This is a genomic window from Streptomyces sp. NRRL F-525, from assembly GCF_000716605.1.
In the GTDB taxonomy this organism is placed as follows: domain Bacteria; phylum Actinomycetota; class Actinomycetes; order Streptomycetales; family Streptomycetaceae; genus Streptomyces.
Genome location: NZ_JNXE01000027.1, coordinates 57,672 through 149,352, shown reverse-complemented (window position 1 = coordinate 149,352; position 91,681 = coordinate 57,672). Strand labels below are relative to the sequence as shown.

The window sequence follows — 91,681 nt, the reverse complement described above, 5'->3', positions numbered from 1 at the left end:
GGGCTGGAAAGTGTGACACTTCCGCTTCGACTGTCACACTTCCCAGCCCCACCCACCCCACACCCCCCACTCACCGTTGGCCGCTGAGCCGAGGCGGCGTGCAAGGGTGGCCCGCAGGGCCATCGCCGCAGGCGACGCGACCGCAGGGAGCGCCCTTTACTCGGCTCCCGCAATCCCGACACTGACAAGAAGCGGGCGGCCAACCCGCACTTGTCAGCGCAGTCGCCTCCGCCCCGGCATGAACGTAAACACCGCCACTCCAAGCAGAATCGCCGTACCGGAGACAAGGCCGAGCGCCTTCAGGCCGCCGTGGCTGTCCGAGCCGGTTTCCGCCAGGCCTCCCGAGGTGGATGTCGACGTTGACGTACCGCCCGATGTCGACGAGCCGCCGGACGCTCCGCTTGCCTGTTCCGTCGTGTCCAGAGTCAGTGAGACCTCTGACTTCGTGGGGGTGCAAGTCGTCGTCGTGCCGAGGGCGTTGACCGTCAGGACGCCGGGGGACAGTGTCGACGTACCGCTCGCGCCCGGTTTGTATGTGCCAGTCAGGTCCGGGATCTCGATCGGGTCGCCGGACTTGATGGCGGCGGAGTTGGTCGGGCCCTCTACGTGGACCGTTCCCTTGTCGGCGCCGCCCAGGACCACCTCCATCGACGGTTTCACGGAGTCCGCGGGGATGTCCGCCGGGCTGTCCATCACCGACCCGTTGAACTTCACGGTGAGGTCGTAACTCCCGCCGCCCTTCGTGGCGTTGATCTGCACGGGCGAGGTCGCGTTCTTGTCACCGATCGGCGTCTTGCACGCGTACGGGACGGAGACCTCCTTGCCGGTGAAGTCCGTCTGGCCGGTCCCGGTGCCGTCGCTGGCACTCGCCGATGCCGATGTCGAAGCCGAGGTCGAAGCCGAGGTCGAAGCCGAGGTCGAATCACTGGGTGACGCGGACTCCGAGGCTGATTCCGATGCCGATGCCGACGTCGAGTCCGATGGACTGGGGGACGGGCTGGACGAACTGCCGTCTCCCGCCGTCACATTGATCGTCGCCGACGGCGAGACCGTAGCCGTCGGTGTGCACTTCGTGTCCGTCGAGAACGCGTTGACCGTGTACGCGTCCGGAGTCAGCGTCACCGACCCCGCCGTCGTCAGCTTCAACGAGCCCTTCATGTCGGACAGGGTCATCACCGCGCCCTTGGGGATCGCCGGGTTCGTGCGCGGGCCCTGCATCGCGATGTCGGCGGTCTGCGCGCCGGCCGCCTTCAGGATCCCGGACGGCTGGACCGAGTTGGCGGGGAGGTCGATGATGTCGGGGTTCTTGGACGCGGCCTGGGTGAACTTCCAGACGACGTCGACCGTGTCGCCCACCTTCGCTGTGGCGGGCGCGGTGATCTCGACCTTGGTGGTGCCGTCGACCGGGTCGATGCCGGCGGGCGGCACGCAGTGGGTGGCGTAGGACACCTCGGCGGCCTGCGCGGTCCCTGCGGTCAGGCCGAGCGCGAGGCCCGCACCGCCGAGGACCAGCGCGAACGTGGCCGCGCCCGCTCTCCGTACACCGCCTCCGCCGGCCGGTATGACTCTCCTTCGCTTGCTCACGTAAGTCCCTTCCTGGTGGGAGTCGTCGGACTCGTCGGGCTGTCGTCGTGCGGTGCGGAGAGTCGACCGGCCGCCGTGCCCGGATCGGAGTCCGGGGTGAACCACGGCAGGGTCGAGGTCGTAGGGGCGGCCGCGGCTGCTTCCCGGGAGGCGGCCGTCCTGCCCAACTTCGGCATGCGTACGGTGAGTTGAGTGGGCATGTGCAGGGCCCTGTGCCGGGGCGGGCCCATGCTGCGGGCCGCCTTGCGTGGCCGTAGGCGGTCCACCACGGCCATTCCGATGCGGAACACCGCCGCCGGTACGACCACGCAGACCAGGACCCAGAACAGGGTCACGCCCCAGGGGCGGCCGACTCCCCATGGCTGTTCGGCGAGTACCCGGCCGCCGTACTTCATGGAGACGGTGTAGTCGCCGTGCGCTCCGGCCGAGAGTTCGACGGGGAGTTTGATCTCCGCCTTTCCTCCGGGCGTGATCGTGCCGCTGTACTGCTGGTCGTCCCACTGCGGTGCGAACACCCCGTGGGAGGTGCCGACTTGGAACACGGGGTTCTTGACCGGGGACGAGCCCGCGTTGCCCACCGTGAAGACCAGCGTGCGGGACGGTGGTGCCCCGAACCAGGTCAGCAGGCCGCTCGAACCGTCCAGGCGGGTGTCGGAGAGGACCGACAGGCGGCCGGTCGACGGCTCCGCGGGCAGTGGTTCGATCGCGTGGCCCGCCACCTGGAAGACCGTGTCCGCCGATGCGCTCGCCCCCGTCACCGTCGCCACATGCACCACGCACGGGCACGGCACCGGCGGTTCGGACACCGGCAGCTTCTTGCTGAAGACGCCCTTGGCGTCCGTCGTGACGGCTCTGCCGTCCGCGTTCGCACAGGAGTTGGTGCCGCCGAGCACCCCGCGCGCGGGTGTCGCCTGTCCGCAGACCAGCATCATCAGCAGGGCGTGCGGCCGCCAGCCGCTGCCGGAGACGGTGATCGAACCACCCGTCCCCGCCTGCGACTTGGAGAGCTTCACGCTCGGCCCGCCCGCCGCCGCGGCGGACGTCGTCCCCGCCAACGGCAGCAGGAGCAGCGCGAGTACCGCCACCAGCGCCGGAATCCGCACCTTGCCGCTCACATCACCGCTCCCGTCAACTCGGTCCGACGTCGTAGGCGTAGGCGTAGGCGAACGAGGAGCAGCGTGGTTCCTGCCGTGGCCACGACCCCGATGCCCGTCACCGCTCCCCACGGCACGAACCTCGTCGGCGCGTCCGCCGTGTCGTGGGCGCCGCCCGTCGCCGTGACCGTGAGGCGTACGTCGACCGCGTCCAGGGTGGGGTGGTCGGGCCAGGGTTCGGTGAGCTTCAGGCGTTCGCCGGGTGGGAGTTGGACCGGGAGGGTGCGGGGGGCGCGGTCCAGGAGGGTGCCGAAGAGGCCGGTGGCGTGGACGGCCAGTCTCGGGGTGAGGAGGGTGGTGCCTCGGTTGACCAGGTCGTAGGTGATGCCGTTGTCGTGGACCGCCACGTGTTCGACGGTCAGGGCCGACAACGCCGGGCCGCGTACGTGGAGTTGGAGTCGTGCCGTCGCCTCTCGGCCCTTCGTGTCGCGCGCGGTGATCGTGGCGGTGCGGTCGCCGGGGAGCGCGGTCGCCGGGACGTTCACCGTGAAGGGGATGTCGGCGCGGGTGCGGGGCGGGATCGCGACTCCCCTGTCGGCGAAGGTGATCGGGGCGCCTGTGGCCTGTAGTCGTACCGTGATCGGGCGGCCGGTCGGGTTGGTCACGGACACCGTGTCCTGGAGGGTCGTGCCGGGCTCGCCCTCCGCGTAGAACGTCGGGCGTCCGCCACCCGCGGGCGCAACGGTCCATCCCCCGGCGGCCGTTGCGGTCGGCGTGGCCGCCAGGAGGGTCAGGAGGGACAGACACAGGACGCGGGCGGTCGACAGCATGGGCGGCTCCAGCGGGCTTGCGGGGGGCTGTCAGCGGCGGGCGCGGGCCGTCTGGTTGCGCCGGGTCAGCCACAGGGTGCCCGCCGCGCCCGCGAGCAGGACCGTGCCGCCGAGCGTGCCGAGCGCGACGACCGAGTCGTCGGGGCCGGTCTTCGGGAGTGTGCCACTGGAGTCCGTACCGGTGCCGGAGCTTGTGGAACCCGTGGTACCGGTCGAGCCGCTGGATCCCGATGATCCGCCCGCCGCTGTCACGTCCAGCGTGAGGGACGGGCCGGGGCTGTTGGTGGGGGTGCACGTCGTCGTCGTACCGAGGGCCTTGATGGTGAGGACGGCCGCCGTGAACGTGACCTTGCCGGACGCCTTCGGGGTGTACGTGCCCGTCAAGTCGTTGATTTTGATGGGGGTGTTGGCGGGGATCGCGGCCTGGTTGGCCGGGCCCGACACCGCGACCGTGCCGCTGTCCGCGCCGCCCACCTTGATGGTGGCGCTCGGGCTCATCGCGCCCTTGCCGAGTTCGACGGGGCTGGAGGAGACGCCCTTCTGCCAGGACATGGTGAGTTTGTAGGCGCTGCCGCTCTTGACGCCCTTGATGTCGATCGGCGAGACGGCGGTCTTGACGCCGATGGGCGTCTGGCACTTGTAGTTGACGTCGACCACGTCGGCCCGGGCTGCGGGGGCGGCCATGAATACCGCCGAGCCGGCCAGGGCCGCGACGGACGCGAGCGCTGCGGTTCGTTTCTGGTACGACACGGTCCCCTCATTCCTGACGGCACATCAGATCGGCCGTCAAGGTACGCCCGGGGTCGTGAGGAGGGAAGACAAGGCGCACGCCGGAGTTGTGACGATCCGGCGTGCGCAAGGAGGTCGACAAGTGGACGGGGTGACCGGAGGTAACCCGAGGTGGGCGTCAGCCGAGCAGGTCGGGCAGGCCCCAGCGGTGCAGCACCTCGGGCACCACGACCGTACCGTCGGGCCGTTGGTGCTGTTCGAGGATCGCGGGGAGGAGACGGCTGGTCGCCAGCCCCGAGGCGTTGAGCGTGTGCACGTACGCCGCCTTGCCGCCGCCCGCCGGGCGGTACCGGATGCCGCCGCGCCGGGCCTGGTACTCACGGGCGTTCGACACCGAACTGACCTCCGTGTACGCGCCGAGGCTGGGCAGCCAGACCTCCACGTCGTACGTCTTCGCCTGGGCGGGGCTGGTGTCCCCGGCGGCGAGTTTGGTGACCCGGTAGTGCAGTCCGAGGCCGGCCACCAACTCCTCGGCGCGGGCCAGGAGTTCGAGCTGGGCCGCGTCCGAGTCCGCGGGGCGCGCGAACTGGAACAGCTCGACCTTGTTGAACTGGTGGCCGCGCAGGGTGCCCCGGTCGGCGGTGCGGTGGCTGCCGCTCTCCTTGCGGTAACAGGGCGTGTACGCCACGTACTTGCGCGGCAGTTCGGCCTCGTCGAGGGTCTCCCCGCGGTGCAGGTTGACCAGCGCGGTCTCGGCGGTGGGCAGCAGGAAGCGCTCCGGGCGGCCGCCCTCGCCCTCCTCCACCACGAACACCTCGTCGGCGAACTTCGGGAACTGGCCCGCCGTATAACCCGCTTCGTAGGTCAGCACATGCGGCGGCAGCACGAACTCGTAGCCCGCCCGGCGGTGGCTGTCGAGGAAGTGGTTGAGCAGGGCCCATTCCAGTGCGGCGCCGTCGCCCCGGTAGATCCAGTGGCCGTTGCCGGCGAGGGCGGTGCCGCGCCGGTAGTCCACCAGGCCGAGATCCTGGGCGAGTTGGACATGGTCGCGGGGAGGAGGGGCGGGGGTCGGGGTGCCTACGGTCCGTACGACCTCGTTGTTCTCCTTGCCGCCCGCGATCACGTCCTCGTCGGGGAGGTTGGGCAGGGCGTCGAGGAACTGCTGGTGTTCGCGGGTGAGTCGGGCGAGTTCGCCCTCGGCCTTCGTGACCTGGTCGGCCAGGGTCGAGGCGGTCGCCTGGAGGCCATCGGCCGCGGTGCCCGTCCTGCGGCGGGCCGCGATCTCCGCCGAGATCCGCTTCCGTTCGCCGCGCAGCCGCTCCACGGCCGTACGGGTGTCCCGGAACCGGGTGTCCAGGGCGAGGAACGCCGGAAGGTCGGCGTCCACCGCGCGCTTGCGCAGAGCCTCGCGGACCCGCTCGGGCTGCTGTCGAATGAGGGTGACGTCGAGCATCGTGCGTGCTCCGTTCGCTACATCGGCGCGGCTCACCTCCGGGGCGCCCAAGTCGGTGTCGAGAGCCCGACCGTGCTCAGCCCTTCGGGCCTCCGCGCGCTCGACCTCTCGACGCCGACGCGCCCCTTCGGCTCGCCTCGCGTCGGCCGGGGCACAAGAACCGCCCCGGGGGTGATCCCTCGGGGCGTGGGCGAGAGGGTGCTCGCGGTGCCACCACGCCTTCACCGGTCGCGGGCCGCACGGCCGTGGAAACGGTCGCGTGCCGCCGTAGAACGGTCTCGTTCTGGCCCGGTGACGGGGGCCGGCCGGCGGGGCATGGGGTCCGCCGGGGTGGCGGGCCGTTCCTCCCCGCGCTCGGGAGGGGATTCGCCCGGGGTGCGAGGCCGCCTTCACAGCGCCGGCGGCTCTCTCGGCTCGCGGGACCCGGGGTACTCGTCTCCGTCAGCGCGTTGGGGACGAGCGTAGGGCCGGGTCCGGGGGCGGGGAAATGAATTTCCCGGCCGGGTCCGGCCGGGAAACGGGGCGGGCTAGGCGGGGGCGCCCAGCTCCGCCCAGACCGTCTTGCCGGTGACTCCCGGGGCGCGGACGACGCCCCAGTCCAGGCAGAGCCGCTGCACGATGAACATGCCGTGGCCGCCGGGGCGGCCCGCGCGGTGCGGGGTTCTGGGGGCGGGCTGGCCCGTGCCGCGGTCGGAGACCTCGACCCGGATCACCTTGTTCTCGCAGGTGATCCACATCTCGTCCGGGCCTTCGGCGTGCAGACAGGCGTTGGTGACCAGCTCGGAGACGACGAGGAGCACGTCCTCGGCGGCCGCGCGCCGGTCGGCGCCCTCGGCGGGCAGCCAGCCCCAGGCGTACAGGGCCTGGCGGGCGAAGTCGCGGGCCAGCGGTACGACCCCGCTCTCGCCCGCGAAACTGAGCCTGCGGGTGTCCCGGCCCGCGGCCGGTTCGGCGTCGTCCCCGACGGACGGCACGGAAGCGCCTCCGGCGGGCGCCTCCGCAGCGCCACCGGACTCCGGGCGGTCGCCCGGCGGGTAGGGCCGGGTGGTGCTCATCAGCGCTTCACCTCACCGATTCACCGGTTCACGATTCAAGAGTCGGTACGTGTTCAAGAGTCAGTACGTGGATCAGGAGCGAATTGGTCGCTCGGGGTCTCGACAGGTTCAGATGTTCTCCTGCCCGAGCGAACCGGCAAAACACCCCTTACTCGGCACGGAAGACGAGGCACGGGGAATCCGCCGGTCGCGCGGGGGAGAACGGGGCTCAGCCGGACTCGTCGGCGAGGGCGGCCCCGAGGGTGTCGTGGACGGTGAAGACCGCTTCCGCCCCGGTGATCTCGAACACGCGCGCCACCGCGGGCTTCATCCCCGCGAGGTGCACTCCGCCCCCTGCGGCTTCCGCCTTCAGGCGCGCGCCGAGCAGTACGTTCAGGCCCGTGGAGTCGCAGAACTCCAGCCGTGAGCAGTCCACGACGAGCCGTGCGTACCCATGGGCGAGCAGGTCCTCCAGCGGTTCCCGCAACAGATCGGCGGTGTGGTGGTCCAACTCACCCGCCGGTGTCACGACTGCGCTGAGGCCCTGTTTCCGCACCTCGACCAGAAGCCGGCCAGACTGTGCGCTGCCGACCGTCCCGCGGTCCATGCCGTCTCTCTCTCCCGAGGTCGTGGCTGTTGACGTTCGCCCTGGAACACTACGCCTTCCTCACACTCTCTGACACCCGAACAACCGCCCGTAAAGGGACATATGGGTACACAGCGCACTTGCGGCGGGCTCCGGAAAACGGGTAGGGCTAGTAGAGACAAGTATTTGGACATTCGATACGACGGACAAGTCCGGCAACCGACCGGATCCCGCCCCGACTGTCGAAACGACCGCCCGACCGACACGACCGGCTTTGGAGGCGCCGCACTCCGCAGTGCACGCACCGGCTTCGGCAGCCATATGCCGAGAACGATGGAGGACGCCATGTCACCCCGGCTCGACGCATCGCCTACCCCGACAGCGACGTCGACACCCCCACCGGCACAACTGGATCCCAATGCCATCGAGGGGCTCCCCGAGATCCCCCCGTACGACGAGATCGGCGCCGTAGACGCGCGGGCGCTCTCCAAGACCCTCTTCGAGCGGCTGGAATCGCTCGAGGAAGGCACGCACGAGTACTCGTACGTCCGCAACACCCTCGTCGAACTCAACCTCGCGCTGGTCAAGTTCGCCGCCTCCCGGTTCCGCTCGCGCAGCGAACCCATGGAGGACATCATCCAGGTCGGCACCATCGGCCTGATCAAGGCGATCGACCGCTTCGAACTCAGTCGCGGCGTCGAGTTCCCCACCTTCGCGATGCCAACCATCGTCGGTGAGATCAAGCGCTTCTTCCGCGACACCTCGTGGTCCGTGCGCGTCCCGCGCCGACTGCAGGAACTCCGGCTCGACCTGGCCAAGGCCGGCGACGAACTGGCCCAGCAACTCGACCGCGCCCCCACCGTGGCCGAGTTGGCCGAGCGCCTGAAGATCTCCAAGGAGGAGGTCGTCGAGGGCATGGCGGCGTCGAACGCCTACACCGCCAGCTCACTTGACGCGCAGCCCGAGGAGGACGACTCCGAGGGCGCCCTCGCGGACCGCATCGGCTACGAGGACCACGGACTCGAAGGCATCGAGTACGTCGAGTCGTTGAAGCCGCTGATCGCCGAACTCCCGTCCCGGGACCGGCAGATCCTCTCCCTGCGCTTCGTCGCCAACATGACGCAGTCGGAGATCGGCGACGAGCTGGGCATCTCGCAGATGCATGTGTCGCGACTGTTGTCGCGGACGCTGGTGCGGCTGCGGAAGGGACTGACGGTCGAGGAGTAGGAACTCCCCTGGCTGTACGCAGGTATCGCCTGCATCTCCCTCTGGCGGTGTCTCCGGTATCGCCTGTACTGAGCGCGGCGCGCGTGTGTGCGCCGCGCTCAGGCGTTCCCGGACGCTCCCGTACCACCCCCGGGGTTACCCACAGAAACCTCTTTCCCCACCGGTCTCCTTCCACCACTATGGTCACCCGGCAAACTGGCTGGTCCGTCAGGACGGGCGCGAGGAGGCGGGTGAATGGTTCGCTCCGAGAAGGACGACGGCATACCCGGAGCGTCCGACGCCCGGCTCACCGAGTCACTGCGCGCCGACACGGCCACGGTCTACGCGGCCCTGCAGGAACTCCGCACCCGGCACCAGCCGTCCGTGCTCTCCTACGCCCGCCTGTGCGCGACGAGCGAGTCGGCGGCACGGCAGCTGGCGGCACAGGCGTTCACGCTCGCGGCCCGCGAGACGGCACGCGGCGTGGACCCGTCCGTCCCCTGGCGGCACCAACTCCTGCTGCTGACCGGGCGGGTGGCCGCGTCCTGGTCCCGGGACGACCGCTCGACCGGCCTCGACGCCGGCCTCCTCCTGCTCCTGAACACGACGGACCCGGCACCCGCCATGCTCCCGGCGTTCCTGTCGCTCCCCTCCCGGACACAGGGCCTGGTCTGGTACGGCGTCGTCGACCGCGAACCGGAGACCGTGACCGCCTCCCTCCTCGGCCTCACCCGCGAGGACGTCGTCCACGGCACCGGACCGGCCCTCCAGTCCATGGCCCAGGCCTGCCTGAAGTCCCGCCTGGCCGCCTCCGACGACCCGCGCTGCGGTGACTTCCGGCGGCTGATCGAGGAGTCGGTACGCCCCGACAACCCCCGCGACAGCGCCGACCTGCACGCGCACATGGCGCAGTGCGTCCACTGCACGGGCGCGTACGAGGAACTGACGGCGCTGCGGGACGCGCCGCGGGTGACGCTGGCGGAGGGGCTGCTGGCGTGGGCGGGGGCGTCGTACGCGATACGGGATCGCGAGGAGGCTCGGAGCAACGCCCTCGGGACTCCGGCGAGTTGGACACCTTCGCGGCGGCGGCTGGTGCTGGCGTCGGCGGCGCTGGGGGTGGCGTTGGTGCCGCTGCTGTTCTTTCTGCTGCGGCCGGGCGGGGGGACGTCGCGGCCGGGTGGGGCGGCGGGCGCGGTGGCGATCCCGTCGGGTCCGTCCGAGGTGACGGTGACGGCGACGGTCCCGGTGACGCCATCGGTGTCCACCGCCAAGTCGCCGTCCCCGACGAGGAGTTCGCATTCGAAGCCGAGCCGCTCCGCGAGCGCGACGCCCTCCCCCTCCCCGTCCGCGACCACGCACGCGCCCGACGGCACCTCCGCGCAGATCGTGAACGTCTCCACGGGCCGCTGCCTGGACATCCGCGACGGCGACCTGACGAAGGGCACGGATGTGATCACGGCGCCCTGTACCTCGTCCGACACTCAGCTGTGGCGCGTCGACTCCGGGCGCGGGGTGGTGCAGTCGTCCGCCGACTCCGACCTGTGCCTGGACAGCCGGGGGTCCGTGGAGAAGGGCGTCGGCATCTGGGAGTGCGATTCGGTGGACGGGAGCCATGGCGAGAACCTGCGGTTCACGGTGGACGCGGACGGGGTGATCCGCCCGGAGATCGCGATCCTGACGGGGATGGCGCCGGACGGGGAGGAGGGGGTGTCGCTGGTGCCGCTGAGTGGGGGTGCGGGGCAGCGGTGGCGGGCGGGGTGAGGCGGGGTCCCGTCGGCCGGGTGTGGGTGTGAGCCGTACCGGAGCTGTCATTTTCGGTGAGACTGAGCAGTCCGAACTGTGGCTCCGACAAAGGGGAGTTGGGCATGGCTGCACAGGAACAGGCACCGGCACAGGCGCAGAACATCGACGAGGTCGTGGACGGGCTTGCGGGGATCGTGCGGGAGGCGACGGATGCCGGTGACCGGGTCGGGTACTTCGCGGCGCTATACCGGCAAGTGACTGTCGAGATCCGCAAGGCCATCCACGCCGGGCAGTTCGAGGACGGCCCCCGGATGGACCGTTTCGACACGCTCTTCGGCAACCGCTACTTCGAAGCGCACGACGCCTGGCAACGCGACCGGAGCGGGCCGCGCTGCTGGCGCGAGACGTTCGGGCTGCTCTCCGATGCCGACACGGTGATCGTCCAGCACCTCATCCTCGGCGTGAACGCGCACATCAACCTCGACCTGGCCGTCGCCGCCGCACGGACCAGCCCCGGCGAGGACATCCACGCGCTCCAGCACGACTTCCTGCTGATCAACGACATCCTCGCGGGGGTGGTGCTGGTGCTGGAGGACTCGGTGGGCGCCGTATCGCCTCTCCTGTCCCTGCTGGACAAGGTCGGGGGCCGCACGGACGAGGAGATCCTGGACTTCAGCGTCGTCCAGTCCCGGCAGGAGGCCTGGTACAACGCGGTGCTGCTGGCGGGCCAGACGGAGGCGGAACGCGAGGCCACGATCGACCGGCTGGACGTCCGGGCGGCGGTACTGGCCCGGTTGATCGCCCGGCCTGGCCTTCTCGTTCGACCGGCGCTGGAGTTGATCCGGGGGACGGAGAGCGGGGACGTACCGGCGGTCATCGCGCATCTGGACGGGGCGATGGAGCGGGCGTCCGCCGGGCGGGCGACGGGGTGAGGCCCGGCGGATCGGCACTCCGCTTCAAGACCCCTCGGTGAACAACTCCCGTGCGTCGGCGACCTCGTGGGAGCGGTCGAACCAGGTGCCGAGTTCGTCGAGGTCGGTGGAGGCGAGGATGCGGTCGCGGACGTCGGCGGGGACGTCGATCTGACGCCGCTGGAAGGTACGCAGAATGGCCGCGGCCCACCCCTCGGCGCGCCCTTCTTCCCTCCGGTCACTACGCCACCCCCAGTTCGCACCACACGTACTTGCCGCGCTGCCCGTTCCTCGACAGCGGCTGCCACCCCCAGCAGTCGGCGCATGCCCGCACCAACGCGAGCCCTCTCCCTGCCTCGGCGTCCAGGAGGTTCTCCAACTGGCCGGGCGGTTCAGGGGGTTCGGGGTCCGCGTCCCACGCGCCGACCCGCAACACCCCCGCCGACCAACGCACTCGGAGCATCACGGGCCCCTTGGTGTGGAGTACGGCGTTGGCGACCAGCTCCGTCGCGAGGAGTTCGGCGGTGTCGACGACCCCGATGAGGCCGTGCGCGGTGAGCACGAGGCGCAGGGTGCGGCGGCAGACGGTGACGGCACGGCGATCGTGCGGCACGGAGAGGGAGTACTCCCAGGGTTCGGGCTCGGTTTCGGGCATGGGTCAACTCCGGGGGGCGAGGGGGTTGTTGGGCGCGGGCGGTGGCATTGCCGCGGCCGTCATGGCAGGACGAAGCGGTGCGCTTCCGCAGCGTGTGCGTCGCATCACCGACAGTAGGGTGTAAATTCGTACCCTCGCAACCGCCTCGCGTAATCTGGCCCCGAACGAGGAGTCCCAGAGAGGCAGTTACTCGGATGACCATGCGGAGCCAGCCCACCGCCCGACATGTGCGTCTGGGTTCCGAGTTGCGCAAACTGCGGGAGGCCGCGGGCAAGCCGGCCAAAGAGATCGCCGGGCTCCTCGGGGCGAGCTCGGCGCACATGAGCCAGATCGAAGCCGGTAGTTCGGCGATCAGCGAGGAGCGCCTACGCAGGCTGGCGGCCCACTGTGCCTGCACGAACGAGGAGTTGATCGAGGCGCTCGTGGCGATGGCGACCGAGCGCACCCGCGGGTGGTGGGACGAGTACAAGGGAGTCCTGCCCCAGGTGAACCTGGACGTGGCCGAGGCGGAGCACCACGCGAAGTTTCTGCGGGAGGTCGTGATCACGCACGTCCCCGGGTTGCTCCAGACACCGGACTACGCGCGGGCGGTCTTCGGGTACATGCGCCCTGAACTGCCGGAGAGCGAGCTGGCCCCCCGGGTGGACCACCGGATGAAACGGCGGGCTGTCATCGAGGGCGACAACCCGACCCCGTACGAGACGATCATCCACGAGTTCGCCCTGCGCATCCGCGTGGCCGACCGCCAGGCATCCACCGCTCAACTCCGCCGCATCCTGGCGGAGATCGAGCAGGGACACGCCACCGTGCGCGTCATCCCGACCGACCAGGACGGCTTCGCCGGTGCCGGCGCCTCGATGATGTACATGGGCGGTCCGCTGGCCCAACTGGACACCGGGCTCAGGGACACCCCAGGTGGGACCATGTTCATCGACGCCGAAGCACAGCTGAAACGGCTCCGAACACTCTTCCGTAAGGTGGAGAAGGCGTCGCTGGACCCCACGGCGTCACGGGACTTCATCCACCACCTGACGAAGGAACTGTGAGACGCACCATGAGCCACGCCCTGCACTGGCAGAAGTCCACGTTCTCGGACGGCGGCGAAGGCAACACCTGCGTCGAACTCGCCGCCACCCCCATGACCCTCCACCTCCGCGAGAGCGACACCCCCGACACCGAACTCACCATCAGCACCGCCCCGTTGGCCCATCTCCTACACGGCGTGAAGTCGGGTCTGTTCCTCAACCCAGAATGATCGGGTTGCTCAGGGCCGCCATATCGCCGTCGGGATGCCGCACCTCGACCCGGACGAACGTCGGGTCCGCCGTGTCGACACGCCACTTCACCTCGCCCGCTCCCGTACCCGGCAGCGAAGCAACGTGTGCCTTTCCCCGCCCGGTGTGAAAACTGACCGTCCCTGAAGGCACGCCGCTCACGCGCGCCCGGGCCACCGCCGGTTCATCGTGGTGTTCCAACTGCCCGCCGATCTGGACCCGTTGAGCACCCGCGGAGACCTCGAAGGACAACTCCACGGCGGCAGACCCGGCGATCCAACTCCGCCCGGCACGGATCCCGGCGAGCACCGCGCCCGTACTCAGCTCCTCGGCCTGTACGACGGTGTGTGGAATGCCGATCTGGCCGGACAGGTGAGCGTCGCTGTTGCCCATCGCCGGGCGCCAACCGCCCCGCCGCCGGATGTCCGTGCCGAGACTCCGTCCCCATTCCGCCAACGCCGCCTCGTTGTCCGCCTGCCAGGGCAGGTCCGAACTCCACGGGCCGTTCCAGACCTCGACCGCGTCGAACCCCTGGTACGGGTACAGGAACGTGCCTGAGTCGTACGGCGCGTGCGGGTGCGCCGCCACGCACAACCCGCCGCCGTGATGGACTTCGTCGAGATGTCGGCCGACCGCCTTGTCCGCCGCGCCGTACCGCCAGTCGACCACCTGCCCCGGTCGTACCCCCAGCGCGAGCCAGTGGCCGGTTCTGGTGGTGACCTCCTGGCCCAGGATCACCAGGAAGTCGTCGCTGGCGTACCGGCCCCAAGTGGCGTGCGTGTCCGCGTTGTTGTGCTCGGTCGCCGCCAGGAAATCCAGACCCGCCGCGCGGGCCTCGGCAGCGAGGCGTTCCGGTGTCAGCTCGCCTCCGTGCGAGCACGTCGAGTGCACGTGACAGTCGCCGCGGTACCAACCGTTTTCGCTATCGGCCACTCGCTCCCGGCCCCTCACCCTCTGAACGCCGGGGTATTTTCTAACCAGTCACCGCGCACGGCAGTGGTTAGATGTAGCCCCGGCTTCCAGCGACCGCCCGCGTTCCCCGCCGCCACACCTCAGTCACCAGCGGCACCCCCGGCCGATACGCCAGATGCACGTGGCTGGGCGCGTCCAGCAGGATCAGGTCGGCCCTCGCCCCCGCCGTGATGCGGCCCACGTCGTCCCGGCGCAGTGCCGCCGCACCGCCCGCCGTGGCCGCCCACACCGCCTCGTCCGGGGTCATTCCCATGTCCCGTACCGCCAGCGCGATGCAGAAGGGGACGGAGGACGTGAAGGACGAACCCGGGTTGCAGTCCGTCGAGAGGGCGACCGTGACGCCCGCGTCCAACAGGCGGCGCGCGTTCGGCCATTCCGCTCGTGTCGAGAACTCCGCGCCGGGGAGAAGCGTCGCGACCGTCGCGCCGCTCGCCAGGGCGTCCACGTCCGCGTCCGTGAGGTGCGTGCAGTGGTCCGCGCTCGCCGCGTCCAGTTCTACGGCGAGTTGGACCCCCGGGCCGAACGACAACTGATTGGCGTGGATGCGTGGGAGCAACCCCCTCGCCTTGCCCGCCGTCAGGATCGCTCGCGCCTGGTCGCCGTCGAACGCGCCCTTCTCGCAGAACACGTCGATCCAACGGGCGTGCGGGGCGCAGGCGTCGAGCATCTCGCCGGTGACCAGGGACACGTAGGCGGCGGGGTCGTCGGCGTAGTCCGGGGAGACGATGTGTGCGCCTAGGTACGTCACCTCGTCCGTGTGCGCGGCGGCGATCCGGAGGGCGCGGGACTCGTCGGCGACCGTCAGGCCGTAGCCCGACTTCGTCTCGAAGGTGGTGGTGCCCTGGCGGAGGGCCTCGGTCAGGTAGCGGGTGAGGTTCGCCTCCAGTTCCGCGTCGCTCGCCGCGCGCGTCGCCGCGACCGTCGTACGGATGCCGCCCGCGCTGTACGCCCGCCCGGACATGCGGGCGTTGAACTCCTGGGTGCGGTCGCCGGCGAAGACGAGGTGCGAGTGGGAGTCCACGAAGCCGGGCAGGACCGCCCGTCCACCGGCGTCGACCCGGTTGTCAGTGGCGGGTGCTTTGCTTGATTCACCGGTCCACGCGATGCGGTCGCCGTCGATGACGACGGCCGCGTCCTGGATCAGACCGAGGGGAGATCTGTCACCTAGGGAGGGGTCGTTGGTGACCAGCGTGGCGATGTTGGTGATGACGGTGGTGCTGGTGCTGGTGCTGGTCATGGTGTCCTCGTGGGTGCGGGGTGCGGCGATCGGCTCTACGCGCGCAGGGCTTCTACAGCTGCGGCTAGCGCCTGTGGTGCGTCCGGTACCAGCGTGTGCGCCCCGTCTCGTACGACGTGCCGGCCGCCCACGACCGTGTGCCGTACGTCCGCTGCCGTCGCCGCGAATACGGCCGTCTCGGCGCCGAGCCTGGGCACCGGCCCCGCCGTTCTGACCGAGTCGAGCGCGATGGTCGTGAAGTCGGCGAGGGCGCCCGGTTCGAGGGTGCCCGCCTCGGTCCAGCCCAGGGCCGCGTGGCCGTCTGCCGACGCTGCTCGGAGCAAGGCCGCCGCCGTCCAGTGACCTCTTGTGCGGGTGCGCAGGCGCTCGTTCAGCTCCATCGCCCGCGCCTCTTCGAGGAGGTCGATCACCGCGTGGCTGTCGGAGCCGAGGGAGAGGGGGGAGCCGGCTCGTTGGAGGGCGACCGCGGGGCCGATGCCGTCGGCCAGGTCGCGTTCCGTCGTCGGGCACATGCAGGTACCGGTGCCCGAGCGACCCAGCAGCGCGATGTCCTCGTCCGTGAGGTGGGTGTTGTGGACGCCGGTGGTGCGGGGGCCCAACACCCCGTGCTCGGCGAGGAGTTGGGTCGGGGTGCAGTCGTGGGCCGTGCGGCAGGCGTCGTTCTCCGCCGTCTGCTCGGACAGGTGGACGTGGAGCGGGGCCCGGCGCTCCTCGGCCCAGCGGGCCACCGTCGCCAACTCCCTTGCGGGGACCGCCCGCACGGAGTGGATCGCGGCACCGATCCTCGCGTGATCCCGTTCCTTGAGAAGTGAAGAGCGTTCCGCCCAGGCGTCCGCGCTTCCGTCGGAGAAGCGGAGCTGGTGGCGGTTGGGGGGCTGTCCGAAGCCGGAGGAGAGGTAGGCGGTGTCGAGGAGGGTGATGCGGATACCGGCTTCGGAGGCGGCGGCGATGAGGGCCTCGCCCATGGCGTTGGGGTCGGCGTACGGGGTGCCGCCGTGGGCGTGGTGCACGTAGTGGAACTCGCCGACCGCCGTGATCCCGGCCAGCGCCATCTCGGCGTACACCGCGCGGGCGAGGGCGTGGTAGGTGTCCGGGGTCAGCTGGTCGGCGAAGGAGTACATGAGCTCCCGCCAGGTCCAGAAGGTGCCGGAGCCCACCTGGACGGTGCCGCGCAGGGCGCGGTGGAAGGCGTGGCTGTGCGCGTTGGCGAGGCCGGGGAGGGTGAGGCCTCTGAGGATCTCGGCGCCGGGGGGTGGAGTGTCAACTCCGGTGCGGACGGCGGTGATTCGGCCGTCCGTCACCTCCAGGGCGACGCCCGGCTCGACGTTGGTGTCGAGCCAGGCGTGTTCCAGCCAGTACGTCCGCGTGGTGGGGTGCGTCACCTGCAGGCCAGCCCTTCCAGTACGTCGGCGAGTGCGGTCACCCCGGCCACGCAGTCGTCCTCGGCCGCGAACTCGGCCGGGGAGTGCGAGACGCCCGTGGGGTTGCGCACGAACAGCATGGCGGTCGGGATGCTCCCGGAGAGGATTCCGGCGTCGTGTCCGGCACCGGTACCGAGGACGGGGACGGTGAGCGCCGTCTCCTTCCCCAGGACCCGGGCGAGTTCGTCGCGCAGGGCGTGGTCGAACTCGACGACCGGGGTGAAGGACTCCCGGACGATGTCGAGGTCGATGCCGTGCGCCTCGGCGTACTCGCGGGCCGCCTTCTCGACTCCGGTGACCACCGTGTCCAGGGTGTCCTGGTCGGCGGCGCGGGAGTCCAGCCAGCCGCGCACCAGGGAGGGGATCGCGTTGACGCCGTTCGGTTCCACGGCGATCTTCCCGAACGTGGCGACGGCGCCCGCTAGTTGGGCCTCGCGGCGGGCGGCGAGCACGGTCTCGGCGTACGACAGCATCGGGTCGCGGCGGTCCACCAGCCTCGTCGTACCGGCGTGGTTGGCCTCGCCCCGGAAGTCGAACCGCCACCGCCCGTGCGGCCAGATCGCGCTGGCGATGCCGACCCGGTCGCCGGAGAGGTCCAGCGCGCGGCCCTGTTCGACGTGGAGTTCGACGAACGCGCCGATACGGGCGAGCCGTTCGGGGTCGGGGCCGATGGCGTCGGCGTCGTAACCGGCCGCCGCCATGGCCTGCGGCAGCGTGACCCCGTCACCGTCGGTCAGGCGGTGCGCCTGCTCGACCGTGAGCTGCCCGGCGGTCAGCCGCGACCCGACACAGGCCAGCCCGAAGCGGGCGCCTTCCTCGTCCCCGAAGTTCACGATGGCGAGCGGCCTGGTGAACTCCGCTCCCCTGCCCCGGAGTTCGTCGAGCGCGGCGAAGGACGACACGACGCCGAGGGGGCCGTCGAAGGCCCCGCCGTCCGGCACCGAGTCGAGATGCGAGCCGGTGACGACAGCGTCCCCGGCGGCGGGGTCACCGAGCCAGGCCCACTGGTTGCCGTTGCGGTCCAGCTCGTAGGCCAGCCCGCGCGACTTGGCCTGTGCCTCGAACCAGGCCCGGCACTCGGTGTCGGCGCCGGTCCAGGCGTAGCGGCGGTAGCCGCCGGAGGCGGAGTCGCGGCCGATCGGCAGCAACTCCGCCCACATGCTGTGGAAGGTCACGCGTCTCCACCCTCGCGCATCGGCACCCGCACGCCCCGCTCGTCCGCGACCCGCTCCGCGATGTCGTAGCCCGCGTCCACGTGCCGGATGACGCCCATGCCGGGGTCGTTGGTCAGGACGCGGCGGATCTTCTCGCCGGCGAGGGCCGTGCCGTCGGCCACCGTGACCTGGCCCGCGTGGATGGAGCGGCCCATGCCGACGCCGCCGCCGTGGTGGATCGAGACCCAGGACGCGCCCGACGCCACGTTGACCATCGCGTTCAGCAGCGGCCAGTCGGCGATCGCGTCGGAGCCGTCGAGCATGGCCTCGGTCTCGCGGTACGGGGAGGCGACGGAGCCGCAGTCGAGGTGGTCGCGGCCGATGGCCAGCGGGGCCGCCAGCTCACCGGAGGCCACCATGTCGTTGAAGCGCTCGCCGGCCTTGTCGCGCTCGCCGTAGCCGAGCCAGCAGATGCGGGCCGGGAGGCCCTGGAAGTGGACGCGCTCGCCGGCCAGCTTGATCCAGCGGTGGAGGGACTCGTTCTCCGGGAAGAGGTCGAGGATCGCCTTGTCCGTCTTGTGGATGTCGGACGCCTCGCCGGACAGGGCGGCCCAGCGGAAGGGGCCCTTGCCCTCGGAGAAGAGGGGGCGGATGTAGGCGGGGACGAAGCCGGGGAAGGCGAACGCCCGCTCGTACCCGGCGAGTTGGGCCTCGCCGCGGATCGAGTTGCCGTAGTCGAAGACCTCGGCACCGGCGTCCATGAAGCCGACCATCGCCTCGACGTGCGTGGCCATGGACTCACGGGCGCGGGTGGTGAAGCCCGCCGGGTCCTTCGCGGCCTCGTCGGCCATGTCCTCGAAGGCCATGCCCACCGGGAGATACGCCAACGGGTCGTGCGCGCTGGTCTGGTCGGTCACGATGTCGATGGGGGCGCCCTCGGCGAGCATCTGCGGGAGCAGCTCCGCCGCGTTGCCGAGGAGGCCGATGGAGAGCGGGCGGCGGGCGTCGCGGGCCTCGACGGCCAGCTCCAAGGCGTGGCGCAGGTTGTCGGCCTTGACGTCCAGGTAGCGGTGCTCGATACGGCGTTCGATCGCGCGCGGGTCGACGTCGATACAGATCGCGACGCCGTCGTTCATCGTGACCGCGAGGGGCTGCGCGCCGCCCATGCCGCCGAGTCCGGCGGTGAGGGTGATCGTCCCGGCGAGGGTGCCGCTGAACTTCTTCGCGGCGACGGCGGCGAAGGTCTCGTACGTGCCCTGGAGGATGCCCTGGGTGCCGATGTAGATCCAGGAACCGGCGGTCATCTGGCCGTACATGGTGAGGCCGAGGGCCTCCAGGCGCCGGAACTCCTCCCAGTTCGCCCAGTCGCCGACCAGGTTGGAGTTGGCGATGAGGACGCGCGGCGCCCACTCGTGGGTCTGCATCACGCCGACCGGGCGGCCCGACTGGACGAGCATCGTCTCGTCCTGCTTCAGGGTGCGCAGCGTGCGGACCATGGCGTCGAAGGAGCGCCAGTCGCGGGCGGCCTTGCCGGTGCCGCCGTAGACGACGAGCTTGTCGGGGTGTTCGGCGACCTCGGGGTCCAGGTTGTTCTGCAGCATCCGCAGGGCGGCTTCCTGCTGCCATCCCAGGGCGCTCAGTTCCGTACCGCGGGGTGCTCGTACGGGGCGGGGTCCTGACATGGTCTGCCTCCTAGCGGACTGCTCTCAGCGGATCTGCGTTACGCGTTTTTACTGTTGCTATTCACATCCTGTCTTCGTGAATAGAACTAGTCAATACATCGGGGCGTCTCTGTGGGCAGGCTCTGAATGTTTGGCTGGATGTACCGATCATGGGCGACGACACGACGGGGGCTGCAGTGAACGACGAAACCCAGGGTCACACGGACCGCACCGCCCGCCGGGACGAGGCCGTACAGGCCGCCGTGGAGCAGGGGCTGCTGGGGCCCGGCGCCCCCATCGCCGCCCTGCTGGACGTCACCGGCATCCGGGAGTCGGCGGCGGAGCTGCGCGCGGCGTTCGACGCGGTCACGGCGCCCGGGACCCCCGTACTGCACGCGTTCGCCGTGAAGGCGAGCCCGCTCGTGCCGGTGCTGCGGCTGCTGCACGAGGAGGGCATCGGCGCCGAGGTGGCGAGCCCGGGTGAGCTGGCCCTCGCGCGGGCGGCGGGCGTACGGCCGGAGCGGACGGTGCTGGACGCGCCCGCGAAGACCCCGGCGGAACTGCGGGAGGCGCTGGCGCTGGGGATCGCCGTCAACGCCGACAACCCGCAGGAGCTGGAGCGGATCGACGCGCTGATGCGGTCCGCCACCAGCCGCTCCCCGCTCGGGATCCGGGTCAATCCGCAGATCGGCGGCGGGTCGATCGCCGCGCTCTCCACGGCTACGGCGACCTCGAAGTTCGGGGTGGCGCTGCGGGACGAGGGGGCGCGGGAGTGGGTGGTGCGCGCCTACGCCGAGCGGCCGTGGCTGACCCGGCTGCACGCGCACACCGGGTCGCAGGGCATCCCGCTGGCGCTGCTGGCGCGGGGCGTCGCGGAGACGTACGAGCTGGCCGAGGAGATCAACGCGCGGCTCGGGCGGCCGCAGATCGACACGCTCGACATCGGCGGCGGCCTCGGGGTGAACTTCGGTTCGGACGCGACGACCCCGACGTACGCGCAGTACGCGCGGCTGCTCAAGGAAGCGGTGCCGGGGCTGTTCGACGGGCGGTACGGGCTGGTGACCGAGTTCGGGCGGTCGATGCTGGCCAAGCAGGGCACGGTGGTGGCCCGGGTCGAGTACGCGAAGAGTGCCGGCGGGCGGCCGATCGCGATCACGCACGCGGGCGTGCAGGTGGCGACGCGGACGGTGTACGCGCCCCAGTCGTGGCCGCTGCGGATCGCCGCCTACGACGGGAAGGGGCGGCCCAAGTCGGGGGCGGACGTGGTGCAGGACGTCGCCGGACCCGCGTGCTTCGCGGGGGATCTGCTCGCCGAGGGACAGGCGCTGCCCCTGCTGGAACAGGGTGACTACGCGGCCGCGCTGGACACCGGGGCGTACTACTTCGCGGCGCACTACGCCTACAACTCCCTTGCCCGGCCGGGGATTTACGGCTTCGTGCGGGACGGCTCCGGGGGCGTGTCGTTCGCGACCGTGCGGAAGCCGCAGACGGTCGCGGAGATCGTGGCCGAATCCGGCGGGGCGCACGCCGCCGCGCTCACCACCCTGCGGGCGCCCGGGCGCCGTTGACGCACGCCCGTGCGAGCAGGGTTCAACTGACCCATGCAACTCGTGTGAAAACGGGGTCAGTTGACCCACCTTAGTCACTCGGGGGCATGTTCCACTGGAAAATGCCAGATCCCTCACCCCTCGGCCACACGGTGCGTAGCTTCGTCGTCACTCAGCCGAACCGCAGGCGGGAGGGGAGCCACGGTGCCCGGAATCGACGAGTGCTTACTGGAGGCCATGCGACTGCCCGGGGCCCGGGGCGCCGCGCTGGTCGACTGGACGAGCGGGCTGGCCCTGGGCGTCGTCGGGGAGTCCCCGGGCGGCGACCAGGAGGCCAGTGCCGCCGAGGCCGCCGAGCTGGCGCGGCTCGCGGCGGAGCACCGGGCGTTCGCGTCCGTCGGGGAGGACGGTGAGGCGGCCGGCGATCCTCCGCTGGAGGACCTGATCGTCAGCAACCGCGACAGCTATCACGTGCTGCGGTTCGTGCGGACGTCCTTCGACAGCAGTGTGTTCCTGCATCTGTGGCTGACCCGCGCGGAGGGCAACCTCGCGCTGGCCCGCATCCGGCTCGGCGAGATGGCCGGACGGCTGGTGCTGGGATGACCGCGGTCAAGGCCACACCCACCACCCCGCCGCCCCGGCTGCCCGTGCGGACCAAGTCCGACGCCGGCGACCGGGGTTGGGGCGGCGTCTCCCCGATGCTGACCCGGCTCGCCGCCGAGGAGGCCACCGGTGTCCTCGTCCGCGAGCGCGGCAGCCTGCATCTCGTGGACGGCCGGGTCGTACACGCCGAGAGCCCGTCCGCCCCCGGCCTCGACCTCCTCCTCACCGCGCACGGCACCCTGCGCACCGAGGCCTGGGAGGCCGCGGCCAAGGCGGCCGACGACCGGCACGCCACGACCCGACTCCTGCTGGACGGCGGCCTGTTGAGCCCCGGCGCGCTGGAACTGTGCCAGCTCGGGGCCCTGTACGACGCGGCGTACTTCGTGCTCGCGCCGAGCAGCACCCCGGGCCGTTTCCGCTACGGCGTCACGCATCCGCTCGGTTCCGTGCGACCGGTTCCGGTGGCCGCACTGGAGCGCGAGACGCTGCGCCGCCGCGATCTGCTGCACCGGGTGTGGCCGGACGCGGCGACGGACGGCGCGCCGCTGGTGCGGGCCGACCCCGTGGCGCCACCGCCGGTCACCGCCCGGCAGGCGGCGGTGCTGGCCCGGGTGGACGGCGTCCGCACGGCGCCGGACATCGCGCGGGCGCTGGGGAGGCGGGCGTACCCCACGCTGCTGGACGTCCGGCGGCTGGTGTCGGCGGGGCTCGTCTCGCCCCGGCCGCCCGCGCCCGCCGCCGCTCCCCTGCCCGACGTCACCGATCCCGACATCACCTTGCTGAAGAGGCTCAGAGATGCGCTGGAGGCCCTTTGAGTGGCAGCGAACACGCGCCGAGAGGAGAGAGCCGATGGCCTCCGAGGCAGAGATCCTCGACGAGCTGCGCCGGCTGAGAGCCCGCGTGCCCCAGCTGACCGGGGCACTGGCGGCGGGCGTCGACGGTCTCGTCCTGGCCCAGGACACCCCGGGCGTCGAGCCGGAACGGGTCGCCGCCCTCACCGTGACGGCGCTCGGCGTGGCCGTACGGATGGCGGACGCGACCGGGCAGGGCGACTTCCGCGAGCTGATCGTGCGCGGGGTCTACGGCTATGTCGCGACCTACGCGGCGGGCCGCGGCGCCGTGCTGACCGTGCTCGCCCAGGACCGCGTCCACGTCGGCCGGCTGCTGCTGGAGGGCCGCCGCGCGGGGGCCCGGATCGGCGAGCTGGTCGACGCCGAGGCTTCGGCCGCGGCCGAAGCCATCGCCGTGGCCGAAGAGCAGGCCGACCCGGCGCCGCCCGCCAAGGCGCCCCCGAAAACCACCACCGCACGAACGAGAACAGCGCGCGCACCACGCACCACCACAGGCACCAACGCGCGCACCACCACGGAAAGCTGAACGGACCAAAGGAGCACTGTCATGGCCAACACCGAAACCTCCCTCAAAGAGGCGCTGACCTCCATCGAGGGCGCGACCGGGGTCGCGCTCGTCGACTACACCAGCGGTATGGCGCTCGGCACGATGGGCGGCAGCAAGACCTTCGACCTCGGCGTCGCCGCCGCCGGGAACACCGACGTCGTGCGCTCCAAGCTGCGCACGATGGAGCACCTCGGCCTGAAGGGCGAGATCGAGGACATCCTGATCACCCTCTCCAGCCAGTACCACCTGATCCGCCTGCTCAAGGGCCGCGGCGGCAACGGCCTCTTCCTCTACCTGGTGCTGGACGCCGGCCGCGCCAACCTGGCGATGGCCAGGCACCAGTTGAAGAAGATCGAGGCGGACCTGGAGGTCTAGAGCCCGGCTACGCGAAGACGTCGCTACGGCGGCGCGCCCCGCCCGGGGTCGCGTCGCCCGCGGCGATACCGGTGGAGCGGTAGCCCTTGACCGGCTTGCCGGCGGGGGCGCCGTGCCGCTTGTCCAGCCAGTCGACGCGGATCCACAGCAGGGCGTCGTCGGCCCGCTCGCGCCGCCCCAGCCAGGCGGCCTTCAGCCGCAGCCCCGTCCCGGCACCGGCGAGCAGCATCCCGCCCGCCGCGGGCACGGCGAACCCGCTGGCCAGCGCGACGGCGAAGGCGAGGACGAGCCACCAGCGGTGCGCGCGACGCCAGTTCCGCGTGCTCACCGCACGGTCCTGGAGCACGTCGTGCTTCCCGGCCCGGGCGGCCCCGCGGGCCAGCGCGGTGTACCGCCGACGCCGCGCGTACGCCACCACGACCGCCGCGACGATGAACAGCGCGGCCCCGGCCATCACCCCGATCCGCCGCCCGGTAATGCCGGGCAGCAGCACCCCGACCCCCGCCGCCAGCACCCCGAACCACCACATCGGCGCGGCCCCGGCCCGCACGACGACAGCCACCCGGGCCAGCCCCTGAACTCTCCGATCTCCGCGCGCCACGTCCCGCCTCCTGGTCGTCCCGGCACAGTTCCGTAGTGCGGGGAGACTAGTGAGCGAACGTGAGACGAGTCTGAGAGCACGGCAGCGGGGGACAGGTTTTTCGGTTGGGCGGAACGGCCCCACTTAACACCCCGGCGAGCACGGACACCCCAGGGGCGCGGGGAACTGCGCGACCAGCCACGACGCACCCGCACCCGACAACTACGCCTCCGCCAGCGCCAGCCCAACGCCCGTCACTCCACGAACAACCCCCGCGCCGCCGCCCGCACATCGAACTCCTCAAGCCTCGCCTGCGCATCCGGCAGATCGTCACACATCGCCTCCAACAACACCCGCCCGAGCAGCATCGGCGCGCACGCCGTATCAAAGGCGAGGCCGGTACCGACGGCGGCCGGGATCAGCAGGTCGGACACCTTGGCGACAGGAGCGAACGCCGAGTCCGCGACGGTGACGACGATCAGCCCCGCCTCCCGCGCATACGCCAACGTGTCGACCACCTCACGCGGATGCCGCGGCAGCGCAAAGCACAGCAGCGCAGTGGCCCCGGCCCGAACCGCCGCATCGATCCGGTCGTGAATCATCGTGCCGCCCTCGTTCAGCAGCCGTACGTCCGGATGGACCTTCGCGGCGAAGTACGCGAACCCGTACGCCTGCGAGGCCGCCGCGCGCAGACCGAGCACGGGCAGCGGACGCGAGGCGGCGAGCAGCCGGCCGGCCTTCGCGACCGGCCGTGGGTCGGCCAGTATCTCGGCGAGATGCTTGAGGTTCTCGATCTCGGCCTCTACGGCCTGCTGGTACTCGTTGTACGACGCCGTGTCCGGGGAAGACTCGGAAGGCGCGACCTCACGGAGGTGTTTGCGCAGCGCCGGGTAGCCGTCGAAGCCGAGGGCGACCGCGAACCGGGTCACCGAGGGCTGGCTGACACCGGCGAGTTCGGCGAGTTCGACGCTGGAGAGGAACGGCACGTCGGCGGCGCGGCGCACCATGCTGTGCGCGATGCGCCGCTGGGTCGGCGTGAGCCGGTGCCCCTCGAAGAGCGCCTGCAGCCGGGCGGCCGGGCTGTCGGTCACCCCCGCGCTCCTGTCCACGGCACCGTCCACAGCCCCACCCACGCTCTCGTCCACGCTCCCGTCCACACTCCTGTCCACGCTCATGACGCGCTCCCCCTCCAGATCTCCGTGAACCGGTCCAGCAGTCCCGCCGCCGCCGTCACATCGTCCGTGAGCGGCCGGTCCGCCGTCTCGTCGTCGAGCACCGATTCGGCCAGCTCCAGCGCGCGGCCGACCGGGAGTTCCGGGTCGGGCCGCAGCCCGCGCTGGCGCAACGCCCGTACGGCGGCGACGAGTTCGCAGCCGACGACGAGACGGTACGCGCGGCAGGCGCGCAGTGTCTGACGTGCGGCGAGCGAGGCGAAGCTGGCCTGTTCCTCGACGCCCCGGGAGAGTACAGCGTGCCCGAGCGAGGCGGGAGCGGAGAAGGCCCTCAGGTCGCCGAGGGCGGCGGCAGCGGCGTACTCCAGGATCATCACCCCGGAGGACGCGGCCTCGTTGTCCGCGAGGAACGGCTTGAGGCGGGTGAACCCGGGCTCGTTCAGCGAGGAGAGCCGTGACGTCGACAGCCGGGCCACCTGGGTGAGCGCGAGCCTGAAGTGGTCCAGGGCGAGGACGAGTTGGGCCTGGTAGAAGCCGCCGTGGTGGTAGGCGGTCATGTCCTCGGCGGAGATGAACGGGTTCTCGGCGGCCGCGTTGATCTCGATCGCCAGCACCTCCTCCAACGCGTCCGCCGCGTCATGCGCGGGCCCGTGGATCTGCGGCAGACACCGGAACCCGTACGGGTCCTGAATCCGCCCGAGGGGAGGAGTGGGCCGGTCCGCGGCCCCGATCAACTCCCGCATCCGCCGCGCGACTTCGGTAGATCCCCGGTGCGGCCGAGCCGCGTGCACCGGCGCGGCATACGGCTCGTGCGACCCGTCGACGGCGAGCAGCGACAACGCCCCGACGACCTGCGTGGCCCCGATCAGCCCCCTCAACTCATGCAGGGCGAGGGCGGATTGGCCGAGGGTGAGCGCGTTGCTGCTGATCATCGCCAACGCGTCGTTGTTGTCGAGGGGTTGGGGCTCGGGGACGCCCGCAAGACCGGGACCACCGAAGACGCTCCGCCAAGGGTGCTCCCCCACCAACGCCAGCCCCACCTGAGCCAGCGCCGCGATGTCCCCCGTCCCCACCGACCCGAACTCGTTGACGACCGGATACACCCCGTTCTCCAGCGCCTCGCACAACGCCGTGACGACCGTAGGACGCAGCCCCGCACCCCCGGCCAGCAACTGGTTGGCCCGGACGGCGAGCATCGCCCGCACCTCCCGCGCCGGAAGCTCGTCGCCGATCGCGCCGGCGTGGCTGCGCAGCAACCGCAGGCCGTGCTCCGCCGCCGCCTCCGTGGGCACGTCCTCGTTCCGGTTGGCACCGACGCCCGTCGAGCGGCCGTAGACGCGGCCGGTCGCGGCGATCTGGCGGGCCGCGTCCCAGGACTCCGTCGCGCGCTTCATCGCGTCGGTGCCGGGGACCGGGCGGGCGTCCCCGTCGGCGAGGCGTACGACGTCGGTGACCCCGAAGCCGACCCCGTCGAGGACGACCAGATCGGTGCCTCCGGACAGCGCCACATCGGAGGCGTCCACGATCTGAGACGACATAAGGCGACGAACTCCCCTCAATCAGGACACTCGATCTTGCCTGCCGGTCATCCGTTACCTCGGATTAACGCGGAGACATTGACAAACTATTCAGACACCGAGAACTCTGCATGACGTTATACAGCCGGGCAAGGGACAACTCATGATCCAGTTCGACGCGGTCCACAAACGCTTCCCCAACGGCACGACAGCAGTTCACGACCTCTCCCTGGAGATGCCGGAAGGCGGGGTCACCGTACTGGTCGGTTCCTCCGGTTGCGGCAAGACGACCACCCTTCGGATGATCAACCGGATGATCGACCCGACCTCGGGCGTCATCAAGGTCGGCGGCAAGGACGTCACCCAGCAGGACGCGGCCGAACTGCGCCGTTCCATCGGGTACGTCATCCAGCAGTCGGGGCTCTTCCCGCACCGCACGGTGCTGGACAACATCGCCACCGTGCCGCTGCTCCTGGGCCACGGCCGGAAGAAGGCCAGGGCCCGCGCGGCCGAGCTGCTGGAGACCGTCGGGCTCGCCGCCGACGCCGGGAAGCGCTACCCGCACCAGCTCTCCGGCGGCCAGCAGCAGCGCGTCGGCGTGGCCCGCGCGCTCGCCGCCGACCCGCCGGTGCTCCTGATGGACGAGCCCTTCGGCGCCGTCGACCCGGTGGTCCGCACTCAGCTCCAGGACGAACTCCTGCGCCTGCAGAAGGAGTTGAACAAGACCATCGTCTTCGTCACGCACGACATCGACGAAGCCGTACGGCTCGGCGACCGCATCGCGATCTTCCGCACCGGCGGTCACCTCGTCCAGTGCGCGGCCCCCGCCGAACTCCTCGCCCGCCCGGCCGACGACTTCGTCGCCGACTTCCTCGGCGCCGAACGCGGCCTCAAGCTGCTCTCCCTCACCACCCTCGCCGAGGTCCCGCAGGGCCCGGCCCCCGAGGGCGACACCTGGACCCTGGTCGTGGACGAGGCCCGCAAACCCCTCCACTGGGCATCCAAGGGCGCCGAGATCCCCGTACGACCGCTCCAGGACGGCGATTCCCTCCTCGCCGCCCTCAACGAGTCCGTCGCCTCCCCGAACGGCCTGATCGCCCGCGTCGACGCGAACGGCGTCCTCACCGGCGTCTCCTCCCGCGACGACATCCACACCCACGCGGGCCAGGCACACGCCGAGGCAAGGGTCGCGGCATGACCATCGACTGGTCGTGGATAGGCGACCACACCGACGACCTCACCAGCCTCACGTTCTCGCATCTCCAGGCCGCGATGACCGCCGTCTTCCTCGGTCTGCTGATCTCGCTCCCGCTGGCGGTCGTGGCCCACCGCGTCCGCCCGCTCCGGGGCTTCCTGCTCGGCCTGTCGAACGTGCTCTTCACGATCCCGTCGATCGCGATCTTCGTGCTCCTGCTCCCGATCAGCGGCCTCACCCGCACCACGACCGTGATCGGCCTGACGGTCTACACGCTGGTCGTACTGCTGCGAAACACGGTCGAGGGCCTCGACTCGGTCCCCGCGAAGACGAAGGAGGCCGCGAAGGCGATGGGCACGCGGCCCCTGCGCACGCTCCTCACCGTCGAACTCCCCCTCGCGCTCCCGGTGATCATGGCCGGTGTCCGTATCGCCACGGTCATGTCGATCTCGCTCGTCTCGGTCGCGACCTACATCGGCGACGGCGGCCTCGGCCAGCTCTTCACCGACGGCTTCCAGCGCGACTTCCCGACGCCGGTGATCGTGGGCGTGGTCCTGACCCTGCTCCTGGCCGTGGTGGCGGACGCCCTGCTGGTCGGCCTCCAGTACGTACTGACCCCCTGGACGAGGCGGCGAGCCTGATGTTCGAACTCTTCAAGAACCTCGGCAAGTGGCTGACCAGCGGCTCCCAGTGGGCCGGTTCGGACGGCATCGCGCACCGCCTCGCCGAGCACCTCCAGTACTCGCTGCTCGCGACCCTCATCGCGGCCGCGATCGGCCTCCCCCTCGGCCTGCTGATCGGCCACACCGGCAAGGGCGCGTTCCTCGCAATCAACCTCGCGTCCTTCGGCCGCGCCCTGCCGACCGTCGGCCTGGTCGTCCTCGTCTTCCTGGCCAGCGGCCTGTCGATGTGGCCGGTGTACATCGCGCTGGTCGCCCTCGCGGTCCCGTCCATCGTCACGAACACCTACGCCGGGATGACGGCCGTGGACCCGGACGTGAAGGACGCGGCACGCGGCCAGGGCATGCGCGGTCACCAGGTGCTGTTCCAGGTCGAGTTGCCCCTCGCGCTCCCCCTGATCATGACCGGCCTGCGCCTCGCGCTCATCCAGGTGGTCTCCACGGCAACCGTCGCCGCGTACGTCTCCTTCGGGGGCCTGGGCCGCTTCGTCTTCGACGGGCTCGCCCAGCGGGATCTTGTGCAAGTGCTGGGCGGGGCGGTGCTTGTCGCCGTTGTCGCCATCGTGCTGGACCTCGGTCTCTCCGGGCTTCAGCGCTTCCTCTTCCGTCATCGCACGGCGTGAGCCCCTCGCTCGATATGCCGTCGATCGTCTGCGGCTTCGTCGTGGCTGGTCGCGCAGTTCCCCGCGCCCCTTTGGGGCGCGCCGAACCTGAAGGAACCCGAAAATGAACCGTCGCACTCTCCTCGGCGCCCTCGCCGGAACGGCCGTCGCCGTGCCCGTCCTGTCCGCCTGCTCCAGCGGTGTCACCTCGCTCGACGGCGGGAGTTCGTCCGGCGGTGGCAGCGCCTCCAGCAAGAACGGCGTCACCATCGGCACCGCCAACTTCACCGAGAACCAGGTCCTCGGCTACCTCTACGCCGCCGCTCTCGAAGCGGCCGGCGTGAAGGTCAAGGTCCGCCCCAACCTCGGCACCCGCGAGATCGTCTTCCCCGCCCTCAAGAGCGGCGACATCGACCTCCTCCCCGAGTACCAGGGCGCCCTGCTCACCTACCTCCAGCCCAAGTCGAAGGTCGCGGAGCCGGGCGAGATGCAGAACGCCCTCACCCTCGCCCTCCCCTCCGGCCTCCAGGTCCTGGCCTACGGCATCGCGGAGGACGCGGACTGCTTCGCCGTCACCCGCGAGACCGCCAGGAAGTACGGCCTGACCTCGCTGGCCGACCTCGCGAAGCACAACGGCAAGCTGACCCTGGGCGCCTCCGCCGAGGTGAAGACCCGTCAGGTGGGCGTCGTAGGACTGAAGGACGTGTACGGCGTGGAGTTCAAGGAGTTCAAGTCCCTTGATTCCGACGGGCCGTTGGTGAAGGGCGCGCTGAAGAAGGGCGATGTGGACGTGGCGAACCTGTTCACCACCGACACCGACATCAAGGCCAACGACTGGGTGGTCCTGACCGACCCCAAGACCCTGATCCCCAGCCAGCACATCGTCCCGCTCATCGCCGACCGCGTGGCCGACCCCACGGTCCGCAAGGCGCTCGCGCGGCTCGGGAACCTCCTCACCACGGCCCAGCTCACCGAGCTGAACCGCCAGGTGGACAAGGACAAGAAGGACCCGGAGGACGTGGCGAACACGTACGCGAAGCAGCACGGCATCACGAAGTAATGGCACGCTGATGATCTGACGAGGGATCAGTCAAGTGTCGTTAAACCGGCACTCTCGGTAACTGATCGCATGCGTAGGGTGATTTCACGCTCACCACCTGAGGAACCGCATGGCCTCGAACCGCAGGGCCTTTCTGACGGCCACCGCCGTCGGCGCGCTGGCCGCCGCCCCTCCGACCGCCACCGCCGCCGTCGGCCCACCGCCCCACCCGACCACCGCCCCCGCCGCGCTCGCCGAACTCCTGGACGGCAACCGCCGCTACGCCACCGACCACTCCCGCCACCCGGACGAGAGCCGCCGACTCCGCCACCAACTGGCCGTCGCACAGCACCCGTTCGCGGTGATCGTCGGCTGCATCGACTCCCGGGTGCCGCCGGAGCTGGTCTTCGACCAGGGCCTCGGCGACCTGTTGTGCATAAGGACGGCCGGCGAGGTCCTGGACGAGGCGGTGCTCGCGTCCATCCAGTACGGGGTGGAGGAACTGCGCATCCCCCTGGTGCTGGTGCTCGGCCACGAGCGCTGCGGCGCGGTCGCGGCGACCCTCGCGCACCTGGAGACCGGCGCCCCCGTCCCCGGCCATCTCGCGCTCCTGGTCGACGAGATCAGCCCGGCCGCGCGCCGCACCCGCGCCCTGCCCGGCGACTGGGCCGAGCACACCATGCGGGCCCACACGGCCTGGGTCCGGGACGCGATCCGCGCCGACCCCGCCTTCACCTCCGCGCACGTCGTCGCGGCCCGCTTCGACCTCGACACGGGGCTCGTGTCGCTGCTGCCGTAGCCCCAAGTCCCCACAGCATCAAGGCTGTTGGGCCCACTCCCCTCACGCTCCTGACGCGAAGAAGCTCATGAACATGAACGGCGTGCTCTCCGTCCTGCCCTCCCCCGCCGACTTCCGCACCATGACCCGCGCCCCGCGCCGCGACCTCCTGTGCGGCCTCACGGTCGCCGTCGTGGCGCTCCCGCTCGCCCTCGGTTTCGGGGTGACGTCCGGACTCGGCGCGGCCTCCGGCCTGATCACCGCGATCGTCGCGGGCTCGCTCGCCGCGCTGTTCGGCGGCTCCGCGCGCCAGGTCAGCGGGCCGACCGGCGCGATGACCGTCGTCCTCGTCCCGATCGTCCACGAGTACGGCGCGAACGGCGTCCTGACGGTCGGTCTGATCTCCGGCTTCATGCTCCTCGTGCTCGCCTTCGCCCGCGCGGGAGCGGCGATGGCCTACGTCCCCGCACCCGTGATCGCCGGTTTCACCATCGGCATCGCGTGTGTGATCGGGCTCCAGCAGGTGCCGTCGGCGCTGGGCGTGCCCACCCCGAGCGGTGACCAGGTCGCGGTGGTCGCGGCCCGGGCGGCGGAGGAGTTCGACGCGACCCCGCACTGGGCAGCCCTCCTGCTCGCCCTCGGCTCGGCCGCGCTGATGCTGGCCGGGGCGCGCTGGAAGCCCACAGTTCCCTTCTCCCTGGCGGCAGTTGCGGTGGCGACGGCCGTGTCCGAGGCCCTGCACCTGCACGTCACCCGCCTGGGCACGCTCCCAGCCTCGATCCCGGCCCCTTCCCTCGCCTTCCTGGACGTGTCCCGCGTCCCGTCCTTGTTGCTCCCCGCGGCGGCGGTGGCGGCGTTGGCCGCCCTGGAATCCCTCCTCTCCGCCTCCGTCGCGGACGCGATGCGCCCCGGCGAGCGGCACGACCCCGGCAAGGAACTCTTCGGCCAGGGCATCGCCAACCTCGCGGCCCCGCTCTTCGGCGGTGTCCCGGCGACGGGCGCGATCGCCCGCACCGCCGTCAACGTCCGCACCGGCGCCACCTCCCGCCTGGCCGCCCTCGCGCACGCCGTGATCCTCGCCGGGATCGTCGCGGTCGCGGCACCGCTGGTGGGCCGTATCCCGCTGGCCGCGCTGGCCGGGGTGCTGCTGGCGACGGCGATCCGCATGGTGGAGACGGACGCGGTCCGCGCGATGGCCCGCTCGACGCACGGCGACGCCCTGGTCCTGGTCCTCACCGCGGCCGGCACCCTCGCCCTCGACCTGGTGCGCGCGGTGCTGATCGGCCTCGGCGTCTCGGTCCTGCTCGCCCTGCGCGCGGCGATGCGCGGCACCCGCCTGACCCCGGCAACGACCGACGAACTCCCGGACACCTCCGGCACGGTGACCTACCGCTTCGACGGCCCCCTCCTCTTCGCCGCCGCCCACCGCTTCCGCCGCAGCCTCGCCGACGTCCAGGACGTGACGGCCGTGGACCTGCGGCTGTCGGGGCTGACGGCGGTCGACGCGACGGGTGCGCTGGCCCTGAAGGACGCGGTGGGCGAGCTGCGCGACCGGGGTATCGAGGTCAGCATCACGGGCGTCGAGCACGGTCATCGCCGGGTGCTGGAGTCGCTGGGGGTGCTCCCGGTGAACCCGACTCCGAACAGGGGGGCTATCCCCAGTGCAGCGGGCGCGGCGGCTCCCTAATCTGAGTCGCATGACGGGAATGGACGCGAACGACGTCGAACTCAAGAAGGAACTCAACGCCACCCTGCAGGCGCGCAGGGAACTCGGCGACGAGTACGAGTCGGCGCTGGTCGACTCCTTCCTGGAGAAGGTCGACCAGCGGATCGACGGCGCGGTGGAGCGCCGGGTGCGCCGACAGCTGGCCGAGCAGCAGATGGTGGTCGCCCGCGGCTCGTCGCGCGGGCCGAAGCCCACCGACTCCTGGGGCGAACGCTTCGGCTTCGGCATCGTCTCGATGGTCCTGGCGATCCCGCTGTCCGCGATCGGCGGCGGCATCGCCCACCTGCCCGGCCTGCTGGTGGCCTGGGCCGGCATCGTCGGGGTCAACGCCGTCCAGGCCGCGCGGACGAATCCGGGGCTGTTCGGGAGCCGGCGCCGCGGGTCCTCGCGGTCCGATGACGACGCCTGGGAGGACTGACCGTCCCGGGGGAGTTGTGCCACTACGGGACGTACGGGGCCTGCTGGGCCGTAGACGATGTGGCCGTGAAAAAGCTATGCGCGGGGACCGCCGCACCCCCCGTTGCCGGGAGGGCGGGACGACGGCGGTCCCCGCGAGGGACGCGTGCCGGGTCAGGGCCGGGCGTGCGCGTCCTAGGCGTCGGTGGAGGTCCGGGAGCCGCTCCGGAGGTCCGTGACGCCGTTTTTGTGCCGGCGAGGCGGGGAGCCGCTCCCGCCCTGCCGACACCCACTAATCTGCCCGACGCTTGTTAAGCGTGTGCTGCGTGGACGTGACGCCCTCGTACCACTTCCGCGAAGTCCACCGTTTCGGTGGGCAACCGCAAAGTCGCCGTCGACACGGCCCGTTCACCGGACGTTTGCTACTGCTTCCCGCCCTTGGCGAGGAAGGACAGCAGGTCCTGCCGGCTGATGACCCCGGTCGGCTTGCCCTCGACCAGGACGATCGCCGCGTCGGCGCCGCCGAGCACGGTCATCAGGTCGCCCACCGGCTCACCGGAGCCGACCTGCGGCAGCGGGGCCGACATGTGCTTCTCCAGCGGGTCGGTCAGCGAGGCGCGCTGGGTGAACAGGGCGTCCAGCAGCTCCCGTTCGACGACCGAGCCGACGACCTCCGCCGCCATGACGTCCGGGTGACCGGCGCCCGGCTTCACGATCGGCATCTGCGAGACGCCGTACTCGCGCAGCACCTCGATGGCCTCGCCGACCGACTCCTCCGGGTGCATGTGCACGAGGGACGGGATGGCGCCGTGCACCTTGTCGTTCAGGACGTCGGCGACGCGGGCGCTGGGACCCTCGTCCTCCAGGAAGCCGTAGTCGGCCATCCACTCGTCGTTGAAGATCTTCGAGAGGTACCCGCGCCCGCTGTCGGGGAGGAGTACGACCACGACGTCGTCGGGGCCCAGCCGCTCGGCGACCCGCAGCGCGGCGACGACGGCCATCCCGCAGGAACCGCCCACCAGCAGCCCCTCCTCCTTGGCCAGCCGGCGGGTCATCTGGAAGGAGTCCTTGTCGGACACGGGGACGATCTCGTCCGCGACGGTCCGGTCGTAGGCGGTCGGCCAGAAGTCCTCACCGACGCCCTCGACGAGATACGGCCGCCCGGAGCCGCCGGAGTACACGGACCCCTCGGGGTCGGCGCCGATGACCTGGACAGCCCCGTCACTGGCGTCCTTGAGGTAGCGCCCGGTGCCGGAGATGGTGCCGCCGGTGCCCACACCCGCGACGAAGTGGGTGATCTTCCCCTCGGTCTGCTCCCAGAGCTCGGGGCCGGTCGAGTGGTAGTGGGAGAGGGGGTTGTTCGGGTTGGAGTACTGGTCCGGCTTCCAGGCGCCCGGGGTCTCGCGGACGAGGCGGTCGGAGACGTTGTAGTACGAGTCCGGGTGCTCGGGGTCCACGGCGGTCGGGCAGACGACCACTTCGGCGCCGTACGCGCGCAGCACGTTGATCTTGTCGGTGGACACCTTGTCGGGGCACACGAAGATGCAGTGGTACCCCTTCTGCTGGGCGACGATGGCCAGGCCGACGCCGGTGTTGCCGCTGGTCGGCTCGACGATGGTGCCGCCGGGCTGAAGCTCCCCGCTCTTCTCGGCCGCCTCGATCATGCGCAGCGCGATGCGGTCCTTCACGGATCCGCCGGGGTTGAAGTACTCCACCTTGGCGAGCACGGTCGCCTGGATGCCCGCGGTCACGCTGTTGAGCCTCAGCAGCGGGGTGTTGCCGACGAGGCTGATCATCGAGTCGTGGAATTGCACCGTTGTCTCCGGTTGCTGCAAAGAAGTGTCGTGAATGGTCCTGTCAGCGTAAGGCCCGTTCGGCGGGGTCGGTACGCGGGGAATCCGCGGGGCGGGCGGGTGCCGGTGAGCGGGTCCGGTGCGGGCGGCCGCAGGGCGGAGGAGTCGTTGACGCCTCTGGGACAGCGCGCGAGTGGGCGCCCGGAATCCACGTTCACCGCCCGTTGAGATTGGACGACGTGCTGTTCGGGGCAAGGAGTGGATGACGGCTTAGAGGAGGTGGCGGCGGCGTATGACGAGGATGTCGAGGGCGCGGGTGGCCCGGCGGATCGCGGCCGGTGCGGCGTACGGCGGCGGCGGGGTCGGACTGGTGGGCGCGGCGGCGATCGGGCTGGTGCTGGCCGAGGTCCGCTTCGTGAAGCGCCATGTGGGCAACGGCCATGCGCCGGGCAGCAACCATGTGCCGAGCGCGGACGGCCGGTACGGACATGTCTACGACACCCCGGGTGAACCCCCGATCCGGCTGACCATGCTCGGCGACTCCACGGCGGCGGGCCAGGGCGTCCACCGGGCGGCCCAGACCCCGGGCGCGCTGCTGGCGTCCGGGCTCGCGGCGGTCTCGGAACGCCCGGTCGAGCTGCACAACGTGGCCCTCCCGGGCGCCCAGTCCGACGACCTGGACCGCCAGGTGGCGCTGGCCCTGGCGGACACCACCCGGGTGCCCGACGTCTGCGTGATCATGATCGGCGCGAACGACGTCACCCACCGCATGCACCCAACGCGGTCGGTCCGTCACCTCTCGGCGACGGTACGGCGGCTGCGCACGGCCGGCGCCGAGGTGGTCGTCGGCACGTGTCCCGACCTCGGGACGGTGGAACAGGTCCAGCAGCCGCTGCGCTGGCTGGCCCGCCGGGCGTCCAGACAGTTGGCGGCGGCCCAGACGATCGGCACGGTCGAGCAGGGCGGCCGCACGGTGTCGCTGGGCGACCTGCTGGGCCCCGAGTTCGCGGCGAACCCCCGCGAGCTGTTCGGCCCGGACAACTTCCACCCCTCGGCGGAGGGCTACGCCACGGCGGCCATGGCCGTCCTCCCGACGGTCTGCGCCGCGCTGGGCCTCTGGCCGGCCGAGGAGGACCGCCCGGACGCGTCCCGCCGCGAGGGCTTCCTCCCGGTGGCACGGGCCGCGGCGGAGGCGGCTTCGGAGCCGGGCACGGAGGTCACTGCGGCGATGCCGACGGGGCCGCGGGGACCGTGGGCTCTGCTGAAGCGGCGAAAGCGGCGGCGGGTTCCGGAGCCGGAGGTGGCGCCTTCTGGGGCGTCGGGGGTTTGAGCGGCGTCGTCCAGCGCGTCGGGGGTTTGAGCGCGGGGCGACGCCTTCCCAGCCCGTCCGGCTTTTGAGCGCGGGGCGGTACCGTCCAGCCCGTCCGGCTGTTGAGGACGAGGCGGCGTCCTCCAGCCTGTCCGGGGCTTGAGCGCTGGGCGACACCGTCCAACCCGTCCGGCGTTTGAGGGCGGACGGCACCGTCCAAACCCGTCCGGCGTTTGAGGACGAGGCGGCGCCTCCCAGCCCGTCCGGCTCTTTAGCCCGGGGTGACACCTTCGAGCCCGTCCGGCATCTGAGCCCGAGCTGGCACCCTCCAGCCAGTCCGGCTCTTGAGCCCGAGCCGGCACCCTCCAACCCGTCCGGCTCTTGAGCCCGAGCCGGCACCCTCCAACCCGTCCGACGTCTGAGCCCGAGCCGGCACCCTCCAACCCGTCGGGCGTCTGAGGACAAGGCGGCCCCCCTCCAACCCGTCCGGCTCCTGAGCCCAAGCCGGCACCTCCCAGTCCATCCGGTATCTGAGCCCGAGCCCACACCCTCCAGCCCGTCCGGCGTTTGAGGACGAGGCCGTTCAGGCCGATGGGGGGCTGGGGGCGCAGCCCCCAGGGGCGCCCGCTCCGACCGAGCCGCACCCCTCGACCGCCCGGCCGCCGGACGGGCCGGGGTTCGCTCGCCTCTCGGCCGACCGAGTCGGGTGGTGGGTGGGCGCAGGCCCGGGGGTCCAGGGGGCGGAGCCCCCTGGGACGGCCAGTGAGTCGGGGGGAGCTGCGAGCCAAGCAAGCGCTTAGACAATTGCGGCGCGGGTCACACAGCGATCCCCGTGACCTGCGCCATACGTGCGGGTAACTTCGCAAGGAAGCCGTGCCAGTCCCCCGCACCTCACGCCGTACGAACGCCAATGGAGCCGTGATGCCCGAAGCCGTCATCGTCTCGACCGCCCGCTCCCCCATCGGCCGCGCCGTCAAGGGCTCCCTCAAGGACCTGCGCCCCGACGACCTCACCGCCACGATCATCCAGGCCGCCCTCGCGAAGATCCCCGAGCTGGACCCGAAGCTCATCGAGGACCTGATGCTCGGCTGCGGCCTCCCCGGCGGCGAGCAGGGCTACAACCTCGGCCGGATCGTCGCCGTACAGATGGGCATGGACCACCTGCCGGGCTGCACGATCACCCGTTACTGTTCCTCGTCCCTGCAGACCAGCCGCATGGCCCTGCACGCCATCAAGGCAGGCGAGGGCGACGTCTTCATCTCGGCCGGCGTCGAGATGGTCTCCCGCTACGCCAAGGGCAGCTCCGACGGCATCCCCGGCACCACGAACCCGATCTTCGACGAGGCACAGGCCCGCACCGCCGCCACCGCCACGTCCGAGGGCTCGACCTGGCACGACCCGCGCGAGGACGGCCTGCTCCCCGACCCGTACATCGCGATGGGCCAGACCGCGGAGAACCTCGCCCGGATCAAGGGCGTCACCCGCCAGGACATGGACGAGTTCGGCGTCCGCTCGCAGAACCTCGCCGAGGAAGCCATCAAGAACGGCTTCTGGGAGCGCGAGATCACCCCGGTCACGCTGCCCGACGGCACGGTCGTGTCGAAGGACGACGGCCCGCGCGCCGGCGTCACCCTGGAGGGCGTCTCCGGCCTGAAGCCGGTCTTCCGCCCCGACGGCCTGGTCACGGCCGGCAACTGCTGCCCGCTGAACGACGGCGCCGCCGCGGTCGTCATCATGAGCGACACGAAGGCCCGCGAGCTCGGCCTCACACCCCTGGCCCGGATCGTGTCGACCGGCGTCTCCGGCCTCTCCCCCGAGATCATGGGCCTGGGCCCGGTCGAGGCGTCCAAGCAGGCGCTGGGCCGCGCCGGTCTCACCGTCGACGACATCGACCTGTTCGAGATCAACGAGGCGTTCGCCGCCCAGGTGATCCCGTCCTACCGCGACCTGGGCATCCCGCTGGAGAAGCTGAACGTGAACGGCGGCGCGATCGCCGTAGGCCACCCCTTCGGCATGACCGGCGCCCGCATCACCGGCACGCTGATCAACTCCCTCCAGTTCCACGACAAGCAGTTCGGTCTGGAGACCATGTGCGTCGGCGGCGGCCAGGGCATGGCGATGGTCATCGAGCGCCTCAGCTGACCAACTCCCCGTAATCGCGCGGGAACTTTGCGTCACCTCTTGGCCCGGAACCCAGTAACCACCTGGGTTCTGGGCCGATTTGTGATCCAATCTCCCCCAGGATGTGACCTATCTCCCTTCGAAGAGGGATTTTCCCAGGTCAGGACCGTTTCACCACCAAACATCGGGCCCAAAGTCCTGCCCGTTTCGTGACGTTACGCACTGACAGCTGGTTAGTCCGCCCTTCAAGCTGATGTAGGAAGTCGGGGGTCGACTTTGAACCGGGAGTACGTCAGTGAGCGCCATGCCGATCGCTTTGCTGCTCACCACGGCCGCCACAGGCGCCGTGGGCGTCGCCGTCCTGCGCACCCTCTTGGTGCTCCGTCGACAGGTGGCGGACCTGCACACCGAACTGGCCGAGGGCCGGGCCGCCGCCGTACGGGCGCTCGTGCCCGCCGCCCGCAGCCACACCGACGCGGATGAGATACGCGCCGCCGTGGCCGAGGCGCTGGCGGAGGAGCGGGAGCGGGAGCTGGCCGAGGCGCGCGCCTTCTGGGCCGCGCAGGAAGCCCGCGACACCGAGGTGCCGACTCTGCTGGGTCTGCCCGACAGTGAGCTGTTCCTGCCCCGTCAGAGCGACTTCGTGGGCCTCGAACCGCTGGAGCCGGTCACCGAGTTCTCCGCGGACGCCGACGAGTTCGCCGGCGAGTCCCCCGAACTGGCCGCGGCCCGCCGCCGCCACCCGTCCCACCCGGACTTCGTCCCGGCGCAGTCGCCGGTGGCGAACGACCACGAGCGCACGGTGGCGACGCTGGAGGAACTCGCCGAGTCCGCGGTCGAACTGGCCGACGTCCGCCCCGGCCCCCTCGGCACCCTCGACGTCTACGTCTTCGCCGACGGCACCACCCTCTGCATGACCCCCGGCCACCGCGAAACCGCCGAACGCCTCGCCGCAGCCCTCCACGCCGGCGAAACCCCGTTCCTCCTCGGCGGCTCGGGAGTCTCCGGCGCGTACACCCTCACGTTCGCGTGCGGCGAGGAAAACGTCTACATCCTGGCGGACAGGGTCATAGCGTCGCTGTGATGCCGGGGGCGTCCAGGTACGTCGTCGGGTGCGGGTGCGTGGGGGTTGCTCGCGCAGTTCCCCGCGCCCCTAAAAGAACACGGCCGGCCTGCGTTTTTAGTCTTTAGGGGCGCGGGGAACTGCGCGAGCAACCACAACGGACCGCAAGCCGAAAACGACGGGCCCGCATTTTTTAGGGGCGCGTGGAGCGGCGCACCTGAAAACGCACGCCCACCGTCTCTTTTAGGGGCGCGGGGAACTGCGCGACCAGCCACAACGCACAGGCACCCGCCAACGCACCTCAGACCCCCGCCCTCTTCTGCGCCTCCGCGACCAACCCCACCGCCTGCTCGACCTCGGCGTCACTCACCAGCACAACCGCCAAGTCATGCACAGCAACGGTGATTTGATCGGCCGCGGCGAACATCCCCGCATCCGGCATCTCCCGAGCCTCCCCCGAGGGATCCTCAACCCGCTGCGCCCACAGGGCAAACTCCCTGGCCAGCCCCAGAGCCTCGGCAGCGGCACCCCTCTGCAAACGGCTCTGCGGCGCAGCCCTGAGCCGGTCCGCGAAGTGATCCACCGCTTGAGTCAACCGCGTCGTATCCACCACGCCGCGAGACTACGCGCCGTACCGGGACTGTTGCCAACGGGCGAACGCTCAGGCACGGTGACCTGAAGGACCGGCTTACACCCCATGCGTCCGGAGGCGCCGATGTCCCAAGTGTTCTCCCAGGAGACCCACCGTAATCTGCTCGCCCGCATCCCCCACTGCACCGGTCGTGAAGTGTCCGACTGGCTGCGCACCGTCGACGAAGGCCCCGCCCTCTTCCGCTTCGAGGAGAAGGTCAGCTGGCTCCGCGCCGAGCACGACCTCGCGTACGGCCACGCCAAGGCGATCATTCACGAGTACGACCTGAGGAGGGCCGCGCGCAAACTGCTCTAGGCGCGCACCACAGACCGACCCACCACGGACACGGACATGACGAAGGGCCCCGGGAACGAACCCGGGGCCCTTTCGCGCGAGCGGGCGGAACTACCGCCGTACCGCGGCTGGTTGTCGCCGCTAGTTGTTGCTGTTCAGGATCGACAGGAGCCGCAGGAACTCCATGTAGATCCACACCAGCGTCAGCGTGAGCCCGAAGGCCGCGAGCCAGGCCTCCTCCTTGGGCGCGCCGTAGGCGATCCCGTCCTCGACCTGCTTGAAGTCGAGGGCGAGGAAGCACGCGCCGAGGATGATGCCGACGACACCGAAGAAGATGCCGAGCGGGCCGCTGCGGAAGCCGAGGCCGTCACCGCCGCCGAACACCGCGAACAGCAGGTTCACGACCATCAGCAGCACGAAGCCGAGCGCGGCCGCCATCACGAAGCCGTAGAACCGGCGGTTCACGCGGATCCAGCCCGCGCGGTACGCGATGAGGACGCCGGCGAAGACCGCCATCGTGCCGATCACGGCCTGCATGGCCGCGCCGCTCGCGATGCGGTTGTCGACGACGCTCGAGACGACGCCGAGGAAGACGCCTTCCAGCGCGGCGTACGACAGGATCAGCGCCGGGACGGGCTTGCGCTTGAAGGACTGGACGAACGCCAGGACCATCGCGACCAGCGCGGCACCGATGCCGATGCCGTACGAACGGCCGAGGTTGGCGTCGTCGACCGGGAGCAGCGCCCAGGCGAGGGCGGCCGTCACGATCAGCGTGCCGAGGGTGGTGCCGGTGCGCAGGACCACGTCGTCCATGGTCATCCGGCCGGTGGTGGCCGGGGCCTGCGGCGGCGCGCCCTGCTGAAGGTCCTGCTGGGCGTACGGGTTCTGCGCGTACGGGTTGCCGCCCGCGTAGGGGTTGCCCTGCGTGCCCACGGCGGGGCCCCCGGCCTGCGGCGCGGTGTTGAAGCCCGCGTAGCCGTTGTCGCGGCTGAACCCCCGTCGCGAGAAGACCGGGTTTCTGCTCCTCATTTCACTCCTCCATGGCCGCCTCGCGCGGCCTTGGGCTCAAGAGTAATAGGTAGGCAAAGGATTGACCCTACCTCTTGGGGAGGATCTTCCCCTCGTCCTGCCAAGGTACGCGGTGGATCGCACCCCGTGCGAACACTGGTACCAAGCCGTGACGCCCCTCTTGGAGCCCCCTTATCCCTGTTCGCCGAGAGGGAACCCGGTGTACGCCTCGGCGAGATCCGTCTCGGCCGCCCGCGAGCTCGCGATCCGCTCCAGCCGGGCCAGCTGGAGCCGCCCCTCGAAGGCCGTCGCGTCGGGCGCGCGGTGCAGGAGGCTCGTCATGTCGTAGGAGAACCGCTCGGCCTGCCACACCCGCCGCAGACAGGTCGCGGAGTACCCGTCGAGCCGTTCGTCGCCGCCCGTCTCCTTCTTGTACGTCAGCGCCCTCGCGAAGGTGACGACGTCGCCGACGGCTAGGTTCAGGCCCTTCGCTCCGGTCGGCGGGACGATGTGCGCGGCGTCCCCGGCGAGGAAGAGCCGTCCGTACCGCATGGGCTCGTGGACGTACGAACGCATCGGGGTGACGGATTTCTGCGTGATGGGTCCGCGGTCGAGCTTCCAGCCGTCCTCCGTCTCGAACCGGCGCTCCAGTTCGGCCCAGATGTCGTCGTCGCTCCAGCCCTCCGCGTCCGCGCCCTCCTCCACCTGGAGGTAGAGACGGGAGACGGACGGGGAGCGCATGGAGAGGAGGGCGAAGCCGCGCTCGTGGCGGGCGTAGACCAGCTCGTCGTGGGAGGGCGCGACGTCGGCGAGGATGCCGAGCCAGGCGTAGGGGTACGAGCGCTCGAAGACGCGGGTCAGTTCGGCGGGGATCGCGTTGCGGGCGACGCCCCAGAAGCCGTCGCACCCGACGACGTAGTCGCAGTCGAGGACGTCCTCGCGGCCCTGGTGCCGGAAGCGGACGCGGGGGTGGTCGGTGTCCGCGCCCTCCACCGCCAAGGCCTCCGCCTCGAACAACAGCGGTCCTCCGTCGGCGAGTTGGAGGGTGATCAGGTCCTTGCACACCTCGGTCTGCGCGTAGACCGTGACGCTACGGCCGCCGGTGAGGGCCGGGAAGTCCACCCGGTGCCGCTTGCGGTCGAACCGCAGCTCGATCCCGTCGTGCCGCAGCCCCTCCCGGTCCATCCGCTCACCGGCGCCGGCCGCGCGCAGCACGTCGACCGTGCCCTGCTCCAGGATCCCGGCGCGCTGCCGGTGCTCGACATACTCCCGGTCGCGGCTCTCCAGCACGACCGAGTCGATCCCGGCGTTGTGCAGCAGCCGGGCGAGGAGGAGCCCGGCGGGGCCGGCTCCGATGATGCCGACGGTGGTACGCATCGGACGTTCCCTTCGAGCGGGCGACAGTCACGTATGTTCGCCTGGTGAAATTCTCTTCACCTCGTTGGCGCGACTCAAGTCTCCGACCGCAAGGGTCACCTGTCAACGGTCGGGAAGGGGGTGGCGAGGGCCGCCGAGGGGACACTGCGGCAACTCACCGTCGCCGTGCGTCACGCCGAGTAACTGCGATGGTGCCCGGAGCCGGACTTGAACCGGCACGCCCGCGAAGGGGCAGCGAGGTTTAAGCTCGCCGTGTCTGCATTCCACCATCCGGGCAGGCCGTGGGCTCCGCATCGAGGTCACGAGCCTATCGGGACGCGCGTCCCCAACAGCGGGCAGGCGGACCGATGTTGTCTTATTTTATTGATGTCTGAGGGTGCATCAGACCACGGAATGCGCCATCAGCACTTGCCAACAGCCTTGCGTGCGATCTGGGGCCTCGTATGCGGAATGACGGAATTTCACCGCCCGAACGAGGGTGCTCCACCGGTTCTTGACGTGATCGTTCACAGAGGCGGCTCCAGGGGTCGTCCCGGGGGGCTTCTCGGGGACCTTCTCGGGGGTGGTCCTCATCCCCAGGTATGACACCGCTGAGCGCAGTCCGACTGAAGGCTGCCCCCGGAACCGGAACAGCGGCTGACTACACGGCGCGATGGGGCCGCGAGGATGGGTGGCGTATCCAAGCAATACCGTCGTCCCGACAGGAGCGCCCTCCGTGACCACCACCCCCATCGCCGAACGGACCACCTCCGTGGCCGCGCGTGCCACGGATCTTTCCAAGATCTACGGACAGGGCGAGACCCAGGTGGTCGCCCTCGACCGGGTCTCCATCGCCTTCCGGCAGGCCGAGTTCACCGCGATCATGGGCCCCTCGGGGTCCGGCAAGTCCACGCTCATGCACTGCGTGGCCGGCCTGGACACCTTCTCGTCCGGTTCCGTGCGGATCGGTGACACCGAGCTGGGCTCCCTGAAGGACAAGCAGCTCACCAAGTTGCGCCGGGACAAGATCGGTTTCATCTTCCAGGCGTTCAACCTGCTGCCGACGCTGACGGCCCTGGAGAACATCACGCTCCCGATGGACATCGCGGGCCGCAAGCCGGACAAGCAGTGGCTGGACTCGGTGATCACGATGATCGGCCTCGCCGACCGGCTGAAGCACCGGCCCTCCGAGCTCTCCGGCGGCCAGCAGCAACGCGTCGCCGTGGCACGGGCGTTGGCCTCCCGCCCCGACATCATCTTCGGCGACGAGCCCACCGGAAACCTGGACTCGCGCTCCGGCGCCGAGGTACTGGGCTTCCTCCGCAACTCCGTACGGGAGCTGGGCCAGACGGTGGTCATGGTCACCCACGACCCGGTGGCCGCGGCCTACGCGGACCGGGTGGTCTTCCTCGCGGACGGCCGTATCGTCGACGAGGTCTACGAGCCGACCGCGGACTCGGTGCTGGACCGCATGAAGCAGTTCGACGCCAAGGGCCGCACCAGCTAGGTCTTCTGACGCTCCCTCATCTCGCGGCCCCGGCAGCCGACTTCACCGCCAGGGCTCCCGACCTCGCTGCCCGGCGGCGCCCAACTCCGCTGCCCCGGGCCCGACTTCACCGCCCCGGCACCCGGCTCCGCCGCCCGGCTCACCCCTCGTAGACCTGGACTGAGTAGACCCATGTTCCGTACCGCCTTGCGCAACGTACTCGCGCACAAGGCCCGGCTCCTCATGACCGTGCTCGCCGTGATGCTCGGCGTCGCGTTCGTGTCGGGGACCCTGGTCTTCACCAACACCATCTCGAACGCCTTCCAGAACAGCTCGGCCAAGGGCTTCGACCAGGTCGACGTGGCCGTCCGGGCCAAGTCCCAGGACGACAAGGGCGACACGGTCGGCAAGACGCCCGAGCTGACCCAGGCCATGCTCGACACCAGCGCCAAGGTACCGGGGGCCGCGTCCGCGACCGGGGTCGTCAACGGCTTCACCGCCATCGCCGACAAGAAGGGCAAGCTCATCGGCGGCGGCTTCCAGTCCGAGGGCGGGAACTACTGGGGCAGCAAGGACGCCCGGTATCCCCTCAAGTCCGGTGCCGCGCCGCATGGTTCGGGTGAGGTCGCCATCGACTCCGAGACCGCGAAGCGCGCCGGGTACAAGGTCGGCGACACCGTGCGCATCTCGGTCGACGGCCCCGTCCTGACCCCGAAGATCACCGGCATCTTCACCACCGACGACGGCAACGTCGCCGCCGGCGGCAGCCTCGCCCTCTTCGACACCGCGACCGCTCAGAAGCTGTTCGGCAAGGCGGGGACGTACGACGAGATCGATGTGAAGGCCGCGGCCGGGACCAGTCAGGCCGCGCTGAAGGCGCAGCTGGACAGCGCCCTGCCGAAGGGCCTCACCGAGACCACCACCGCGAAGAAGCTCGCCGACGACCAGGCCGAGGCGATCGCCTCGTCGATGAGCGGGCTGAAGTCGGGGCTGCTGGTCTTCGCCGGCATCGCGCTCTTCGTCGGCACCTTCATCATCGCCAACACCTTCACCATGCTGGTCGCCCAACGCACCAAGGAACTGGCCCTGTTGCGCGCCGTCGGCGCCTCGCGCCGTCAGGTCACGCGGTCGGTGCTGCTTGAGGCGTTCGTGGTCGGCGCGGTCGCCGCGGTGGCCGGTCTGCTCGCCGGTATCGGCATCGGCGCCGGGCTGCGCGCCCTGATGGGCACGATCGGCGCGACCGTCCCGGACGGCCCGCTCGTCATCACCTCGAACACGGTGCTGAGCGCCCTCGCGGTCGGCATCCTCATCACGATGCTCGCCGCCTGGCTGCCCGGCCGCCGCGCCGCGAAGATCCCGCCGGTCGCCGCGATGAGCAGCCTGCACGCGACGGCCACCACCAAGTCCCTCGTCCTGCGCAACACGCTGGGCGCGCTGTTCTCCGGCGCGGGCATCGCGGTCGTCATCGCGGCCACCACGATGAGCGGTTCGGACGGCCAGGCGCCCATGGGATTCGGCGCCGTACTCCTCATCATCGGCGTGTTCATCCTGACCCCGCTGCTGTCCCGCCCGCTGATCGCGGCCTCGGCGCCGGTCCTGCGGATCTTCGGGATCTCCGGCAAGCTGGCCCGCCAGAACTCGGTGCGCAACCCGCGCCGCACGGCCGCCACCGCGTCCGCGCTGATGATCGGCCTCACCCTCATCACCGGCATGACGGTGATGGCGGGCAGCCTCCAGCAGGCGATCGACAAGATGGCCTCGTCCGCGATCAGCGCCGACTACATCGTCTCGATGGCGAACGGCAACCAGCTCTCCCCGGACGTCGACAAGACCCTCACCACCACGTCCGGCATCACCGCCAGCAGCCCGCTGCGCAACGCCCCCTCGCGCATCGACGGCAAGACCGAGTTCCTGACCGGGGTCAACGGCTCCGCGATCGGCAAGCTCACCGACCTGAAGGTCGACAGCGGCACCTTCAAGGTCGCCGGCACGCAGGTGGTCGTGGACGACGACACGGCCAAGTCCTATGGCTGGAAGGCCGGTTCGACCTTCACCACGCACTACGAGGACGGCAAGGCACAGCAGCTCACCGTCTCCGCGGTCTACGAGGGCAACGCGCTGATCCGCGGCATCATGCTCGACAACGCGACGCTCGCCCCGCACCAGACCGACCCGGCCGACATGCAGATCCTGGTCAAGACCGCTGACGGCGCGTCGAGTTCGACCAAGGACAAGCTGGAGAAGGCCCTCGGCTCCAACCCGGCCGTCAAGGTCCAGGACAAGAAGGACCTCTCCGACAGCATCGCGCAGGTCTTCACGCTCATCCTCAACATGGTCTACGGCCTGCTCGCCATGGCGGTGATCGTCGCGGTCCTCGGGGTCATCAACACCCTTGCCATGTCGGTCTTCGAGCGCTCCCAGGAGATCGGGATGCTGCGCGCGATCGGCCTCGACCGCAAGGGCATCAAGCGGATGGTCCGGCTGGAGTCCCTGGTCATCTCGCTCTTCGGCGGGGTGCTCGGCATCGGTCTGGGTGTGTTCTTCGGCTGGGCGGCGGGCGAGTTGATCGGCGCGAAGATGGCGACCTACGAACTCGTCATCCCCTGGGCCCGGATGGCGCTCTTCCTGCTCCTCGCGGGCACGGTCGGTGTCCTCGCGGCGCTGTGGCCGGCCCGGCGCGCGGCGAAGCTGAACATGCTGTCGGCCATCAAGTCCGAGTAGCCGTAGCCGAGTTGACGGCCACGAGGCAGGGGCCCCGTTCCGGATCGGAACGGGGCCCCTTGCCGTGCTCGCTGTTCGCCGGGAAACGTGCTCAGTTCCAGGTGCGGGCGCGCAACGCCATCCCGGAGTTCCCGCCGTCCGGGGTGCGGACGGCCAGGACCTGGTTGACGCCGATGCGGTTGCGCTCGAAGGCGAGCGCGGAGGCCGCCATGTACAGGCGCCAGACGCGGGCCCGGCCGACCCCGGCGAGCTTGGCCGCGCGGGCCCACTCGGCCTCCAGGTTGGCGACCCAGCGGCGCAGGGTGAGCGCGTAGTGCTCGCGGATCGCCTCGACGTCCCGCACCTCGAACCCGGCACTCTCCAGCTGGGTCACGGTGGTGCCGATCGGGGCGAGTTCACCGTCGGGGAAGACGTACGCGTCGATGAACTCGTCGATGTCGTACGCCGATTCGTCCTGCCAGGGGCGACGGGCGATCTGGTGGTTCAGCAGCCGCCCGCCCGGTCTGAGCAAGCCGAAGAGGTCCCTGGCGTACTCCAAGTACCGCTCGGTGCCCACGTGTTCGGCCATGCCGATGGAGGAGATGGCGTCGTAGGGCCCGTCGGTGACGTCCCGGTAGTCCTGCACCCGGATCTCCACCTTGTCGGTGAGCCCCTCGCCCGCGACGCGCTTACGGGCGTAGGCCGCCTGTTCCTGGGAGAGGGTCACGCCGACCACGCTCACGCCGTACTCGCGGGCCGCGTGGATCGCCATCGAACCCCAGCCGCAGCCGACGTCGAGGAGTCGCTGACCCGGCGTCAACTCCAGCTTGCGGCAGATGAGTTCGAGCTTGTCGCGCTGGGCGTCCTCCAACGTGCCGTCCGGGGACTCCCAGTAGGCGCACGAGTAGACCATCGAGGGGCCGAGGACGATCTCGTAGAAGTCGTTGCCGACGTCGTAGTGGTGGCTGATGGCGCGCTTGTCGGTGCGTTTGGTGTGGAGGTGGGCCCGGCTGCGGCGGACCTCCTCCGGGGGCGGGGCGGGCGGCAGCGGGAGTCCGGCGAGCTTGACCAGTCCGCGGGCGGCGGAGCGTACGTCGGGGTCGCGCAGGGCCTGGGCGAGGGTGCGGGCGTCCTCGCCGCGCTCCCACACCAGCTCGGACATCGCGTCGAGGGCGGCGTACAGGTCGCCCTCGATGCCCAGGTCGCCGGAGACCCAGGCGCGGGCCATGCCCAGTTCGCCGGGCTTCCACAGGAGTCGGCGCAGGGCACGGCGATTGCGTACGACCAAGGTCGGCGCATCGGGCGGTCCTGCCTCGGAACCGTCCCAGGCGCGGATGCGCAGCGGGATGGGGGTTCCCAGTAGCTGTTCGAAGAGGGATTTGAGCCGCAGCGCGGCATCAGCCATGGCGCACACCTCCGTGACGCGGATCCCGGAATTGTCCATCACTACGTAAACACCGGCCAGGCCCGATCGCAGTCCTGCTTGAGCGTTACGAGTAGGCAAAATAGATGTAGCAGCCATGAAGGTGACACGTGCAGCACGCCGAAGGGGCCGCCCGCACCACGGATGGCGGACGGCCCCTTCGGGGTTACTTCTTCTTGCGTTGTCCGAGCTGACCGGAGGGGGTCAGGAGGCCTTGGCCTTCTCCTCGGTCTTCGCGGCGGCGGCCGGAGCCGGCGCCGGCTTGGCGGCCTCGTAGAACTCCTCGCGGGGGTTCTCCATGGCGCCGAGCGAGACGACCTCGCGCTTGAGGAACATCGCGAGCGTCCAGTCGGCGAAGACGCGGATCTTGCGGTTCCAGGTCGGCATGGCCAGACCGTGGTAGCCGCGGTGCATGTACCAGGCGAGACGGCCCTTGACCTTGATCTTCACCTTGCCCATGACGATCATCGCGACGCCCTTGTGCAGGCCGAGACCGGCGACCGCACCCTTGTTGGCGTGCGAGTACTCCTTCTGCGGGAAGCCCCGCATACCGGAGATCACGTTGTCGCCGAGGACCTTCGCCTGGCGCAGCGCGTGCTGGGCGTTCGGCGGGCACCAGGCGTTCTCGACGCCGGCCTTGCGGCTGGCGATGTCGGGGACCTGGGCGTTGTCGCCGGCGGCCCAGACGTAGTCGGTGCCGGTGACCTGGAGGGTCGGCTGGGCGTCGACGTGACCGCGCGGGCCGAGCGGGAGGCCGAAGCGGGAGAGAACGGGGTTCGGCTTGACGCCGGCCGTCCACACGATCGTGTTGGAGTCGACCTCAAGGCCGTTCTTGAGAACGACATGCCCGTCGACGCAGGAGTCCATCGAGGTCGAGAGGTAGATCTCGATCCCGCGGCTCTCCAGGTGCTCCTTGCCGTAGAGGCCGAGCTTGGGGCCGACCTCCGGGAGGATCTTGTCGGCGGCGTCGACGAGGACGAAGCGCATGTCCTCGCGGGAGACCTTGTTGTAGTACTTGGCCGCGTCCCGGGCCATGTCCTCGACCTCACCGATGGTCTCCGCGCCGGCGAAACCGCCGCCGACGAAGACGAAGGTGAGCGCCTTGCGGCGGATCTCCTCGTCGGTGGTGGAGTCGGCCTTGTCGAGCTGCTCGAGGACGTGGTTGCGCAGGCCGATGGACTCCTCGATGCCCTTCATGCCGATGCCCTGTTCGGCGAGGCCGGGGATCGGGAAGGTGCGGGAGACCGCGCCCATCGCGATGACGAGGTAGTCGAAAGGCAGCTCGTACGCCTCGCCCACGAGGGGGGCGATCGTGGCGACCTTGCGGTCCTGGTCGATGGTGGTGACCCGGCCGGTGAGGACCTCCGCCTTGGGCAGTACGCGTCGCAACGGGACGACGACGTGCCGAGGGGAGATGCTGCCGGCGGCGGCTTCGGGGAGGAAGGGCTGGTAGGTCATGTACGACCGGGGGTCGACGACCGTGACGGTCGCCTCGCCGTAGCGCATCTTCTTGAGAATGCGCCGAGCTGCGTACAGGCCTACGTACCCACCGCCTACTACGAGGATCCTGGGACGCTCCGTGGTGCTCATGGCATCGAGTATCCACCTGCCCCAGGGGGGTCGCTCGTGCGCCCCTTCACAAGCATCGGTGGGGGGTGTGTTATCCTCCGCGACTCGCATGATCCAAGTCACTCCGCGGGCGGGGAACCACGGGTCGGTTCGCCCCGTTGTCAAGGCCGCGTGAGCTGCCGCTCTGTCCCTTCGACCCCCCTGGACCACACCTCCACGACACCCTCCCGAAACTCCCCCGAATCACTCCCGCACCACCCCGCAGAACACGCTCCCAGGCCCGCCGGGACCCCGGAAGGGCCAACCGGGGCAGTCTCGTCGTCCAACAGGACAGAATTCCTTGTGAAGAACTTCACGAACTTTCTTACGGGCGTGTTCCGGAGGGGGTCGGCGAGCGCCCCTGCAACCGCTCATACGTTATATGGGCTGCTCAGGAGTTTAATACCGGCGAGTAATAATTCGGGGTCGCGAGGGTCCGGCGCAGTCGGGAATGCACCCGCCCCGCCCGCACGTTGGCAGCCCCATGACGTCCTCTCCGAGCACCATGCGCGCCGTCCAGCTCTCCGGCCCCGGCCCCGTGGAGAACCTGCGGCTGACCACGCTTCCGCTGCCGCCCGAGCGGGACGGGTGGGTGCGTATCCGGGTGGAGGCGTTCGGGGTCAACCGGTCGGAGTTGAAGCTGCGGCTGGGGGTGAGCGAGGGCGTCAGCTTCCCGCGGGTGCCGGGCATCGAGGCCACGGGGACCGTCGACGCGGCCCCGGCCGGCAGTGGGCTGGCTCCCGGGCAGAAGGTCGTCGCGATGATGGGCGACATGGGGCGGACCTACGACGGCGGGTACGCCGAGTACACGTCCGTGCCGCTGGCGCAGGTGATCCCCGTCGAGACCGAGCTGCCGTGGGAGGTGCTGGGCGCGCTGCCGGAGATGGTGCAGACGGCCTACGGGTCGCTCACGGTCGGGCTGGATCTGCGGCCGGGGCAGTCCGTGCTGATCCGGGGCGGGACCTCGTCCGTGGGCCTCGCCGCCGCCGCGCTGGCCCGCTGGCGTGACGCCACGGTGCTGTCCACCACCCGGCGCCCCGACCGCCTGGCCCTGCTGAAGGAGCGGGGCGTCGACCACCCTCTCCTCGACAGCGGCGAAGTGGCGCCCGCCGTACGGGAGTTGTACCCGGACGGAGTCGACGCCGCCCTCGACCTCGTCGGTACCCCGACCCTCCAGGACACCCTGCGCGCGGTCCGCGTCCACGGCACGGCCTGCTTCGGCGGCAGCCTCTCCAACCAGTGGACGGTGCGGGACTTCTCTCCAAACGAGTACCTGCCGAGGGGAGTTCGCCTCGCGGGCTACTTCGGCGACGCGTCCGACCTGTCCCCCGCGGTCTTCCAGGAGATCCTCGACGCGGTCACCGCCGGCCAACTCGCCTTCCCTGTCGACCGGGTGTACGACGGGCTGGAGCAAGTGGCGCAGGCCCACGGGGACATGGAGCACAACCGGGCGACCGGGAAGCTGGTGGTCCGGGTCCGGCACCAGCACGCCGGCGTCTGACGCGATGCCGGGGTGCGCCCGCGTCCGCCCTCGCCTAGCGAGTGGAGATGAGGGCGATCAGGGCGATGAACAGCCCGAGGATTCCGGCTATTTCGGCAGCCACCGTCAGCATGGGACGCCGCCCCGCGTCACCGGCCGGTGAAGGCGCGGAAGGGGTACGGCCCCCTTGGTTGTGCGCCTGTGGGACGCGCGGAAGAACGGTCGGTCCTGTCCCGGCCGGACGTCGCGCCTGGGCACGTCGACTGCCGGAACGAACCAATGTCCAGATCAGCAGCCCGATCAGGACGACGATCACGATGTCGAACGGCACCACTGACATCATCCGCACCCCCCGTCGCACACGTTCCGCTCACCGACCACAGGTCCGTGAGCTCCCTGCACCGACTATGCCCGACGGGCGACGCGGGCAAGGGCCGAATCCCATCGGGCTTCGGCCCCTGGCATGAAGAGACCCCGGGTATTGCCCCGAGCCCGTCGCCTCAGCCGCCCTGCTTGCCCGCCCCGGCCTCGCGCGCCGCCTTGAACGCGATCCCGTCCAGGATGTCGTGCTCGCTCACCACGACCTCGCTCGCCCCGACCCGCTCCATGATCGAGAGGAGGACGAGGGCGCCCGCGCCGATGACGTCGACGCGGCCCGGGTGCATGGAGGGGATGGCGGCGCGTTCGGCGTGGGTGGAGCGGAGCAGGGACTCCGTGATCTCGCGGACGCGGTCGTAGGAGACGCGGGAGTGGTGGATGGCCTCCGTGTCGTACTCGGGGAGGTTCTGGGCGATCGCCGAGACCGTGGTGACCGAGCCGGCCAGGCCGACCAGGGTGCGGGCCTCGCGGAGCGGGACCGTCTGTTCGGCGAGGTCGAGGGCGGCCTCGATGTCGGCGCGCATCGCCGTGATCTGGTCCGGGGTGGGCGGGTCGGTGACCTTGCCGCCCTGGACCAGGTGGCGCTCGGTCATGCGGACGCAGCCGATGTTCACGGAGCGGGCGGCGCGGACGGCGTCGTCGCCGACCACGAACTCCGTGGAGCCGCCGCCGATGTCCACGACCAGGTACGGCTTGGCGAGGTCGTCCCGGCCGGTCAGTTCCGCTGTCGCGCCCGTGAAGGAGAGTTCCGCCTCCTCGTCGCCGGAGATGACCTCGGGTTCGACGCCGAGGATGTCCATCACCCCGCGGACGAAGTCGTCACGGTTCGAGGCGTCGCGGGAGGCGGAGGTGGCGACGAAGCGGACGCGTTCGGCGCCGAGTTCCTTGATGATCGTGGCGTAGTCGCGGCAGGCGGCGAACGTGCGCTCCAGCGCCTCGGGGGCCAGGCGGCCGGTCTTGTCCACACCCTGGCCGAGCCGGACGATCGTCATCCGCCGGTCCAGGTCGACCAGTTGACCCGTCGCCGGGTCTACGTCTGCCACGAGGAGGCGGATCGAGTTCGTACCGCAGTCGACGGCGGCGACACGGGTCACTTCTCGTCCTCCTCCGCCTGCGTCGACGTCACGCACGGCCCCTTCGCCCACCACTCCGGCAGCATCGCGAGCGCCTCATCGCCGAGCGGGTTGACACCCGGGCCCGCGGCCAGGGAGTGGCCCACCAGGACGTGCAGGCACTTCACCCGGTCCGGCATGCCGCCCGCGCTCGGGAAGCCCTCCAGGACCTCGATGGCGTCACGGCGCGCGATGTAGTCCTCGTGCGCGGCGCGGTACGCGGCGGCGAGTTCCGGGTCCGTCTCCAGACGGGCCGTCATCTCCTTCATCACGCCGTTCGCCTCAAGGGTGCCGATCGCCGAGGCGGCGCGCGGGCACGTGAGGTAGTACGTCGTCGGGAAGGGGGTGCCATCGGGGAGGCGGGGGGCCGTCTCCACCACGTCCGGCTGTCCGCACGGGCAACGGTGTGCGATCGCGCGCAGCCCGCGCGGCGGACGCCCGAGCTGCTGCTTGAAGGCCTCGACGTCGGCGTCGGTGGGCTCGGTGCGCGGGGTGGGCGGCGGGGGCGTTTCCATGACTGTCTTCAGGACGTCTTTCTATGGGTCAGTTCTCGCTGGTGGTTCTCAGTCGGTGGTTCTCAGCTGGTGGTTCTCACCGGTCGGACGCGTCGGACTTGTCGACGCCGTCCCACACGTTCGCGTACCAGGGACGGTCGGCCGCCCCCAGCTCCGCGCGCGACTGCTTGGCCGCGTCCGGGTCGATCACGATGTAGCCGGTCTCCCCGGGCATCACGTAGTGCAGCCGCTGCCGGATCTGCTGCTCCGCGTACGAGTCGTCCTGCCAGCGCGCCTTCAGGTCGCGCAACTGCTCGACCCGCTGGCGGGCCTGTGCCTGCTGCCGCTCCAGGTCGGAGATCTCGGCGCGCTGGGAGACGTACTGCCTTATCGGGTACGCCAGCGCCACGATCAGCGAGCACAGCACCAGGGCGAGGAGGGCCGCCCGGCCGGTGAGCCGGGAGCGGCGGGCCTGCCGCTTGGTCTGGGAGCGGTAGACACGGGCCGCCGTCTGCTCGCCGAGCAGCTTGAGCCTGGTCGCGGTGGAGAACCGGTCCCGGTCCTTCACGGCCATGTCCCGCCTCCCCTTCACACGTGCGTACGTCCCCGCACACGGTACGGGACCGGGTGCGGGGACGTACGTACGACTGGCTAAGGCTTAGCCCTTTACGGCTCAGCCCTTGAAGCGGGGGAAAGCCGAACGGCCCGCGTACTCGGCGGCGTCGTCGAGGATCTCCTCGATGCGGAGCAGCTGGTTGTACTTGGCGACGCGGTCCGAGCGAGCCGGGGCGCCGGTCTTGATCTGGCCGCAGTTCACCGCGACGGCGAGGTCGGCGATGGTGGTGTCCTCGGTCTCGCCGGAGCGGTGGGACATCATGCACTTGAAGCCGTTGCGCTGGGCCATCTCGACGGCGTCCAGGGTCTCGGTCAGCGAGCCGATCTGGTTCACCTTGACGAGCAGGGCGTTGGCGGTGCCCTCCTCGATGCCGCGGGCGAGGCGCTCCGGGTTGGTGACGAAGAGGTCGTCGCCGACGATCTGGACCTTGTCGCCGATGCGGTCGGTGATGACCTTCCAGCCGGCCCAGTCGTCCTCGTACAGCGGGTCCTCGATCGAGACGAGCGGGTACGCGGAGACGAGCTCCTCGTAGTACTCGGTCATCTCGGCGGCCGAGCGGGACTTGCCCTCGAACTCGTACTTGCCGTCCTTGTAGAACTCGGACGCGGCGACGTCGAGCGCGAGCCCGATCTGCTCGCCGGGGATGTAACCGGCCTGCTTGATGGCCTCGATGATGAGGTCGAGGGCGGCGCGGTTGGACTCCAGGTTCGGGGCGAAGCCGCCCTCGTCGCCGAGGCCGGTGGACAGGCCCTTGGTCTTCAGCACCTTCTTGAGGGTGTGGTAGACCTCGGCGCCCCAGCGCAGCGCCTCGGAGAAGGACTCCGCGCCGATCGGCGCGATCATGAACTCCTGGATGTCCACGTTCGAGTCGGCGTGCGAGCCGCCGTTCAGGATGTTCATCATCGGAACGGGCAGCAGGTGCGCGTTCGGACCGCCGAGGTAGCGGAAGAGGGGGAGGTCGCTGGCCTCGGACGCGGCGTGCGCGACGGCGAGGGAGACGCCGAGGATGGCGTTGGCGCCGAGCGAGCCCTTGTTGTCGGTGGCGTCCAGGTCGAACATCGCCTGGTCGATCAGGCGCTGCTCGGTGGCGTCGTAGCCGACGAGCTCCGGGCCGATCTGCTCGATGACGGCGAGGACGGCCTTCTCGACACCCTTGCCGCCGTAGCGGTTGGGGTCACCGTCACGCAGCTCGATGGCCTCGAAGGCACCCGTGGAGGCGCCGGACGGAACGGCGGCACGACCCGTGCTGCCGTCGTCGAGGCCGACCTCGACCTCGACCGTGGGGTTGCCTCGGGAGTCCAGGATTTCCCGGGCTACGACGACGTCGATGGACGGCACGAGCATCTCCTTCTTGGGATCTGACGCGGCTACGGCAACACCGCAGCGGCTCTGCGAGACGAGCCTAACCGGCTCGGGGCGATTGGCCATCCGGTCGGCCGCCTGATGGACAGAACCGAGAGTAAATTGTTTCCGAACGGAACAAAGCGCTTCGCTGAAGAGGGCGCAAAAAAGCCCCGCCCCGGTGCGTACGGGGGAACACGCACCGGAGCGGGGAGCCCGTGGGGGACGGGGGTGACCCTCACGGGGTCTCCATGATGGACACCACGGATGTGAGGGCGCTGTGGTTCAGCTACGAGCCGCGTAGGTCACTTCAAGTGGAGCTGCTGGCCCGGGAAGATGAAGTCGGCGTCGTCGATGATGTCCTTGTTCAGCTTGAACAGCTGCTGCCAGCCGCCCTTCACCTTGTGCTTCTCGGCGATGGAGCTGAGGGTGTCGCCCTTGACGACCTTGTACTCGCCGTCACCCTTCTTGACCTTCTTGCCGGTCGGGGTGGTGACGGTCTTCTTGGCCGCCGGGCGCTCGGCGGAGCGGGAGGCGGTGGTGTCGCTCGTGGAGCGCTCGCTGGTGGAACCGCTGCTCGAGGAGGAGCTGTTGCCGCTGGAGCTGGAGGAGCTGCCGCCGGAGTAGGAGGCGCCCGACAGGCCGGTGCCACAGGTGGGCCAGGCGCCCTTGCCCTGGGCGGCGAGAACCTTCTCGGCCACGGCGATCTGCTGGGACTTGGAGGCCTGGTTCGCGGTGGAGGCGTAGGCGGTGCCGCCGTACGCGGCCCACGTCGAGGCGGAGAACTGCAGACCGCCGTAGTAGCCGTTACCGGTGTTGATGGACCAGTTGCCGCCGGACTCGCAGCTGGCGACCGTGTCCCACTCGGACGCGGTGGCGGCGGAGGCGCTGCCGGTCGCCATGAGCGGGGCGGCTATCGCGACACCGGTGACGCCGGCGAGCGTGGCGACGCGGGTGGCCTTGGACGGACGGCGGTGCTTGCCCTTGCTGGAAAACAGCATGGAAGATCCCAATCCCCTCACCGACGCCTGCGAGGTGAGCTGTCGGGTTCGGGCCGTGTGAGTTGCCCGGCCGCACACCTCTCGGTGCGCGACTTCACCCCAAGCCGGTTCCGGTCGTCTCTCAACTCCCGGGCCCGGCGCTTACCTTGGGTCCCCCGCTCCTGCCTACGGCGCTTGACGCGACGACTGTTCCCGGAGGCCGCTGGCAGGACTCGGCGTTGCGGCAACCGGACGCTCGTGGTGACGAACGGCCTTGACCGTAGACACGGAATCCACGGAATTCCAAAGACGATCAGGCCTTCTGAGACTCATCCCACACTTTGATCAAACCGGACATTCCCGAGCGAAGCGTGACGCGAACTCCCGCTGCTCTCTTGCTACTTTTCGTCCACTTCCGTGCCGACATCCAAGGTCTGACCGGCGGCGATCTGGGTCGGATCGGCGCCTATCACCTTTTTGTTCTCGGCGTAGAGGGCACGCCATCCGCCGTCGTAGCCAAGGGAGTCGGCGATGGACGCGAGGGAGTCGCCGGCGCGGACGGTGTAGGTCTGCGGCGACACGCTCTCCTCGGCGCTGGCGCCGCGATGCTTGCCGGTGCTCTGCTGACCGGTCGACTGGGTGCCCTGCTGCTCGCCCTGCTGACCGTCGGCATCGCTGAGCGCACCCGTGTCGACGAGGCTCCACTTGCCCACCGCCTGGGCGGAGTTGTCCGTTTCGTCGATTTTCGGGGAGGCGGCGACCGAGTCGTTGCCGGTCGAAGGGGTGGTGGACTTGTCGGACTCGCTGGACTTGTCCGTCGCGGTGGGCGAGGGACTGTCGGTCGAGCCACTACCCGAATCGCCGGACGCGTCGGACGAAGTCGAGTCCGTGGTGCCGGAGTCGGACAAGCCGGAGGAAGCGGACGAGTCCGACGAACCGGAGTCGGAACCGGAGCCGGAGTCGGTCGGGTCCGCCGACGGGGAGTCGCTCGCGAGGCCGGTGTCGACGTCCGTCGAACCCGAGGTGGTGGTGAGGCCGGAGAGCAGCGCGCAGGTGGTCCAGGCGGAGGTGCCCTTGTCGGCGAGGATCTTCTCGGCGACGGCTATCTGCTGGGAACGGCTGGCCAGGTCGGCGCTGGGCGCATAGTCGAGGCCGCCGTACTTGTCCCATTCGTCCTGCGTCATCTGCAGGCCGCCGTAGTAGCCGTTGCCGTCGTTCTCGCTCCAGGAGCCGCCGCTCTCGCAGTTGGCCACCTTGTCCCAGGTGGTGCCGTCGGCGGCGTTCGCGGCGGCGGCGCCGAGGAGCGGGATGGCGATGGCGGAGCCGGTCACCCCGGCCGCGACGAGGAGAGCCGGAGCCTGACGGGGGCGACGGTGACGACCGTTCCCGGAGAGCATGCGGAGGCCTTTCGCGTGACAGCGGGGGACCGCGCGGCGGAAGGGCGTGGGGGTGGTGCGGGGCGCCGCGCTGGTAGGTGAACGTATCCACAGTCGATCACTTGTCACAAGTTAATGCCACGGAGATCACGTGAAGATCACAGAGTTGAAGAACTGTCACTTTCAGGTTTAGGGGGCCGCATTGCCTGTCCTACGGCGCCTCGGACCACCTGTTCAACGGCGTTCCGGGGTGAACTCCACGGGCAGGGTGCGCAGTCCGCGCATGATGAGGCCGCCGCGCCAGCGCAAGTCGGCCGGCTCTCCGGCGAGTTGCAGGTCCGGGAGGCGGGTGAGGAGGGTCGCGAGCGCGGTCTGGCCCTCCAGGCGGGCGAGCGGGGCGCCGAGGCAGTAGTGGATGCCGTGGCCGTACCCGAGGTGTTGATTGTCACGGCGCCCGAGATCGAGGACATCGGGATCGGCGAACCGCTCCGGGTCCCGGTCCGCGGCGGCCAGCACGACCAGCACGGGGTCGCCGGCCGCGATGTCCTGCCCCCCGAGGGCGAGCGGACGCGTGGCGAACCGCCAGGTCGCGAGCTCCACCGGGCCGTCGTAGCGCAGGAGTTCCTCTACGCCGGTCTCGAGGAGGCCGCTCTCCCCCGCGGCCAGGGACTTCTCCAGGCGCGCACGCTGCTCGGGGTGGGTGAGCAGGGCGTACATCCCGTTGCCGATGAGATTGACGGTCGTCTCGAACCCGGCGAAGAGCAGGATGAAGGCCATCGCCGCGGCCTCGTTCTCGGTGAGGTGGTCGCCGTGGTCGGAGGCGCGGATCAGGCCGGAGAGGAGGTCTTCGCCGGGAAGGGGGTCCGGAGTGTCGGGGAGTGCCTCGCGCTTGCGGTGGATGAGGTCGGCGAGATAGCTCCGCATCTTCTTGACGGACCGGGCGACTCCGCCCCGCGGCCCTCCCCCGTGACGGATCATCATGCCCGCCCAGTCGCGGAAGTCGTCCTGGTCCTCGCGGGGGACGCCGAGGAGGTCGCAGATGGCGTAGATGGGGAGCGGGAAGGCGAAGTCGTGGATGAGGTCGGCGGAACCTTCGGCTGCGAACCGGTCGATCAGATCGTTCGTCAACTCCTGCACCCGGGGCGCGAATTCGGCCACCCGCCGGGGCGTGAACGCCTTGCTGACCAGTCGTCGGAGGCGCGTGTGGTCCGGCGGGTCGATGTTCAGCAGATGCGTCATCAACTCGGCCTTGCGCTCACCCGGGATCCCGGTCTTGCCCTTCGCGTGCGCCGGTTCGTCATGATGCGCGGGGTTCTTGGAGAGGAGCGGGTCGGCCAGCGCCTGCTTGGCGTCGGCGTAACGGGTGACCAGCCAGGCCTCCACCCCGCTGGGGAGGCGGGTCCTGTGCACGGGGGCGTGCTCGCGGAGCCAGGCGTAGGTGGGGTAGGGGTTGGTGGCGAATTCCCAGGTGAAGAGTTCGGGGGCCCGATCCGGAGCGGGGGTCGCGGGGTTCGGCGGGGTGGGGTGGCTGGGCTGGTTGGTCACTCCTTGACGGTATCCGGGGTGGGGGTGGTGCCGTCCGGAGGGCGGGGCGGTTCCGGGAGGACTCCAGGGAGGCCGATGGGGTTCGCGGTGCCAGCCCATCGGTACGTGTCCGCGACTTCAACCCTCTGATACCAGTCCGCAGCTTCGGCCATCCTGCCCTGCAGGTCCAGCAGCACCCCGATGGCCGTCTCCGCCTCGGAGACGCCCCCTTGGAGGGCTTGGCGATATAACTCCATCGCCTCGTCGAACCGATCCTGCCTGGCCATCCACTGGCCAAGGTTGAATGCCGCGCTCGCATCTCCAGCATGTGCGGCTGGCTGGTAGTAGGGAACCAGCTTCACTTCGTCGGCCTCTGGCTCCCACGAGAGATGGACGCCCAGTTCACCTGCGCCGCGCGCATCACCCCGTGCGGCGGCATAACACAACCAGACGTCCGCCTCCGGGGCCCGCCAACTGCTCAGAAGAGCACCGAGACTTACGGCGACCTCGCGGCGGCCGGCGGCCGCAGCCCTGCGATACCAAAGAAGTGCCTCGTCCTCGCGACCGCTGCCGACCAGCGTGTCGCCGAGTTCATGGGCGGCTACGGGGTCACCGGCTTCGGCGGCTATGCGCAGCCATGCTTCGGCTTGGTCGCGGAGGAGCTTGCCCAATGTGGTTGCGGCCCAGGAACCGCCGGCTGCAGCCGCCTGCTCCAGATACGGCATGGCCTGCGTGGTGTCGCCGCGTGTCATGAGGAACGCTGCGAGTGCCTCGGCCCCCCTCCAGTCACCCGCGTCCGCCGCCCGGCTGAGCAGGGCACAGCGCTCATCGGGTCCGACGCGGCCGGAGAAGGCGATCATCAAGGCCGTGTCCTCCCCGTTTAGCCGGGAGAGGAACGCGGCACGGGCCCCGTCAAGGATGGCATCGCGGTCGACGACAAAGTCTGGCCCGGACTCGTCCAGCAGCGTCCACCACACCTCGTCCGGCACCGGTTCCAGGTTGCCGTCCGCTCTCGTGGCTTCCGCGACGAGAGCCCCGTACACCCGCCAGGTCTGCGCCTCATCCCCCTGTACCAGGAGCCCCGACGCTCCAAACAGGGGTTTCGTCGCCCAGGCGAGAGCGTCCTCGAATGACTCGCGTTCCTCTGCCCCGTAGTGTTCGTGGACCCTTCTCAGCAATTCCACCGGCACCGCTCCCCTGACCCCGCACCGAGCGAGGTCGACCGCAGCACGTACCAGCAACTGCCCGCGCGGGTGACTCACTTGGGTCCCCACGCGCCGCCACTCGTCGAACAGCAGATGCCCGATCGCGAAGTACGAAGCTGCGCCCTCCCGACCGCTCCACATGTACGCCGGGTACGCGCGCGGGTCGTCGAGCCCTGCAAGCCGCTCCAGTTCGGCGTCGCTCCACTCTCGCGCCAGCTCCACCGTGCGGGCCGCGGCGATGACCCGCTCGCCCGGCGCCGTCCCGGAACGGCGCCGGTAGTACTCCTCGGGACTGATCGTGCCGAGCATGACGGCTCCGAGGGAGGTGAACCGTCCCAGGAGCTTCAGATCGAGACCGCCGCTTCCCAGGTGATCGGTCAACTCGTCCAGCCAGATGACGTACTCACCGGGATTCCCGTCCAACACGCTCAGCACGGCGCGCAGGTCGTCGCCCGGATACGGAGCGTAGAGGATGTGCCTCTTCAACGACTGCACTCCGTGCCACGCCGTGTACGACTTGCCCGCGTACGGCTCACCGAGGATCAGCACCAGGCCGTTGTGGGCGAGATGAATACGAAGGTCCTCGTCACAGTCCCGCTGCACGTACGGCGGGACGTCAGGTAGACCGAGCACCCGCCGCGTCGGACCTACTCCGAACTCCACGGGCCCGACTTGGCCGACCGGGCGCCAGGCCGCCGGGGAGGGAATGGCGCCGTAGTGGTTGTGCTGGACGGCGGCCACCGTCCCTCTGAAGGTGCTGCCGCGAAAGTCGAGGTGGTCTCGGAACTCGAGTCGTTCCTCGCGCGGGCGGGCCGCGAGGGCCGACGCGAACTCATCGATGAGCGTGGCGAGTTCGATAGCAGCCGCTGCTGAACTGGACGCCCTCATGAGCACGTCGAGGAGCCTGAAGCGCCATCGCCGCCTCTCCTGGATCGGATTCAGGGAGTTCAGTACCCGGAATCGCCGGCCGAGCCTTTCGAGTCGGCTGAGGTGGAGTTCCGTCTCGGTCAACGCATGGCGCCGGAACCACGCCGCGAAGCTGTCATGGATCGGCTTCCACAAGGCGGTTGAGGCAGCCCCCTCAATGAGCACACGGGCCCCCGCTGTCGCCAACCGCTCCTTTTCCTCTGTCACACCCGCCACCTCCCCCGCGTGATCCTCAGCTCCCCGCCGTCAAAGGTACTGATTCACAGGGCCGTTGACTCAGCCTTCGACGCCTCTGATCGCATCCCGATAAGCCCGCCCCGCCGCCCGCAAGGCAGCCTCCGGATCCACCCCGTCCGCCTCCGCCCGCACGGCCAGCGCCAGCAGCTCGTACCCGATGCCGTCGTCCCCGGTGGGCAACGGCACCTCAAGTCCCGCCGTCCGCACGCGTGATGCCAGTTTCGACGCGAGGGCGAGGCCGGGCTGGCCCATGGGGATGCCCTCGGTGATGGAGGTGCGGCGCTTCTCCTCGGCCTTGGTGCGGAGCCAGTGCGCCTTGACCTCCTCGGGAGTCGACGCCGTTTCGTCGCCGAAGACATGGGGGTGGCGGTGGATCAGTTTGGTGACGATGCCGGCGGCCACGTCGTCGATGGAGAAGGGGGTGTCGGGGTCCTCCTCGGCGATGCGGGCGTGGAAGACGACCTGGAGGAGGACGTCGCCCAGCTCCTCGCGGAGTTCGTCGCGGTCGCCCTCCTCGATCGCCTCGACGAGTTCGTACGCCTCCTCGATGCCGTACTTCGCCAGGCCCTTGTGGGTCTGCTGGGAGGACCACGGGCACTCGGCGCGGATGCGGTCCATGACCTGGACGAGGTCGAGGAGGCGGGCGCCGGGCAGGTCGTAGGAGGCGGGGAGCAGTTCCAGGTCCGGCATCTGGACGCGGCCGGAGCCCGCCAGGCGGGCCAGGCCGTCGGTCAGGGCCGGTTCGCCCTCTCCCGTGGCCACGATCACCGCCGTGGAGCCGTCCGCGCAGGCCGCGACCAGTTCCTCGGCGGTCGGGGTCGCCTCGTCCACCTGTATTCCGGCCTCGCGGAGATACGGCAGCTGCGGATGCGCGCCGTCCGCGCACAGCACCCGGTCGGCGTCGCGCAGCGCCTGCCAGGCGGGCCAGGACAGCAGGCCGGGGGCGACGCGGTGGCTGGTGGTGAGCAGGACGATGCGGCCGGGGGTGGGGGCGGGGGCGCCCTCGGGAGCGGGGCCGGGACTGGTTGCGTTCACCCACCGAACGTAACCCACACCACCGACAGCCCCGGAGTTGTCCACAGGCCGGCGGGCAGCTGCCCTGTCGTCCACAGGCCGGCCTCCGACCTACCCGCGCTCGCTTCCCGCGTGCCCGCTGACCGAGCCGCCGTACCGTTACGCCGACTGCTGGGTCTGCGCCGCCGTAACCTCCCGCACCCACGGCGTCTTCGCGTCCACCCGGCTGCTCTTGGCCACGTCCCACGTGCCGTAGCGCGGGTTGAGGTCGACGTGGAGTTCCTTGGAGGCCGTGGAGAGGGCCTTCCAGAAGGCGGGCTGGGTGGTGTCGGTGCCGAGTTTCGCGGCGAGTTTGCGGCCCTCCACCTGGAGGCGGAGGTTCTCGTCGAGGCGCTGCGGGGGGACGCCGTACTGGGCGAGCCAGGTCGCCTCCAGGGCCTTGGCGCCGCCCGCCTGCTGGGCGAGGGCCGCCCGCATGTCCTGGATGTCCTTGCGGGTGACGGTGACCCCGGCGTCCTGGGCGGCGCGGTGGACGACCTGGTCGAAGACCATGCCGTAGAGCGTCTCGCGGGTGAGGCCGCCGGTGGTGGCGATGGCGCGCTCGTACTGTGCCTCGTTCTGGACGGACGACCGCTGGGCCGTGCGCACCTCGTTGACCCGGCTCTGCAACTGCGCGACGGTGATGCGTTGCCCGCCCACGACGGCCGCGGCGCCGGGATGCGCCTCGTTCCCGCAGGCGGTCAGGGCGGGGGCCGCGGCGGCGATCACGGCGGTGAGGACGAGCGCGGTGCGACGGCGGCGGTGCAAGGGAGCCTCCCGTTGGAGATTGTGCGACGGTGCACAAAGTCTTGCGGTGATCGATGGTAGGCAGTGGGTCGCCTGTGGCCAACCCATTCGACCAACGATTCACCAGGACTTCGGGCACCGGCACGCACGCGTGGGCTCAGCTCCGGGCGTCGACCGCTCGTTCCACCGCGGCGGCGACACCCGCGCGCAGCCCGTCGCCGTCGGGCACCCAGGCCACGTTCGTGCCGGCCTTGCCCCCACCGCCGCTGCCGATCAGCACGAAGCCCAGCTTCGGGTACCGCGCCGTCGTCTCCTGCGCCGCCTTCACCTCGGGGCCGCCCACCGCGAGGACGACCTCGCAGGAGCCCTGGAGCATGGCGTTGAGGAAGGGGCGGGCGTTACCGGTGCTCTGTTCGCCGGTGACGGACGAGTAGTTCACGCGCGCGTGCGTCTTGAGGGAGGCGTCCTGCATGCCCTTCCAGACCGCGGCGGCGGTGCTGCCGTTGATGCCCTGACGGTCGGTGAGCAGACAGGCGTCGGTCTCGGTGTAGTGCCGGGCCCGGGTGGCGGGGATCGGCGGGCGGCCGGTGTCGTGCCGGGAGAGGACGATCCCGGTCACGATCACCGCGAGGGCTACGGCGACGGCGCCCGCGATCATGGCGATGGTGCGTCCGCCGAGCGAGCGCAGCCCGGCGACCACGGCGCGCCCCACGCGGCTGAGCCGCCCCTGTCTCCCCGCCGGGACCGCACGCGCCTGCGTGACCTGCCGGACCTGCTTGGCCATGTACCGCTACTCCTCAGCCCGTTCGACCACCACGTCCTTCGCGCGCTCGGCCACCGGGGCCTCCGCCCGCTCGACCGCCAGGGCCTCCGCCCGCTTGACCGCGAGAGCCTCGGCCCGCTCCCCCACCGGTACCCCGGCCCCGGCCTGCGCGCCGAGCCACCGCCACCGGCGCTCGCGCTGCCCCGCCCGCCGGGGCCACGCCGTCCACGCGTGCGCCGAGGCGCCCACCATCGACAGGGTGATCAGCAGGAGGTCCACTCCGAAGAGCACGCCGTGCGTGTCGACCGGTGTCAGCGCGACCTCCGTGATCCAGGCCGCGAGGACCGCGGTGAACCCGGCGAAGGCCAGCCAGTCGGCGCGGGTGCGACGGCGCAGGGCGAGGACGAGGGAGGGGACGGGACACAGCAGGCCCAGGCTGAGGACCGGCAGCGCGGCGAAGCCCACCCGCACGGCCGGCGTCCGCAGCACCGGCGCGCCCGTCGCCCGCAAGACCCGCAGCATCCTCATCGCCCTCACCCCTCAGTCATCGGCCCGTTCCCCGCGGCTCCCCGCGGTTCTCCGCGGTTCTCCGCGCGCCTCAGCCGGTGATGGCGACCGGCGCGTCCCACGTGTCGCGGTCCACGGTGATCGTGTAACCGCCGCGGGTCTCCTTGCTGTTGACCAGGTACTGGTGCGCGCGGCTGTGGCTGGTGAACTGGGTGGAGCCCCACGGCCAGTCCGAGGTCGTCGTGTACGTCTTGTCCCACAGCGCGTACCAGAGGTTGCCCGGCAGGTCCGTCTTGTCGGTCGCGGTCGCGATCGCCTTGGCGCTGGAGCTGGAGAAGCCGTAGAGGCCGCTGCGGTAGATCTTGGCGTGCAGTTCCTTGTCGAAGGCGCGGACGTACGTCAGCACGGCGTTGTTGCAGGCCGTGTTCGTGATGTCGTACGACTCCATGTCCAGGTAGACCGGGCTGCCGGCCTTGAAGCCGAGCGCGGCGGACTTGGCGACCGCGTCGTCCGCCTCGGACTTGCCGACGGCCGCGGCCGTGGAGGCGCTGATCTTCACCGAGCCGCCGGAGCCGCAGGACGGCTGCGAGCCGACGTAGAGCGGGATGAACTTCCAGCCGACCGTGGTGAGGGACTTGACCCAGGACGCGGTGAGGTTGGGCTGGCTGCAGCCGCGGTTCTTGCCGCCGATGTAGACGGCGGCCGCGCCGTAGGCGCCGTCGGTGTGCCAGGCCTTCATCGCGGCGAGGGAGGGCGCGGCGCAGGTGTCGAAGGCGCGGCCCGTGTAGGTCTTCTGGGCGGGCCAGGTGGTGGCCGCCATCGAGTTCGTCGCGGCGATCCCGCCGCCCGCGACGACCGCGGCACCGGCCACGCCCCACGTGATGTATCTGCGCTTCCTCGACTGCCGGTGTTCTGCCATCCCCGCCCCTGTTCATGACAAGCGGACGTGTACGACGTCCGCGGAAGTTACCGAGCCCCGAAGGCCCCCTGAAGCGGCGCGAGCCCGGCGCGGCGACGCCGTACGACATTCCGGCGTACGGCTGCTCCCGAACTGTCCGTGTTCTCACCGAACTGTCCGTGCGCGCGCGGGGCTTGGGCGCCCTGAACGGATCGCAACGTAACCGACGGCGTCCTTTCGTCCGGGAAACAGCTTCCCTGGATCGCCACAAGATTCCCTCATGGCACGGCAAAAACTCCTGCCCCGGGGAACGCGGACCGGACAAACCCCCTCCTGGTGCGCGGGTCCCGGCGGACGCCCGGAGATTCGCGGAGCCGTTCGTCCCCCCGCACGACGGCCGTTGCCCTAATCTTGCCCCGACCTTGGGGGGTTGACATGGAGAAACGGCTCGAGGCCGGTTGGTGGCAGCGGATCGCCTGGGTGGTCCTCGCCTGGGGATCGTGCGGCGTACTGATGTGGGTGCCCTTCCTGTACGTCGCGATCCGCCGCGGCCGGGTGTCGGACTGGGGCGCGGTCGCCTCCTTCGCGCTCTACGAGTGCGTGACGCTGCCGCTGATAGCGGTCCGCGGCAGCGGGGACGACGACCCGTTCCTCGGCCTGGCCCTGATCGTGAGCATGCTCGTCGCGGCCGGGCTGCTGCTGTTCGGGGTGTTCGACCGCACGACGCCGAAGCAGCCGGGGTACATGGCGGTTCCCACTCCGGCGCCGGCTCAGCAGAACCCGTATCTGCGGTAGGTGTCTGGGGTGGGTCACGCCTTCCGGGTGCGCCGCAGGATCCGTAGCGCGGGCCAGACCAGCAGCCCGGTGACGGCCCACATGAAGGCCGCGAGGCCGATCCACTCGCCCGTGCTGGTCTCGGGGTCGCCGCCGCCGAAGACCGTCACCGCGAGCGCGAGGAAGGCGAACAGCCCGCCCAGCCCGAAGAACACGACGAGCGCGGCGGTCTGCCCGCCGGTGCGCCGGGCGGGCGCGGCACCGTCCTGGGCGGCCGGGGCGGCGGGTGCCTCCGCGCGGGGCGCGCTCTGCCGCGGCGGCAACTGCACACGCGCGTGCGGTGGTACGGCCGCGTCGAGCGTCGCCATCGTGTGCGCGTCGACTCCGTAGAGGCCGGGTTCCACGTCCACGGCGAGACCGTCGGTGCCGATGAGCCGGCGGCCGCCGTCGGGCCAGCTCAGCACGGCGGCGCAGGCGCGGTACGGCACGGTCACCGCGAGGTCGCTCCCGTCCCGCCCGCGCACCGTCAGGCTGACCCCGTCGTCCCCCACCACCAGCGCGGCCCCGCTCTTGGCCACCGCCTCGAAGCGCCGCCCGGTGACGGCGTACGTCGAACGGACCGGCGCCTCCGCGTACCCGGCCCAGTCGGCGCTGTGCCCCGAGGGCACCTGCATCAGGGCGGTACCGGCGGCCTCCAGGGCCACCGCGTGCAGATGACCGGGCGTCACCGACCACAGTTCGTGCCGCAGTTCGTCGGCGCCGCGGGGCGGCCGTCCGGCGAGCAGGTCCTCCGCGAGGCCCGGCAGCCGCCGTACGGCCGCGTCGGCCGCCGTCAGTGCCGTGTCGGCGTGCGCGCGTACGGCGTCCAGGTCGGCCTGCGCGACACGGCCCGCCTGGAGGGCGGCGAGGACGTCGACGAAGCCGCCGAGCACCGCGTCCTGCTTGGCGGGCAGGGAGTCGGCGAAGGCGGTGAGGAGCGCGTGGCCGTCGCGGCGGGAGGTGTAGTCGGTGGCCGCCGTGTAGGAGTAACCGCCCTCCTGGCGCAGGGCGCGGGTGAGTTCGCGTTCCAGGACGCCCGCGTAGAGCCGGGCGGCGGTGGTGTCGGTGACGACGGCGTCGAGCAGGACACCGCCCTGGCCGTCGGAGAAGTGGGCGGGCGTGGCGGGGAGCGCGGAGGTGACGGCGGGGAGGGGGTGGCGGTGCCCCTGGGGCAGTCGCGGGGCGAGCCCGGCCGGTATCTGCTCGCCGGCGATCCACAGCGCGGCGTTGCCGCCCGTGAACCAGGTCCGCGTCCAGTGGTGCACGTCCTCGGGGCGCAGGTTCCTGACGCCCCACTCCGGGTAGCTGACGAGGCCGTAGCCCTGGGCGCCGTAGCGCCACAGCGGGAGTTGGCCGGGCTCGCGGCGGGACTCCTCGGTGCGCAGGATCTCCTTCTCGGTCTCCAGGCGCTCCATGGGGAGGTCGGTGAGGGAGGCGCAGACGCCGTGGAGGTAGGCGACGATCTCGTGTTCGGCGCCCTCCACGTGGAAGTGGGTGAAGGCCGCTTTCGTCGCGCCGTTGTAGTGGTAGCCGGCGAGGCCGTGGCGGTACAGGGCGAGGTGTTCGACGAGATGGGTGACGCCGGCGCGGGCGAGGGTCTCGTCGGCGGTGCCGACGCGGAAGACGAGTCCGGCGCGCATGGGGCCGGGGGCGTACGCGAAGAGGGTCGGTATGCCGTGGACCTCGGTGAGGTGGACGGCGGAGCCGGCGGTGTGGCCGCCCTGGGGGTCCCGGGTGTTCATCTTCGGCCTCTCAGGACGGTGTCGCGGTGCTGGACGTACGTCTCGGCGGGCTCGCCGAGGTAACTCCACGGATATTCGGAGGCGAGGTTGCCGAGGGCGCGGAAGTGCGCGGCGGCCTGGGCGGTGTCGCCGATGAGGGAGAACAGCGCGGCGAAGGAGCCCTGGACGGTGACCCAGCCGTACGGACGCCCGAACTGCGGGTGGAGCACGGACCGTTGGGCCGCCTCGACGAGTTCGGCGTGGACGTGCGGTTGGCGCAGATACTCGGCCCGCTTGTCGTCGCCCTTCGTGTCGAGCCAGTGCTCGATGTGCGCCTCGGCCACCAGCCCCCCGCTCAACGACCCCTCGGGCGCGGCCAGTAGACACTCCCGCACGAAACCGTGGGCTTCGTCCCAACTGCCGCCCCACTTGGGACACAGCTTCTGGAGGAGACGGGCCTGCCCGGTGAAGTGGTGCGGGTGGTACCTGGCCAGCCTGTCGTAGCGCCGCCGCGCCTCGTTCTTCCCCAGCGACAGCCCACGGACGGTGTTGAGCCGCTCGGCCCAGGCCGCGTCGTACGACGGGTCGAGCGCCGTGGCTCGGATCAGCAACTGCTCCGCGTCCCTCAAGTGGGCGTGGAACGCGGTGAATTGCTCCCTGCTGACGTCCTTGGCCCGCGCCGCGGTCCGTATCCCCCACCCGACCTGTACGAGCCGGGCGCCGAGCACGGTGAGCGCGAACACGTCGTCCGGTACGGCGGCCACCTGCTGCCGCAGTACGTGCTCGACCCCGTCGACCTCGGCCAGCACCCGTACGACGAAGGCCCGGTCGGTACCGGGCGGCAGGCTGTCGTGGTACTGCCGGACGGCGGCCCAGTCGGCCATGGCCGCGGCCTGTCGCAACCAGGTGACCTCCGGGTGGGCGGAGGCGAGTTCGAAGTCGGGGCCGGGACCGGGCCCTGGGGCAGGTGACATGCGGCGGATCCTAAGCGAGGCCTGTGACATCGCAGTTGTCGGGGAATCCGCAGGTCAGGCATAGGACGAGCCTGACCGTGACTTGACTGTCGACCGACCTTCCGTACAACTCCCGTTCACCGAAGCCTCATATCGTCCGCACTTTTCCGTACGTCTCCCAGGAGTCCCGCCATGTCCCTGAACGCCCGCCGCAATCGCCAACTCCTCGAAGTGGCGGCCCCGTTGCTCCTCCACTCCGAACGGGTCGAGTTCACCTCCCTGGCCGGCGTCGGCTCGGTCTCCGTCCGCAAGCAGGCCCTGACGGCGGCCGTGGTGGGGGTGTTGAGCGCGGGCACGGTGATGGCCACGGTCACTCCACGGCCCATGTACATAGTCCTGACCGACCAGAGAGTCATGTTCTTCGACGGCAACCGCGGTGGCAGACCTGGCAAGTTGCTCCTGAACCTGCCGCGCCCGTATGTCTCGGCGGGCGGTTCGAAGAAGGCGTTCCTGGGGTTGCAGTTCGTCACGCGGTTGTCGGTGACGGGGCAGGAGCAGGCACTGAAGGTGACGTTTCCGGTGCAGCACCGGGGGGACGGGGCGCGGTTCGTGGGGGCGTTGCCGGTTACGCGGTGAGGGGGCGAGGGGCCGAGGGCAGCCCAGACACGGCGACCAGTTCGCACCATACGTATTTGCCGCGCTTGCCGTGCCTGGCCAACGGCTGCCAGCCCCACTGATCGGAACAGGCCCGGACCAGCGCGAGCCCCCGCCCGTCCTCCGACTCCGCGAGCTGATCCAACGGCCGTGACGGAGGCGGAGGTTCGGGATCGGCATCCCAGGCCCCGATCCGCAGCACACCGGCCGCCCACCGGACGCGCAGATCGGCGGGACCGTCCGTATGCCGTACGGCATTGGAGACCAACTCGGTCGCGATGAGTTCGGCGGTGTCGACCAGGCCGATGAGTCCGTGGACGGTGAGGATCAGGCGGAGGGTGCGGCGGCTTCCGGTGACGGCTCGGGGGTCGTTGGGGATGGAGAGGGAGTACTCCCAGGGGGCGGGGACTTCGGTTTCGGGCATGGGTCAACTCCGTTCAGGTGGAGGGGAGTTCGCTCGGTGGCTCTGCCACGGCCGTCACGGCACGACGGGGTGGTGCACTTCCGCAGCGTGTGCGTTGCATCACCGACGGTAGGGGTAACCTGTAACCCCACGCAAGCCGATCGCGTAATCACCCCCGAACGAGGAGCACTTGATGGTCCAGAGGCGCGAACCGACCGCACGCCACATGCGCCTGGGGATTGAATTGCGCAGGCTCCGCGAGGCAGCAGGGCTCACCGCTGTCGAGGCAGCAGCGCTGCTGGGGGCGAACCGCGTCCAGATGAGCCACATCGAATCCGGGCTGGTGGGCGTGAGCGAGGAACGAGTACGCCGCCTCGCATCCCACTACGCCTGCACGGACAGGGAGTTCATCGACGCCCTGGTCACGATGGCCACCGACCGGACACGCGGCTGGTGGGAGGAGTACCGGGGCCTGCTGCCCACGTCGTTCCTGGACCTGTCCGAACTGAACCATCACGCCTCGTTCCGGCGTGACGTAGCGATCCTTTACGTGCCCGGCCTGTTGCAGACGGAGTACTACGCGCGCGCCGTCTTCTCCTCAAGGGTGCCCGAACTGACCGAAGAGGAGCTTGAGTTGCGAGTCCGCCACCGACTGGCGGGCCAGAAAATCACCATCCCCTACGAGTTGGTGATCCACGAGTCGGCCCTACGCATCAGGGTCAGCGACCGGACCACTTCCCGGACCCAACTCACCAAGCTCCTCGAACTCTCCGAAGCGGACAACATCACCATCCGCGTCATCCCCTACGACCTGGACGGCTTCGCCACGGCCGCCAGCACCATGACGTACGTGGGCGGCCTCGTCTCGAAACTGGACACGGTGGTGCGCGACGTACCCCATGGCTCGGCCTTCATCGACTCCGAAGCACAACTCAGCGCCTTTCGAACCCGCTTTCGTAAGGTGGAAGCCGTGTCACTCGACTCCGAGCGGTCGCGTGACTTCATCAACCGGCTGGCGAAAGAGCTGTGAGGCACTCCCATGGACAACTGGCGGAAGTCTTCCTACTCAGGCCCCGACGACGGCAACGAGTGCGTGGAGATCGCGAACTCCCCCACGCACGTGTCCATACGCGACTCAAAGGCGCCGGCCAGGGCCACCCTCGCCTTCCCCACAGACTCCTTCACCACCTTCGTCGAGACCATCAAGACGGGGACCGGGCACATCCGCACACCCCGACGCCGGTGAACTGAAGCCTCTGGGTCCAGGCAAGCACCGCTTCGGATTCCGAGGCTCAGCTCAACACCTACCGAACGGCCTTCCGTAAAGTAGAGAGCGCGTCATTCGAGCCCGAACGATCACGTGATTCATCCGCAAGCTGGCTCAGGAGCTATGAGGTACCCCTATGGACACTTGGCGGAAGTCGTCCTACTCGGGCGAGGGAGACGGCAACGAATGCGTGGAGATCGCGAACTCCCCCACCCACGTATCCATACGCGACTCAAAGACGCCGGCCAGGGCTACGGTCACCTTCCCGACGGGAGCCTTCGCCGCCTTCGTGGAGACCGTCAAGTCGGACACAGCGCACCCGCACGCCACGACGAGGGCGAGCTGAGACGCCAGGAGAAGCACCGACCATGCCGGACCCGGACCTCATTGTCGGAGCCTCCGTCACCATCACCGGCGGCCCGTTCGCAACGCTGTCGGCGACGATCACGGAGATCGACACCCCGTCGCGAACAGCCAAGGGGGTGATCGAGATATTCGGGCGCCACTCCTCGGTCGAACTCTCCTTTACGGGCCCTCCTCATGAGCTACAGGTGACAGCAGCTTCCGACCGCTCGCAGATCATCGCCGCGCACAAAGACGCCACCCGCCACTTCGGGGTCGTAGGACGCATCACCTCTGGCAAAGGCGCAGGCCGCTACATCCGGGTCGACGGAATGGCCGCCCTGGACGAACCCGCCGAGGAACAGACGGAGTCGGCGGGAGTGATGATTCGCGTCGCCGACGACCCCCGCATGCAGATCAACTGCGTCGGCGAATGGGTGGAGGACTGGGCAGGCGTGGAGGAGTCGTTCCGGCTCGACGGCCGCCAAGTCGACTGGGACCACTGAACTTGAACGAGCGCTGACGGGCTGGCCAGGTCTGGTGCCGATCCGCCAGGATCTTCGCGTGACGGAGCACAAAGAGGACCTGGTGGCCTTGTTGCGCGAACTCGATGATCCCGAGTGGCTGGAGTGGCCCCGGGGCTACGACCGTGCTGAGATCGGCGCGCTGTTCGACGCTCTCGGGGCGCGACTTGAGGGTGGCTTCGCCGCGCCATGTGCCATCGAACGGGACACACAGGACTCCAGCGAGTACGGGCGGATCACCGTGCCGGCTCATGCGACCGCGTGCGGAACCCGGATCGTGGTCTGCGTGAGCAAGTTCGGCTCCCTGGCGCTGGTCTGCGCCGACAACCCCGGCGCCTTCCTGGGCACTGGGGAAGCGCGAGCCCAGGGCGAGTTGGACGCTGCGGATCTGAACAAGGTCGAGGGGACGTTGACCGAGCTCGGGTACGTGATCGTTTCCGAAGAGCTGCTGGAGTGCGACTACGCGGGGCCGAGTCGACTGCCCCGGCATGTTCGGCGACCCACCTGGTGGCACCGCTTCTTCGGCAGTCTCTGACACCCTCAACTCCCGCCCCGACACGGCAATCAAGACCGTTCGACCGCCCCCCGGAGGACACCCCCACTCCGCGAAAGTGTGACACTTCAGCCCCGACTGTCACACTTCCACGCCTCAGCCAACTGGACCCAAGGGCTGCCCTGTTGCGTGGCTTACATCGGTGAAGTCGTATGACGAAGTACCGCACATTAGCGATCAAGGCCCGCAGCTGCTGGCCGCAGATGCCGTTGAGTCACACGTCCGGGCGTTCTTCCTTGATCCACGAACGCTCCGCCGACTCTCTTCGCCCTACCGAACGGACGATGCCCGCTCTATGACCCCTCGTTGAAAATCAATGAGATGAGAGCAGTTTTCGTTGTCCGAGCCGGAGTCCAGCACCTCCTGCGAAATTCCTTCCGAGTGCAGTACGGCCTCGTAGCATGAGGACATAATCTCCAGCACGGAATCGACATCGAACTCTGCAGCGGCACAGTCGAAGAACAGCGAGAGAGCCGCCACCAGCGAAGCGATCCCAATCGCCGGATCCTCATCGAGCAGTGAATACAGGCGAGTCGAAATGCGATCTGCTTCGACCTGATCCACACACTCCGAGCGAGCCGATTCGAGGACTGATTGCACAAATCTTACAGTTTCTGCAGAAAACACCGAGTCAAACGAGGGACGAAAGAACCGGAGCGATCCGGAAATAATATCCACGGATACCGATCTCCGCACTCCCGGAGAAACGCTACACAGCGCTTCTTTCCATCCCTGCGCCCGCACGTCCCACAAACTCATCCCGATCGCCCCAACTCCATTATTAGCCTGTCGAGAATGCGATAAGCACCGAGGCCAGCCGATTACTGTACTCATCACAGACACCCAGCGGCTGTCGGCCCCACTCGAAGGGAAATGATCCTGCCGGCCTGGACATCACTCAACACTCCCAGCGCTTCGCTGAGCATGAGCCAACGGTTGATGGCCCCAGCTGGAAGCTCTCAGCGAATTCCGATTCCGTGTTGTAGCTCTCGATTAATCTCGCCATCCATCTGTGCCTCACCAATTTGGATCAGCGAATCGACGGCTACAGGGTCCACTCCCCACTCATCCGGCACAGCGATCCTGAGGAGCGGTACCTGCAGTCTGCGCAGAGCAAGGTACACGGCCTGATTACGCTGCCTTCGCAACATGATGCGGATCTGAGCCGACAGCTTCTCGTCATCACGCCAATCCAACTAACTCACCACTCAATTTGGTTCCCAGGATCACGGCTACGAGATCACGCTCTCTGGGGCGAGCGCCGACTCAGACCAGGCGGTGCGGCTGTAGGTCGGCCGCTCCGTCACCTGACCGCCGACATCATCGACGAAGGGCGCTTTCCGTCTTCCCTACCACCTCGAAAAACCCACTTCACGTAGCGCTAAATCAGACTATTTGCCCTCTGTGCAGGTCCAGGACGTCTGGATTGCGAGCAACCAACTCACCCTCAAAATCTGACCACCCGACTTCGATGCGCCTGCCCATTTCCCTATCCCCGATAGGGATCAGCCATACGATTGCTGCACGCTGCCCGTCCTCCAGGGGGAAAGAAGAGAAATCATCCGGGTAGTAAACTGGCGGCATGGCGTAGAGTGCCACCATCTCACTCCCCGGAGCGATCGGCCCGGGCAACGGGATGAAGTCTCCTCTAAGAACTGCCATCCCTTCTTGTACAGACCGGTGGGCGACATGTTCAAGGATCCCTGGCCACGGCCCGTAGCCAGACTCGCGAGTGTTGGACATCGAATAAGAGCACACCATCAACTCAACAAGGACTTCTCGGTCACCCTCGTGAACCTGCAACGGAATTCCGCTGAGACCGACGGTCGCATACGATGTCACATTCGGCAATTCGCCATCACCGAACATGCAGACAGTGACCTTTTGGCCGTCAGGTACTTTATCGACCGACCAACCACCTTTCATTGCGCCGAGACGCTTCTCCAGGTGCTCGAGTGCTGCACTCACAGCTCCTAACCATCCAATCTGTTTCCGCACCAAATTTACAAGGAATACATTCCACCTGAATACCCAATGTCCGTTTGAGCGTCATCAGTATCCGCCCCGTCGACATCCACTCAGCAACCGGTCTGTCCAGGTCATAAACGTGAGCCCCAACAATGGCTGACACAATGCTTTCACCCCTGAATCAGCGAACCGCTTGGCCTCTGCCATGTACTGGCTCGTCGTACAGACAGACCAAGGTTCGCCCACTGGCCAGAGCAGCGGACCCCCTCCCACCGAACTGTCGGTCGACGCAAGGAGCCCGGCCGGCGTGGAACTGCGTAGCCTTGGTGACGTGCCGTCGAAAATCGGGAAGAACCGCTTCGATGCCAATGGGGCGCGGGGGTACCGTGCAAGTAATGTGCACCTCCTGGCTAGCGACGATGCCCTACCAGTAAAGAGCTGAAGCCGGCATGCTAAAAAGGCGGCCGATCCAAACCGGAGGGAGGCGCAATCCGCAGCCAGTTTTCATCCCGAATTTCCAATGGCCAGCGCCGGTCAATAGCAACCGCAGCATCCTTACAGCCCTGGCATGCATTGCCCCATCCCGGAACCCACAGGTATGGCGAAGGAGACATGCAGTCTCGGTGGATACCACAGTGGGTCACGTTGAAGTACTCGTAAGAATGTGAGACGTCAGAGGGAAATCCTTCTGAAACTGCTCGTTCTCAGCGGACGTCCATGGGCAAGTACGTTGGTCGTGACACCTCTTGTGTACTAGAGCCAACGGTGGTTACTGCATAACACCAAGAGCACAACCAGTCGTCATCCTGCCGCCGGTTCGATTTTATCGGCAACCGCCGCATCGGACGTCCATATAAGTCACAGATCACAGTCATCCGTAAAATCCCTTGAGGACCGAGCACATCAATATCGGTCGCCCATCACGCAACGGACCTGAAGGGGTTCTGGATTCACTTACCTGTGGGGATATGAGGAATTGACCGTGCAGATAAAAATCCTGGCAGAACGTAGTCGATCAGCCATCCACGGAGATAACATCCAGTGCTGTGCGGCCGTACTCCTCGCCCACCGCACGGGATACTCTACGAAGTTCTGACACAACGGCTGCCGAGACTGCGGGCGCGTCGACACTCAGACCCGCTCTCCGAAGCACTTCAAAGAACTCCGCATCGGCCACAATATCTCGTGATACGAGTGGACCCGGAGGTGGGAGTTGCTCTCCCTGGCGATAGATGACAGCTCGCTCCCCTGAAAGCGCGAAGTCGAGAGAACTCAGCAGCGTCTCCGCCGTATTTGCTACAAACTCAGCCTTCCTGAAGTCCGGCCGCAGAGCTGACTCCAAGGCCAACCCAAGAAGGTCGATAATTCGTGCAGCGTAGAAGGAGGATCCGAGATCGCAGTTCTCCTCGACAGAAGCCTCCGCTTCTATTTCTTCCAGAGCCACCGCGCAGACGTCTGAATCTGCTTCACCTGCAACAACATTCCAGACTTCCGCCAAGGAGTCTTTCGCCCAACCCAACTCATCTTCGTCGACTATTTCTGCGTACACGTCGAGCATTCGCTCCGCCACAGCAGCACAGAAGGCCGTCAAAACAACCCCAGAGGCGTCTTGCAAAAGAGCCACATTGTGATACCTAGCCACAGATAATTCACCCCTTCGGTGACCAGAAGAGCGTATAAGGTGAGTTTTGAGCTTGGTGCCCTCGAATTCCCTTGCCGCCAATTTCTACCGTATTGACGTTCAGATTTTCTGGATCGAGAATCATCGGATGGCACGTGTCGTTGCAGAAGTTTCTAGAGGCAGCACCGAAGATCGCATGTTCATGCTCTTTGAGATTGTTTAGAATTCCCTCTTCAGCATGTCCCGCCGCCTGAACGAATTCCTCACCCTCGCGCAGAGCGAAGTTTTCCGGCATAGCACCAGAGCCATTGATGCCGATTCGCATCGTCAGCTTCTTTTCAAGCGAGTTCCATACTCCAATAACTGCCGTCGTTCCTCTCTCATTGGCCTTCCAATAGTCATTCCTCCCTGACTGGAGCTCTTCAGCCCGGTCCATGGCCAAACGTGCGTCGTCTTCGGTTGCTACATCGCAGTTGTGGACGAGGAGCGGCGTGCTACCAGCCTGAACATAGTAGGTGTGCAGGCTGCCGATGGTCAGGTCGTAGGTAGTGGTGTTCGCGCGATACAGCCGAACCCCAGTGACTTCGGCCGTCCCGGTCGGAGTCTGGAGGACGTCGTCGGCCTTCAGGTCCTTGGCGTCAACAAAGGCCGACTGGGTCTCGTCGTAGAACGGGTGGTGGTAGGTCGTCGTCAGGTGCGCGCCCTCGGCAGTCTTGGAGCTCTGACCGGGTGTCGCCGAGGAAACTGCCGCGACTGTCCTGGTCCCCGGCTCCTGATCGGCGCCCTGGCCGTGGCTCGCGCCCAGCGCGCCCAGTACCGCCGCCGAGGCCGCCAGGCCGAACGCCGCCTTGCGGGCGACCTTCTTGGCCAGGGCCTTCGCGCCAGCCTTCTTCACCGACTGCTCGACCGGTTGCTTGGTTGCCTGCTGGGCTGCGGACTTGGCCGTCGCCTTGATCGTCAAATCCACGAAGTCGTGGTCCGTGTGCGTCACGATCACCGCGGTGACCTTGTGCGCCTCCGTGCCCGCAACCCCAGGCACTGAGTTGGCGATCGTGTCCCCCACCTTCACCTGGTCGATCGCCTTGGTCGCTCCGTCGGCCATCAGCACTCGCGTCGCCCCAGTGAAGCTGTGGAACTCACAAGTACCTGACCGGGACTGAGACTTCGTCCCCGCCCCCTCACTCTCCGCCGCCGAAGCCGCCTCATCCGTGGCATCCGCCGCCCCGGCCTCCCCGGCTTCACTCGCCCCCTTGCCGAACAGCCCCCCGACGACCTCCATCGCCTTCGGTGCCGCCTTGGCGAGGAGCTTTCCGCCCAGGGAACCCAGGGCTCCGCCCAGCGCCCCGCTCACCGCGCCCTCGACCGCCGAGCCCGCGAACGCGCCCGCGCTGCAGTCCCCGCCGCCGTTCTCCGCGCACTTGAAGCCCTGCTCGACCAGCGAACCCGCCGCACCCGCCAGAGCGGCGCAGCCGATCGTGCCCACGCCCCACGTCGCCGCCTCGCAGCCCGCGAAGACCGCCGTGGAGACCACGATCGACGTGATCGCCGCCGCGTGGTTCTTGACGAACTTCGCGGTGGTCTTCACCGCCTTCACCGTCGCGTGGTACGCCGTCCGCGTCGCATGCGCGACCGCCTTCGCCGCCTTCTTCACCGCGTGGGCGACCTTGTGGGCCGCCTTCTTCACCGTGTGGACGACTCGGTGCGCCGCCTTCGACACCTTGTGGTACGCCGTATGCACCGCGTGAACTGCCGCGTGGTACACGCGTTTCACGTGTCTGACCGTGTAGTGGTAGACCCGCCGCGTCACCCGCACCGTCGCGCGGTAGACGTCCTTCACCTTGTGGACGACCTTCTTGGCCGCGTGCTTCACGGCGTGGACGACCTTCTTGGCCACGTGCTTGGCCGCGTGGTAGACGGCCTTCGCCGCGTGCTTGACCTTCTTGACCGCGTGCTTGGCCTTCTTCACGTCGCACGAGAAGCTCCACATGGAGCAGTGTCCGGACTGGTCCGTGCCCACCATCGGGTTGTCGTCGACGTAGGCGAAGGGGTTCGCCGCCACCGAGTCCGGCGTCGCGTCCAGCGAGACGCTGTCCTTGTTCAGGAACTCGCCCGTGTCCGGGTTGTACCAGCGTGAGGCCGTGCCGACGTCGCCCGTGCCCGGTTCCGTCCAGCCCGACTGGAAGCCCAGGTGGCCGATCAGCGTCAGCACCGCCGTGACCTTGCCCAGCGGGTCGTACGTCGCCGAGCCCGACAACGAGGTCGCGCCGGACGCGAATGTCCCCACCACGTCGTCGTGCAGGTCCGTCAGAGCCAGTGCCCCGGTTGAGGAGCCCGTCTGTTTGATTCCGACCAGGCCGCCGCCCGGGTCGTAGGTGTACGACGCGTCCCCGTCCGTCGCGATCGTGTTGTCCGCGCCCGAGTAGGCGAACGCACGGGTCGAGGACGCCGCCGTGTCCGTGTCCGTGATGTTGCGGCCCAGCGCGTCCAGCGTGTACGACTGCTCGCCCGCCACGATCTGGCCGCCGAACGCGTCCGTCCTGAACGCCGCCGTGCCGTTCGCCGTCGACGACTCCGACGTCATCGTGCCGCGCGCCGAGTACGCGTAGGAGTTCGTGCCGTCCGACGTCAGCTGGTCGCGGGCGTCGTACGTGTACACGTCCGAGCCGACCCGTACCCGGTTGCCCGAGGCGTCGTACTGGTACGCCGTCGTGGTCGTGCCGTTGTTCCAGGACGTCAGGCGGTCCGACCAGTCGTAGGCGTACGTGTTCGCCGCCGCGCCCGTCACCCCCGCCGTCGTCTTCGACGTCAGGTTGCCGTTGTTGTCGTAGCCGTAGGCGAAGCTCGACAGCGTCGACGCGCCCTGGACCAGGACGTCGTTCGACAACTCGTGCGCGCTGTTGTACGTGAACGTGCGGGTCTGGCCCGTACTGCCGTACTTGATCGTCTTCAGGTCGTTCAACTGGTCGTACGTGTACGAGAGATGGGTGCCGCTCGCCGCGTCGTCCAGCGTGGACAGCCGGCCCGCCGTGTCGTAGCCGTACGACTGGGTGCCCGCCGCGTCCGCGCGGCTCAGCATCGAGCCGTCGTCGTTGTAGGTGAAGCTCGACGAACCCGCCGAACCCGAGGCCGACAGCACGTCACCGCGGTCGTCGTACGTGAACGCGTCGTGCGTGGACGCCTGGTAGTCGACGGCGCCCGCCGTGCCGGCCGTGTCCGTGTCCGCCGACGTCACCCGGCCGTCCGCGTCGTAGGAGAAGCTGTGCTTCGCGCTCGCCGCCTCCGCGCCCGAGCCCGTCATCGTCTTGAGCTGGTCGTTGTCGTCGTACGTCATCGACGTCGACGTGCCGCCGGGTGCGGTGGCCGAGGTGACGTTGCCGTCCGGGTCGTAGGCGAAGGTCGTCGTCGAGTCGGCGGCCGAGGTGTACTGGGACGTCGTCGGCTCGATCACCTTCTCCTGCTGGCCCCACGGGGTGTAGCCGTAGCGCCAGGAGTTGCCGCGGCCGTCGGTGAAGCGGGTGCGGTTGCCCGCCGCGTCGTAGCCGAACGACGTGGTGATCGACGTCGTCGCGTCGACCGGCTCCACCTGCTGGGTGATCGTGCCCGCCGCGTCGTAGGTCCAGCGGGTGGTGTGCTGGTTGGCGTCGGTGGCGGCGGTCAGGTTGCCGTTGCCGTCGTACTGCTGCGAAGTGCCGTACAGGAGCGTGCCGTTGGCGTCGTAGCTGCGGGTGGCCGTCGGGTCGTCGTCGACGTTGTAGTCGGTGACCGTGTAACTGCCGTCCGCCAGCGTGGTCTTGGTGTTGTTGTCGTCGAAGTCGTAGGCGTAGGCGGTGGAGTTGCCCGCGCCGTCCGTCGTCGAGGTGACGTCACCCGCGCGGTTGTAGGCGTACGACGTGCTCACGTTGCCGGGCGACTTCACCGAGGAGACGTGCGCGCCGTAGGGGTTGCCGCTGGTGACGTCGTAGAGGTACTGCGTCGTCAGCGTGCGCGTCGACGGGTAGCGCTCCAGGGTCGTCGAGGTGGCCTGGCGGCCCAGGTAGTCGTAGGTCGCCTGGGTCTGGGCGCCGGTGCCGTCCGTCGCGGTGCGCTGCTCGCCGTCCGCGTCGTAGGTGGCGTGGGTCTTGGTGCCGTCGGGCTCGGTGATCTGGGCCAGGTCGCCCAGCTGGTCGTAGAGGTACGACGTGGTCCTGCCGCCGGGCGTGGTCTCGCCGGTCTGGTTGCCCTCGCTGTCGTACGTCCAGACCGTCGTGCCCGCGTTGGGAGTCGAGGCTCCGGCCGGGGTGTACGACGGGAGGGTCTCGCTGACCTTGTTGCCGACGGCGTCGTAGGCCGTGGTGGTGACCTGGCCGAGCGGGTCCTTCTCCGCGACGGCCTCGCCGAAGGTGTTGAAGCCGCTGGCGGTGACCGGGTTGACGGGCGCGGCGCTCGCGGGGGTGCCGTCCGGCTCCGCCTGGACCGTCGGCGCGGTGGTGAGCGCGAGGTTGCCGGCCTGGTCGTACTCGTAGGTGGTGGTGTGCTGCTCGGGGTCCGTCATGGATGTGGGCAGGCCGCGCCTGTCGTACGTGTACTTGGTGGTCTGCTGGTCCGACGAGCCGACCGTGCCGCCCGAACGGCCCTTGCTGTAAAGGGAGTTGATCTCGCTCGCCGACAGCGCCCGCTGGTAGGTCTGGACGTTGCCGGCCGCGCCGTTCACCGCGTTGCTGACGGCGCCCGAGGCGGTCTTCGCGCCACCGATGGACAGCGGGCCGGAGCCGGTCCACGGGGCCGGGTTGCTCGCGGTGCCCGCGAGCGTGCCGTTGACGTACAGGTTCATGGTGCCGGTCGACGCGTCGAAGACGCCGACCAGCTGGGTCCAGGTGTTCAGCGCCGGGGCGCTGGAGGCGTAGGCGTTGTAGTACGCCGACGGGGTGCCGGAGGAGTCCGTGCTGGGTGAGATCAGGCGGTAGACGCCCTGACTGGAGGAGTACTGGAGGTAGAAGGACGAGCGGTTGGTGCCGCCCTGCGCGACGAAGGTGCGGAACGTCGAGGTGTCCGACAGCTTCACCCACGCCGAGACGGTGTAGGAGGAACTGGTGTCCAGGACCGGGCCGTTGGTGGCGATGATGTCGCCGTTGCCTGAGGTGTCGCCGCTGAACTGGGCGGCGTCGTCCGACCAGGTCACGCCCGGTCCGGCGGTGGCGGTGTTGCCGGTGCCGGACGCGTCGGTGACGGATCTGCCGGACGTCTGGTTCAGCTTCCACCAGCCCGCCGGGTGCCCCGAGGAGTCGCCGTACAGCGTCTCGCTGAGCAGGTTGCCCATGTCGTCGTACGAGTCGGTGGTGGTGTGGTCGTAACCGGTCGCGTCGTGATCGTTCTCCGACGCAACCTGGTCGTCCGGGGTGTACGAAACGGTCGACACCCGGTCGACACCGGTCGGGTCGACGGTCGTCGACGTCGTGCGGTCGGAGGCGTCGACCGTGTACTGGGTGACGTTCTCGCCGTTGTCGGTCGCCTGGCTGAGCAGGTTGCCGGCCGCGTCGTAGGTGTCCGACTCCAGGACGTACGTGCCGGTGCCGTCGGAGCTGGTCTTCTTCACCGTCGCGGTGAGGCCGTCGTCGGTGTAGGTGTACGACGTCTTGTTGCCCATCGCGTCCGTGATCGACGCCAGCCGGTCGGCCGGGTCGTAGGCCCGCGAGGACTCCACCAGCTTGGTCGCGGTCTGCGGGCTGACGGGGTCGCCGGTGTACATCAGGGACTGCGTGAGCAGGTTGCCGTTGTCGTCGTACGTGTAGTCGGTCTCGTTGCCGGCGCTCGTCACCTCCTTGGTCTTGTTGCCGGAGGTGTCGTACGTGTACGTCGTCGTGTTGCCGTACGACGTGCCGGCCGCGACGTTGGCGTCGGACTCGGTCGCCAGGCGGTCGTAGGCGTCGTAGGTCTGGGTCTCGGTGCGCGGGGAGTCGCCGCCCTGCGCGTCGGCGACGGTCTGGGAGAGGACGTCGCCGTCGTCGTCGTAGACCGTGCTGGAGACGGCGGCGTGGTCGGTGCCCTGCGCGCGGTCGGAGATCTTCGGGTCGCGCTCGGTGACCACCTGGCCGTTCTTGTCGTACTCGTAGCTCGTGGTCAGGCCGTCGGGGTAGGTGTCGGAGACGACCTTCTGGCTGAGCACCTGGCCCACGCCGTCATAGGTGTACGACGTGACCAGGCCGATGGCGTCCGTGGTGGAGTCGACGTCGCCGTTCGCGAGGTACGACACCGAGTTGACCGCGCCGCCGGGGCTGACCGTCTTCACCGGCAGGCCCTTGGGCACGATGCCGCCGTCGGCGGACGGGTAGGTGCTGGTGCCGTCGCTGTAGACGGTGGTCGTCGCGCGGCCGGCCGGGAAGCCGGGGACGGCCGGGCCGGTGACGGTGGTCTGGTTGCCCGCCGAGTCGTAGGCGTACGACGTCAGGTACGTGGTGTCCGTCGCGGACGCCGAACGGCCGTCGCGCTCGGTCAGCAGCTGGTCGTTGCGCGGGTCGGCGGTGGTCAGCTGGGCGGTCGTGTCGTCCGGGTAGTACGTGTAGTACTCGGTGTCGCACTTGTTGGCGACCTGGTCCTGGCAGGACGTGGACGAGACGATGTTGCCGCGGACGTCGTGACCGGTGGTGCTGACGGCGCCGTTGGGGTCGGTGACCGTGTGCTCGAAACCGGCCGTGTCGTACCCGAAGCTCGTCTTGTTGCCGAGGCCGTCGGTCTCGGTCAGGGCGCGGTTGCCGTTGGTGACGTCGTAGGTGTACGTCAGCGTGGAGGTCGTCGGCGAGGTCACCTTGACCGTCTCGACCGGGAGCAGTCCGCTGGAGTTCTTCGCCGCCTCGACGTGTGCGGCGACGTCGGCCGCGCTGAGCGCCGAGTGGTAGAAGGCCACGTCGGCGATCGAACCGGTGAAGTGGCTGACGTCCGCCGGGGAGTCGAGCCAGCTCTTGGAGAAACCGGCGCCGAGGTAGAGGTGGTTGTAGGTCTGGTCGGCCGGGGTGCCGGAGTAGCTGGACTGCTGGACGCCGTCCAGGTACAGGGTCTGGGTGGCGCCGGAGGCCGTGAGGGCCACGTGGTGCCAGGTGTTGTCGGTGACGGTGCCGGTCGAGCCGAACGCCGTCGCGGCGGAGCCGCTGCCCGAGTAGTAGTGCCCGTGCAGTTTGTTGTCGCTGCCGACGTACAGCAGCGGCGCATAGGTGCCGGACACGGTGGTCGCCCCGGAGATCGCCGCCGACTGGGCGCCGACGATGACGCCCTTGGTGGCGGTCTTGAACCAGAGTTCGAGGCTGCGGTCACTGGTGCCGAACTGCACGGAGGTCGGCAGTTCGACGTAGGAGGCGCTGCCGTCGAAGGTCGCGGCCTTGGAGTCGCTGAACGGGCCGGTCGCGCCGAGTGTCACCCCGCTGTACGTGCCGTTGCCGCCGTGCACCTCGTTGAGGGCCGCGGCCGCGCCGGCCGCCTCGCCGAGCCGGTAGTAGCCCGCGGGCCCGCCGCCGAGCACCGCGCCGCGGTAGGTCTGGCTGGAGCCGGCGACCGTGGGCGCGGCGAGCTTCCAGACACCGCCGTTCTCGTCGGTGAGCTGCGTCAGGGTCGTGGTCGCCGGGTCGTACGTCATCGTGGCGAAGGACTTGCCGGACGGGCGCTTGACCGAGGTGAGCAGGCTGGAGGAGTGAGTGCCGTACTGGTAGAGGGAGTTGACGTCGGCGGCGACCAACGGCCGTCCGTACCAGGCGGCGTCGGCGATCGAGCCGTTGAAGTAGGTCGCGGTCCCGGTGCCGTCGGTGGTGCTGTTGGGCTCGTCGGGCCAACTGCCGCCGAGGAAGCCGGTACCGAGGTAGTTGAAGGCCTGGTTCTTGCCGAAGGCCACCGCGCTCTTGATGGAGACGGTGCCGGTGCGCGAGCCGACCTTCGTGTTGTCCAGGAACAGCGTCTGCGAGTTGCCCGCCGCGCTCAGCACCACGTGGTGCCACTTGCCGTCGGCCACCGACGCCGAGGACACGATCGGGTTGATGCCGCCGCTGTACCAGAACTCGGCGTTCAGCTTGCCGTCGGAGCCGACGTAGACCGACGGCGTGTAGAAGCCGGCCGCCTTCACCGAGCCGATCGGCTGGGAGGCGTACGAGTAGAGCACGCCCGCTCCGCCCGAGGTCTTGAACCACAGGGACAGCGCGCCCGAGTCGGTGTCGTTGCCGGTGTTCTTCGGCAGCGCGACGTCGGAGGTGGAGCCGTTGAAGGTGGCCGCGGTGGAGGAGGAGCCGACGAGCGGGCCGGCCGCGCCGAGCGTCACGTTCTCGTACGTGGCGTTCTTGGTGCCCTCGTTGGCGAGGACCGCGTCCTTGGCGGTGGTGCCGGAGCTCTCCGTGAGCGGCCAGGCCGCGCTCGGGTCGAGGTCGAGGGAGGCGTTCTGGTACTGCGAGCCGGTCGTGTAGCCGTATGCCGTGCACTTCGTCGTCGACGACGGCGCGCACACGGTGGTCAACTGGTCGCCGGTGTAACCGTAGTTCCAGGTCAGTGCGGTCGTCGAGTCGCCGACGGTGACCGGGTCGGTGGTGACGGTCGCGACGTGCGCGGCGAGGGCGCCGGTGGGTGTGGACCAGGTGAGGTTCAGGGCGCGGGTGGAGACGCCGGACTTCATCTTCGTGACGTGTCCGCCGGTCCAGGTGAGCGTGATGGAACGCCCGTTGGCGTCCGTGACGGACGTGAGTCCGTAGTTGCCCGTCGTCAGCAGTGTGGTGAAGGTGTAGACCGTGTCGTCCTTGTCGGTCAGCTTGTAGCCGCCGCTGACCGTGGCGAAGGTGGCCCAGCGGCCGGTCCCCGGCGCGAAGGTGCCGTCGCTGTTCTTGCCGTAGCCGACCTGTGAGCCGTCCGGATAGGTGACGTTGACACTGGTGACGGCCCCGGCGGCGCTGTACTGCTCGGTGGCGCGCGCGTCGAAGATGGACGACCAGCCGGAACCGAAGGCTCCGGTCCAGCGCGGGTCACGGGAGTTGTAGTCGCGCTCGACGTCGAGGGACGGGCCGACGGTGGAGATGGAGGCGTCCGTGTCGGAGGTCGTGTAGTTGCCGATGGACGCGTCGAAGCCGTGGTCACTGCTGTTCTGCGACAGCTCCGAGGTGACGGCGGGCTGGGGTACCTGGACGGACAACTCGTAGGGATCGGCGGGCGAATAGAGCCCGGTCGCCGAGTCGTACGCCTGCACTTCCCAGTTGTAGTTCTTGCCCCAGGCCAGCTTCCCGGCCGGCACGGTCCAGTCGCCGGTGGAGACCAGGCCCGAGTCGGCGACCAGGGCGTTGTTCGCGTCGTAGACCTTGAACTGGTAATTGCCCGCGCTGCCCGAGGAGTTGGCGCCGCCCGCCCAGGCGGTGAGTTCGGGGGTGGTGGTGCCGACGACCGCGTTGTCGGCGGGGAACTGCTCGTACAGCTGGGGGGCGGTGTTGCCGGTGTAGGTGACCGAGAGGACCGGGCCGTATCCGGGGTCGTTGAAGGAGCCGAACTGCTTCCAGTGCACGGCGTCGGTCGTAGCCGCGTAGAGCGCCAGACCGTAGTCGGCCGTCGTCCCGCTGAACCAGCCCTGGATCGCCGAGGTCGACAGGGAGACGGTCGTGAAGTCACCGACGGTCCGGTCGGCCCCCTTGTTCAGACAGGCCGCCGCCACGCTCGGGCTCCCGCCTCCGATGGAGGTGCTGCCGTGCGTCGGCCCGGGGTAGGTGGTGACACCCTCGGGCGTCCACGCCTGCGTGACGAGGGCGACGTCGAAACGCTCGGGGTCGCAGGTCGGGGACCAGGTGGTGAACAGCTTCAGGGACGCCGCGGTGACGGTCAGACCGCTCGAGTCCCAGGCGGTGTCCCAGTGGTTGATGAAACTCACCGCGTCGTGCGTGCCCGCGTCGTACGAACCGACCTTGATCGTCTGCTCGTAGGAGTGGTCACCGGTCGAGTCCGAGCCCGACTCGGCGTAGGTGGTGGTCCAGCCGTCGGTGACCGTCGGGTCGACGGTCACGGGGAAGACGCGGTGCGTGTCCTTCAGCCAGGCGTCGTCGAGGGTGATCTTCAGCGCGTAGCCACTGCCGTCCCGCACGAGGGCCGTGGTCACGTCGTGGGTGGTGGTCGGGTCGCCGGAGCGCTGGTCGACCTTCGAGTCATAGGCGTACGACGGAGGGATGCGCTCTACGGTCTTCCCGGCGGCGTCGCGCAGGAGGATCGAGCCGTCCTTCTGCTGGGCGGGAGTCAGTCCCTTGAGGTGGAGCGGGAAGGTCCAGGAGTTGCCGGCGTCCGCGGAGTGCAGGACGACCGCTTCCTTCACGCCGGTGGCGGTGGGGGCGACCTGGAGATCGGTGTCGGTGAGGACGCCCGGGTAGGTCACGCGCGAGCCGTCCGCGGTGCCCTTGACGGCCTGGGCGCCCTTCAACTCGTAGGCGACGGAGTGCTGTTCGTCAGGGGCGAGGGAGACGAGCGTGGAGTCGTCGGCCTTGGCCGCGAAGTCGACGTCGAGGGAGTTGGCCTTCTCGTGCCACCGCCCGTCGGGCCCGGCCCGCACGTCCACGTCGATGGGGGCCCATGTGCCCTTGCTGACCTGGTAGTTGACGGGTGTGGTGGACAACTGCCTGGTGAGGGACCCGTCGGCGTTGTCGAACACCGTGTCGGTCCGCGAGGACTTGCCCGCGTCCCGCTTGCTCGTCCTCGCGTTGAAACCGGCCTTGCCGGTGGCGCTCTTCCCCTGCTTCACGGACGCCTGGTGCGCGTGGTACGCGGCGAGTTCGCCCTTGCCCTTGCCAGGCTTGCGGCCCGCGCCCCGGTGCGCCTCGGTCGCGGCGGCGGAGACATGGTGCTTCTTCCCCGCCGCCGTGCCCGACTTCTCCCCCGGCAGCCGGCCCCAGTGCGGATCCTTCAGCCAGGCCGTGAGCGAGGACAGGCTCGGCAACGAGACGTCCACGGCGTGCAGTTCGATCCCGTCGGCCATCGCCTGCTGCGTCGTCCACAGGAGGGCGAGCGTGGTCAGCAGGAGCAGGGCGACGCCGCGGCGGGCGCGTCGCGTACGGCGGGGTGAGCGAACACGGCGAGCGGGCCGGATGCGCACGGCGAGGACTCCAACGGTCAGCAGACAAGGGCGCAACTGCGGTTGTCCCGCCGTCAGTTACCGCTTGACCGGGTCCTGACAGAGAAGTCGCAGAAACGCACAGATCTTGCATGCTTCACACACAGATCGAACAGACCCGAGAAGGGATCATGATCCGATCTTGACCGCTACCCGGTAAACCGACCCGAGTTGCCACACATATCCGTTTCCCGCTTGCCGATTCCTTTACGGATACATCGACTTGGGCAGGGGAGATCCTCACCTCTCGTACGTGGTAGGCACAAGGAGGGCGCGAGCGCTCAGTTCGCGTGGAACCTCGCCGGCGCGTTCGTCGGGTTTCCCCCGGTCGGCAGGGCCTGCTTGGAGCAGGTGGAGAGGACCTTCACCATCGCGGCCTTCTCCGCCGAGGTGACCCACAGCCCGTACTTCTTCTTCACGGCGACCTGCGCGGCGACATACGTGCACCGGTACGCCTTGGGCGGCACCCAGGTCGCCGTGTCGCCGTCGCCCTTGCTGCGGTTGGGGCTGGCGCCGACGGTGAGGAGGTTGAGCGGGTCGTTGGCGAGAGCTATGCGCTTGCTGGCGTCCCAGTACTTGGCGCCCTTCTGCCAGGCGTCCGAGAGGGCGACCAGGTGGTCGATGTCGACGAGGCTGGCGCCGCGCTTGTAGACGACTTCCTTGCCGGAGTACGGATCGGATTCGAGGACGCCGTACGACACCTTGCAGTCGCCGTCGGTGAACTTCACCTGCTTCAGGTCCCGTTTGAGGATGTCGTCCCTGGTGTCGCAGCTGTTGGAGTCCGTGTCGGCCCAGGCGGTGCCGAACCGTTCACGGGAGTAACCCGTCTTCGGCGCACGCCCCTTCACGGGCAGGGCCTCGGCGGCGGTCAGGGCCGCGCCCCCGCCGGAACCCGTGCCGGCACCTCCACCGGCCGTCGCCTGGGGACCGGAGTCTCCCGTTCCCGTGGTGTCCGTCTTGCATCCGGCGACCGTCAACATGACCAGGGCGGCAATGGCCGCCCCACCCCTCAGACGCATCACGTGCGCCCCTCCCCTTGCTCACCCGGCCCCGCCCCTGCAGGGGCGGATATTGCCTGGTCCCCACGGTAGCGGCGGACGCGTCACGGGCATACAGGACCTAAGCCCGCATGACTCGCAACTCGCCTGTGCCGCAACGGTGGAACAGGCCGAAGTACCGGCTTCCCTCACCCCCTCTCCTTAGTCCCCTTACTCCGCCCCGGATTTCACGCTCTCTCAGACCGCCGGACCGCCAGACCGTCAGGCCCTCACCCCCTCAGACCTTTCCTCAGACCTCTCCTCAGAACTTCCCTCAGACCTTGCCGATGCCCAGCGTCGACTCCGAGGGCAGCAGCCCGGAGCCCAGTACGGCGACCCAGAACTCCCCCAGCAGGTCGGCGAGTCGATCGGTGTCGGTCCGGCCGAGGAACTCCCAGGGCGCGGCGGCCAGTTGGTCGGTGCGGTGTTCGACCTCCTGGCGCAGATCGCGGCCCGCCCGCGTCGCCGTACCCCTGTCGTCTATGACGCCTCGGGCCACCAGCCGTTCGCGGGCCGCCGCCCATTCCTCCCCGCTCCAGCCCCGGCTCTCGAAGCGCTGGACGGAGGCGGCGCCGACCGCGGCGAAGGAGACCAGGGACTCGACCGGGTCGAGGCCGGCGACGAGGAGGGCGGCGAGGTGGCCGTCGCCCCGGTGTTCGCGCAGGATCGTGGCCGCCTGCCACAGCTGGAGGTGGGGTTCCGCGGGCCAGGGCAACTCGGCGTTGGCCGCGGCGAGTTGGCGCCCCGCGGTGTTCGCCGCCTCGGCGGCGCGGCGGGCGAGGGCGGCGGCCTCCGCCAGCTCGGGGCTGTCGACGCGGTCGCCGAATATCGCGCGGTAGGCCCGGTCCATGCCGCGCAGCCTCGCCTTCAGTACGGCGTCCGGGCTCGCGGTGCTCCACGCCGGGTCGATGTGCTCGGCGACCAGGCGGGGGTTGAAGCTGTAGAAGGCGGAGGCCACCCGCTCACTGCCGACCGGGCCCAACGGCGCGGCACGCAACGGGAAGTAGCTCGGCCAGCGCTCCTCGGTCCCGTATCCGAGCGCGGCGGCCTCCTCGAAGACCTCCGGCGCGTAATACAGCACCGCGTGCAGGGGTTCGAGCAGATGCCAGAGCTGGCGCACGCGGCTCAGCTCCACGGTGGGGAGGCTTTTCGCGGTCTCCGCTCCACGCACACTTTCCGACATGACGTAACTCCTCGTCGCGTCCCGGCCGTTCCACAACTTGACACTGACTAGATTGCCTCACCCGCCCGAACTTGTCAATGCCTAGATTTGGCGTACGCTGCTGACCATGAGCACAGCCAAGCCCGCGAAGACGGACGAGACCGCCGGGAGCGCGGAAAGCGCCGGGACCACGGAGCGCACCGGGACCGCCGAGAGCACCAAGGCATCCAAGGGCACCCGCCGCCCGTACCACCACGGCGATCTGCGCCGCGCGATCCTCACCGCCGCGCTCGACGTCATCGCCGCCGACGGCCCGGCCGCGCTGAGCCTGCGGGATCTCGCCCGCCGTGCCGGTGTCTCGCACGCGGCGCCGGCGCATCACTTCAAGGACCGCACCGGGCTGTTGACGGCGATCGCGGCGGAGGGGTTCGGACTGCTGGCCGGCGCGGTCGGGGAGGCGGCGGACCTGAAGGACGCGGGCGTACGGTACGTGCGGTTCGCGCGCGAGCATCCCGCGCACTTCCAAGTGATGTTCGCGCCCGAGCTGTTGCGCGACGGCGACCTCGAACTCACCACGGCCCGCGCCCTCGCCACCGACGCCCTGCGCCACGCCGTCTCCGCGGTGCCCCCCGAGGGCCGCGGCCCCGACGACCGCCTCGCCGGTGTCGCCGCGTGGTCCCTGGCACACGGCTTCGCGACGCTGCTGCTGGGCCACAACCTGGACGGGGCGGTGGGCGAGCAGGACCCGGAGGAGGTGTTCCGGGCGCTGGCGGGGATGCTGTTCCGCCCGGCCTCCGGCTGAAGCGGCCGACCGGCGGGCGTGTCTACGCGCCGAGCCGATCGGCCTCTTCCAGGACCACGACTCCCTACGACCCCAGGATCGTCGCCAGGAACTCCCCCACCCACCCGAGCAACTCCCGCCCGACGAGCGGCTTTCCGCCCACCTTCGCCGTCTTCGGGCGGGGTACCAGCACCTGGTGGGCGGCCGGCTTGATGACCGTGCCCGGGTAGAGGCGCTTGAGGCGCAGCTCCTGGGACTCCCTCAACTCCACTGGAGCGAAGCGGATGTTGGTGCCCTGGAGGACGATGTCGCCGACGCCGCACGCGCGGGCGAGCATGCGCAGGCCCGCGACCAGCAGCAGGTTCTCCACCGGCTCGGGCAACTTGCCGTAGCGGTCGACGAGTTCCTCGCGTACGGCCTTGATGTCCTCCTCCGTGTTGGCGGAGGCGATGGACCGGTAGGCGGAGAGGCGCAGGCGCTCGCCGGGGGCGTAGTCGTGCGGGACGTGGGCGTCGACCGGGAGCTCGATCTTGACCTCCAGGGGCGGCTCCTCCTCGACACCGCCCTCCAGGGAGGCGCGGTAGTCCGCGACGGCCTCGCCGACCATGCGGACGTACAGGTCGAAGCCGACGCCCGCGATGTGGCCGGACTGTTCGCCGCCCAGCAGGTTTCCCGCGCCCCGGATCTCGAGGTCCTTCATCGCCACGTACATGCCCGCGCCCATCTCCGTGTGCTGGGCGATCGTGGCGAGGCGCTCGTGGGCCGTCTCCGTCAGCGGCTTCTCCGGGGGGTACAGGAAGTACGCGTAACCGCGCTCGCGGCCTCGGCCCACCCGGCCCCTCAGCTGGTGGAGTTGGGACAGGCCGAAGTTGTCACCGCGCTCCACGATCAGCGTGTTCGCGTTGGAGATGTCGATGCCCGACTCGACGATCGTCGTCGACACCAGGACGTCGAACTTCTTCTCCCAGAAGTCGACGACCACCTGCTCCAGCGCCTGCTCCGACATCTGGCCGTGGGCGGTCGCGATGCGCGCCTCCGGGACGATCTCGCGCAGCCGGGCCGCCGCGCGGTCGATCGACTCGACGCGGTTGTGGATGTAGAAGACCTGGCCCTCGCGCAGGAGTTCACGGCGGATCGCGGCGCCGATCTGCCTCTCTTCGTAGGGGCCGACGAACGTCAGCACCGGGTGACGCTCCTCCGGGGGCGTCGTGATCGTC

General features: G+C 69.5%; 78 protein-coding genes, 1 tRNA gene and 1 riboswitch (1 of these 80 running past the window's edge). Of the genes, 32 read left to right on the top strand and 47 right to left on the bottom strand.

The window, feature by feature from the left end; genetic code table 11:
- Window positions 1-213: 213 nt before the first annotated feature.
- From OO69_RS32230 to OO69_RS32200, 7 genes are all read right to left on the bottom strand, one after another.
- On the bottom strand, window positions 214-1,584 hold the full coding sequence (locus tag OO69_RS32230) for a hypothetical protein (RefSeq protein WP_078652657.1): 1,371 nt from the start codon (window positions 1,582-1,584) through the stop codon (window positions 214-216).
- Window positions 1,581-2,699, bottom strand: a complete 1,119-nt coding sequence (locus OO69_RS32225; protein ID WP_033284384.1) for a hypothetical protein — start codon at window positions 2,697-2,699, stop codon at window positions 1,581-1,583. The genes OO69_RS32230 and OO69_RS32225 overlap by 4 nt, the downstream gene beginning before the upstream one ends.
- Window positions 2,696-3,508 carry a hypothetical protein gene (locus OO69_RS32220; protein ID WP_033284383.1) on the bottom strand — a complete coding sequence of 271 codons (813 nt, stop codon included), beginning with the start codon at window positions 3,506-3,508 and terminating at the stop codon, window positions 2,696-2,698. The genes OO69_RS32225 and OO69_RS32220 overlap by 4 nt, the downstream gene beginning before the upstream one ends.
- Window positions 3,509-3,538: 30 nt before the next feature.
- Window positions 3,539-4,258 (bottom strand): LPXTG cell wall anchor domain-containing protein, encoded by a 720-nt coding sequence (locus OO69_RS32215; RefSeq protein WP_033284382.1) that lies wholly within the window; start codon window positions 4,256-4,258, stop codon window positions 3,539-3,541.
- 157 nt (window positions 4,259-4,415) lie between these two features.
- A complete protein-coding gene (gene serS, locus OO69_RS32210) occupies window positions 4,416-5,690 on the bottom strand; it encodes a serine--tRNA ligase (protein WP_033284381.1) in 1,275 nt (424 codons plus the stop codon).
- A gap of 527 nt (window positions 5,691-6,217) precedes the next feature.
- Entirely contained in the window at window positions 6,218-6,745 is a 528-nt protein-coding gene (locus OO69_RS32205) for an ATP-binding protein (RefSeq protein WP_033284380.1), read from the bottom strand.
- A 208-nt stretch (window positions 6,746-6,953) separates the two neighbouring features.
- Entirely contained in the window at window positions 6,954-7,331 is a 378-nt protein-coding gene (locus OO69_RS32200; RefSeq protein WP_033284379.1) for an STAS domain-containing protein, read from the bottom strand.
- Window positions 7,332-7,655: 324 nt separating this feature from the next.
- Between OO69_RS32200 and OO69_RS32195 the strand changes: the two genes are divergently transcribed.
- The 3 genes from OO69_RS32195 (at window position 7,656) to OO69_RS32185 (ending at window position 11,191) form a co-directional block, all read left to right on the top strand.
- Entirely contained in the window at window positions 7,656-8,537 is an 882-nt protein-coding gene (locus OO69_RS32195; RefSeq protein WP_033284378.1) for an RNA polymerase sigma factor SigF, read from the top strand.
- 234 nt (window positions 8,538-8,771) lie between these two features.
- On the top strand, window positions 8,772-10,277 hold the full coding sequence (locus OO69_RS32190) for an RICIN domain-containing protein (RefSeq protein WP_051801328.1): 1,506 nt from the start codon (window positions 8,772-8,774) through the stop codon (window positions 10,275-10,277).
- Window positions 10,278-10,381: 104 nt separating this feature from the next.
- A complete protein-coding gene (locus tag OO69_RS32185) occupies window positions 10,382-11,191 on the top strand; it encodes a DUF5995 family protein (RefSeq protein WP_033284377.1) in 810 nt (269 codons plus the stop codon).
- Window positions 11,192-11,411: 220 nt separating this feature from the next.
- On the opposite strand, the gene OO69_RS32180 is transcribed toward OO69_RS32185, so the two are convergent.
- Window positions 11,412-11,825, bottom strand: a complete 414-nt coding sequence (locus OO69_RS32180; RefSeq protein WP_033284376.1) for an ATP-binding protein — start codon at window positions 11,823-11,825, stop codon at window positions 11,412-11,414.
- A 194-nt stretch (window positions 11,826-12,019) separates the two neighbouring features.
- Here OO69_RS32180 and OO69_RS32175 point away from each other — a divergent pair, with 194 nt between their 5' ends.
- Both OO69_RS32175 and OO69_RS32170 read left to right on the top strand, forming a co-directional pair.
- The gene (locus tag OO69_RS32175; protein ID WP_033284375.1) at window positions 12,020-12,871 is read left to right on the top strand and encodes a helix-turn-helix domain-containing protein; all 852 of its coding nucleotides are present in this window, start codon (window positions 12,020-12,022) and stop codon (window positions 12,869-12,871) included.
- Window positions 12,872-12,879: 8 nt separating this feature from the next.
- Entirely contained in the window at window positions 12,880-13,080 is a 201-nt protein-coding gene (locus OO69_RS32170; RefSeq protein WP_033284374.1) for a DUF397 domain-containing protein, read from the top strand.
- On the opposite strand, the gene OO69_RS32165 is transcribed toward OO69_RS32170, so the two are convergent.
- From OO69_RS32165 to hutU, 5 genes are all read right to left on the bottom strand, one after another.
- Complete coding sequence (locus OO69_RS32165) at window positions 13,067-14,032, bottom strand: CehA/McbA family metallohydrolase (protein WP_234444585.1); 966 nt, start codon at window positions 14,030-14,032, stop codon at window positions 13,067-13,069. The two genes, OO69_RS32170 and OO69_RS32165, sit on opposite strands and share 14 nt — an antisense overlap.
- Before the next feature lie 67 nt (window positions 14,033-14,099).
- Window positions 14,100-15,308 carry an imidazolonepropionase gene (gene hutI, locus OO69_RS32160; RefSeq protein ID WP_033284372.1) on the bottom strand — a complete coding sequence of 403 codons (1,209 nt, stop codon included), beginning with the start codon at window positions 15,306-15,308 and terminating at the stop codon, window positions 14,100-14,102.
- A gap of 35 nt (window positions 15,309-15,343) precedes the next feature.
- Window positions 15,344-16,690 carry a formimidoylglutamate deiminase gene (locus OO69_RS32155; protein ID WP_033284371.1) on the bottom strand — a complete coding sequence of 449 codons (1,347 nt, stop codon included), beginning with the start codon at window positions 16,688-16,690 and terminating at the stop codon, window positions 15,344-15,346.
- Window positions 16,687-17,904 (bottom strand): allantoate amidohydrolase, encoded by a 1,218-nt coding sequence (locus OO69_RS32150; RefSeq protein WP_033284370.1) that lies wholly within the window; start codon window positions 17,902-17,904, stop codon window positions 16,687-16,689. The genes OO69_RS32155 and OO69_RS32150 overlap by 4 nt, the downstream gene beginning before the upstream one ends.
- Window positions 17,901-19,565 (bottom strand): urocanate hydratase, encoded by a 1,665-nt coding sequence (gene hutU, locus OO69_RS32145; RefSeq protein ID WP_033284369.1) that lies wholly within the window; start codon window positions 19,563-19,565, stop codon window positions 17,901-17,903. The genes OO69_RS32150 and hutU overlap by 4 nt, the downstream gene beginning before the upstream one ends.
- Before the next feature lie 149 nt (window positions 19,566-19,714).
- Between hutU and OO69_RS32140 the strand changes: the two genes are divergently transcribed.
- From OO69_RS32140 to OO69_RS32120, 5 genes are all read left to right on the top strand, one after another.
- The gene (locus OO69_RS32140) at window positions 19,715-21,112 is read left to right on the top strand and encodes a diaminopimelate decarboxylase (RefSeq protein WP_033284368.1); all 1,398 of its coding nucleotides are present in this window, start codon (window positions 19,715-19,717) and stop codon (window positions 21,110-21,112) included.
- Between the two features lie 183 nt (window positions 21,113-21,295).
- Window positions 21,296-21,694, top strand: a complete 399-nt coding sequence (locus tag OO69_RS32135) for a hypothetical protein (RefSeq protein WP_033284367.1) — start codon at window positions 21,296-21,298, stop codon at window positions 21,692-21,694.
- Window positions 21,691-22,509 (top strand): hypothetical protein, encoded by an 819-nt coding sequence (locus OO69_RS32130; protein WP_033284366.1) that lies wholly within the window; start codon window positions 21,691-21,693, stop codon window positions 22,507-22,509. The genes OO69_RS32135 and OO69_RS32130 overlap by 4 nt, the downstream gene beginning before the upstream one ends.
- Window positions 22,510-22,543: 34 nt before the next feature.
- Window positions 22,544-23,071 (top strand): roadblock/LC7 domain-containing protein, encoded by a 528-nt coding sequence (locus OO69_RS32125; protein ID WP_033284365.1) that lies wholly within the window; start codon window positions 22,544-22,546, stop codon window positions 23,069-23,071.
- A 21-nt stretch (window positions 23,072-23,092) separates the two neighbouring features.
- Window positions 23,093-23,467, top strand: coding sequence for a hypothetical protein (locus OO69_RS32120; protein ID WP_033284364.1), 375 nt, complete (start codon window positions 23,093-23,095; stop codon window positions 23,465-23,467).
- 7 nt (window positions 23,468-23,474) lie between these two features.
- Here the strand turns inward: OO69_RS32120 and OO69_RS32115 are convergent, their stop codons facing one another.
- The 3 genes from OO69_RS32115 to OO69_RS32105 form a co-directional block, all read right to left on the bottom strand.
- The gene (locus tag OO69_RS32115; protein WP_078652655.1) at window positions 23,475-24,068 is read right to left on the bottom strand and encodes a hypothetical protein; all 594 of its coding nucleotides are present in this window, start codon (window positions 24,066-24,068) and stop codon (window positions 23,475-23,477) included.
- 233 nt (window positions 24,069-24,301) lie between these two features.
- A complete protein-coding gene (locus OO69_RS32110; RefSeq protein ID WP_234444584.1) occupies window positions 24,302-25,222 on the bottom strand; it encodes a MurR/RpiR family transcriptional regulator in 921 nt (306 codons plus the stop codon).
- Window positions 25,219-26,757, bottom strand: a complete 1,539-nt coding sequence (locus OO69_RS32105; protein WP_033284361.1) for an aromatic amino acid ammonia-lyase — start codon at window positions 26,755-26,757, stop codon at window positions 25,219-25,221. The genes OO69_RS32110 and OO69_RS32105 overlap by 4 nt, the downstream gene beginning before the upstream one ends.
- Window positions 26,758-26,899: 142 nt before the next feature.
- Between OO69_RS32105 and OO69_RS32100 the strand changes: the two genes are divergently transcribed.
- The 7 genes from OO69_RS32100 (at window position 26,900) to OO69_RS32070 (ending at window position 33,174) form a co-directional block, all read left to right on the top strand.
- Window positions 26,900-27,934 (top strand): ABC transporter ATP-binding protein, encoded by a 1,035-nt coding sequence (locus OO69_RS32100; RefSeq protein WP_033284360.1) that lies wholly within the window; start codon window positions 26,900-26,902, stop codon window positions 27,932-27,934.
- Window positions 27,931-28,572: an ABC transporter permease gene (locus tag OO69_RS32095; RefSeq protein WP_033284359.1), complete on the top strand. Its 642-nt coding sequence runs from the start codon at window positions 27,931-27,933 to the stop codon at window positions 28,570-28,572. The genes OO69_RS32100 and OO69_RS32095 overlap by 4 nt, the downstream gene beginning before the upstream one ends.
- Entirely contained in the window at window positions 28,572-29,234 is a 663-nt protein-coding gene (locus tag OO69_RS32090; protein WP_033284358.1) for an ABC transporter permease, read from the top strand. Before OO69_RS32095 ends, OO69_RS32090 begins: the two co-directional genes overlap by 1 nt.
- A 103-nt stretch (window positions 29,235-29,337) precedes the next feature.
- On the top strand, window positions 29,338-30,273 hold the full coding sequence (locus OO69_RS32085; RefSeq protein ID WP_033284357.1) for an ABC transporter substrate-binding protein: 936 nt from the start codon (window positions 29,338-29,340) through the stop codon (window positions 30,271-30,273).
- 109 nt (window positions 30,274-30,382) lie between these two features.
- Window positions 30,383-31,051, top strand: a complete 669-nt coding sequence (locus OO69_RS32080; protein WP_033284356.1) for a carbonic anhydrase — start codon at window positions 30,383-30,385, stop codon at window positions 31,049-31,051.
- A 67-nt stretch (window positions 31,052-31,118) separates the two neighbouring features.
- Complete coding sequence (locus tag OO69_RS32075; RefSeq protein ID WP_033284355.1) at window positions 31,119-32,717, top strand: SulP family inorganic anion transporter; 1,599 nt, start codon at window positions 31,119-31,121, stop codon at window positions 32,715-32,717.
- A 19-nt stretch (window positions 32,718-32,736) separates the two neighbouring features.
- Window positions 32,737-33,174: a hypothetical protein gene (locus OO69_RS32070; protein ID WP_033284354.1), complete on the top strand. Its 438-nt coding sequence runs from the start codon at window positions 32,737-32,739 to the stop codon at window positions 33,172-33,174.
- A 400-nt stretch (window positions 33,175-33,574) separates the two neighbouring features.
- Here OO69_RS32070 and OO69_RS32065 read toward each other — a convergent pair whose 3' ends face one another.
- Window positions 33,575-34,966, bottom strand: coding sequence for a cystathionine beta-synthase (locus tag OO69_RS32065; RefSeq protein ID WP_033284353.1), 1,392 nt, complete (start codon window positions 34,964-34,966; stop codon window positions 33,575-33,577).
- Between the two features lie 271 nt (window positions 34,967-35,237).
- Between OO69_RS32065 and OO69_RS32060 the strand changes: the two genes are divergently transcribed.
- The 3 genes from OO69_RS32060 to OO69_RS32050 all read left to right on the top strand — a co-directional run bounded on the left by OO69_RS32060 (window position 35,238) and on the right by OO69_RS32050 (window position 39,459).
- Window positions 35,238-36,275: an SGNH/GDSL hydrolase family protein gene (locus OO69_RS32060; protein WP_078652654.1), complete on the top strand. Its 1,038-nt coding sequence runs from the start codon at window positions 35,238-35,240 to the stop codon at window positions 36,273-36,275.
- A 900-nt stretch (window positions 36,276-37,175) separates the two neighbouring features.
- Window positions 37,176-38,396 (top strand): acetyl-CoA C-acetyltransferase, encoded by a 1,221-nt coding sequence (locus tag OO69_RS32055; RefSeq protein WP_033284351.1) that lies wholly within the window; start codon window positions 37,176-37,178, stop codon window positions 38,394-38,396.
- Between the two features lie 274 nt (window positions 38,397-38,670).
- A complete protein-coding gene (locus OO69_RS32050) occupies window positions 38,671-39,459 on the top strand; it encodes a hypothetical protein (RefSeq protein ID WP_033284350.1) in 789 nt (262 codons plus the stop codon).
- Window positions 39,460-39,739: 280 nt separating this feature from the next.
- Here OO69_RS32050 and OO69_RS32045 read toward each other — a convergent pair whose 3' ends face one another.
- On the bottom strand, window positions 39,740-40,051 hold the full coding sequence (locus OO69_RS32045; protein ID WP_199811073.1) for a hypothetical protein: 312 nt from the start codon (window positions 40,049-40,051) through the stop codon (window positions 39,740-39,742).
- A 102-nt stretch (window positions 40,052-40,153) separates the two neighbouring features.
- Here OO69_RS32045 and OO69_RS32040 point away from each other — a divergent pair, with 102 nt between their 5' ends.
- Window positions 40,154-40,384, top strand: a complete 231-nt coding sequence (locus tag OO69_RS32040; protein ID WP_026178224.1) for a DUF4287 domain-containing protein — start codon at window positions 40,154-40,156, stop codon at window positions 40,382-40,384.
- A gap of 120 nt (window positions 40,385-40,504) precedes the next feature.
- On the opposite strand, the gene OO69_RS32035 is transcribed toward OO69_RS32040, so the two are convergent.
- From OO69_RS32035 to OO69_RS32025, 3 genes are all read right to left on the bottom strand, one after another.
- Window positions 40,505-41,392 (bottom strand): Bax inhibitor-1/YccA family membrane protein, encoded by an 888-nt coding sequence (locus OO69_RS32035; RefSeq protein WP_033284348.1) that lies wholly within the window; start codon window positions 41,390-41,392, stop codon window positions 40,505-40,507.
- A 171-nt stretch (window positions 41,393-41,563) separates the two neighbouring features.
- Window positions 41,564-42,748, bottom strand: coding sequence for a 4-hydroxybenzoate 3-monooxygenase (locus OO69_RS32030; RefSeq protein ID WP_033284347.1), 1,185 nt, complete (start codon window positions 42,746-42,748; stop codon window positions 41,564-41,566).
- A 189-nt stretch (window positions 42,749-42,937) separates the two neighbouring features.
- Window positions 42,938-43,024 (bottom strand) — tRNA-Leu (locus OO69_RS32025).
- Between the two features lie 439 nt (window positions 43,025-43,463).
- On the opposite strand from OO69_RS32025, the gene OO69_RS32020 reads away from it, so the two are divergent.
- Window positions 43,464-44,234, top strand: coding sequence for an ABC transporter ATP-binding protein (locus tag OO69_RS32020; RefSeq protein ID WP_033284346.1), 771 nt, complete (start codon window positions 43,464-43,466; stop codon window positions 44,232-44,234).
- Window positions 44,235-44,405: 171 nt separating this feature from the next.
- A complete protein-coding gene (locus OO69_RS32015; RefSeq protein WP_033284345.1) occupies window positions 44,406-46,934 on the top strand; it encodes an ABC transporter permease in 2,529 nt (842 codons plus the stop codon).
- A 91-nt stretch (window positions 46,935-47,025) separates the two neighbouring features.
- Here the strand turns inward: OO69_RS32015 and OO69_RS32010 are convergent, their stop codons facing one another.
- Both OO69_RS32010 and OO69_RS32005 read right to left on the bottom strand, forming a co-directional pair.
- Window positions 47,026-48,318: a class I SAM-dependent methyltransferase gene (locus OO69_RS32010; protein WP_106971142.1), complete on the bottom strand. Its 1,293-nt coding sequence runs from the start codon at window positions 48,316-48,318 to the stop codon at window positions 47,026-47,028.
- A gap of 222 nt (window positions 48,319-48,540) precedes the next feature.
- Complete coding sequence (locus OO69_RS32005; RefSeq protein ID WP_033284343.1) at window positions 48,541-49,926, bottom strand: NAD(P)/FAD-dependent oxidoreductase; 1,386 nt, start codon at window positions 49,924-49,926, stop codon at window positions 48,541-48,543.
- 502 nt (window positions 49,927-50,428) lie between these two features.
- On the opposite strand from OO69_RS32005, the gene OO69_RS32000 reads away from it, so the two are divergent.
- Window positions 50,429-51,445, top strand: a complete 1,017-nt coding sequence (locus OO69_RS32000; RefSeq protein ID WP_106971138.1) for a zinc-binding dehydrogenase — start codon at window positions 50,429-50,431, stop codon at window positions 51,443-51,445.
- A gap of 34 nt (window positions 51,446-51,479) precedes the next feature.
- On the opposite strand, the gene OO69_RS52095 is transcribed toward OO69_RS32000, so the two are convergent.
- The 14 genes from OO69_RS52095 to OO69_RS31935 form a co-directional block, all read right to left on the bottom strand.
- Entirely contained in the window at window positions 51,480-51,755 is a 276-nt protein-coding gene (locus tag OO69_RS52095) for a hypothetical protein (protein ID WP_158713448.1), read from the bottom strand.
- Between the two features lie 169 nt (window positions 51,756-51,924).
- Window positions 51,925-52,896, bottom strand: coding sequence for a Ppx/GppA phosphatase family protein (locus tag OO69_RS31995; protein ID WP_033284342.1), 972 nt, complete (start codon window positions 52,894-52,896; stop codon window positions 51,925-51,927).
- The gene (locus tag OO69_RS31990; protein ID WP_033284341.1) at window positions 52,893-53,429 is read right to left on the bottom strand and encodes a DUF501 domain-containing protein; all 537 of its coding nucleotides are present in this window, start codon (window positions 53,427-53,429) and stop codon (window positions 52,893-52,895) included. Before OO69_RS31990 ends, OO69_RS31995 begins: the two co-directional genes overlap by 4 nt.
- Before the next feature lie 76 nt (window positions 53,430-53,505).
- On the bottom strand, window positions 53,506-53,982 hold the full coding sequence (locus OO69_RS31985) for an FtsB family cell division protein (protein ID WP_033284340.1): 477 nt from the start codon (window positions 53,980-53,982) through the stop codon (window positions 53,506-53,508).
- A 99-nt stretch (window positions 53,983-54,081) separates the two neighbouring features.
- Window positions 54,082-55,368: a phosphopyruvate hydratase gene (eno, locus tag OO69_RS31980; protein ID WP_033284339.1), complete on the bottom strand. Its 1,287-nt coding sequence runs from the start codon at window positions 55,366-55,368 to the stop codon at window positions 54,082-54,084.
- 302 nt (window positions 55,369-55,670) lie between these two features.
- Window positions 55,671-56,366 (bottom strand): transglycosylase family protein, encoded by a 696-nt coding sequence (locus tag OO69_RS31975; RefSeq protein WP_033284338.1) that lies wholly within the window; start codon window positions 56,364-56,366, stop codon window positions 55,671-55,673.
- A 9-nt stretch (window positions 56,367-56,375) separates the two neighbouring features.
- Window positions 56,376-56,549, bottom strand: a riboswitch (cyclic di-AMP (ydaO/yuaA leader).
- Between the two features lie 194 nt (window positions 56,550-56,743).
- A complete protein-coding gene (locus OO69_RS31970) occupies window positions 56,744-57,742 on the bottom strand; it encodes a transglycosylase family protein (RefSeq protein WP_033284337.1) in 999 nt (332 codons plus the stop codon).
- Window positions 57,743-57,955: 213 nt separating this feature from the next.
- On the bottom strand, window positions 57,956-59,266 hold the full coding sequence (locus OO69_RS31965) for a cytochrome P450 family protein (protein ID WP_033284336.1): 1,311 nt from the start codon (window positions 59,264-59,266) through the stop codon (window positions 57,956-57,958).
- A complete protein-coding gene (locus tag OO69_RS31960) occupies window positions 59,263-61,584 on the bottom strand; it encodes a tetratricopeptide repeat protein (protein WP_158713447.1) in 2,322 nt (773 codons plus the stop codon). The genes OO69_RS31965 and OO69_RS31960 overlap by 4 nt, the downstream gene beginning before the upstream one ends.
- 69 nt (window positions 61,585-61,653) lie before the next feature.
- On the bottom strand, window positions 61,654-62,649 hold the full coding sequence (locus OO69_RS31955) for a nucleoside triphosphate pyrophosphohydrolase (protein WP_033284396.1): 996 nt from the start codon (window positions 62,647-62,649) through the stop codon (window positions 61,654-61,656).
- 138 nt (window positions 62,650-62,787) lie between these two features.
- The gene (locus OO69_RS31950) at window positions 62,788-63,435 is read right to left on the bottom strand and encodes a SurA N-terminal domain-containing protein (protein WP_033284334.1); all 648 of its coding nucleotides are present in this window, start codon (window positions 63,433-63,435) and stop codon (window positions 62,788-62,790) included.
- A 136-nt stretch (window positions 63,436-63,571) separates the two neighbouring features.
- Window positions 63,572-64,198, bottom strand: coding sequence for a hypothetical protein (locus OO69_RS31945; protein WP_033284333.1), 627 nt, complete (start codon window positions 64,196-64,198; stop codon window positions 63,572-63,574).
- Between the two features lie 6 nt (window positions 64,199-64,204).
- On the bottom strand, window positions 64,205-64,705 hold the full coding sequence (locus OO69_RS31940; RefSeq protein WP_033284332.1) for a hypothetical protein: 501 nt from the start codon (window positions 64,703-64,705) through the stop codon (window positions 64,205-64,207).
- A 70-nt stretch (window positions 64,706-64,775) separates the two neighbouring features.
- On the bottom strand, window positions 64,776-65,603 hold the full coding sequence (locus OO69_RS31935; protein ID WP_033284331.1) for a glycoside hydrolase domain-containing protein: 828 nt from the start codon (window positions 65,601-65,603) through the stop codon (window positions 64,776-64,778).
- A gap of 414 nt (window positions 65,604-66,017) precedes the next feature.
- On the opposite strand from OO69_RS31935, the gene OO69_RS31930 reads away from it, so the two are divergent.
- Window positions 66,018-66,377 (top strand): hypothetical protein, encoded by a 360-nt coding sequence (locus tag OO69_RS31930; RefSeq protein ID WP_033284330.1) that lies wholly within the window; start codon window positions 66,018-66,020, stop codon window positions 66,375-66,377.
- A 14-nt stretch (window positions 66,378-66,391) separates the two neighbouring features.
- On the opposite strand, the gene OO69_RS31925 is transcribed toward OO69_RS31930, so the two are convergent.
- Both OO69_RS31925 and OO69_RS31920 read right to left on the bottom strand, forming a co-directional pair.
- Window positions 66,392-68,137 (bottom strand): insulinase family protein, encoded by a 1,746-nt coding sequence (locus OO69_RS31925; protein ID WP_051801326.1) that lies wholly within the window; start codon window positions 68,135-68,137, stop codon window positions 66,392-66,394.
- On the bottom strand, window positions 68,134-69,090 hold the full coding sequence (locus OO69_RS31920) for a hypothetical protein (protein ID WP_033284329.1): 957 nt from the start codon (window positions 69,088-69,090) through the stop codon (window positions 68,134-68,136). Before OO69_RS31920 ends, OO69_RS31925 begins: the two co-directional genes overlap by 4 nt.
- 171 nt (window positions 69,091-69,261) lie before the next feature.
- On the opposite strand from OO69_RS31920, the gene OO69_RS31915 reads away from it, so the two are divergent.
- On the top strand, window positions 69,262-69,705 hold the full coding sequence (locus OO69_RS31915) for a hypothetical protein (RefSeq protein WP_033284328.1): 444 nt from the start codon (window positions 69,262-69,264) through the stop codon (window positions 69,703-69,705).
- On the opposite strand, the gene OO69_RS31910 is transcribed toward OO69_RS31915, so the two are convergent.
- Complete coding sequence (locus OO69_RS31910) at window positions 69,695-70,147, bottom strand: ATP-binding protein (protein ID WP_051801324.1); 453 nt, start codon at window positions 70,145-70,147, stop codon at window positions 69,695-69,697. The two genes, OO69_RS31915 and OO69_RS31910, sit on opposite strands and share 11 nt — an antisense overlap.
- A gap of 172 nt (window positions 70,148-70,319) precedes the next feature.
- Here OO69_RS31910 and OO69_RS31905 point away from each other — a divergent pair, with 172 nt between their 5' ends.
- From OO69_RS31905 to OO69_RS31885, 5 genes are all read left to right on the top strand, one after another.
- Window positions 70,320-71,156: a helix-turn-helix domain-containing protein gene (locus OO69_RS31905; RefSeq protein ID WP_033284327.1), complete on the top strand. Its 837-nt coding sequence runs from the start codon at window positions 70,320-70,322 to the stop codon at window positions 71,154-71,156.
- Between the two features lie 9 nt (window positions 71,157-71,165).
- Entirely contained in the window at window positions 71,166-71,372 is a 207-nt protein-coding gene (locus OO69_RS31900; RefSeq protein ID WP_033284326.1) for a DUF397 domain-containing protein, read from the top strand.
- Window positions 71,373-71,529: 157 nt separating this feature from the next.
- Window positions 71,530-71,739 (top strand): DUF397 domain-containing protein, encoded by a 210-nt coding sequence (locus OO69_RS50555; RefSeq protein ID WP_078652653.1) that lies wholly within the window; start codon window positions 71,530-71,532, stop codon window positions 71,737-71,739.
- 22 nt (window positions 71,740-71,761) lie between these two features.
- Complete coding sequence (locus OO69_RS53950) at window positions 71,762-72,241, top strand: hypothetical protein (protein WP_033284324.1); 480 nt, start codon at window positions 71,762-71,764, stop codon at window positions 72,239-72,241.
- 58 nt (window positions 72,242-72,299) lie between these two features.
- On the top strand, window positions 72,300-72,794 hold the full coding sequence (locus tag OO69_RS31885; RefSeq protein ID WP_033284323.1) for a hypothetical protein: 495 nt from the start codon (window positions 72,300-72,302) through the stop codon (window positions 72,792-72,794).
- Between the two features lie 288 nt (window positions 72,795-73,082).
- Here OO69_RS31885 and OO69_RS31880 read toward each other — a convergent pair whose 3' ends face one another.
- The 6 genes from OO69_RS31880 to OO69_RS31865 form a co-directional block, all read right to left on the bottom strand.
- Entirely contained in the window at window positions 73,083-73,490 is a 408-nt protein-coding gene (locus tag OO69_RS31880; protein WP_158713446.1) for a hypothetical protein, read from the bottom strand.
- Window positions 73,491-74,198: 708 nt separating this feature from the next.
- On the bottom strand, window positions 74,199-74,780 hold the full coding sequence (locus tag OO69_RS50550) for a suppressor of fused domain protein (protein WP_158713445.1): 582 nt from the start codon (window positions 74,778-74,780) through the stop codon (window positions 74,199-74,201).
- Window positions 74,781-75,795: 1,015 nt separating this feature from the next.
- On the bottom strand, window positions 75,796-76,422 hold the full coding sequence (locus OO69_RS52090; RefSeq protein WP_158713444.1) for a hypothetical protein: 627 nt from the start codon (window positions 76,420-76,422) through the stop codon (window positions 75,796-75,798).
- A gap of 7 nt (window positions 76,423-76,429) precedes the next feature.
- Window positions 76,430-87,466 carry a LamG-like jellyroll fold domain-containing protein gene (locus tag OO69_RS31875; RefSeq protein ID WP_051801322.1) on the bottom strand — a complete coding sequence of 3,679 codons (11,037 nt, stop codon included), beginning with the start codon at window positions 87,464-87,466 and terminating at the stop codon, window positions 76,430-76,432.
- A 299-nt stretch (window positions 87,467-87,765) separates the two neighbouring features.
- Window positions 87,766-88,503 (bottom strand): HNH endonuclease family protein, encoded by a 738-nt coding sequence (locus tag OO69_RS31870; RefSeq protein WP_033284321.1) that lies wholly within the window; start codon window positions 88,501-88,503, stop codon window positions 87,766-87,768.
- Between the two features lie 292 nt (window positions 88,504-88,795).
- Window positions 88,796-89,704, bottom strand: coding sequence for an SCO6745 family protein (locus OO69_RS31865; protein WP_051801320.1), 909 nt, complete (start codon window positions 89,702-89,704; stop codon window positions 88,796-88,798).
- A 106-nt stretch (window positions 89,705-89,810) separates the two neighbouring features.
- Here OO69_RS31865 and OO69_RS31860 point away from each other — a divergent pair, with 106 nt between their 5' ends.
- Complete coding sequence (locus OO69_RS31860; RefSeq protein WP_234444583.1) at window positions 89,811-90,485, top strand: TetR/AcrR family transcriptional regulator; 675 nt, start codon at window positions 89,811-89,813, stop codon at window positions 90,483-90,485.
- A gap of 64 nt (window positions 90,486-90,549) precedes the next feature.
- Here OO69_RS31860 and mfd read toward each other — a convergent pair whose 3' ends face one another.
- Window positions 90,550-91,681 carry the 3' end of a transcription-repair coupling factor gene (gene mfd / locus OO69_RS31855; RefSeq protein ID WP_033284320.1) on the bottom strand. 2,399 nt of this gene lie beyond the right edge of the window, so the window shows 1,132 of its 3,531 coding nt (coding positions 2,400-3,531); the start codon falls outside the window, past its right edge; it ends in the stop codon at window positions 90,550-90,552.

What these genes read in the sequence shown, in the direction of transcription:
- OO69_RS32220 (WP_033284383.1), bottom strand. Translation starts at nt 3,508, where the DNA reads ATGCTGTCGACCGCCCGCGTCCTGTGTCTGTCCCTCCTGACCCTCCTG.
- serS (WP_033284381.1), bottom strand. Translation starts at nt 5,690, where the DNA reads ATGCTCGACGTCACCCTCATTCGACAGCAGCCCGAGCGGGTCCGCGAG.
- OO69_RS32205 (WP_033284380.1), bottom strand. Translation starts at nt 6,745, where the DNA reads ATGAGCACCACCCGGCCCTACCCGCCGGGCGACCGCCCGGAGTCCGGT.
- OO69_RS32200 (WP_033284379.1), bottom strand. Translation starts at nt 7,331, where the DNA reads ATGGACCGCGGGACGGTCGGCAGCGCACAGTCTGGCCGGCTTCTGGTC.
- OO69_RS32195 (WP_033284378.1), top strand. Translation starts at nt 7,656, where the DNA reads ATGTCACCCCGGCTCGACGCATCGCCTACCCCGACAGCGACGTCGACA.
- OO69_RS32190 (WP_051801328.1), top strand. Translation starts at nt 8,772, where the DNA reads ATGGTTCGCTCCGAGAAGGACGACGGCATACCCGGAGCGTCCGACGCC.
- OO69_RS32185 (WP_033284377.1), top strand. Translation starts at nt 10,382, where the DNA reads ATGGCTGCACAGGAACAGGCACCGGCACAGGCGCAGAACATCGACGAG.
- OO69_RS32180 (WP_033284376.1), bottom strand. Translation starts at nt 11,825, where the DNA reads ATGCCCGAAACCGAGCCCGAACCCTGGGAGTACTCCCTCTCCGTGCCG.
- OO69_RS32175 (WP_033284375.1), top strand. Translation starts at nt 12,020, where the DNA reads ATGACCATGCGGAGCCAGCCCACCGCCCGACATGTGCGTCTGGGTTCC.
- OO69_RS32170 (WP_033284374.1), top strand. Translation starts at nt 12,880, where the DNA reads ATGAGCCACGCCCTGCACTGGCAGAAGTCCACGTTCTCGGACGGCGGC.
- hutI (WP_033284372.1), bottom strand. Translation starts at nt 15,308, where the DNA reads ATGACCAGCACCAGCACCAGCACCACCGTCATCACCAACATCGCCACG.
- hutU (WP_033284369.1), bottom strand. Translation starts at nt 19,565, where the DNA reads ATGTCAGGACCCCGCCCCGTACGAGCACCCCGCGGTACGGAACTGAGC.
- OO69_RS32140 (WP_033284368.1), top strand. Translation starts at nt 19,715, where the DNA reads ATGGGCGACGACACGACGGGGGCTGCAGTGAACGACGAAACCCAGGGT.
- OO69_RS32130 (WP_033284366.1), top strand. Translation starts at nt 21,691, where the DNA reads ATGACCGCGGTCAAGGCCACACCCACCACCCCGCCGCCCCGGCTGCCC.
- OO69_RS32125 (WP_033284365.1), top strand. Translation starts at nt 22,544, where the DNA reads ATGGCCTCCGAGGCAGAGATCCTCGACGAGCTGCGCCGGCTGAGAGCC.
- OO69_RS32120 (WP_033284364.1), top strand. Translation starts at nt 23,093, where the DNA reads ATGGCCAACACCGAAACCTCCCTCAAAGAGGCGCTGACCTCCATCGAG.
- OO69_RS32110 (WP_234444584.1), bottom strand. Translation starts at nt 25,222, where the DNA reads ATGAGCGTGGACAGGAGTGTGGACGGGAGCGTGGACGAGAGCGTGGGT.
- OO69_RS32105 (WP_033284361.1), bottom strand. Translation starts at nt 26,757, where the DNA reads ATGTCGTCTCAGATCGTGGACGCCTCCGATGTGGCGCTGTCCGGAGGC.
- OO69_RS32100 (WP_033284360.1), top strand. Translation starts at nt 26,900, where the DNA reads ATGATCCAGTTCGACGCGGTCCACAAACGCTTCCCCAACGGCACGACA.
- OO69_RS32095 (WP_033284359.1), top strand. Translation starts at nt 27,931, where the DNA reads ATGACCATCGACTGGTCGTGGATAGGCGACCACACCGACGACCTCACC.
- OO69_RS32090 (WP_033284358.1), top strand. Translation starts at nt 28,572, where the DNA reads ATGTTCGAACTCTTCAAGAACCTCGGCAAGTGGCTGACCAGCGGCTCC.
- OO69_RS32085 (WP_033284357.1), top strand. Translation starts at nt 29,338, where the DNA reads ATGAACCGTCGCACTCTCCTCGGCGCCCTCGCCGGAACGGCCGTCGCC.
- OO69_RS32080 (WP_033284356.1), top strand. Translation starts at nt 30,383, where the DNA reads ATGGCCTCGAACCGCAGGGCCTTTCTGACGGCCACCGCCGTCGGCGCG.
- OO69_RS32075 (WP_033284355.1), top strand. Translation starts at nt 31,119, where the DNA reads ATGAACATGAACGGCGTGCTCTCCGTCCTGCCCTCCCCCGCCGACTTC.
- OO69_RS32070 (WP_033284354.1), top strand. Translation starts at nt 32,737, where the DNA reads ATGGACGCGAACGACGTCGAACTCAAGAAGGAACTCAACGCCACCCTG.
- OO69_RS32060 (WP_078652654.1), top strand. Translation starts at nt 35,238, where the DNA reads ATGACGAGGATGTCGAGGGCGCGGGTGGCCCGGCGGATCGCGGCCGGT.
- OO69_RS32055 (WP_033284351.1), top strand. Translation starts at nt 37,176, where the DNA reads ATGCCCGAAGCCGTCATCGTCTCGACCGCCCGCTCCCCCATCGGCCGC.
- OO69_RS32040 (WP_026178224.1), top strand. Translation starts at nt 40,154, where the DNA reads ATGTCCCAAGTGTTCTCCCAGGAGACCCACCGTAATCTGCTCGCCCGC.
- OO69_RS32035 (WP_033284348.1), bottom strand. Translation starts at nt 41,392, where the DNA reads ATGAGGAGCAGAAACCCGGTCTTCTCGCGACGGGGGTTCAGCCGCGAC.
- OO69_RS32030 (WP_033284347.1), bottom strand. Translation starts at nt 42,748, where the DNA reads ATGCGTACCACCGTCGGCATCATCGGAGCCGGCCCCGCCGGGCTCCTC.
- OO69_RS32015 (WP_033284345.1), top strand. Translation starts at nt 44,406, where the DNA reads ATGTTCCGTACCGCCTTGCGCAACGTACTCGCGCACAAGGCCCGGCTC.
- OO69_RS32010 (WP_106971142.1), bottom strand. Translation starts at nt 48,318, where the DNA reads ATGGCTGATGCCGCGCTGCGGCTCAAATCCCTCTTCGAACAGCTACTG.
- OO69_RS32005 (WP_033284343.1), bottom strand. Translation starts at nt 49,926, where the DNA reads ATGAGCACCACGGAGCGTCCCAGGATCCTCGTAGTAGGCGGTGGGTAC.
- OO69_RS32000 (WP_106971138.1), top strand. Translation starts at nt 50,429, where the DNA reads ATGACGTCCTCTCCGAGCACCATGCGCGCCGTCCAGCTCTCCGGCCCC.
- OO69_RS31990 (WP_033284341.1), bottom strand. Translation starts at nt 53,429, where the DNA reads ATGGAAACGCCCCCGCCGCCCACCCCGCGCACCGAGCCCACCGACGCC.
- OO69_RS31985 (WP_033284340.1), bottom strand. Translation starts at nt 53,982, where the DNA reads ATGGCCGTGAAGGACCGGGACCGGTTCTCCACCGCGACCAGGCTCAAG.
- eno (WP_033284339.1), bottom strand. Translation starts at nt 55,368, where the DNA reads ATGCTCGTGCCGTCCATCGACGTCGTCGTAGCCCGGGAAATCCTGGAC.
- OO69_RS31975 (WP_033284338.1), bottom strand. Translation starts at nt 56,366, where the DNA reads ATGCTGTTTTCCAGCAAGGGCAAGCACCGCCGTCCGTCCAAGGCCACC.
- OO69_RS31970 (WP_033284337.1), bottom strand. Translation starts at nt 57,742, where the DNA reads ATGCTCTCCGGGAACGGTCGTCACCGTCGCCCCCGTCAGGCTCCGGCT.
- OO69_RS31945 (WP_033284333.1), bottom strand. Translation starts at nt 64,198, where the DNA reads ATGGCCAAGCAGGTCCGGCAGGTCACGCAGGCGCGTGCGGTCCCGGCG.
- OO69_RS31940 (WP_033284332.1), bottom strand. Translation starts at nt 64,705, where the DNA reads ATGAGGATGCTGCGGGTCTTGCGGGCGACGGGCGCGCCGGTGCTGCGG.
- OO69_RS31935 (WP_033284331.1), bottom strand. Translation starts at nt 65,603, where the DNA reads ATGGCAGAACACCGGCAGTCGAGGAAGCGCAGATACATCACGTGGGGC.
- OO69_RS31930 (WP_033284330.1), top strand. Translation starts at nt 66,018, where the DNA reads ATGGAGAAACGGCTCGAGGCCGGTTGGTGGCAGCGGATCGCCTGGGTG.
- OO69_RS31925 (WP_051801326.1), bottom strand. Translation starts at nt 68,137, where the DNA reads ATGAACACCCGGGACCCCCAGGGCGGCCACACCGCCGGCTCCGCCGTC.
- OO69_RS31920 (WP_033284329.1), bottom strand. Translation starts at nt 69,090, where the DNA reads ATGTCACCTGCCCCAGGGCCCGGTCCCGGCCCCGACTTCGAACTCGCC.
- OO69_RS31915 (WP_033284328.1), top strand. Translation starts at nt 69,262, where the DNA reads ATGTCCCTGAACGCCCGCCGCAATCGCCAACTCCTCGAAGTGGCGGCC.
- OO69_RS31910 (WP_051801324.1), bottom strand. Translation starts at nt 70,147, where the DNA reads ATGCCCGAAACCGAAGTCCCCGCCCCCTGGGAGTACTCCCTCTCCATC.
- OO69_RS31905 (WP_033284327.1), top strand. Translation starts at nt 70,320, where the DNA reads ATGGTCCAGAGGCGCGAACCGACCGCACGCCACATGCGCCTGGGGATT.
- OO69_RS31900 (WP_033284326.1), top strand. Translation starts at nt 71,166, where the DNA reads ATGGACAACTGGCGGAAGTCTTCCTACTCAGGCCCCGACGACGGCAAC.
- OO69_RS50555 (WP_078652653.1), top strand. Translation starts at nt 71,530, where the DNA reads ATGGACACTTGGCGGAAGTCGTCCTACTCGGGCGAGGGAGACGGCAAC.
- OO69_RS53950 (WP_033284324.1), top strand. Translation starts at nt 71,762, where the DNA reads ATGCCGGACCCGGACCTCATTGTCGGAGCCTCCGTCACCATCACCGGC.
- OO69_RS31870 (WP_033284321.1), bottom strand. Translation starts at nt 88,503, where the DNA reads ATGCGTCTGAGGGGTGGGGCGGCCATTGCCGCCCTGGTCATGTTGACG.
- OO69_RS31865 (WP_051801320.1), bottom strand. Translation starts at nt 89,704, where the DNA reads ATGTCGGAAAGTGTGCGTGGAGCGGAGACCGCGAAAAGCCTCCCCACC.
- OO69_RS31860 (WP_234444583.1), top strand. Translation starts at nt 89,811, where the DNA reads ATGAGCACAGCCAAGCCCGCGAAGACGGACGAGACCGCCGGGAGCGCG.